Annotated in this window: 105 protein-coding genes and 2 pseudogenes (1 of these 107 running past the window's edge); 53 read left to right on the forward strand and 54 right to left on the reverse strand. The window is 65.2% G+C overall.

What is annotated here, in order from left to right; translation table 11 throughout:
• Positions 1 to 166: 166 nt before the first annotated feature.
• Positions 167 to 322, reverse strand: a complete 156-nt coding sequence (locus RX330_RS25750; protein ID WP_187435894.1) for a hypothetical protein — start codon at positions 320 to 322, stop codon at positions 167 to 169.
• A 226-nt stretch (positions 323 to 548) separates the two neighbouring features.
• Between RX330_RS25750 and RX330_RS25755 the strand changes: the two genes are divergently transcribed.
• The 6 genes from RX330_RS25755 to RX330_RS25780 all read left to right on the forward strand — a co-directional run bounded on the left by RX330_RS25755 (position 549) and on the right by RX330_RS25780 (position 6492).
• A complete protein-coding gene (locus RX330_RS25755; RefSeq protein ID WP_212081352.1) occupies positions 549 to 1544 on the forward strand; it encodes a Ku protein in 996 nt (331 codons plus the stop codon).
• Positions 1545 to 1602: 58 nt separating this feature from the next.
• On the forward strand, positions 1603 to 1839 hold the full coding sequence (locus RX330_RS25760) for a hypothetical protein (RefSeq protein ID WP_212081351.1): 237 nt from the start codon (positions 1603 to 1605) through the stop codon (positions 1837 to 1839).
• Positions 1840 to 2126: 287 nt separating this feature from the next.
• Entirely contained in the window at positions 2127 to 2291 is a 165-nt protein-coding gene (locus tag RX330_RS25765; RefSeq protein ID WP_212081350.1) for a Flp family type IVb pilin, read from the forward strand.
• 147 nt (positions 2292 to 2438) lie between these two features.
• Entirely contained in the window at positions 2439 to 3980 is a 1542-nt protein-coding gene (locus RX330_RS25770) for a thymidine phosphorylase family protein (RefSeq protein WP_317240334.1), read from the forward strand.
• Positions 3977 to 4900, forward strand: a complete 924-nt coding sequence (locus RX330_RS25775) for a ribose-phosphate pyrophosphokinase (protein ID WP_317240335.1) — start codon at positions 3977 to 3979, stop codon at positions 4898 to 4900. The genes RX330_RS25770 and RX330_RS25775 overlap by 4 nt, the downstream gene beginning before the upstream one ends.
• Positions 4897 to 6492, forward strand: coding sequence for an MBL fold metallo-hydrolase (locus RX330_RS25780; protein ID WP_317240336.1), 1596 nt, complete (start codon positions 4897 to 4899; stop codon positions 6490 to 6492). The genes RX330_RS25775 and RX330_RS25780 overlap by 4 nt, the downstream gene beginning before the upstream one ends.
• A gap of 896 nt (positions 6493 to 7388) precedes the next feature.
• Here the strand turns inward: RX330_RS25780 and RX330_RS25785 are convergent.
• The 4 genes from RX330_RS25785 to RX330_RS25800 form a co-directional block, all read right to left on the reverse strand.
• Complete coding sequence (locus RX330_RS25785; protein ID WP_317240337.1) at positions 7389 to 8021, reverse strand: hypothetical protein; 633 nt, start codon at positions 8019 to 8021, stop codon at positions 7389 to 7391.
• An 8-nt stretch (positions 8022 to 8029) separates the two neighbouring features.
• Positions 8030 to 10285 carry a xanthine dehydrogenase family protein molybdopterin-binding subunit gene (locus tag RX330_RS25790; protein WP_317240338.1) on the reverse strand — a complete coding sequence of 752 codons (2256 nt, stop codon included), beginning with the start codon at positions 10283 to 10285 and terminating at the stop codon, positions 8030 to 8032.
• A gap of 1 nt (position 10286) precedes the next feature.
• Positions 10287 to 10751 (reverse strand): (2Fe-2S)-binding protein, encoded by a 465-nt coding sequence (locus tag RX330_RS25795; protein WP_212081344.1) that lies wholly within the window; start codon positions 10749 to 10751, stop codon positions 10287 to 10289.
• Positions 10752 to 10826: 75 nt separating this feature from the next.
• Positions 10827 to 11180, reverse strand: a complete 354-nt coding sequence (locus RX330_RS25800; RefSeq protein WP_317240339.1) for a hypothetical protein — start codon at positions 11178 to 11180, stop codon at positions 10827 to 10829.
• 403 nt (positions 11181 to 11583) lie between these two features.
• On the opposite strand from RX330_RS25800, the gene RX330_RS25805 reads away from it, so the two are divergent.
• The 3 genes from RX330_RS25805 to RX330_RS25815 all read left to right on the forward strand — a co-directional run bounded on the left by RX330_RS25805 (position 11584) and on the right by RX330_RS25815 (position 17506).
• Positions 11584 to 13218: a thiamine pyrophosphate-requiring protein gene (locus RX330_RS25805; RefSeq protein ID WP_317240340.1), complete on the forward strand. Its 1635-nt coding sequence runs from the start codon at positions 11584 to 11586 to the stop codon at positions 13216 to 13218.
• 92 nt (positions 13219 to 13310) lie between these two features.
• Positions 13311 to 15773 (forward strand): GAF domain-containing protein, encoded by a 2463-nt coding sequence (locus tag RX330_RS25810; RefSeq protein ID WP_317240341.1) that lies wholly within the window; start codon positions 13311 to 13313, stop codon positions 15771 to 15773.
• 83 nt (positions 15774 to 15856) lie between these two features.
• Positions 15857 to 17506 (forward strand): alpha/beta hydrolase, encoded by a 1650-nt coding sequence (locus tag RX330_RS25815; RefSeq protein ID WP_317243970.1) that lies wholly within the window; start codon positions 15857 to 15859, stop codon positions 17504 to 17506.
• A gap of 1 nt (position 17507) precedes the next feature.
• Here RX330_RS25815 and RX330_RS25820 read toward each other — a convergent pair whose 3' ends face one another.
• Together RX330_RS25820 and RX330_RS25825 are read right to left on the reverse strand one after the other, a co-directional pair.
• Positions 17508 to 19091 carry an MDR family MFS transporter gene (locus RX330_RS25820; RefSeq protein WP_317240342.1) on the reverse strand — a complete coding sequence of 528 codons (1584 nt, stop codon included), beginning with the start codon at positions 19089 to 19091 and terminating at the stop codon, positions 17508 to 17510.
• Between the two features lie 155 nt (positions 19092 to 19246).
• Positions 19247 to 19762, reverse strand: a complete 516-nt coding sequence (locus RX330_RS25825) for a YcgN family cysteine cluster protein (RefSeq protein ID WP_212081339.1) — start codon at positions 19760 to 19762, stop codon at positions 19247 to 19249.
• Positions 19763 to 20054: 292 nt separating this feature from the next.
• On the opposite strand from RX330_RS25825, the gene RX330_RS25830 reads away from it, so the two are divergent.
• From RX330_RS25830 to RX330_RS25840, 3 genes are read left to right on the forward strand one after another with little or no spacing between them, the layout of a single operon-like run.
• A complete protein-coding gene (locus RX330_RS25830; protein ID WP_212081338.1) occupies positions 20055 to 22343 on the forward strand; it encodes a transglycosylase domain-containing protein in 2289 nt (762 codons plus the stop codon).
• Between the two features lie 9 nt (positions 22344 to 22352).
• Entirely contained in the window at positions 22353 to 22931 is a 579-nt protein-coding gene (locus RX330_RS25835; RefSeq protein WP_317240343.1) for a DUF1214 domain-containing protein, read from the forward strand.
• Positions 22928 to 23512, forward strand: a complete 585-nt coding sequence (locus RX330_RS25840; RefSeq protein WP_212081336.1) for a DUF1254 domain-containing protein — start codon at positions 22928 to 22930, stop codon at positions 23510 to 23512. Before RX330_RS25835 ends, RX330_RS25840 begins: the two co-directional genes overlap by 4 nt.
• A 188-nt stretch (positions 23513 to 23700) precedes the next feature.
• Here the strand turns inward: RX330_RS25840 and RX330_RS25845 are convergent, their stop codons facing one another.
• The 5 genes from RX330_RS25845 to RX330_RS25865 form a co-directional block, all read right to left on the reverse strand.
• A complete protein-coding gene (locus tag RX330_RS25845) occupies positions 23701 to 24471 on the reverse strand; it encodes an amino acid ABC transporter ATP-binding protein (RefSeq protein WP_249153051.1) in 771 nt (256 codons plus the stop codon).
• Positions 24472 to 24509: 38 nt separating this feature from the next.
• Positions 24510 to 25205, reverse strand: a complete 696-nt coding sequence (locus RX330_RS25850; RefSeq protein WP_317240344.1) for an amino acid ABC transporter permease — start codon at positions 25203 to 25205, stop codon at positions 24510 to 24512.
• On the reverse strand, positions 25202 to 25996 hold the full coding sequence (locus RX330_RS25855) for an amino acid ABC transporter permease (protein WP_317240345.1): 795 nt from the start codon (positions 25994 to 25996) through the stop codon (positions 25202 to 25204). The genes RX330_RS25850 and RX330_RS25855 overlap by 4 nt, the downstream gene beginning before the upstream one ends.
• A gap of 65 nt (positions 25997 to 26061) precedes the next feature.
• Positions 26062 to 26970: an amino acid ABC transporter substrate-binding protein gene (locus RX330_RS25860; RefSeq protein WP_317240346.1), complete on the reverse strand. Its 909-nt coding sequence runs from the start codon at positions 26968 to 26970 to the stop codon at positions 26062 to 26064.
• Between the two features lie 19 nt (positions 26971 to 26989).
• Complete coding sequence (locus RX330_RS25865) at positions 26990 to 28150, reverse strand: aminotransferase class V-fold PLP-dependent enzyme (protein WP_317240347.1); 1161 nt, start codon at positions 28148 to 28150, stop codon at positions 26990 to 26992.
• Positions 28151 to 28328: 178 nt separating this feature from the next.
• Between RX330_RS25865 and RX330_RS25870 the strand changes: the two genes are divergently transcribed.
• On the forward strand, positions 28329 to 29129 hold the full coding sequence (locus tag RX330_RS25870; protein WP_317240348.1) for an IclR family transcriptional regulator: 801 nt from the start codon (positions 28329 to 28331) through the stop codon (positions 29127 to 29129).
• Between the two features lie 634 nt (positions 29130 to 29763).
• Here RX330_RS25870 and RX330_RS25875 read toward each other — a convergent pair.
• Positions 29764 to 30036 (reverse strand): hypothetical protein, encoded by a 273-nt coding sequence (locus RX330_RS25875; protein ID WP_317240349.1) that lies wholly within the window; start codon positions 30034 to 30036, stop codon positions 29764 to 29766.
• 499 nt (positions 30037 to 30535) lie between these two features.
• Here RX330_RS25875 and RX330_RS25880 point away from each other — a divergent pair, with 499 nt between their 5' ends.
• On the forward strand, positions 30536 to 30721 hold the full coding sequence (locus RX330_RS25880) for a hypothetical protein (protein WP_212081329.1): 186 nt from the start codon (positions 30536 to 30538) through the stop codon (positions 30719 to 30721).
• Between the two features lie 377 nt (positions 30722 to 31098).
• Here the strand turns inward: RX330_RS25880 and RX330_RS25885 are convergent, their stop codons facing one another.
• The 5 genes from RX330_RS25885 to RX330_RS25905 all read right to left on the reverse strand — a co-directional run bounded on the left by RX330_RS25885 (position 31099) and on the right by RX330_RS25905 (position 34833).
• On the reverse strand, positions 31099 to 31338 hold the full coding sequence (locus tag RX330_RS25885) for a hypothetical protein (RefSeq protein ID WP_212081328.1): 240 nt from the start codon (positions 31336 to 31338) through the stop codon (positions 31099 to 31101).
• A 257-nt stretch (positions 31339 to 31595) separates the two neighbouring features.
• Positions 31596 to 31805 (reverse strand): cold-shock protein, encoded by a 210-nt coding sequence (locus tag RX330_RS25890; protein WP_212081327.1) that lies wholly within the window; start codon positions 31803 to 31805, stop codon positions 31596 to 31598.
• Positions 31806 to 32196: 391 nt separating this feature from the next.
• Positions 32197 to 33207 carry a transketolase family protein gene (locus RX330_RS25895; protein ID WP_317240350.1) on the reverse strand — a complete coding sequence of 337 codons (1011 nt, stop codon included), beginning with the start codon at positions 33205 to 33207 and terminating at the stop codon, positions 32197 to 32199.
• On the reverse strand, positions 33204 to 34049 hold the full coding sequence (locus tag RX330_RS25900; RefSeq protein ID WP_317240351.1) for a transketolase: 846 nt from the start codon (positions 34047 to 34049) through the stop codon (positions 33204 to 33206). The genes RX330_RS25895 and RX330_RS25900 overlap by 4 nt, the downstream gene beginning before the upstream one ends.
• Before the next feature lie 22 nt (positions 34050 to 34071).
• Positions 34072 to 34833, reverse strand: a complete 762-nt coding sequence (locus RX330_RS25905; protein ID WP_317240352.1) for an SDR family NAD(P)-dependent oxidoreductase — start codon at positions 34831 to 34833, stop codon at positions 34072 to 34074.
• A 132-nt stretch (positions 34834 to 34965) separates the two neighbouring features.
• Here RX330_RS25905 and RX330_RS25910 point away from each other — a divergent pair, with 132 nt between their 5' ends.
• Positions 34966 to 35853 carry a LysR substrate-binding domain-containing protein gene (locus RX330_RS25910; RefSeq protein ID WP_317243971.1) on the forward strand — a complete coding sequence of 296 codons (888 nt, stop codon included), beginning with the start codon at positions 34966 to 34968 and terminating at the stop codon, positions 35851 to 35853.
• Positions 35854 to 35983: 130 nt separating this feature from the next.
• A complete protein-coding gene (locus tag RX330_RS25915; protein WP_212081323.1) occupies positions 35984 to 36388 on the forward strand; it encodes a GFA family protein in 405 nt (134 codons plus the stop codon).
• Between the two features lie 17 nt (positions 36389 to 36405).
• On the opposite strand, the gene RX330_RS25920 is transcribed toward RX330_RS25915, so the two are convergent.
• The 3 genes from RX330_RS25920 to RX330_RS25930 are packed head-to-tail and all read right to left on the reverse strand — an operon-like array spanning position 36406 to position 39348.
• The gene (locus RX330_RS25920; protein WP_317240353.1) at positions 36406 to 37620 is read right to left on the reverse strand and encodes an MFS transporter; all 1215 of its coding nucleotides are present in this window, start codon (positions 37618 to 37620) and stop codon (positions 36406 to 36408) included.
• Entirely contained in the window at positions 37617 to 38981 is a 1365-nt protein-coding gene (locus RX330_RS25925) for an NAD(P)-binding domain-containing protein (RefSeq protein ID WP_317240354.1), read from the reverse strand. The genes RX330_RS25920 and RX330_RS25925 overlap by 4 nt, the downstream gene beginning before the upstream one ends.
• A gap of 49 nt (positions 38982 to 39030) precedes the next feature.
• The gene (locus RX330_RS25930; protein ID WP_212081320.1) at positions 39031 to 39348 is read right to left on the reverse strand and encodes an ArsR/SmtB family transcription factor; all 318 of its coding nucleotides are present in this window, start codon (positions 39346 to 39348) and stop codon (positions 39031 to 39033) included.
• A gap of 121 nt (positions 39349 to 39469) precedes the next feature.
• On the opposite strand from RX330_RS25930, the gene RX330_RS25935 reads away from it, so the two are divergent.
• Genes RX330_RS25935 through arsC form a run of 4 tightly spaced genes read left to right on the forward strand, consistent with a single transcriptional unit; the run spans position 39470 to position 41866 of the window.
• Positions 39470 to 39832 carry an ArsR/SmtB family transcription factor gene (locus RX330_RS25935; RefSeq protein WP_212081319.1) on the forward strand — a complete coding sequence of 121 codons (363 nt, stop codon included), beginning with the start codon at positions 39470 to 39472 and terminating at the stop codon, positions 39830 to 39832.
• Entirely contained in the window at positions 39825 to 40352 is a 528-nt protein-coding gene (locus RX330_RS25940) for an arsenate reductase ArsC (RefSeq protein WP_317240355.1), read from the forward strand. The genes RX330_RS25935 and RX330_RS25940 overlap by 8 nt, the downstream gene beginning before the upstream one ends.
• 2 nt (positions 40353 to 40354) lie before the next feature.
• Positions 40355 to 41410 carry an ACR3 family arsenite efflux transporter gene (gene arsB, locus RX330_RS25945; RefSeq protein WP_317243972.1) on the forward strand — a complete coding sequence of 352 codons (1056 nt, stop codon included), beginning with the start codon at positions 40355 to 40357 and terminating at the stop codon, positions 41408 to 41410.
• A 54-nt stretch (positions 41411 to 41464) separates the two neighbouring features.
• Positions 41465 to 41866: an arsenate reductase (glutaredoxin) gene (gene arsC / locus RX330_RS25950; RefSeq protein WP_317240356.1), complete on the forward strand. Its 402-nt coding sequence runs from the start codon at positions 41465 to 41467 to the stop codon at positions 41864 to 41866.
• A gap of 86 nt (positions 41867 to 41952) precedes the next feature.
• Here arsC and RX330_RS25955 read toward each other — a convergent pair whose 3' ends face one another.
• From RX330_RS25955 to RX330_RS25985, 7 genes are all read right to left on the reverse strand, one after another.
• Positions 41953 to 45138 carry an efflux RND transporter permease subunit gene (locus RX330_RS25955; RefSeq protein WP_317240357.1) on the reverse strand — a complete coding sequence of 1062 codons (3186 nt, stop codon included), beginning with the start codon at positions 45136 to 45138 and terminating at the stop codon, positions 41953 to 41955.
• Positions 45135 to 46553, reverse strand: coding sequence for an efflux RND transporter periplasmic adaptor subunit (locus RX330_RS25960; protein ID WP_317240358.1), 1419 nt, complete (start codon positions 46551 to 46553; stop codon positions 45135 to 45137). The genes RX330_RS25955 and RX330_RS25960 overlap by 4 nt, the downstream gene beginning before the upstream one ends.
• Before the next feature lie 79 nt (positions 46554 to 46632).
• Positions 46633 to 47025, reverse strand: a complete 393-nt coding sequence (locus RX330_RS25965; RefSeq protein WP_317240359.1) for a FixH family protein — start codon at positions 47023 to 47025, stop codon at positions 46633 to 46635.
• Positions 47026 to 47124: 99 nt separating this feature from the next.
• Complete coding sequence (locus RX330_RS25970; RefSeq protein WP_375847616.1) at positions 47125 to 47490, reverse strand: hypothetical protein; 366 nt, start codon at positions 47488 to 47490, stop codon at positions 47125 to 47127.
• A gap of 129 nt (positions 47491 to 47619) precedes the next feature.
• On the reverse strand, positions 47620 to 48606 hold the full coding sequence (locus RX330_RS25975) for a tripartite tricarboxylate transporter substrate binding protein (RefSeq protein WP_317240361.1): 987 nt from the start codon (positions 48604 to 48606) through the stop codon (positions 47620 to 47622).
• 69 nt (positions 48607 to 48675) lie between these two features.
• The gene (locus tag RX330_RS25980; RefSeq protein ID WP_317240362.1) at positions 48676 to 49581 is read right to left on the reverse strand and encodes a VOC family protein; all 906 of its coding nucleotides are present in this window, start codon (positions 49579 to 49581) and stop codon (positions 48676 to 48678) included.
• Positions 49582 to 49597: 16 nt separating this feature from the next.
• Positions 49598 to 50590: a zinc-dependent alcohol dehydrogenase family protein gene (locus tag RX330_RS25985; RefSeq protein ID WP_317240363.1), complete on the reverse strand. Its 993-nt coding sequence runs from the start codon at positions 50588 to 50590 to the stop codon at positions 49598 to 49600.
• Positions 50591 to 50700: 110 nt separating this feature from the next.
• On the opposite strand from RX330_RS25985, the gene RX330_RS25990 reads away from it, so the two are divergent.
• From RX330_RS25990 to RX330_RS26000, 3 genes are all read left to right on the forward strand, one after another.
• The gene (locus tag RX330_RS25990) at positions 50701 to 51402 is read left to right on the forward strand and encodes a GntR family transcriptional regulator (RefSeq protein WP_317240364.1); all 702 of its coding nucleotides are present in this window, start codon (positions 50701 to 50703) and stop codon (positions 51400 to 51402) included.
• A gap of 91 nt (positions 51403 to 51493) precedes the next feature.
• Complete coding sequence (locus RX330_RS25995) at positions 51494 to 52357, forward strand: fumarylacetoacetate hydrolase family protein (RefSeq protein WP_317240365.1); 864 nt, start codon at positions 51494 to 51496, stop codon at positions 52355 to 52357.
• A gap of 8 nt (positions 52358 to 52365) precedes the next feature.
• Positions 52366 to 52944: an amino acid synthesis family protein gene (locus tag RX330_RS26000; protein ID WP_317240366.1), complete on the forward strand. Its 579-nt coding sequence runs from the start codon at positions 52366 to 52368 to the stop codon at positions 52942 to 52944.
• Positions 52945 to 52951: 7 nt separating this feature from the next.
• On the opposite strand, the gene RX330_RS26005 is transcribed toward RX330_RS26000, so the two are convergent.
• From RX330_RS26005 to RX330_RS26030, 6 genes are all read right to left on the reverse strand, one after another.
• Positions 52952 to 53716, reverse strand: a complete 765-nt coding sequence (locus RX330_RS26005) for a hypothetical protein (RefSeq protein WP_317240367.1) — start codon at positions 53714 to 53716, stop codon at positions 52952 to 52954.
• 2 nt (positions 53717 to 53718) lie between these two features.
• A complete protein-coding gene (locus RX330_RS26010) occupies positions 53719 to 53916 on the reverse strand; it encodes a hypothetical protein (RefSeq protein ID WP_317240368.1) in 198 nt (65 codons plus the stop codon).
• A complete protein-coding gene (locus tag RX330_RS26015) occupies positions 53913 to 54356 on the reverse strand; it encodes a hypothetical protein (protein ID WP_212081312.1) in 444 nt (147 codons plus the stop codon). Before RX330_RS26015 ends, RX330_RS26010 begins: the two co-directional genes overlap by 4 nt.
• Positions 54357 to 54382: 26 nt before the next feature.
• Positions 54383 to 57799, reverse strand: coding sequence for a CHAT domain-containing tetratricopeptide repeat protein (locus RX330_RS26020; RefSeq protein WP_317240369.1), 3417 nt, complete (start codon positions 57797 to 57799; stop codon positions 54383 to 54385).
• A 209-nt stretch (positions 57800 to 58008) separates the two neighbouring features.
• Positions 58009 to 58770, reverse strand: coding sequence for a hypothetical protein (locus RX330_RS26025; protein ID WP_317240370.1), 762 nt, complete (start codon positions 58768 to 58770; stop codon positions 58009 to 58011).
• A 16-nt stretch (positions 58771 to 58786) separates the two neighbouring features.
• Entirely contained in the window at positions 58787 to 58975 is a 189-nt protein-coding gene (locus RX330_RS26030; protein ID WP_212067156.1) for a hypothetical protein, read from the reverse strand.
• 254 nt (positions 58976 to 59229) lie between these two features.
• Between RX330_RS26030 and RX330_RS26035 the strand changes: the two genes are divergently transcribed.
• On the forward strand, positions 59230 to 60207 hold the full coding sequence (locus RX330_RS26035) for a DUF2336 domain-containing protein (RefSeq protein ID WP_317240372.1): 978 nt from the start codon (positions 59230 to 59232) through the stop codon (positions 60205 to 60207).
• A gap of 143 nt (positions 60208 to 60350) precedes the next feature.
• Here the strand turns inward: RX330_RS26035 and RX330_RS26040 are convergent, their stop codons facing one another.
• From RX330_RS26040 to RX330_RS26055, 4 genes are all read right to left on the reverse strand, one after another.
• Complete coding sequence (locus RX330_RS26040) at positions 60351 to 60695, reverse strand: DUF1491 family protein (RefSeq protein ID WP_212081309.1); 345 nt, start codon at positions 60693 to 60695, stop codon at positions 60351 to 60353.
• 53 nt (positions 60696 to 60748) lie between these two features.
• Positions 60749 to 60958 carry a hypothetical protein gene (locus RX330_RS26045; protein ID WP_212081308.1) on the reverse strand — a complete coding sequence of 70 codons (210 nt, stop codon included), beginning with the start codon at positions 60956 to 60958 and terminating at the stop codon, positions 60749 to 60751.
• A gap of 153 nt (positions 60959 to 61111) precedes the next feature.
• Positions 61112 to 61816 (reverse strand): peptidoglycan-binding domain-containing protein, encoded by a 705-nt coding sequence (locus tag RX330_RS26050; protein ID WP_212081307.1) that lies wholly within the window; start codon positions 61814 to 61816, stop codon positions 61112 to 61114.
• A complete protein-coding gene (locus RX330_RS26055) occupies positions 61809 to 63659 on the reverse strand; it encodes a PAS domain-containing sensor histidine kinase (protein WP_317240373.1) in 1851 nt (616 codons plus the stop codon). The genes RX330_RS26050 and RX330_RS26055 overlap by 8 nt, the downstream gene beginning before the upstream one ends.
• Positions 63660 to 64066: 407 nt before the next feature.
• On the opposite strand from RX330_RS26055, the gene RX330_RS26060 reads away from it, so the two are divergent.
• Both RX330_RS26060 and RX330_RS26065 read left to right on the forward strand, forming a co-directional pair.
• Positions 64067 to 64510 carry a DUF5330 domain-containing protein gene (locus RX330_RS26060; protein ID WP_317240374.1) on the forward strand — a complete coding sequence of 148 codons (444 nt, stop codon included), beginning with the start codon at positions 64067 to 64069 and terminating at the stop codon, positions 64508 to 64510.
• Positions 64511 to 64733: 223 nt separating this feature from the next.
• Positions 64734 to 65162 (forward strand): SufE family protein, encoded by a 429-nt coding sequence (locus tag RX330_RS26065; protein ID WP_317240375.1) that lies wholly within the window; start codon positions 64734 to 64736, stop codon positions 65160 to 65162.
• 151 nt (positions 65163 to 65313) lie between these two features.
• On the opposite strand, the gene RX330_RS26070 is transcribed toward RX330_RS26065, so the two are convergent.
• The 3 genes from RX330_RS26070 to RX330_RS26080 form a co-directional block, all read right to left on the reverse strand.
• Positions 65314 to 66708, reverse strand: coding sequence for a M20/M25/M40 family metallo-hydrolase (locus tag RX330_RS26070; protein WP_317240376.1), 1395 nt, complete (start codon positions 66706 to 66708; stop codon positions 65314 to 65316).
• A 25-nt stretch (positions 66709 to 66733) separates the two neighbouring features.
• On the reverse strand, positions 66734 to 68074 hold the full coding sequence (locus RX330_RS26075) for a glycosyltransferase family 87 protein (RefSeq protein ID WP_317240377.1): 1341 nt from the start codon (positions 68072 to 68074) through the stop codon (positions 66734 to 66736).
• Positions 68075 to 68224: 150 nt separating this feature from the next.
• Complete coding sequence (locus RX330_RS26080) at positions 68225 to 69847, reverse strand: helicase HerA-like domain-containing protein (RefSeq protein ID WP_317240378.1); 1623 nt, start codon at positions 69845 to 69847, stop codon at positions 68225 to 68227.
• Between the two features lie 333 nt (positions 69848 to 70180).
• On the opposite strand from RX330_RS26080, the gene RX330_RS26085 reads away from it, so the two are divergent.
• From RX330_RS26085 to RX330_RS26125, 9 genes are all read left to right on the forward strand, one after another.
• On the forward strand, positions 70181 to 70546 hold the full coding sequence (locus RX330_RS26085) for a DUF2267 domain-containing protein (protein ID WP_212081300.1): 366 nt from the start codon (positions 70181 to 70183) through the stop codon (positions 70544 to 70546).
• A 26-nt stretch (positions 70547 to 70572) separates the two neighbouring features.
• Entirely contained in the window at positions 70573 to 70980 is a 408-nt protein-coding gene (locus RX330_RS26090) for a DUF4332 domain-containing protein (RefSeq protein ID WP_317240379.1), read from the forward strand.
• A gap of 224 nt (positions 70981 to 71204) precedes the next feature.
• Positions 71205 to 72065 (forward strand): dihydropteroate synthase, encoded by an 861-nt coding sequence (folP, locus tag RX330_RS26095; RefSeq protein WP_317240380.1) that lies wholly within the window; start codon positions 71205 to 71207, stop codon positions 72063 to 72065.
• Positions 72062 to 72430, forward strand: coding sequence for a dihydroneopterin aldolase (gene folB / locus RX330_RS26100; protein WP_212081297.1), 369 nt, complete (start codon positions 72062 to 72064; stop codon positions 72428 to 72430). Before folP ends, folB begins: the two co-directional genes overlap by 4 nt.
• 1 nt (position 72431) lies before the next feature.
• A complete protein-coding gene (folK, locus tag RX330_RS26105) occupies positions 72432 to 72923 on the forward strand; it encodes a 2-amino-4-hydroxy-6-hydroxymethyldihydropteridine diphosphokinase (RefSeq protein WP_212081296.1) in 492 nt (163 codons plus the stop codon).
• 81 nt (positions 72924 to 73004) lie between these two features.
• Positions 73005 to 74876 carry a methylmalonyl-CoA mutase family protein gene (locus tag RX330_RS26110; protein WP_317240381.1) on the forward strand — a complete coding sequence of 624 codons (1872 nt, stop codon included), beginning with the start codon at positions 73005 to 73007 and terminating at the stop codon, positions 74874 to 74876.
• Positions 74873 to 75337, forward strand: coding sequence for a GFA family protein (locus RX330_RS26115; protein ID WP_317240382.1), 465 nt, complete (start codon positions 74873 to 74875; stop codon positions 75335 to 75337). The genes RX330_RS26110 and RX330_RS26115 overlap by 4 nt, the downstream gene beginning before the upstream one ends.
• 16 nt (positions 75338 to 75353) lie before the next feature.
• Complete coding sequence (gene scpA, locus RX330_RS26120; protein ID WP_212081293.1) at positions 75354 to 77510, forward strand: methylmalonyl-CoA mutase; 2157 nt, start codon at positions 75354 to 75356, stop codon at positions 77508 to 77510.
• A gap of 53 nt (positions 77511 to 77563) precedes the next feature.
• A complete protein-coding gene (locus RX330_RS26125; protein WP_249153144.1) occupies positions 77564 to 78337 on the forward strand; it encodes an RsiV family protein in 774 nt (257 codons plus the stop codon).
• 7 nt (positions 78338 to 78344) lie between these two features.
• Here RX330_RS26125 and RX330_RS26130 read toward each other — a convergent pair whose 3' ends face one another.
• Positions 78345 to 79037 carry an SRPBCC family protein gene (locus tag RX330_RS26130; protein ID WP_317240383.1) on the reverse strand — a complete coding sequence of 231 codons (693 nt, stop codon included), beginning with the start codon at positions 79035 to 79037 and terminating at the stop codon, positions 78345 to 78347.
• On the opposite strand from RX330_RS26130, the gene RX330_RS26135 reads away from it, so the two are divergent.
• The 6 genes from RX330_RS26135 to RX330_RS26160 all read left to right on the forward strand — a co-directional run bounded on the left by RX330_RS26135 (position 79030) and on the right by RX330_RS26160 (position 85500).
• A complete protein-coding gene (locus RX330_RS26135) occupies positions 79030 to 80022 on the forward strand; it encodes a tripartite tricarboxylate transporter substrate binding protein (protein ID WP_212081291.1) in 993 nt (330 codons plus the stop codon). The two genes, RX330_RS26130 and RX330_RS26135, sit on opposite strands and share 8 nt — an antisense overlap.
• A 206-nt stretch (positions 80023 to 80228) precedes the next feature.
• Complete coding sequence (locus RX330_RS26140; RefSeq protein WP_317240384.1) at positions 80229 to 80720, forward strand: tripartite tricarboxylate transporter TctB family protein; 492 nt, start codon at positions 80229 to 80231, stop codon at positions 80718 to 80720.
• 4 nt (positions 80721 to 80724) lie between these two features.
• The gene (locus RX330_RS26145) at positions 80725 to 82236 is read left to right on the forward strand and encodes a tripartite tricarboxylate transporter permease (RefSeq protein WP_212081289.1); all 1512 of its coding nucleotides are present in this window, start codon (positions 80725 to 80727) and stop codon (positions 82234 to 82236) included.
• 51 nt (positions 82237 to 82287) lie between these two features.
• Positions 82288 to 83277: a methylmalonyl Co-A mutase-associated GTPase MeaB gene (gene meaB / locus RX330_RS26150; RefSeq protein ID WP_212081288.1), complete on the forward strand. Its 990-nt coding sequence runs from the start codon at positions 82288 to 82290 to the stop codon at positions 83275 to 83277.
• A complete protein-coding gene (locus RX330_RS26155; protein WP_212081287.1) occupies positions 83274 to 83930 on the forward strand; it encodes a pyroglutamyl-peptidase I in 657 nt (218 codons plus the stop codon). Before meaB ends, RX330_RS26155 begins: the two co-directional genes overlap by 4 nt.
• A gap of 199 nt (positions 83931 to 84129) precedes the next feature.
• Positions 84130 to 85500, forward strand: coding sequence for a TIGR03808 family TAT-translocated repetitive protein (locus RX330_RS26160; protein ID WP_317240385.1), 1371 nt, complete (start codon positions 84130 to 84132; stop codon positions 85498 to 85500).
• 132 nt (positions 85501 to 85632) lie between these two features.
• Here RX330_RS26160 and RX330_RS26165 read toward each other — a convergent pair whose 3' ends face one another.
• The 4 genes and pseudogenes from RX330_RS26165 to RX330_RS26180 form a co-directional block, all read right to left on the reverse strand.
• The gene (locus tag RX330_RS26165) at positions 85633 to 86388 is read right to left on the reverse strand and encodes a TIGR03809 family protein (protein WP_317240386.1); all 756 of its coding nucleotides are present in this window, start codon (positions 86386 to 86388) and stop codon (positions 85633 to 85635) included.
• Between the two features lie 486 nt (positions 86389 to 86874).
• A pseudogene (locus tag RX330_RS26170) lies at positions 86875 to 88588 on the reverse strand (S8 family serine peptidase); the annotation flags it as partial.
• 16 nt (positions 88589 to 88604) lie between these two features.
• On the reverse strand, positions 88605 to 89300 hold the full coding sequence (locus tag RX330_RS26175) for a hypothetical protein (RefSeq protein WP_317240387.1): 696 nt from the start codon (positions 89298 to 89300) through the stop codon (positions 88605 to 88607).
• Positions 89297 to 89866 (reverse strand): sigma-70 family RNA polymerase sigma factor, encoded by a 570-nt coding sequence (locus RX330_RS26180; RefSeq protein WP_212081283.1) that lies wholly within the window; start codon positions 89864 to 89866, stop codon positions 89297 to 89299. Before RX330_RS26180 ends, RX330_RS26175 begins: the two co-directional genes overlap by 4 nt.
• A gap of 428 nt (positions 89867 to 90294) precedes the next feature.
• On the opposite strand from RX330_RS26180, the gene RX330_RS26185 reads away from it, so the two are divergent.
• Complete coding sequence (locus tag RX330_RS26185) at positions 90295 to 91452, forward strand: GGDEF domain-containing protein (protein WP_317240388.1); 1158 nt, start codon at positions 90295 to 90297, stop codon at positions 91450 to 91452.
• Between the two features lie 63 nt (positions 91453 to 91515).
• Positions 91516 to 92619, forward strand: coding sequence for a DUF2336 domain-containing protein (locus RX330_RS26190; protein ID WP_212081281.1), 1104 nt, complete (start codon positions 91516 to 91518; stop codon positions 92617 to 92619).
• 10 nt (positions 92620 to 92629) lie between these two features.
• Here the strand turns inward: RX330_RS26190 and RX330_RS26195 are convergent, their stop codons facing one another.
• Complete coding sequence (locus RX330_RS26195; RefSeq protein ID WP_212081280.1) at positions 92630 to 93268, reverse strand: NrsF family protein; 639 nt, start codon at positions 93266 to 93268, stop codon at positions 92630 to 92632.
• A gap of 2 nt (positions 93269 to 93270) precedes the next feature.
• Positions 93271 to 93816: a sigma-70 family RNA polymerase sigma factor gene (locus RX330_RS26200; RefSeq protein WP_212081279.1), complete on the reverse strand. Its 546-nt coding sequence runs from the start codon at positions 93814 to 93816 to the stop codon at positions 93271 to 93273.
• Between the two features lie 287 nt (positions 93817 to 94103).
• Between RX330_RS26200 and RX330_RS26205 the strand changes: the two genes are divergently transcribed.
• The 6 genes from RX330_RS26205 (at position 94104) to RX330_RS26230 (ending at position 99731) form a co-directional block, all read left to right on the forward strand.
• On the forward strand, positions 94104 to 94775 hold the full coding sequence (locus RX330_RS26205; RefSeq protein ID WP_212081278.1) for a hypothetical protein: 672 nt from the start codon (positions 94104 to 94106) through the stop codon (positions 94773 to 94775).
• A 108-nt stretch (positions 94776 to 94883) separates the two neighbouring features.
• Positions 94884 to 95663 carry an enoyl-CoA hydratase gene (locus RX330_RS26210; RefSeq protein WP_317240389.1) on the forward strand — a complete coding sequence of 260 codons (780 nt, stop codon included), beginning with the start codon at positions 94884 to 94886 and terminating at the stop codon, positions 95661 to 95663.
• Positions 95664 to 95882: 219 nt separating this feature from the next.
• The gene (locus RX330_RS26215) at positions 95883 to 97280 is read left to right on the forward strand and encodes a TolC family outer membrane protein (protein WP_212081870.1); all 1398 of its coding nucleotides are present in this window, start codon (positions 95883 to 95885) and stop codon (positions 97278 to 97280) included.
• Between the two features lie 23 nt (positions 97281 to 97303).
• Positions 97304 to 97861 carry a hypothetical protein gene (locus RX330_RS26220; RefSeq protein WP_212081276.1) on the forward strand — a complete coding sequence of 186 codons (558 nt, stop codon included), beginning with the start codon at positions 97304 to 97306 and terminating at the stop codon, positions 97859 to 97861.
• Positions 97862 to 97913: 52 nt separating this feature from the next.
• Complete coding sequence (locus tag RX330_RS26225) at positions 97914 to 98876, forward strand: amidohydrolase family protein (RefSeq protein WP_212081275.1); 963 nt, start codon at positions 97914 to 97916, stop codon at positions 98874 to 98876.
• Positions 98877 to 99104: 228 nt separating this feature from the next.
• Positions 99105 to 99731: a LysE family translocator gene (locus tag RX330_RS26230; protein WP_317240390.1), complete on the forward strand. Its 627-nt coding sequence runs from the start codon at positions 99105 to 99107 to the stop codon at positions 99729 to 99731.
• Positions 99732 to 99741: 10 nt separating this feature from the next.
• Here RX330_RS26230 and RX330_RS26235 read toward each other — a convergent pair whose 3' ends face one another.
• The 3 genes and pseudogenes from RX330_RS26235 to RX330_RS26245 all read right to left on the reverse strand — a co-directional run.
• Complete coding sequence (locus RX330_RS26235; RefSeq protein WP_317240391.1) at positions 99742 to 102858, reverse strand: efflux RND transporter permease subunit; 3117 nt, start codon at positions 102856 to 102858, stop codon at positions 99742 to 99744.
• 29 nt (positions 102859 to 102887) lie between these two features.
• On the reverse strand, positions 102888 to 104132 hold the full coding sequence (locus RX330_RS26240) for an efflux RND transporter periplasmic adaptor subunit (protein WP_317240392.1): 1245 nt from the start codon (positions 104130 to 104132) through the stop codon (positions 102888 to 102890).
• Between the two features lie 144 nt (positions 104133 to 104276).
• Positions 104277 to 104528 (reverse strand): annotated as a pseudogene (locus RX330_RS26245) (CoA transferase); the annotation flags it as partial.
• A 72-nt stretch (positions 104529 to 104600) separates the two neighbouring features.
• On the opposite strand from RX330_RS26245, the gene RX330_RS26250 reads away from it, so the two are divergent.
• Positions 104601 to 104888 (forward strand): hypothetical protein, encoded by a 288-nt coding sequence (locus RX330_RS26250; protein WP_317240393.1) that lies wholly within the window; start codon positions 104601 to 104603, stop codon positions 104886 to 104888.
• A gap of 164 nt (positions 104889 to 105052) precedes the next feature.
• Entirely contained in the window at positions 105053 to 105823 is a 771-nt protein-coding gene (locus RX330_RS26255) for an SDR family NAD(P)-dependent oxidoreductase (RefSeq protein ID WP_317240394.1), read from the forward strand.
• Positions 105824 to 105999: 176 nt separating this feature from the next.
• On the opposite strand, the gene RX330_RS26260 is transcribed toward RX330_RS26255, so the two are convergent.
• From RX330_RS26260 to RX330_RS26270, 3 genes are read right to left on the reverse strand one after another with little or no spacing between them, the layout of a single operon-like run.
• Positions 106000 to 109485: an error-prone DNA polymerase gene (locus RX330_RS26260; RefSeq protein ID WP_317240395.1), complete on the reverse strand. Its 3486-nt coding sequence runs from the start codon at positions 109483 to 109485 to the stop codon at positions 106000 to 106002.
• Complete coding sequence (locus RX330_RS26265) at positions 109482 to 111065, reverse strand: Y-family DNA polymerase (RefSeq protein WP_317240396.1); 1584 nt, start codon at positions 111063 to 111065, stop codon at positions 109482 to 109484. Before RX330_RS26265 ends, RX330_RS26260 begins: the two co-directional genes overlap by 4 nt.
• Positions 110956 to 111750, reverse strand: coding sequence for an ImuA family protein (locus RX330_RS26270; RefSeq protein ID WP_317240397.1), 795 nt, complete (start codon positions 111748 to 111750; stop codon positions 110956 to 110958). The genes RX330_RS26265 and RX330_RS26270 overlap by 110 nt, the downstream gene beginning before the upstream one ends.
• Before the next feature lie 161 nt (positions 111751 to 111911).
• Here RX330_RS26270 and RX330_RS26275 point away from each other — a divergent pair, with 161 nt between their 5' ends.
• Both RX330_RS26275 and RX330_RS26280 read left to right on the forward strand, forming a co-directional pair.
• On the forward strand, positions 111912 to 113147 hold the full coding sequence (locus RX330_RS26275; protein ID WP_317240398.1) for a putative DNA modification/repair radical SAM protein: 1236 nt from the start codon (positions 111912 to 111914) through the stop codon (positions 113145 to 113147).
• A protein-coding gene (locus RX330_RS26280; protein ID WP_317240399.1) for a UdgX family uracil-DNA binding protein crosses the window boundary here: on the forward strand, positions 113147 to 113425 show its beginning. 1164 nt of this gene lie beyond the right edge of the window; the window shows 279 of its 1443 coding nt (coding positions 1-279); its start codon is at positions 113147 to 113149; its stop codon lies off the right edge, out of view. The genes RX330_RS26275 and RX330_RS26280 overlap by 1 nt, the downstream gene beginning before the upstream one ends.

Here is a 113425-nt window from a genome sequence, read left to right on the forward strand (position 1 = left end):
ATGAACGCCGGGAACCGGCCGCATTACTTTTCGGTCATATACGATGTGTTTGCAGCCAACGCGACTGCGCCCGCCCTGCGGCCGGACGAGCCGGCTGCAGGGCGGGCGCAATTGCCGCGTACCGCGGCGCGCGCCGGAAGGTCCGCCCTTCCCGTGAATTCGGCCGTCAGGTCCGGAAGAACACGAACCAGACGACGGCAAGGATCAGGATCGCAAGGCCGGTCGAGATGGCGAGCAGCGCCGCCACCGAAGGCCCAGGCTCGCCCTGACGCGCCTCGGTCGGAGTTTCCACGATCTGACGCTGCTCTCGCGTGGTTGCCATGATGCCCTCAATCTCTGGATGTCGCTATCGGGTAGCCGCGACCTCCTCGCAGCCATGTTCGAAGCCAACGCGTGATTGGATATGATGTTCCGGCTGTTGCGGTCGGATCGGGCTTGGCCCAGCGGCCGGTTAACGCAGTTGGAAGATTCAGCAACCGACCTTGCTTTGATTCGTTGTTCCGCGATGGTATCCTGATCGTCTGTCCCTGTTGCGTTTGGAGTAGCCCATGGCCCCCCGCGCCAATTGGAAGGGTTTTCTGCGTCTGTCGCTCGTGACCTGTCCGGTCGCGCTCTATCCGGCCACTTCGGATACCGAGAAGGTCTCCTTCAACCAGATCAACCGCAAGACCGGCCATCGGATCAAGTACCTCAAGGTCGACGCCGAGACCGGTGACGAGGTGACTTCCGAGGACATCGTCAAGGGCTACAAGGTCGACACCGACACCTATATCGAGGTCACCAAGGACGAGCTCGACGACATCGCGCTCGACTCGACCCACACGATCGACATCGACGAGTTCGTGCCGAAGGCCGACATCGACAACCGCTATCTGATCCGCCCCTATTATCTCGTGCCGGACGGCAAGGTCGGCCACGACGCCTATGCCGTGATCCGCGAGACCATCCGCAGCATGGACAAGGTCGCGATCGGCCGCGTGGTGCTGACCAACCGCGAGCACATCATCGCGCTCGAGCCGCTCGAGAGCGGGCTGATGGGCACGCTGCTGCGCTATCCCTACGAGGTCCGCAGCGAGCAGGAATATTTCGACGACATCCAGGACGTGAAGCTGACGAAGGACATGCTCGACCTCGCCAGGCACATCGTCGAAAAGAAGTCCGGCGCGTTCGAGCCCGAGCTGTTCGAGGATCATTACGAGACCGCCCTGATCGATCTCATCAACAAGAAGCGCAGCGGCATGCCGATCGCGGCCAAGGCCACGCCGAAGAGCGGCGGCAACGTCATCAACTTGATGGACGCGCTGAAGAAGAGCATCGCGAACGAGAAGGACGCTGCGCCTGCGGCGAAGGTCGCCAAGGAGACTGCCAAGGAGACCACCAAGGCCAGGAAGCCGAAGAAGCGCGTCGAGGGCCAGCGCGAGATGCTGCTCCCGATCGCAGGCAAGGGCGGCAAGGACGCTGCGGCGAAGACGGCGAAGGAAGCCCCGAAAAAGGCCGCCGACAAGCCGGTGCGCGCGCCGGCGCGGGCGAAGAAGGCGAGCTGACAGCATCGCAGCCGCAGTCACGCCGTGATGTCACTCCTCGCGGATCAGGCGGCCTGACATGCCCTGGTCGACGGCGTTCGACGATCCCGTTCGCGTGGACAACAAGCGCGAGCTGCTGACGCTTCAGCAGGCCGCGGACTACATCATGCACCTGCCCGAGGACGCCCAGCACGAGGCGCACTGGCAGACCGCGATCGAGACCTTGATCGAGGCGGCCGAGACGGGCGGCGGCTGGGTGATGTTCGCCCGCATCGCCATGCTGCGGGCGATGAACGCGGGTGGCCGGCGCGGCTGAGCGCGATGGCCTGGCAAACAGCCTCAATAATTCGTTAAGCGGCACTCCCCTGCCCGGCACGGAGAGCCCCTTCCGGCGCGCTTCACCACCCCTCACGGCGGTGGGTGGCCGATTTGAATCCATTTGGACGCACCGGTGGAACCTTAATTTAAGGGGTGCCGTCGTATGAGCGGGGGGCGCCCTCGCCCGGGCTTAATTCTTTTGGCGCGCATAAAGACTTATTCGATCTATTTACGAGTCCGATGACGATGCGACCATACGTTGGATCGGATGAACAGGAGTTGGCAATGCGTTTGCTCAAGTCGTTCCTTGCCGATGAGAATGGTGCAACGGCGATCGAGTACGGCCTGATTGCGGCGGGGATCGCGCTGGCGATCGTCACCATCGTGAACAGCACGGGCGGCGCGCTGCTCAACAACAAGTTCAACTCGATCGACTCCGCCATGAAGTAACCGGCCGCCCCGGCCGGATGCAGCCATCCGGTATCGGGGACATCGCCATGGCGCGCATGGCCTCCCCCAGGCCATGATCTGGGTCAACAGCATCAGGACCGCGACGTCTAAGCATGGAGGCCGGGTTTCCTCCTTGCCGGCCTGTCCATGCATCCAGACCTCCCGCACTCCCAGCTGAAGATCCGCCGCGTCCGGCTCGATACCGGCCGCGAAAACGTCGTCGTCGTCTCCCGGCAGTCGAAAGCGCTGCGCGCCGAGATCTTCCGCGGCTTCAGCCGCGTCGAGCTTCGCCAGGGCGACAAGGTCATGCTGGCGACGTTGCTGATCACGGACGACCACGCGCTGGCTGCCCCGGACGAGATCGGGCTCTCCGAGCCTGCGTTCCGACGCTTCGCGCAAGGCGTCGGCACGCTGGTCACGGTCAGGCCCGCCTCGCCTCCGGAGAGCCTGGAAGCGGTGCGCGCGAAGATCCGCGGGCGAACCTTGAGCCAGGCCGAGATCGGCGCGATCATCGACGATCTCGCACATTATCGCTACTCGGACATGGAGATCGCCGCCTTCCTGATCGGTTCGGCGAGCTTCATCACCAGCGACGAACTGCTCGCCCTGACCGGAGCGATGGCCCAGGCCGGCACGCAATTGGTGTGGCCGACCCCGATCATCGTCGACAAGCATTGCATCGGAGGCATCCCCGGCAATCGCACCTCGATGGTGGTGGTGCCGATCGTCGCCGCCCACGGCCTGCCGATCCCCAAGACGTCCTCGCGCGCCATCACCTCGCCTGCCGGCACCGCCGACACGATGGAGGTGCTGGCGCGGGTGAATATCGGCGTCGAGGAGATGAAGGCGATCGTCTCGGCCTGCAACGGCTGCCTGATCTGGGGCGGCCACGTCAACCTGTCGCCGGCCGACGACGTCCTGATCTCGGTCGAGCGTCCCCTGAGCCTCGATACCCGCGAGCAGATGGTCGCCTCGATCATGTCCAAGAAGATCGCGGCGGGTTCGACGCATCTGCTGATCGACATTCCGGTCGGGCCGACCGCGAAGGTCACCAGCGGCGTCGAGGCCATGCGGCTGCGAAAGCTGTTCGAATTCGTCGGCGACCGCTTCGGCCGCACCGTCGAGGTCATCATGACCGACGGAAGCCAGCCGATCGGCAACGGCATCGGGCCGGTGCTCGAAGCCAATGACGTCATGGCCGTGCTCGGCAACGATCCGGATGCGCCGCGCGATCTGCGCGAGAAATCGCTCCGGCTCGCCGCTCATCTGCTGGAATACGATCCGAAGCTGCGCGGCGGCGCCGGCTATGCGAGAGCGCGCGAATTGCTCGACAGCGGCGCGGCACTGAAGCAGATGCAGAAAATCATCGACGCCCAGGGTCCGTCGACATGCAGCAGCGAGCTGGGGCCGATCAGCTTCGATGTCAAGGCGACGCATGACGGCACCGTGTCCGCGATCGACTGCCTGCGTCTGAACCGCCTCGCCCGCACCGCCGGAGCACCGCTCGACAAGGGCGCCGGCATCCGCCTGTTCAAGAAGATCGGCGATCGCGTCGAGCAGGGCGAGCCGCTCTACCGGGTCCATACTTTCGATCGCACCGAGCAGGATCTGGTTGCCGATGCCGCCGCCGAGGAAACCGGGTATGTCGTCAACGGTCACGAGGCCCTGCAAGGCAAGACCGCGCCGTGAGCACGATCGCGCTCCAGACACTGCCCGGCGGCAGCGATGCGGCGAAGCGGCTTGCGGCGCGGCTCGGGCTTTCCTGCAGCGAGATCGCCGTGCATCGCTTTCCGGACGGCGAGCTGCGCGTGGCCGTCGCGCCGCCGACCGACACCATCCTCCTCTATGCCCCGCTCGATCAACCCAATGACAAGCTGATCGCCCTGCTGTTTGCCGCGGAGGCCCTGCGACGCGGTGGCGCCAAGCGGCTGGTGCTGATCGCGCCCTATCTCTGCTACATGCGGCAGGATGCAGCATTCCATGCGGGCGAGGCCATCAGCCAGCGTGCCATGGGCGGTCTGCTTGCAACGATCGTCGACCGAATCGTCACCGTGGATGCGCACCTGCATCGCACCCCCGACATCGCGTCCGTTTTTCCAGGCATCGAAGCCGAGAACCTGTCCGCCATGCCGGCGATCGCGAACGCACTGGCGAGGGGCGGCGGCATCCATCCCGCGACGATCGTGATCGGACCCGACATGGAGTCCGAGCCCTGGGTCAACGACGTCGCGAGCCGGCTCGGATTGCAGCACACGGTGGCGCGAAAGACGCGGCACGGCGATCGTTCCGTAGCGATCAGTTTCGCCGATCCCGGCCTGCTCGCGGGACGGCCGGCGCTCATGGTGGATGACATCGTCTCCTCCGGGACGACGCTGATGGCCGCGGCGAAGGCCCTGACGGCGATGGGCGCGACCGCCGTCGATGCGATCGTGACGCACGCGCTTTTTCCAGCCGGGATGATCGCCGCATTCGCCGAGGCCGGCATCCGGTCGGTTCGCTCGACCGACAGCGTGCCGCATCCGACCAATGCGATCGCGCTCGACGAGATTCTCGCGGCCACCCTGCGGTCCGAACTGCCGACGGCACATCTTCCGGAGACGACGACATGAGCATCACCGTTCGATTTTGCGGCGCCGCCCGCACCGTGACCGGTTCGAGCTATCTGTTTCAGACCGCAGGCGGTCGCTTCCTGGTCGATTGCGGCCTGTTCCAGGGCCAGAAGACGCTGAAGGAGCTCAACTACGGCGCCTTTCCGTTCCGCCCCGCCAATATCGATGCCGTGCTGCTCACGCACGCCCATATCGACCACAGCGGTCTGCTGCCGAAACTCGTGCGCGCGGGATTCGAGGGACCGATCCTAGCGACGCGCGGCACGATCGACCTCTGCTCCTACATGCTGCCCGACGCCGGCAGCATCCAGGAATCGGAAGTCACGCAGCTCAACCGGCGCAACGCCTCGCGCGGTCGCAAGCAGGTCGCGCCGATCTACACGCAGGCCGACGCGATCGCATCGCTGCAATCGTTTCGCGCAGTCGAATATGAAACCTGGACCGACGTGATCCCGGGCGTCCGCGCACGCTATTGGAACGCCGGCCATCTGCTCGGCTCGGCCTCGATCGAGCTCGAAATCGCCGAGCAGGGTTCGACGCGTCCGCTGCGCGTGCTGCTCTCCGGCGACGTCGGGCCGGAGGCCAAGCTGCTCCAGCCCGATCCCGAAGCGCCGACCGATTTCGACTATGTCATCTCGGAATCGACCTATGGCGACCGGGTGCGCGAGGCCACGACGCCTGCGCTCCGCCGCAAGCACCTCGCGGCCGAGGTGCGCGATGCCGCGGCGGCCGGCGGCGCGCTGTTGATGCCCGCTTTCGCGGTCGAGCGCACCCAGGAACTGATCGTCGATCTCGTCGACCTGATGGAGCATGGCGAGATTCCAACGGCACCGATCTTCCTCGACTCTCCGCTCGCGATCCGCGCCACCGAAGTGTTCCGCCGCCATGCGGAGAGCCTCGACCCCTCCGTCGATGCCAGCCGGCTGCTCAACTCGCCGCATCTCAAGTTCACCGAGACCGCGGACGAGAGCAAGGCGATCATGCGTCTGTCCGGATTCCATATCATCATCGCCGCGAGCGGCATGTGCGATGCCGGCCGTATCCGCCATCATCTGAAGCGCTGGCTGTGGAACGAGCGCGCGACCGTGCTGCTCGCCGGCTTCCAGGCCAACGGCACGCTCGGCCGCTTCCTCCAGAACGGGGCCAAGGCCGTGCGGATCCAGGGCGACGAGATCAAGGTCGCGGCCCGCATCCGCATGATCGACGAATATTCGGGCCATGCCGACGGCGCCGGCATCGCCGGCTGGATCGCGGCACGACGGCCGATCGCCCGCGGGCTGTTCCTGGTCCATGGCGAGGAAGCAGCGATCGCGGGCCTCGCCGAACGCGTCGCCGAGCGCATCATTCCGGCGGCGAGGGTCTACCAGCCGATGCTGGACGACATCTACGAACTCGCCGCACCCGAACCGCGCGTGCGCGACGTCGATCATCGCCGGCGGCTCGCGCCGGAGGCCGTGACCCGTCTCGACTGGCACAACGAAATGTCGGAACTCATGCTGGACATCAACGACCGGATTGGGGCCGCCGCCGACGACCGCGCCCGCGGCGTGATCATCCGACGGCTGCACCGCGCGCTGGAGGAGACGACGTAGCGGCGCGTTGGCGTCTCTCCAACCGACGTCATTGGCCATATCGCGCCGCTCTCGTGTCCCGAACGCGCTGTGAGACTGGGCCCCGGCTCTGCGCCGCATCACTTCGTGCTGCGGCGCGTCCTGGGCACGAGACCGCTGTTTGGCGATGGACATGGCTGATCATCCCCGCGGCATGTTTCGCCCGGGCTTTGCGTTCGTCTCGCGCCCTTTGAAAGCAAGGGCGCAGGGAAGGCCGGGCGCCGGCTGGCACCCGAAGTCCCGCGTGTGCTAAAAGAAGCGAACGGGGTGGACCACAGGTGTTGCCGGTCGCCCGGCCTTCCCTGCGCGATGGTTTTCACGGTGTCCTTCGTGCTCTCCTCGGGGAGCGTTGCACTATTGCCCCCGTCGCCTTGCGGATTTCAGATGCGCGCACCGGTTGGCCGCCACATCACCGCAAGCCTTAACGCCAGAACCCCGGGCGTCAGGACCACACGACTTCTCCGTCCGCGCACGTCCTCGCTGGGTTCTCGACGGCTGGCGTGCGCTCGCCGCAAAGACCATTCGAAGACGCTGTCAGCGCCGTGTCGTATCGCGCCTGCCGCTGCTCACGGGTTTCCCCGCCCTGCAGCCACCATTGCGCGCCGACGCCGTCGCGGCCACCGCATCCCGGCCCGCGTCTCGTGACGATCGCGAAACGCCCCTTGTGGCGGGCGGGATGGCGGAGCTTGTACGGCAAAACCGAACTTCTGTAAATTCGAATATTTTGACGTCCGGCCATCGACCCAGCCGTGGTATGTTTTGCCCGTCGGGCAGCACAACGGATGGTAGGTGGATCGGCCAAGCTGCCGTGAAATCCGGCCGCGTCGAATTGCCGTTTTACCCCTGCGACAGCACTTGGCATCCGACGCGCAGGACCGTCAATTCGGACAGGGTTGCCCCGCCGCTCCCCACTTCGCCATATCCTTGACGTGATCCTCGAATGAACCCGGCGGCGTCGACCGGCCCGCGCCGGGCGCCCAGCCGCGCGGAATGAATCCGTTCAGCGAGGCATCGTGCCGCAAATGCTCGACGAGGCCGGCGGCATCGCGTCTGCCATTGCGCTTGGGGTCCTTCATCTGCGCGCAAATCTCAGACCCGATCTTGCCGAACCAGATGAAGGCCACCGGGGCAAGCTGCCAGTCGATGCCGGCGCGTGGCGGCGCCGGCGCGGGCTCGTTCGCCTGGGTCGAAGTCATGTGACAGGTCGAGCACGGGATCGCCTCCGCGCCGATGCGGCTCTCGCCGCCGTGGATGTTCATGCCGTGCACGCGGGGCTTGGTTTCGCCTGCCGGCGTCCAGATCGGGATGGCCTTGGCATCGACATGGCAATTGGCACAACGTGGATGCGTCACCACTGCTTCGATCCGCTTCCAGGCCTCCAGCCCCTCGACGCGGCTGACGCTGCCCGGCGGCAGCAGGTCTTTGGCGACCTCGTCCTTGGCCGCGACGATGCCGGTGACGGCGGCGATAGTCGAGCCCGCGAGGACGAGCGCAATCAGAGATCCCTTCATGGCCTGCCTCACACGAAATCGATGAACTTGTTGAAGGGCATTTCGCGGATGCGCAGCCCGGTCGCAGCGAAGATCGCGTTGGCGAGCGCGGGCGCGGCCGGCGGAACGGGCGGCTCTCCGACTCCCCTCACCTTGGGCTCGTTCTCGAGCCCGCGAACCTCGATCACCGGGCATTGATAGATGCGCATGGCCTCGTGGTGGTTGTAATTGGTCTGCTGCACCGCGCCCTTCGCGTAAGTGAGCTCGCAGTTGATGGCGTGGCCGAGGCCCCAGACCACCCCGCCCTGTACCTGGTTCTCGAAATTGACGGGATCGATCACCTTGCCGACGTCGACCGCGACCCAGACCTTGTCGATCCTGATGCCCCGGTCGGTTTTGGTGACCTCGACGACTTCGGCGACCGGTGTGCCGAAGGACTCGACCAAGGCAACGCCCCGGCCCCTGCCGTTGCCGAGCGGTCCCTTCCAGTCCGACATCTCCGCGAGCGTCTCCAGCAGCTTGCGGTAGTGTGGCACGGCGCACATCTCGATCCGCGCCTTCATCGGATCGAGCCCCGCCGCATGGATCAATTCGTCGATGAAGCTCTCGGTGAAGAAGCCGGCCGTCGAAGCGCCGACCGACCGCCATGTGGTGCTCGGCGACAGTCCCTGCGCCTCGTAAGTCGTGGCCCGGAAATTCGGGATGTCGTAGGAGACGTTCCAGAGGCCGGCCGCCAATTGCGCGTCGGGATCCTTCGAGGGGGCGCCCGAACGTTCGAGCAGCCCCTTGAGCGGCGCCGTCGAGGCCAGCTGCAAATCGGCCGCGACGATCTTGCCCTTGTCGATGCTGCCTCTGTGCCGAGCGATGGCAATCTGCCGCGGAATGTCCTGGAGGAAATCCTCCTCGCGCGAGAACACCAGCTTGATCGGCGTGCCGCGCATCTGGTTTGCGATCTCGGCAAGCACACGGACGTTCTCGTATTCGAGACGGTGGCCAAAACTCCCACCGGTCCACTGATTGTGGAAGGTGACCTGTTCCGGCTTCAGGCCGATCGCGGTCGCCGCGACATGCTGCACGAATTGGGGGCTCTGGTGTCCGACCCAGATCTCCATCCCCTTATCGGTGACGAGGCCGATACCGTTGAGCGGCTCGAGCGGCTGATGGGCGACATAGGGCGCGCGATACTCGGCCTCGATGCGCGTTCCCGTCTTCAGGCCGGCTTCGACATCGCCGATCGTGCGCCATTCCTTGCCCAGGAACTCCGGCTTGAAAGACGATTCCAGAACCTTCCAGTGGTCCGCCTGCTCTGCGGGATAGGTCGAGGGCGCCCACTCGCAAACGATGGCGTCGGCCGCCTTCATTGCGTACCAGCTGTTCGTCGCGATCGCCGCGACGCCGTTCCTGAGCTCGAGGACCTTCTTGACCCCCGGCATCGCAAGCGCCTTGCGCGCATCGTAGGATTTCAGCGGCTGCCCCTTGTTGGGGTTCAGCTTGACGGAGGCATACAGCATGCCGTCCATTTTCATGTCGATGCCGAACTTCAGCTCGCCCATCACCTTCGAACGCACGTCGAGGCGCATCATCGGCTTGCCGATCATGCGCCAGGTGGAGGGATCGCGCGTCTGCGCATCGAGCACCGGGGGGATCTTCGCGGCGTCCGCCGCGAGCTCGACATAGGGAATCTTCTTGCCGTCGGGGAGGATCACGTGCCCGGATCGGGTGCGGATGTCGGCCACCGCGACGCCCGAACGTTTGGCGGCAGCGGCCTTCAACGTTTCGCGCGCTACGGCGCCGGCCTTGCGCAGCTTCTCGTAGGTGTCGGAGATGGTGCTCGAGCCGCCCGTCATCTGCAGGCCGGACTTTCGAAGACCCTCAAGCGCCGCGGCGCGCCCCGCTTCGGCTGCGGGGCTCTGATCCGAGGCGAGGAAAGGCGCCAGTTCCTCCTTGAACCCGGTGTTGAAATAGGCGGGACTCGGGCCGGCGAAGCGAACTTCAAACTGGCCGGGATCGAGGTCCATCTCCTCGGCTATCATGATCGGCTGCACCGAGCCGACGCCCTGCCCGATGTCGGCATGCTGGGCGATCAGCGTGATCTTGTCCGGGCTGATTTCGACCCAGGGATTGAACGTCACGGAATTCGGCCCGAGGCCGGCGGTCAAGGGATTGTCGCCGGCGGCCGGTGCGGCCGCTTCAGCACCGCTATAGGAGCCGAAGGCGATTCCGCCCGCCAGCGCGGCGGAGCCGAAGACAAACGCGCGGCGCGAAAGGTCCTGCATACGACCCATGTCACTTCTCCGCCATTTTCTTGGCCGCGGCCGCATGGATCGCCGCGCGGATGCGCGGATAGGTGCCGCAGCGGCAGAGATTTCCCGACATCACCTGATCGATCTGCTCGTCCGTCGGTTTGGGGATCTTGGTGAGCAGCGTGATCGCCTGCATGATCTGGCCGGTCTGGCAGTAGCCGCATTGCGGAACCTGATGCTCGATCCAGGCCTGCAACACAGGGTGGTGGTCCTTGTTGCCGAGACCTTCGAGTGTGACGACCGATTTGCCGGCGACCTCGCCGATATGCGACTGACAGGACCGCACCGCCTTGCCGTCGATGTGAACGGTGCAGGCGCCGCATTGCGCGACCCCGCAACCGTATTTTGCGCTGGTGATGCCGAGCTCGTCGCGCAACACCCACAACAAGGGCATCTCGGGAACGACGTCGACACGGTGCTTGGTTCCGTTGACGGTGAGCTCAATCATGTCGGTATGTCCGTTTGCGCATTTCCAACAGAACTGCACGACGGACGCTGAACCGTATTGCCGAATCCTGCGGGATCATGCGCAATCCCTGCGGAACGCCTTGTCGTCGCGATCGGCTTTCACGTCGGTCACGGTCACCGCATCCCGGCCCGCGTCTCGGGTCCGCGCGGGCGACCACTCGTATCCCATTTCCGTCAACTTTGACCGCCATGCGACTGCGCGATAGTCTTCATAGCGCCGCTCGACGCGCGATGCCGTCATTCGATGGACCGGAGCGGCTTGAGGGATGCGGATGAGAAGCGTGACGCTCCTGGCGGTCGGCCTGATGTCGATCGGCGCCTGGACGCAGGACAGCGCGAGGGGACAGGCTTCGGTCGAGCCGCCGGTGTCGCTGGTTCCGCAAACTGCCTCGCCGTCGCGCGCGAACACCGGGAATTCCAGGATTCCGCCGGCGGCCGATTACGACGGCTTCAGCGCCGCGGACGAGACTGACACCCCGAGTCAGGTGACACCTCCTGTGAGATCCCGCGCCCGAGGAGGCTCCGACTCCTATCCGGATGCAAGCAGCCTCGACCATGAGGACGAGGCGTTGAAACGCAAACTGACGATCTGCAAGAATTGCAAATAGCCGGCTCCATAGCCCGGATGGCGCAAGGAGAGAGCAACTCACGCCAATGCAGTTTTATCCCGGATGCGCTGCGCTCCATCCGACTATGGCAGTTTCGCTGCATAGCTGACTGTCGCCTGCCCACGCTTTACGCTCCCGGCATTTCCTGATCCTCTCTGCCCAAGCAGCCGGACCAACCGGCCAAGCCTCGAGGAGAGAGACGCCATGAAGCTCGGCACCGCCATTGCGGAAATCATGAAGCGCGAGGGGATCGAGATCCTCTGCGGCTATCCCGTCAACCATCTGATCGAGCATGCGGCCAAGGCCGAGATCCGCCCCGTGATGGTGCGGCAGGAGCGCGTCGGCATCCACATGGCGGATGCGATCTCGCGGGTGACGTCGGGCCGCAGCATCGGCGCGTTCTGCATGCAGCATGGGCCGGGCGCCGAGAACGCGATGGGCGGCGTCGCGCAGTGCTTTGGCGAATCCGTGCCGGTGCTGGTGCTGCCGATGGGCTATCAGCGCAGGCTGGCGCATATCGAGCCGAACTTCAATTCCAGCGAGGCGATGAAGCCGTTCGCGAAATCGTCGGAGCCGATCATCCTCGCCGCGGAAGTCGCCAACATCTTCCGCCGCGCCTTCACCAAGCTGAAGAACGGCCGCGGCGGGCCGGTGATCGTCGAGATCCCCTCCGACATGTGGAACGAGGAGGTGCCGGAGCCGCTCGACTACACGCCGGTGCTGCGCACCCGCTACGGCGCCGATCCGGTCCACGTGAAGGAAGCCGCGAGCCTGCTCGTGAATGCAAAACGGCCTGTGATCTATGCGGGCCAGGGCGTGCACTACGCGCAGGCCTGGCCGCAGTTGAAGCGGCTGGCCGAGCGGCTGGCGATCCCCGTCACCACCAGCCTAGGGGGCAAATCATCGTTCCCGGAAACGCACCCGCTCTCGCTCGGCTCGGGTGGGCTTGCGGTGCCGCGCGCGGTGCCGAAGTTTCTGAGCCAGGCCGATGTCGTCTTCGGCATCGGCTGCTCCTTCACCGAGACCAATTTCGGCATCGCGATGCCGAAGGGCAAGACCATCATCCATTCCACACTCGACCCCAATCATCTCAACAAGGACGTGGAAGCCAAGATCGGCCTCGTCGGTGACGCCGGCCTCGTGCTCGACGCGCTGCTCGAGGAGATCGGCAAGACCGTCACCGCGGATCGCGATGCTTCCGCCGTCGCGGCCGAGATCGCGGCCTCGCACAAGGAATGGCTTGCGAAATGGATGCCAAAGCTCACCAGCAACGACGCGCCGCTCAGCCCCTATCGCGTGCTGTGGGATTTGCAGCACACCGTCGACATCGAGAACACCATCATCACCCATGATGCCGGCAGTCCGCGCGACCAGCTCTCGCCGTTCTGGAAGTCGGTCAAACCCCTCACTTATCTCGGCTGGGGCAAGACGACGCAGCTCGGCTACGGCCTTGGGCTGGCCATGGGCGCCAAGCTCGCAAGGCCCGACAAGCTCTGCATCAACGTCTGGGGCGATGCGGCGATTGGCTTCACCGGCATGGATTTCGAGACCGCGGTGCGCGAGCGCATCCCGATCATGTCGATCCTGCTCAATAATTTCTCGATGGCGATCGAACTGAAGGTGATGCCGATCTCGACTGAAAAATATCGCTCGACCGACATCTCCGGCGACTATGCCGCAATGGCGCGCGCCTTTGGCGGCTATGGCGAGCGGGTGACGCGGCCGGAGGACATCATCCCCGCGATCAGGCGCGGCATCCAGAAGACGCAGGAAGGCGTGCCGGTGCTGCTGGAGTTCATCACCAGCAAGGAGACGGAGGTGTCGCGGCCGGGGACGTGAGTCCTCAAGGCTTCCGAGACTGGCTCCCGCCGTGGGGGATGTGATAATCCGGCCCGGTGCCGCGCAGCTCGCGGCATCGAGCTGGATTGCGAATGACTGACCGTCCCAACGATATCGCCGACGAGAACGCCCGGCTGCGCAGCAAGCTCGCGATCGCGCGGGATCGTCAAAACGCCAGCGCCGAGATCCTGCGCACTATCGCGGCCTCGCCCTCCGATGCCCGGCCGGTCTTCGCGGCGATCGCGTCCAGTTCCAAGCGTTTGCTCGACGGCTTCTCCGCCACCGTGCTTCAATTCATCGGCGACGAGCTGCATCTCGTGGCGTTCACGCCGACCAGCCCGGAGGCGGATGACGGGCTCAAAGCCTCGTTCCCGCGCAAGATTGCGGACTTCCCGACCTTTGCCCTGGTGCGTGACGGAAAGACCATCCAGTTTCCGGACAGCGAAGCCGATGACGTCCCGGAGCTGAACCGCGAACTGGCGCGGCTGCGCGGTTTCCGCAGCGTGCTGTTCATGCCGCTGATGAACCGGGGCACGCCGGTCGGCATGATCAGCGTCACTCGCGCCGAGCCGGGCGCGTTCGCGCCCGATCTCGTGCAGCTGCTGCAGACCTTCGCCGACCAGGCCGTGATCGCGATCGAGAATGCACGGTTGTTCAACGAGACGCGCGAAGCGCTCGAGCGCCAGACCGCCACGGCGGACATCTTGAAAGTGATGGCGGCCTCGCCCTCCGACGTGCAGCCGGTGTTCGACGCCATCGCCGCCAACGCCAACCGGCTGATCGGCGGCTTTTCCACCGCGGTGCTGCGCTATGTCGACGGCGCCGCGCACCTCGCCGCATTCACGCCGACCGATCCGGCCGGCGACCGCGTGCTCCAGGCGTCCTTTCCGGTGCCGTTCGCGCAATTCCCGCCCTGCCAGCTCGTTGCCAATGGTGCCGCCGCGCAGCTGCCCGACACCGAGATCGAGCCCGCGGCGCGCGACATCGCGCGTGCGCGGGGCTATCGCAGCATGCTGTTCACGCCGCTAATGAGCGAGGGCGAGGCCATCGGCATCATCATCGCCACGCGCCGTGCGACGGGCTCGTTCGGCGATCATCACGTGCGGCTGCTGCAGACCTTCGCAGATCAGGCGGTGATCGCGATCAAGAATGTCAGCCTGTTCAACGCAACCAGGGAAGCGCTGGAACGCCAGACCGCGACCGCCGACATCCTCAAGGTGATCGCGGCCTCGCCCGCAGACGTCACCCCGGTATTCCAGGCGATCTCCGACAGCGCCAAGGCGCTGATCGGCGGGCACTCCTCCACCGTCACCCGCCTCATCGACGGTATGCTGCATCTGGCCGCCTTCACCACCGACAATGAGGCCGGCAACGCCGATCTGCTCGGCTCCTTCCCGGCGCCGCTATCGGCGTCAGGCATTCACAGCCGGGTGGCGGCGAGCGGAGAATATGCCTTCCGCAGCGACATGCAGAACGAACCCGACCTCACCGAGGCCATGAAGGAGCTGGCGCGGACGCGAGGCTATCGCAGCATCCTCGTGGTGCCGATGCTGCGCGACGGCGTTGCGATCGGCACCATTGCCGTGACGCGGCCGGAGCCCGGTCACTTTCCGGACAAGGCGATCAACCTGCTCAAGACCTTCGCCGACCAGGCCGTGATCGCGGTCGAGAACACGCGCCTGTTCAACGAGGTGCAGGACCGCACGCGGGAGCTTGGCCGATCGCTGGACGATCTGCGCGCCGCGCAAGATCGCCTGATCCAGACCGAGAAGCTGGCATCGCTCGGCCAGCTCACCGCCGGCATCGCGCACGAGATCAAGAACCCGCTCAACTTCGTCAACAATTTCGCCTCGCTCTCCGCCGAATTGACCGAGGAACTGAACGAGCTGCTCGCACCCGTCGCCCTCGCGGACGATATCCGCGGCGAAGTCGACGAGCTCACGGGGCTCCTGAAGGACAATCTCGGAAAGATCGTGCAGCACGGACGGCGCGCCGATTCCATCGTCAAGAACATGCTGCTGCATTCGCGCGAGGGCGGCGGCGAGCACGGGCTGAGCGACATCAACGGGCTGGTGGAAGAGAGCCTCAATCTCGCCTATCACGGCGCCCGGGCCGAGAAGCCGGGATTCGACGTGACGTTGCAGCGAGAGCTCGATCCGGCGGCCGGGCAAGCCGAGGTGTTTCCGCAGGAAATCACCCGGGTGCTGCTGAACCTGATCTCGAACGGCTTTCATGCGGTCACCAAGCGCAAGGCCGACGGCGGCGCCGGTTACGAGCCGGTGGTGACCGTAGCAACCCGCGACCGCGGCGGTAGCGTGGAGATCCGCATCCGCGACAACGGCACGGGCATTGCCGACGAGGTCAGGGAAAAGATGTTCAATCCGTTCTTCACCACCAAGCCGGCCGGCGAAGGCACCGGCCTCGGACTGTCGATGAGCCACGACATCGTGGTGAAGCAGCACGGCGGCGCGATCGACGTCGCGACGGTGCCCGGCAAGTTTACCGAATTCACGATCGTGCTGCCGCGCAAGAGCGGTCTGTCAGACAACAGCTGAGGTTAAATCGCGCAGTGGGTGCCTTCGGCAAACTGGCGTGGCTCATTCGGCGGCAATTGCTGTCGTTGTCCGGCGTCGGCCTCATGCTCGGTGCCCTGTTCTTCGCAGCCTCGCTGACGCCGACGCTGATTCCGCGGAGCTATCTCACGCAGGGCGCCATCGCCGGCGCGTGCTTTGGGATCGGCTATCTCGCCGGCAATGTCTGGCGCTGGCTGTGGCACTATCTCGAATTGCCCGAGCCGTCGGCGCGCCTGAGATCGACCGCAAACGCACTGGTCGCGGCCGCCTGCCTGCTCGTCGTCACTGTTTTTCTGTGGCGGGCGGCAGGATGGCAAGACTCGATACGCAGCGTGATGAAGATGGCGCCGGTCGAGACGGTCCATCCGCTCAAGGTCTGCGCCATCGCCGTGATGACGTTCGTCGTGCTGCTGGTGCTGGGGCGGCTGTTCGCGCTTGCCGTGCGCTTCATCGCCGCGCGTGCGAGGCGCGTCATTCCGCGGAGGATCGCGAACGTCATCGGCGTGCTCGCCGCGGGCCTGTTGTTCTGGTCCATCGCCAGCAATGTCCTGATCCGCACGGCGTTCAACGTGCTCGATTCGTCCTTTCGCGAAGTCGACGCCTTGCTCGAGCCCGAGCGGCCGCAGCCGACCGCGCCGGAACGGACAGGAAGTGCCGCCTCGCTGGTGAAGTGGGCGCAGCTCGGACGCATGGGGCGCCGGTTCATCGCCTCGGGGCCGACCGCACCGGAGATCAGCGCCGTTACGGGACGGCCCGCGCAGGAGCCCGTGCGGGTCTATGTCGGCCTAGGTGGCGCCGACACGGCGCAAGCGCGCGCCAGGCTCGCGCTCGACGAGCTCAAGCGCCAGCACGGCTTCGACCGCAAGATCCTGATCGTCGTCACGCCAACCGGAACCGGCTGGATCGACCCCGCCGCGATGGACACCGTCGAATATCTCCACCATGGCGACATCGCCAGTGTCGCGATGCAGTATTCCTATCTCAACAGTCCGCTGTCGCTGCTGTTTCAGCCAGAATACGGTGCAGAAGCGGCGCGCGCCCTGTTTTCGGAAATCTACGGCTACTGGACGACGCTGCCGAAGGACCGGCGGCCGAAGCTGTACCTGCATGGACTGAGCCTCGGCGCGATGAACTCGGAGAAATCCGCAGAGCTGTTCGAGATGATCGGCGATCCAATTGCGGGCGCACTTTTGAGCGGCGCGCCGTTCGAAAGTCGCATCTGGCGCTCGATCACGGCGGGCCGCAATCCGGGCACGCCGGCCTGGCTGCCGGAATTCCGCGACGGCCGCTTCGTACGCTTCATGAACCAGAATGGACCGACCGTGCCGGCAGATGCGCCCTGGGGTCCGATGCGCGTCGTCTATCTGCAATATGCGAGCGACGCGATCACCTTCTTCGCCTATCGCGACGCCTATCGGGCCCCCGACTGGATGACGGCGCCGCGCGGGCCGGATGTGTCACCGGAGTTGCGATGGTATCCCGTCGTGACCATGCTGCAGCTCGCCCTCGACATGGCGGTCGCGACCAATACGCCGATGGGCTTTGGCCATGTCTACGCGCCCGAACATTACGTCGATGCCTGGGTCGCCGTCACAGATGTCCGGGATTGGTCCACTGATGCGCTGGCGCAGCTCAAGACCCATCTCGCAGCGGCGGCGCGAAAGGCCGCCGAGGGCAACGTCGCAAACGAGCCTTACGCCGATCGAGGCGGCTAGCCTACTCCGCCATCTCGACGGGTTGCTTCGCCGAGGGACCGGCCAGCGGCCGCTCTTCCATCATGATCAGACAGAGCGCGGCAATCGTCATCAGCGCGGTGGCCGCGCCGAACACGTAGCGGAAGGCGTGCCGCATGTCTTCGGCGGGAATGGCGACGCTGCCTGCGGCATGATGCTCGCCGGCGAGCGGAACGTCGATGCCGAGCGCGATCAGCAGGATAGCCGCGAAAGCGGCGACCGTGAAGGACGACATCAGCGAGCGGAAGAAGTTCAAGGCGCCGGTGATGGTGCCGACCTGCGCCCGCGCGACCGAATTCTGCACCGAGACCACGCAGACCGGAAAGGTGGTGCCGAGGCCGAGCGCAAACGCCGCCATCAGCGTCAGCAGGCCCCATAGCGGCAGCGTCGTCAGCGTGAGGCCAAGGCCACACAGCACGGCCCAGGAGGTGCCGATGATGGCGACGCGCTTGTAGTGCTTGGCCCGCGCCATGGTGCGGCCGGCAACGGCCGCGCCAACGGTCGAGACGGCGGCGAGCGGAATGAGCGCAAGGCCCGCCTCGCTGGCGGTTAGGTGATAGACGGATTCGTAATAGAGCGGGAGCTGGACCGTGAGGCCGGTAATGGCGCCGAGAGCGCAACCGCCGGCCATGAGCCCGAACGGCACGACGCTTCCGCCGAGCAGCGGCAGCGGCAGGAACGGCTCGTCGGCGCGCCGGGCGTGCCACACGAAGCTGACCGCGAGCGCGACGGCGCCACCGACCATCGCCAGCACAGTCGGCGACAGCCACGGAAAACGCGTGCCGCCCCAGGTCAGCACCAGCATGAAGACGACGGCGGAGGCCATCAGCAGAACGCCACCAAGCCAGTCGACCTTGCGCTTGCGGTGGAACACCGGAATCTTCTTCATCTTCGGCAGCAGCAGCGCGAGCGCCGCGGCCGTCAGCGGCAGATTGATCCAGAAGATCATCGACCAGTGCAGATGCTCGGCGAACACGCCGCCGATGACCGGGCCCAGGATGCCGCCGACCATCCACACGCTGGAGAAATAAGCCTGATACTGGCCGCGCTCGCGCGGGGAGACGACGTCGGAGATCACGGTCTGCACCACAGGCATGATGCCGCCGCCGCCGAGACCCTGAAGGCCGCGCGACAGGATCAGCATCGGCATATTCGGCGCGATCGCGCACAGCACCGAGCCTGCCACGAACAGGCTGAGCGAGATGATGATCATGGCGCGCCGGCCGTAGATGTCGCTCAAGGTGCCGAACACCGGCGCGACCGCGGTCGAGGCGAGCAGATAGGCGGTGATGACCCAGGAGAGATTGGAGACGTCCTGGAACTGGCGCCCGATGGTCGGCAGCGCGGTCGCCACGATGGTCTGGTCGAGGGCGGCCAGGAACATCGTCAGCATCAGGCTGATGACAATGGTGCGGACCTCGTCCTGCGACAGCGGCGCCGGCGGCGCGATCGACGGGGCATCATCGACGCTGATGACTTCGCTCGGAAGCCGGGACAGCTCTTCGGCGATATCATCGGGCAAAGTCTGGGTATCGGCAGAACTGGTCTGCCGTTCGAACTTGTTCATTTCGATCGGGCATCGTGGGGCGGCGCAACGCCGCGATGGATTCGTTCTATGCAGCCAATGTAGACAGCAAAGTTCGTCCCAGGCAGGCACCGCGGCGCATGGGAGCATCCCGCCCGGGGGTCATCCCGAACAATTGAACGGCGGCGTGCGGCGGATCAGTCCTTCGGACGTCGCTTCAGGCGGGCCCGTTTCGGCAGCAGCGCCGGCCATTGCACGATGTGGTCTTCGAGCTCCTCGTCCGGAATCTGCTCCTCGCTGCCTTCGACCCGGCCGCGCACGGAGACGCCGGCGTCATGCACGGTGTTGGGATCACCGGAGACCAGCGGATGCCACCAATAGAGATCGCGGCCTTCGGCAACGAGCTTGTAGCCGCAGCTCGGCGGCAGCCAGTTCAGAGTGCGGACATTGGCCGGGGTCAGGCGGACGCAATCCGGAACCTTGTCGGAGCGATTCGGATAGTCCTTGCAGCCGCAGCTCGCGCCATCGAGCAGCTTGCAGCCGATATGGGTGAAATAGATCTGCCCGGTGTCCTCGTCCTCGAGCTTGTTCAGGCAGCAGCGCCCGCAGCCGTCGCACAGGCTTTCCCATTCGGGCCCCGACATCTCTTCCAACGTCTTGGTTTTCCAGAAGAATCCTTCCTGGCCTGAAGGTCGTTTGGGAACTGCGGTCATGCGCCTCAACAAAAGTTCAAAAGAGCTACGGCGAAACCATCTAGGGCGTGCGGCCGGGGTGGTGCAAGCAACGCGCTTTTGGGGCCCGTAGTGACCCGGGGTCAATTCAGCCTGTTGTTCAAAATCGCGAGCGTGACCATTGGTTTATGGGCTCCGCTCGGCTAGAAGGAACAGCAAGTCCCTCGGATGCTGGCCGGGCGCCTTGGGTTTGCCGCAACATTCCCCCAAGACGTCTCGACGCCGCCCCGGCCGGGTGCTTGAACGCTTTCGAAGCGAGCCTCAAGGGTTCTAGGTGCGCCAGATCATACCACCGCATTGGAAGCAGAGGATCCGGAATTTCTTCCTGGATCTGGACGCGCGCATCGACTCCTCGCTGTTCTCCTCGGCCAAGGGCATCCGCGAGCTCTACGAGCGCTACTCGACCTTCATGGACCGCTTCTATGTCGGGCGGTGGAAGCGCTGGGTATTCATAGAGCCGCTGTCGGAGGCCGCGACCCTCGGCCTCGGCGGCCTGGTCGTGATGCTCACCCTCGCCATTCCCGCCTTCCGCGAGACCGCGGACGAGGACTGGCTGAAGAAGTCCGATCTGGCGGTGAGCTTCCTCGACCGCTACGGCAACCCGATCGGCAGCCGCGGCATCAAGCACAACGACTCGATCCCGCTGGAAGATTTTCCTGACGTGCTGATCAAGGCGACGCTGGCGACCGAAGACCGCCGATTCTACGAGCATTTCGGCATCGACATCGCCGGCACCGCGCGCGCGCTCGTCACCAACGCGCAAGCTGGCGGCGTCCGCCAGGGCGGCTCCTCCATCACCCAGCAGCTCGCCAAGAACCTGTTCCTGAGCAACGAGCGCACCATCGAACGCAAGGTCAACGAGGCCTTCCTCGCGATCTGGCTTGAATGGCGCCTGACCAAGAACGAGATCCTCAAGCTGTATCTGGACCGCGCCTATATGGGCGGCGGCACCTTCGGCGTCGACGGCGCGGCGCATTTCTACTTCAACAAATCCGCGCGCGACGTGACGCTGGCGGAAGCGGCGATGCTCGCCGGCCTGTTCAAGGCGCCGACCAAATACGCGCCCCACATCAACCTGCCTGCGGCGCGCGCCCGCGCCAACGTCGTGCTCGACAATCTCGTCGATGCCGGCTTCATGACCGAGGGCCAGGTGTTCGGCGCCCGCCGCAACCCCGCCTTCGCGGTCGACCGCCGCGACGAGGCGTCGCCGAACTATTATCTCGACTACGCCTTCGACGAGATGCGCAAGCTGGTCGACACCTTCCCGAAATCCTACACCGAGCGCGTCTTCGTGGTCCGCACCGCGATCGACGCCAACGTGCAGAAGGCGGCCGAAGACGCGGTCGAGAACCAGCTTCGCCAGTTCGGCCGCGACTATCACGCGACGCAGGCGGCGACCGTGGTGGCTGATCTCGACGGCGGCATCCGCGCCATGGTCGGCGGCCGCGACTACGGCGCCAGCCAGTTCAACCGCGCCACCGACGCCTATCGCCAGCCCGGCTCCTCGTTCAAGCCTTACGTCTACACCACCGCGCTGCTGAACGGTTACACGCCGAACTCGATCGTGGTCGACGGCCCGGTCTGCATCGGCAATTGGTGCCCGCAGAATTATGGCCATTCCTATTCCGGCTCGGTGACGCTGACGCAGGCGATCACGCGCTCGATCAACGTCGTGCCGGTGAAGCTGTCGATCGAGATCGGCCGGAAGAACGAGCCGAAGACGCAGAACCCCGCCAAGGTCGGCCGCGCCAAGATCGTCGAGGTCGCGCGCCGGTTCGGGCTCAAGGCGCCGCTGCCCGACACGCCGTCGCTGCCGATCGGCTCGGACGAAGTCACCGTGCTCGAGCACGCCGTGGCCTACGCGACGTTTCCGAACCGCGGCAAGGCCGTGACGCCGCACGCCGTGCTGGAGGTGCGCACCGGCGCCGGCGATCCGGTCTGGCGCTGGGACCGCGACGGGCCGAAGCCGCGGCAGGCGATCCCCGCCTCCGTTGCCGCCGACATGGCCGGCATGATGAGCCACGTCGTCAGCGAAGGCACCGCGCGCCGCGCAGCCCTCGACGGCATTCCGACCGCGGGCAAGACCGGCACCACCAACGCGTATCGCGACGCCTGGTTCGTCGGCTACACCGGCAATTTCACCTGCGCGGTGTGGTACGGCAACGACGACTATTCGCCGACCAACCGCATGACCGGCGGCTCGCTGCCGGCGCAGACCTGGCACGACATCATGCTCGCGGCGCATCAGGGCATCGAGGTCCGGGAGATCCCCGGCATCGGCATGGGCCAGAAGCTGCCGCCGCAGCATGTCAGCAACGCGCAGGCCAATGCGGCGCCGAAGATCCTGGAGACCAAGCCGGGTCCGCCGCCGGTACTGACCAAGCGCGGCGCCGACATCCTGGTGCGCGTCGAGAAGCTGCTGGATGACGCAGCCAAGTCTGCAAGGAAATCGGCGGATGCCGACACCAAGCCGGCCGGGCCGTCCTCGGCGGCGAGCGCGCTCGCCTTCCCGCAGAATTATGCGGAAGAGAATGCCAACGTGTCCGTCCCGCGCAAGAACTGATCGAAACAAGTGCGGCTGATCCTGATCACATTGACGGCCCTCCTGCTCGCGACCGTGGTCGGCGTCGGCGCGACCTGGATGACGACGACGCGAGGCACCGAGATCGGCGCGCTGACGATCGGCGCCTGGACCGCGCGGCCGCGCACCGGCACCGCAGACGTCGATCCCTATTCGCGCGCCACCATCGTGCGCAACGGCGAGCTGCCGATCGGCACCGGCGACGGCGTCGCCTTCACCGCCACCACTGACGACAAGAAGAAGGCGCTCGACGGCCGCTGCGACGTCGTCGTTTCCGGCGTGACGCCGCCGGCGCGGTTCTGGACGCTGACGCTCTACGACCGCAAGGGCCACCTCGTCGCCAATTCACTCCAGCGCTACGGCTTCACCAGCCAGGAGATCGTGCGGCAGTCCGACGGTTCGTTCGAAATCCGCATCGCTTCGCGCTCGCGCGCCGGCAATTGGCTGCCGACCGGCGGCATCGAGCGCTACGCACTCATGCTGCGCCTCTACGACACCCCCGTTGGCGTTGCGACGCGCACCCAGCGCGATGCGCCGATGCCCAGCATCACGACGGCGGGCTGCTCATGATCCGCCTGCTGTTCACCATCATCGCCGGCATCGTTCTGGGCCTCGTCGTCCATCTCGTCAGCGTGCTGGCGCTGCCGCGGATCGCGACGCAGGATGCCTATTCGCGGTTGACGCCGATGACGAAGCTCAACGGCGTCAGCCAGCTTCCCCTCGCCGATCCCAACACCTCGCCAATGCCGTTCATGGATCCGGCCTTCGCGCTGGCGATCTGCCGCTATGATCTGACGAACGGGCCGATCAAGCTGACGGTGCCGGTGAGCCAGGCCTATACCTCGGTGTCGTTCTACACCCGCAACGAGATCGCCTATTACGCCATCAACGACCGCTCGGCGGGCCGCAAGGTGATCGAACTCGACCTGATGACGGAAGCGCAGCACAGCGAGCTGCCCGAGGACGAAGAGGTCACCGCGGCCGACCGACTGATCATCGATTCCCCCTCGACCACCGGCCTGATCGTGATGAAGGCGCTCGCCCCCGAGCCCGGCCTGATGCCGCAGGCGCAGGCGACGCTTGCAGCCGCGAGCTGCGGACCACAGACCGATCAGCCCGCCAAGGCCGAGGCGCCGCGTGGCCGGCGCTGAGGCGCGGCCGTTTCGCCAGCCTCATAACAAAAAGTGCGAAAACAACCCCATGCACAGTAGCGGGGCCATTGAAATCATTGGGGTCTTCAGTCGTCGGTGACGACACGATGGCTCGCAATGACGCTGCTTTGACAGGGCGGGCAAAACACCCGCAGAACGGCATCATCGCGAGGAACGGTCCTCCCCGGTCAATGAATGATCTGGCCGAGAAAATCCCTCGCCCGTTCCGTGCGTGGCGCGCGGAAGAAGGTTTCGGGATCGGCTTCCTCGACAATCGCCCCGCGGTCCATGAAAACCACGCGGTCCGCGACTTCGCGGGCGAAGCCCATCTCGTGCGTGACGCAGACCATGGTCATGCCGTCCCGCGCGAGCTCCACCATGATGTCGAGCACCTCCTTGACCATCTCGGGGTCGAGCGCGGACGTCGGCTCGTCGAACAGCATGATCTTCGGCTGCATGCAGAGGGCGCGCGCGATGGCGACACGCTGCTGCTGGCCGCCGGACAGCTGTCCCGGATATTTGTTCGCCTGATCGTGGATGCGCACCTTGCGCAGGAAACCCTGCGCGCGCTCGTGCGCCTGCGCGCGTGACAGGCCGCGCACCTTCATCGGCGCCAGCATGCAATTCTCGACGATCGAGAGATGCGGAAACAGGTTGAAGCTCTGGAACACCATGCCGACCTCGCGGCGGACGGTGTTGATGTCCCCCATCCGGTCCGTCAGCTCGACGCCGTCGACGACGATCCGGCCGGAATCATGCGTCTCGATATGGTTGATGCAGCGGATCAGCGTCGACTTGCCCGAACCCGACGGACCGCAAAGCACGATCTTCTCACCTGCCCTCACACTGAGATTGATGTCATTCAGGGCCGTGAAGCGGCCGAACCGCTTCACCACCCCCTCCACGGCGACGATGGCCTGCGGTCGGCCCGTCTCGCCCACGGCGGTCTGCTGAACCATTTTCGTCTCCCAGGGGACAGGATGTCTCGCAACGTTGCTCATTGGCGCGTTCCGGCAATCGCATAGCGCTTGCGCAGCAGCGCAACACCTTGCGAAGCCGCCGAGCTGATCGCGAGGTAGACCACGACGATCACGAGGTACATCTCGACGAGGCGGCCATTGAGCTGCGCCAGCTTCGAGGCTGCGCCGAGCAGATCGGTGAGCGAGAGCACGTAGACCAGCGACGTGTCCTGGAACAGGATGATGGTCTGGCTCAGGATGATCGGGCTCGCCACGCGGAGCACTTGCGGCATGATCACGCTGCGATAGGTCTCGAAGGTGGACAATGCGAGCGCCTGGCATGCCTCGAACTGCCCGCGGTTCACGGCGCGCAGGCCGACGCGGATGATCTCCGAATAATAGGCCGCCTCGAACAGGCCGAAGGTGATGAAGGCCGTCCAGGTCGCGCCGATCGGGACCGGCCGCCCGCTTCCGCTGAGATGGCCAAGCACGATCGGCACCAGGAAGAAGAACCAGAACAGGACGAGGATCAGCGGGATCGAGCGGACCAGGGCGATGTAGCCGCGCACGATCTTTGCGATCACCGGCACCTCGAAGTGCTGCAGCAGTGCAAAGCAGGTGCCCAGGACCATGCCGACCACGAAGGCGACTGCGGTCAGCGCCAACGAAAACAGCAATCCGGACCAGAGATAGGGCCACGCCTGCAGAACGATCGAGAAATCGAGACTGTTCATTTCGCGATCTCCATTTCCGCAGGCAACGAGCCGGCCTGTTGAATATCCTCGGCGAGGTTCGGCGCGATATCATCGTGTGTCCGCGCCGTGCCGGGGATGCGCACGGCCCGGTCGATCAGCGCCATCCCCTGATACGCAATCAGCGCCAGCGCGAGGTAGATCAGCGTCGCAGCGCCGAACGCCGTGAAGGTCTGGAACGTCGCTTCGCTGATCTGGCGCGCCTGGGCCGTGAGCTCCATCAGCCCGATCGTGAGCGCGACCGAGGTGTTCTTGTAGATGCCCATCACCTCGCTCGTCAGGCTCGGCACGATCAAGCGCAGTGCCTGCGGCACGATGATGTGGCGATAGGTCAGATATGAGCTGAGCCCGAGCGCGCTCGCCGCCTCGGTCTGTCCTTTCGGCAGGGCCTCGATCCCCGCACGGACCTGCTCGGCGATCCGGGCCGCGGTGTAGAGCCCGAGACAAATGAGCGCCGGAAAGAACGATCCCCAGGGCGGCGGAATCTGCTTGATCGCGTTTCCAAGCGTCGTGGGAAGGATCTCCGGCAGGACGAAGTACCAGAGGAACATCTGCACCAGGACCGGGATGTTGCGGAAGATCTCGACATAGAGCCGCGCAAGCGCCGCAACCGCTCGGTTCTGCACGGTGCGGCCGATGCCGACGACGATTCCGACCGCAAAGGCAATCCACCAGCCGAAGAACGCCAGTGCCAGGGTCCAGCCGAGGCCCGACAACAGCCAGTCGATGTAGCGCTGGCCATCTGCCGTCGGTTCAAAAAGCACTGCGAACATGGCCAACCTCGAAGCTTTCGGATGCGAGAGAGGGTCAGCGTGCGACGGACATTCCTGTTCTCCGGCTAATCGACCGCGTCGCTGGGATGGGCGATCCGCTGCTGCAGTTCGTCCGTCAGCGGGAAAGCGAGGTTCTCGCCCTTGGGCGGAATCGCCCGCGTGAACCATTTGGCGTAAGTCTTTTCAAACTGGCCAGAGGCCATCTGCTTCGACAGAACGTCGTCAACGAGCGCCTTGAAGGGCGCATCGCCCTTCGTGAACATCAGGCCATAATAGATCTTGGCGTAGCCCTCGGGGAGAAAGATCAGCGCATCCGGTTTCGGAGCCGCGGCCTTGAGGCCGGCGAGAAGGATATCGTCTTCCATGAAGGCGGCCGCGCGGCCGGTATTCAGCATCAGGAAGGATTCGGCGTGGTCTTTCGCCTGGACGATATTGAAGCCGAGCTGCTCCTTTGCGTTTACGCCTTGCGCGAAGCCGACGGCATTGGAGCCCTGGGTCACGACGATGGTCTTGCCCTTGAGATCGCCCGCCGTCTTCAGGCCGCTATCCGCCTTGACCAGCCAGCGCGGCTGGCTGACGAAGGTGGCGACCGAGAACGAGACCTGCTCCTGCCGCTTCCTGTCGTTCGCCGTGCCGCCGCACTCGATGTCGATAGTGCCGCTTTGAATGAGGGGGATCCGGTTGGACGAGTTCACCGGCGTATATTTGACGGCGAGATTGGGCAGGTTCAGCTCCGTCTTGACCCTCTCGACGATCGCGGCGCAGAGGTCCATCGAGAAGCCGATCGGCTTTTGATCGGGACCGAGATAGGAGAACGGAATGGACGCCTCGCGATGACCGATGGTGATGGCCCCGCTCGACTTGATCCTGGCGAGCGTGGGACTGTCGGCCGCGATCGACGGCGCAGCGAAGGTGGCGGCGGCCGCAAGGCCGGACAGAACGCCCCAGACACGTGCAAAACCAGTCATGTGCATCTCCCCTCTGAAATACAGTCTAGGCGGCCCTGAATGACGGCTTCACGCCGCGCCGCCTGATGACGTCGATCAGACGATCGACGTCGGCGAAATCATTGAACATCCCGAACGACACGCGAATGCCGTCGCGCTCCGGCGACACGCGAATGCCGTTCTCTTCGAAATGGCCGAGCCATTCGGCGGCAGGGAGCGCGATGACGTAGATGTGCGGCGCGCGGTGCCGCCGCTCGCGGGGACCGACGAGGCGAATATCCAGCGTGTCGAGGCCGGCGATGAGATGATCGCCGAGATCGAGACAATGGTTCTGAATGTTCCGCACGCCCAGGGCTTCGATCATGTCGAGTGAGGCGCCGAGCGCGTGGATCGCCGGAAGATTGAAGTTGCCGAGCTCGAAGCGACGCGCGCTGGCGGCAAGCTCCAGTTTGTCGGGCCGGGCGATCAGATCGGCCGGGACCTCGGCAAGCCCGGCGGCGGCGAGATAAGCGGGCGCGAGCTCGGTACTCGACTTGTCCCAGACCAGCAGGCCAAGCCCCTGCGGCACGAGCAGGCCCTTGTGACTGCCCGACCCGATGAAGGTCGCGCGCATCGCCCTCGCGTCGATCGGCGCGACGCCGATCGCCTGCATCACGTCGACGACGAAATAGAGCCCCTTCTCCGCGCAGAGCGCGCCGACGCTTTCGACGTCGAAACGATGACCGGCGTGGAAGGTCACCTGCGACATCGAGATCGCCCGGGTCTTCTCGCCAATATGCGGACGAAGGCTGTCTGCGTTCACGACCTCCGTCATCGGCGCAAAATCGACCGTCACGCCCTTGCGCCTGAGATTGAGGAACGCATAGGCGTTGTTGGGATGATCGCCGTGGATCATCAGCACCTTGTCGCCAGCGCGCAGAGGCAGCGCGTTGGCGGCGATGTTCATGCTTTCCGAGGTGTTCTTGGTGAAGGCGACCTCATCGCCCGTCACGCCGAGAAACCGCGCCAGCTTCTCGCGGGTCTGCTCGACACGGTCGAGCCAGACGCTTTTCGGGCCGGCCGTCTCAAGACCCTCGCGGAGGAAAAGATCGATCGCCGCCTTGACCGGCCGCGCGAGCGGGGCCTGGAAGCCGGAGTCGAGATAGGTGATACGCTCGACGGCCGGAAATTCCTTCCGCACGGCATCGACGTCGTAATGGCGAGACATCCCGTTCTCCCTATGAGCGCGCCCGGAGCCGTGGACGCACTGCACAAATCCCGATCACCTGTCGGCAACGCCAACGATATGAGCAATCCGGACGAACGGTCGAGATCAATTTTCATATTTCAATAGTATTTATTCCGAAAAATGATAATTATATGACTCCGAGGGAGGACGGATACAGATGCCGGAGATCAATGCCGATGGACCGCTCGACCGGGCATTCGCCATCGTGGGTCACGTCGCCGGCCAGGTCAGAGCGGTCTCGGTCGCGGAGATCGCCAGCGCGCTGGCCCTCCCTCTGCCGACCGCGCATCGCCTGATCGGCAATCTCGAGCAGCGCGGGCTTCTGCAGAAGGCGTTGGGAACCAAGCGCTACGTGGTCGGCAATCAACTGGTCACGCTGTCGGCCAAGGTCATCGGCGCGGCCTTCCGCACCGCGCGCCGGCACGCCGTGCTGCGCGCTGTCGCGGCCGAGATCGGCGAGCAATGCGAGATCGGCGTGGTGCGGGACAATGTCGTGGCCTATGTCGACAGTGTCCGCGTGTCGCAACCGCAGGGGCTGCAATTCAATCCGGGCCAGGCGGCGCCGCTGCACTGCACCTCGACCGGCAAGATCTATATGAGCCGGCTGCCGGAGCGGGCGCGCGAAAAGCTGTGCCGCGCACTTGTACTCACTAAGTACACGGAGACCACCATCGTCGACGTCGAAGGTCTGATGAAGGTCCTCGACGAGACCCGCAAGCGCGGCTGGGCCAAGACCAACGAGGAATATGTGCGAGGGGTGGTCGGCTGCGCCGTGCCCATCCTGTCTCAGGACCGCGAACTGATCGCCTGTCTCGGCGTCTCCGTTCCCCTGGCCCGCGTGAGCTTCGCCGAGCTGGACCGCTTCATCGCGCCTCTTCAGAAGGCCGCCGCGCTGCTGTCGGAAACCATCCTTCAGGCTGACGAGGACGGTGCGGGCGATGGATCTGAGAAGCTCTAGTCCTGCATCGCCCGCAGCCCAGATCGCACCCGACAAGTCGCAGCTTTCCGATTGGCCGTACTTCCCCTCGCACAAGGAGGCATCGCGTGGCGGCAACCAGAATCAATTCGACGTTGCGCAAGATCGTTCCTGCGAACCGCATAAGCCTTCGATGAATGTCATCAGGAACGTTTGCGCGCGGCTTTGATTGGCGTGTCATCGTCAACCGGAGTTTGAACAATGCGAAAGACAATCTTCTCAGTGGCCATGTGTGCGTTGCTTGCCGGCGCGTCGATCGGTTTCGCCCATGCGCAGGCAGGAGGCGGCGCGGGTGGAGCCGGCGGTGCAGGCGCTGGCGCTGGAACTGGAGGAGCCGCCGCCGGCTCGGATGGCGGAACGAGCGGCGCTGCGGCGGGAACAGGGTCGAGCGGGACGGGTGCGACGGGCGGCACGACCGGATCCGGCGCGAGCACCGGCGGGGGTGCCGCGGGTGCCGCTGGCCAGGGCGGTCCTCAGACTATCCGTCCCGGCGGCTCCAACGATCCGACCCGACGGTAACAACCTCCTCGCCTCGTGATGTGAGGAAGGGAGCTGCTGGTTTATACCAGCAGCTTCCCTCGGGGCCGTCGGCCATGCGGCGCGTCACGGGCCAACGCTACGGGCTGAACAGGCTACGGAGAAACCGCTCCTTTTCGCCAGGCGCGTAACCCTGAGAAGCGCCAAAATACGGCTCACTGAAGCCAGGGTAGACCGCGGCCCCGTGTTGCGTCGTCGGAGGTGAGTAGGCAAAGGCGGACGTGGGACCCGATCGGATCACGCCCTGACCGGAATGAACAATATCGTGGCGCCGCTGTGGATGATGCACCTTCGCCGCGTTGGCCACGCCGCCCAAGGTGATCAGAAGACTCAAGGCCAGAATGAACCGCATCGCTGTTTCTCCAAACCCCCGCCTGCTTAGTTGGCGTTCGGCCGGAGCGTTCCAACACATCGTGGCCTCACGATTGCTCACATCCCTGGCACCGGGAACGCCCTGCAGGCGTAATGTTTGTGCCTCCTCAGTCGCAACAGTTGGAGGGTTCCCTTTTCGCCCGCTTTCCTCCATAGTTCGGCATGGCAAAAGCAAAAGTGAGCTTCAAACCGGTTCGTAAATCTGAGGGCGACTGGGCTATCATCGCCGAGTACCCAGGCGCAGAACCCCGAGAGATAACGGGCTTCGCGAGCAAGGCCGATATTGACGATTGGATGAATGGAGAGCGTCGGATCGCATGGCTCCGATCACAGGGCTACGCGAAGTGACTCGATAACTCTTCCGCTTGTCGTCTGCGGCTTCTGGCTTGCGGTGAAGGTCTGCCGAGTTTGCGGCCAGCTGTTATGGCCATCAGCGCCAGATGGCGACGCGGCCCTGATCAATGGGTAAGGATCCAGCAATGACCAAGACCAAACGCTCCGCCGAGCAGCAGATCGCCGATGAGGCGGACCGACGGGCGCAGAACCCGAACGGAGCGCGGCAGACGATCGCGGACAGTCAAGCCGATCCAGAGTTTCACGAAAACCACAAACGTCTCAGGGCGGAGCGGTTGGCGCGAGATGCGGCGCACAAGTCGTCCAAATGAGTCACGTGGCCGGGTGCGCAACGAGTCGCCATTTGGGCTCGGATTGAGCTGGCTGCCTCCCGACGGTATGGGAGGCCAATGGACGCTTGCGCTTGCGGAATGGATCCGGGACGTCACTGAAAATACGAAAGCTGATCTTCCGTAACGACGCGCTCGATCTTCTCGGACTTGCACTTGATACGATACCTCACTCGCCCATCCGACTCGATGGGCATGTGTTGTACGATCGTGTAAATCATCGGCGGTTCAGTTGCGGCGCGCCCTTGTGGGCCTTGAGCTTGGTGGCGAACGTCTTCATTCAGCTTATAGGCATATGGCATGTTTTTACCTCACCGCTTACGGATTGTGTCCAGCCCCATGTGTTCCAGGCGAATCCTCTAATCCTCAAGAATGGATTTCGTAGCCTCGAATATCTGTTCCGCTGTGCCCTTGATCGTGCCCTTCGCCCAGGCCTGAAACACGGTCACGTAGGCATGCTTGTAAGCCACGTCGTCTGCAGAAAAATAGACCTCGTCCGTGGCAGTGTCCAAGACAAGCGCTCCTGTATCAATGCAAATCTCCTCGACCAGGACCAGGCGCTCTTCATGCTCGGCCAGATGACGTCTTACAATGCTCATTGAATCTCCTGCTTGGTACCGACCATATCACGTCCCGGACGCACTCACGCTTGGTGAATAGGCCGCCGTGCTCGGCAGACGGTCGAAAGCCTCTTACCGGGCAGCCTGTAGACGTCGCCCGGCTCTAGGTTTGCGCTTCGAGAAGCTCTCGTGCACTGAAATCAAAAACCCCGCTCCCGATGGCTCGGGGGCGGGGCAGGACCACAAGCTCCGCCAGTACATCCGTGGCTGGAGCGACAGGTCTGTCGTGCTCTTAACTAAGCAGCACGAAGGTTTTCGGCAGCGGACTTGCCCGTGCGACGGTCTGCGACGACGTCGTAAGACAGCGTCTGACCTTCGTTCAGTGTTCCCATACCGGCGCGTTCGACCGCGCTGATGTGAACAAAAACGTCGTTGCTGCCGTTTGATGGCTGGATAAAGCCGAAGCCCTTTTGGGTGTTAAACCACTTCACTGTACCTGTATTCATCAGGATTTCCTTTCGCATGCGCGCAGGACCTGGCGCGCAGAGGTGCGGCCAGCGGTCCGGTTAGTCGATGATGGAGAATGTCTGAAACGTGCGCGCCGTCAGGATATGAGGCGAAAGCGGAACAGTTGTTCGGCCAGTATCGATGCAACGGACAATATACCAGCAGTTGAGAGACTTCAAGGAGAAAAGCCGACGGTGCGTCACACGGACATTCGTTGCTGCTCGAATTCGCTGCAACGATGCCGACGAGGTGGCGTGCGGGTCGCGCCACCAGCTTTTTTTGCTGCTGGCCGGCTCTCGGTACGCCGACATTGCACAACAGCTCTCGCTCTCCGCAGTGTTGCCGCGACGCGTGCCGGCTTGATCGGACGTGGTTTGGCTGCGCGCGCTGCTAGCGCAGCCACTCCTTGATCTGCCGCGTCACTTCCGCGGTCGAGATACCGTAGCGATCGTGCAATGTCGGCAGCGCGCCAGCAGCCAGAAACTCGTCGGGGAGCCCGATCTGCCGGAATGCCGGATGCACGCCCGCGCGCATCAGCAGCGCGGAAACGGCTTCGCCGAGGCCGCCGATCACGGTGTGGTTCTCGGCCACGACGACGAGGCGGCCGGGCTTGCCGGCTTCGCGCAGGATTGCCTCGGCATCGAGCGGCTTGATCGTCGGCACGTGCAGGACAGCCGCATTGACGCGATCGTCCAACAGCGCCTTGGCCGCCTCCAGCGCGCGCATGGTCATGATGCCCGAGGAGACGATCAGAACATCGGCGCCGTCGCGCAGCAGCGCGGCCTTGCCGAGCTCGAACCGGTAATTGTACTCGTCGAGCACCAGCGGCACCTGGCCGCGCAGCAGCCGCATGTAAACGGGCCCGCGATGCGCGGCGATGGCAGGCACGATCTGCTCGATCTCGTGCGCGTCGCAGGGATCGATCACGGTCATGTTGGGCATCGCGCGGAACAGCGCGAGGTCTTCGGCGGCCTGGTGGCTCGGCCCGTAGCCCGAAGTCAGGCCGGGCAACGCGCAGGCGATCTTCACGCTGCGGTCTTCTTCCGCGATGGTCTGATGGATGAAGTCATAGGCCCGGCGCGAGGCGAACACCGCATAGGTGGTCGCGAACGGCATGAAGCCTTCGGCGGCAAGACCGGAAGCGGCGCCGAACAGAAGCTGCTCGGCCATGCCCATCTGATAGTAGCGATCGGGGAAGGCCTGCGCGAAGATGTGCAGATCAGTGTATTTGCCGAGATCGGCGGTCATGCCGAGGACGTCTTCGCGGCTGCGGGCGAGCTCGACCAGCGCGTGCCCAAACGGGGCCGGCCTGGTGCGCTGCCCTTCCGCCGCGATCGAGGCGATCATGGCCGACGTCGTCAGCCGCGGCTTTGCCGACGTGGTTGGCGCGGTGGACTTCATGGCTGCGCTCCCGCGTCCAGTGCCGACAGCGCGAGCTGCCATTCATGCGGCTCGACCCGAATGAAATGGTTCTTCTCGCGTTGCTCCAGGAAGGGAACGCCCTTGCCCATCAACGTATCAGCGACGATCATGCGTGGCTTCGGCTCGGAATGCGCCATCGCGGAATCGAAGGCGCCAACGACGGCGTCGAGATCATTGCCGTCGACGCGTTGCACGAACCAGCCGAACGCCGCGAGCTTGTCGACCAGCGGCTCGAAGCCGAGCACCTGCCTGGAGGGACCATCGGCCTGCTGATTGTTGACGTCGACGATCGCGATGAGATTGTCGAGCTTGTGGTGAGCCGCCGACATGATGGCCTCCCATTTAGACCCCTCGTCCAGCTCGCCATCGGAGAACAGCGTGAAGATCCGCGCGGCCGACCGCTTGCGCTTCAGCCCGAGCGCCATGCCGACTGCGATGCCGAGGCCAAGGCCGAGCGAGCCGCCCGACATCTCCATGCCCGGCGTATAGGACGCCATGCCGGACATCGGCAGCCGGCTGTCGTCGAAGCCGTAGGTTTCGAGCTCGGCTTCCGGAATGATGCCGGCCTCGATCAGGGCTGCATAGAGCGCGATCGCATAATGTCCGTTCGACAGCAGGAAGCGGTCGCGGCCTTCCCAGGCGGGCTCTTCCGCGCGAAAAAGCATGGCGTGGAAATAGGCCACCGCCAGAACGTCGGCGATGTCGAGTGCCTGGGCGATATAGCCCTGGCCCTGGACCTCGCCCATCAGCAGCGCGTTGCGGCGGATGTTGCGGGCGCGCTGCGCGAGCGTCGGCGCGTTTGCGAGCGTTAGTGCTGCCATGATCGTCTCTCCCCTGCTCCGCTCAGTGGATCAGCATGCCGCCGTTGACATCGATCACGGCGCCAGTGACATAGGCCGAGAGGTCGGAGGCGAGAAAGGTATAGATGCCGGCGACATCGGCGGCCTCGCCGAGCCGGCCGAGCGGGATGCCCTCCAGGATTTTCGCCCGCATCTTGTCGGTGAGCTTGCCCGCAGTGATGTCGGTTCCGATCAGGCCCGGCGTCACGCAGTTGACGCGGATGCCGTCAGGTCCGAACTCGCGCGCCATCGCCTTGGCAAGCCCGAGCACGCCGGCTTTCGCGGCCGAATAATGAGGTCCGCCGAAGATGCCGCCGCCGCGCTGCGCCGAGACCGAGGACATGCACGCGATCGAGCCGCGCCGACGCTTCTGCATGTGCGGGATCACCGCTTGCGACAGGAACAGGATGCCCTTGAGATTGACGTCGTGAATGCGGTCCCAATCTTCCGGCTTGATGTCGAGAAGCTTGACCGGCTGGGTCACGCCGGCGTTGTTGATGAGGATGTCGATCTGGCCGAATTTGGCGATGACCGCATCGACCGCGCTGATGCAGGCCTGCTTGTCGGAGACATCCAAGGCAAGGCCGTGATGCGGCTCGCCCATGGCCGGTTCGAGGCCGCGCGCGGCAGCTTCCGCCGCCGGGCCGTCGATGTCGAGAATGGCGACGCGGGCTCCCTCGGCCGCAAAGCGGCGAGCGGTCGCAAGGCCGATGCCGCGCGGAGACGCAGCTCCGGTGATGATGGCTGTCTTGCCGCGCAGCAGCATGATGGTCCTCCCTCGATGGCTTTGCCGGGCACCCGCCGGTGCCGCTGTCTTGCCCGTGATTATGCGGGCGTCCGGTCATCCGACAAACGCGCTGTTGTCTTGCATGGGTGAATTTGGTTCACTTATCGGATGTTGCTATCCAGCATCCCGATATCCGCGATCCGCGCCTTCGAGGCGGCCGCACGCACCGGCTCGTTCCGGGACGCCGCGAACGAGCTTCATCTCACGCCGAGCGCTGTCAGCCACGCCATCCGAAAGCTCGAAAGCGCGATGGGCACCGTCCTGTTCGAACGCAGCGCCCGGGCGGTCCGGCTGACGCCGGCGGGCGAGAACCTGATGCGCCATGCCGGCGCCGCGTTCGACAATCTGCGTCGCGGTATCGAGGAGGTCGCAGGCCGCGGGCCGCAATTGCTGCGGGTGCACTGCGCTCCGAGCTTCGCCGCGCAGTGGCTCGCCCCGCGCCTCGCCCGCTTCATGGCCGCCGAGCCCAGGCTCGAGGTGCGGCTCGCCGCCAACACCGAATATGCAAGGTTCAGCAACGACGATTTCGACATCGACATCGTCTACGGCCAGCCGCGGGCGGAGGGTGTCGAGGTGATTTCTCTGGGCGAAGAAACCGTGACGCCGCTGTGCACGCCCGGGCTCGCGAAGAAAATCCGCAAGCCGAAGGATCTGCTCGACCAAGTGCTGATCCGCTCGGATGTCAAGCAGGTGCAGTGGCATCAATGGTTCACCGCCAACGGCCTCGAAGCGCCGGCCATCCACGGCATGCGCTTCGACCGCAGCTTCCTGGCGATCGCGATGGCCTCGGGCGGCCTCGGCGTAACGCTGGAATCGACGCGGCTCGCCGAACGCGAGATCGCGACCAGGCGGCTGGTGGCGCCCCTTGCCGGACGTTCCACCGACATTCGCTATGTCGGCCATCATCTGGTCTTTCCCCGCGCAGGCCAGCAGCGCCGGGCCATCCGCGCCTTTACCGAGTGGATCACGCGCGAGCTTGCGGCCGGCCGCCCGGCTTGAGCGACGGCGCCCGCAATGGCAGCAGTTGTCAGGCGACAGTAGGACGCAATCGCAAATCGATTGCAGCGTTGAAGCAGCAGGCCTCGGGAGCTATCGATCTGCAAAACTTGCTCTCAAGCGGGAGGAACGCATGAGCACCATCACCGGCGGCTGTCATTGCGGCGCAATCCGATATCAGATCGACGGCGAACTGATCGTGCACGCACTGTGTCACTGCCGCGATTGCAGGCTGCAAGCCGGCGCCCCTGTCGTCGGCTGGACGATGTACGCAGAAGATGCCGTCAAGGTCACCAAGGGCGAGCCCAAGGTGTACCGGTCTTCGGAACACGTGCAGCGGCAGTTCTGCGCCGACTGCGGAACCGGCCTGTTCTACGTCAACGCCAGCATGCCCGGGATCATCGACGTGCAGAGCGCCACCAATGACGATCCGAATGCGATCCCGGCGACGATGCAGATCCAGGTCGCCGAGCGTCTGCGCTGGATGGAGCATGCACACGAGCTGCCGATGTTCGACCGTTTTCCTCCACAGCCTTGACGCAAGGCCCGCTCAGCTCACGCATTGCCTCGGCTCGGGAGCGGCTCCGATGTCGTCCGATCCGCACGCAACAGCAGAAGCGCGACAAGCGCGGAGATCGATGCCAGCGCGCTCACCCATAGCGCGCTGCTGCCGAAATGCTCCACCATCAGACCGAGCGCGAGCGGCGCAAGAGCCCCTGTTATCCTGGACGGAAGCGAGATCATGCCGACGCGCCTGCCGAATCCCGTTGGCCCGAACAGCGCCAGTGGGAGCGTGCCACGGGCAATGGTGATGATGCCGTTGCCCGCGCCGTACAGCACCGCGAAGGCCGGCGCGAGGACAGGTCCCCCCGCGACCAGCGCAACGACACCGATCGGATTCATGAGCATGGCGAGCCTCGCCGACAGCAGCGGATGAAACCGGCCGAGCCACCCGGCTTCGAGGAGACGGGCTCCGACCTGGGCAGGTCCGACCAACGCTCCCGCGAGCAAGGCCTCTCCCGGGCTCGCGCCGAACGCGACCAGCATGGTCGGCAGGATTGCCGAGACTCCCGAGCTGACGAAGCTTGCGGCGGCGAACATGTAGGCCAGCAGCACCATCGCGAACGGCTCGCTCTGGCGTCCTGAGCCATGCCCCGGTGCCGACCCCGGTCGCGCCTGATCCTGCGGCACGGCACGCGGCAGCAGGAGGTTGAGCGGCAGCGCCAGGAGGATGTGGATCAGCGCCCAGATCTGACAGGCCACTCGCCAACCGTACTCGGAATCCAGCCAGGACGTGAGCGGCCAACCGAGCGTGCTGGCGAAGCCGGCGATCAGGGTGATGCCCGTGATGGATTTTCGCGCGCCCGCGCCATAGATGCGGGCCAGTGTCGCAAAGGCCGCCTCGTAGAGGCCCATGCCCATGCCGATGCCGAGAAGCATCCACGCGGCGATCAGCACCGTCGCCCCCTGCGCAAAGGACAGCAGAAGCAAGCCGACAGCGAAGACGAGGTTCGAGACCGCAAGCAGACCGCGTCCCCCGAACGTATCGATGGCATGACCGACACGGGGACCGAGAAGGCCGGAGATGACGAGCGCGCCCGACAGCGCTCCGAACACGTAGGTCGGCGCAAGCCCCAGGTCTCGCGCGATCGGCGCAGCAAGAATGGCGGGAAGATAATAGCTCGACGCCCACGCAATGGTCTGCGTGGTGCCGAGTGCGATGATCAGGGCAAGCGGACCTGTCGCCCGACCGCCGACAATTTGCCTCATGAGCAGCCGCAGCCGGAAGCGCCCGCCTTCTTCGCCGTCTCGTCGGCGGCACAGCACGCCGAGACATCTTCCTTGGCCGGACCGCCGCAACATCCCGCCGCAGCCCCCGACTCCACCCCGCCGCGCGTGCAGACGCCGGTCTCCGGCAAGACCAGCTCGACGCGCGCTGCGGCCGCCTTGTCGCCGGCGATGTCGGCGGCGATGGAGCGGACCTGCTCGTAGCCGGTCGTCATCAGAAAGGTCGGGGCTCGGCCGTAGGATTTCATGCCGGCGATGTAGAAGCCCGGCTCGTCATGCGCGAGCTCGCGCGCGCCGTGAGGACGGACTGTGCCGCAGCTGTGCTCGTTGGGATCGATCAGCGGCGCGAGCGCGACCGGCGCTTCGATGGCCGGGTCGAGCCGAAGCCGAAGCTCGGACAGAAATGAAAGGTCCGGGCGAAAGCCGGTCGCGACGATCAGCTCATCTGCAATCACGCTGCGCGCGCCGCAGCAGGCGCCGGCCGAAATCCTGAGTCGGCCATCGGAGTCCGACACGTGCGTCACGCCGAATCCGGTCTCGACCGCGATCTTGCCCGCAGCGACGAGCGCGGCGAGGGTCGAGCCAAGCTCGCCGCGCGCGGCAAGCTGGTCGTTGCTGCCGCCGCCGAAGGCCTTCGCGGGTTCAGTGCCGCGCAGGAGCCAGACCGGCCTGGTACCGGGCACTTCGTCAGCGAGTTGCACGAGATCGATCAGCGTGCCCACGGCGGAATGGCCGGCACCGAGCACGGCGACGGTCTTCCCGGCATATCTGGCGCGCTTTGTGCCCCGCACGTCCGGCATGCCATGGGCGATGCGGTCCGTGCGCTCGTGTTCGCCGATCGCGGGCAGACCGTTGCTGCCGGCGGGATTGGGCGAGAACCACGTGCCTGACACGTCGATGACGGCGTCGGCGCGCAGCACCTCGGGACCTTTGCCGTTCTGATAACGGATTTCGAATGGCGCCTGCTCCCTGCCCTTCGTCTTCGCCTTGTCGTAGCCGGCCCGGCTGATCGCCGTGACGCGGCTCGAGGTCCGGATCGCCTCGCGCAGCGGCGTTCGCGTCGCGAGCGGCTCGAGGTAGCGCTCGATCAGCTCGCCGCCGGTCGGATAGGATTGCGGGTCCGGCGAATTCCATCCCGTCGGCGCCAGCAGGCGCGCAGCCGCCTTGTCGACATTGTATTCCCACGGCGAAAAGAGCTGCACGTGCTGCCACTGGCGGACCGCGTGGGCGGCCTCACCTCCGGCCTCGAGCACGATGGGCGACATGCCGCGTTCGAGCACATGCGCGGCCGCCGCAAGGCCAACCGGCCCTGCCCCGATGATCGCAACCGTCTTCTCGCTCATTCTACTTCTCCCATTTTTCTAGAATCATGGAATAAACGGACAAAAAACATCAAGCCGCGGTTTGCGTACCCTTGCATTCGGCCTCGTCGGCACAACATTCCGCCGCCATGAAATCGAGCAGGCCTCGCATCGTGTCATAGTTCGCGTGACAGACCAGGCTGGTGGATTCGCGCACCTGACTGACGAGCCCGACCGAAACCAGGCTCTTGATGTGGTGGGACAGCGTCGAGGCCGGGATCTTCAGCTTGTCTTGCAAGCGGCCGACGGGCATGCCGGCGTGCCCGGCCCGGACGAGGGCCCGATAGATCTGGAGCCGGGTCCGGTTACCCAGGGCTTCCAGCCGCGCTGCTGCGTCATCGATCTTCATGATCGACAACCTGCACCCATTTTCGGATTCATGTCAACTATACTTCTAGAATATTCGAAATATAAATTCCCCCGCCCTTCTCCAGTTGACGTGCATCCAATAATTCCATAAATCTGGATATATGGAAACCGAAGAAGCTGTTCTGGCGCTCGCTGCGCTGTCCCAATCGACCCGTCTTGAGGCCTTCCGGACGCTGGTCCGGCACGAGCCTGACGGACTTGCGGCAGGCGATCTCGCCCGCCTGCTGGAGGTCCCCCAGAACACGCTTTCGGCGCACCTGGCGATCCTGAGCCGCGCACGCCTCGTGTCGTCCGAGCGGCACAGCCGCTCGATCGTCTATCGCGCCAACCTCGACGAATTTCGCGACATCGCGGTCTTCCTGCTGCGCGATTGCTGCGGCGGGCGCCCCGAAGTTTGCGAGCCCGTCGTTCAAACCCTGCAATCCTGCTGCTCGCCGAAGCGAAAGGAGAGAAGCCGTGGCTGACCAGATCTACAACGTGCTGTTTCTGTGTACCGGCAATTCGGCGCGTTCGATCCTCGCCGAGTCGATCCTTCGCGAGGATGGCGCGGGCCGCTTTCGGGCGTTCTCAGCCGGGAGCACACCGAAGGGTATGGTGCATCCGCTGGCGCTGCGCACGCTTCAGACCATGGATTACCCGATCGACGGAATGCGCTCGAAGAGCTGGCTCGAGTTCGCCGCGGCAGATGCGCCGGTGATGGATTTCGTCTTCACCGTTTGCGACAACGCCGCCGGTGAATCCTGTCCGATCTGGCCGGGTCAGCCGATGACGGCGCACTGGGGCATCGAGGACCCTGCCGCCGCCGAAGGCTCCGACCTCGACAAGCAGATCGCGTTCATCACCGCATTCCGCCATTTGAAGAACCGGATCGACGCTTTTGCAAGCCTCCCGTTGAGGAGCATCGACAAGCTCTCGCTCGGCACCAGGCTGCGCGAGATTGGCCACAGCGAAGGGACGACTTCCAACAGGAACGATGTGGCGTGACCATGGGTACTTTCGAACGATATCTCACTCTGTGGGTTGCGCTTTGTATCGTCGTCGGCGTCGCGCTGGGACACGCCATGCCCGGTTTCTTCGGCGCGGTCGCAGGCGCCGAGATCGCCAAGGTCAACATTCCGGTGGCGTTGCTGATCTGGCTGATGATCGTGCCCATGTTGCTGAAGATCGACTTCGGCTCGCTGGGCCAGGTCCGGGAGCATTGGCGCGGTGTCGGCATCACCCTCTTCATCAACTGGGCGGTGAAGCCGTTCTCGATGGCGCTGCTGGGCTCCTTCTTCATCGGTCACCTCTTCGCACCGTGGCTGCCGGCCGGCCAGATTTCCTCCTATATCGCTGGGTTGATTCTGCTGGCAGCCGCGCCTTGCACCGCGATGGTATTCGTGTGGTCGAACCTCTGCGAGGGAGAGCCGCACTATACCCTCAGTCAGGTCGCACTGAACGACGTCATCATGGTGTTCCTGTTCGCTCCGCTCGTGGGGCTGCTGCTCGGAGTGGCGTCGATCACCGTCCCCTGGGGCACGTTGTTGCTGTCCGTTCTTCTCTACATCGTGGTCCCGGTGATCGTCGCACAGCTCTGGCGCAAGGCACTGCTGCGAAATGGCGGCGACAGCTTCGGCCAGGCCATGCGAATACTGCAGCCTCTTTCTCTGGTCGCGCTGCTCGCGACGCTGGTGCTGCTTTTCGGCTTCCAGGGCGAGCAGATCGTCAGGCAGCCGGGAGTCATTGCCATTCTCGCAGTGCCGATTCTGGTCCAAGTCTATCTCAACGCCGGGTTGGCGTACTGGCTGAGCCGACGGTTCGGCGTAGCCTGGTGCGTAGCCGCTCCGGCCGCCCTGATCGGCGCGAGCAACTTCTTCGAGCTGGCGGTTGCCGCCGCAATCAGCCTGTTCGGCCTGGATTCCGGCGCTGCGCTGGCGACTGTGGTCGGAGTGCTCGTCGAGGTTCCGGTGATGCTGTCCGTCGTCCGCATCGTCAAGGCGACCCGGGGCTGGTACGAAGCGGGCGCTGGCAAAGCCACGGCAGCCTTGGAGGCGCGCCAATGACGTACCATATGCCGCTGATGGCGTAGGCCAGCCTACTGTCGTAGAGATCAGATCATGACCGTCACCATCTATCACAACCCCGCCTGCGGCACCTCGCGCAACACGCTCGCGATGATCCGGCAGAGCGGCGTCGAGCCTGACGTGATCGAGTATCTGAAGACGCCGCCATCGCGCGACAGACTGGTCGAGCTCGTCAAGGCCATGGGGATCTCCCCTCGGGCGCTGCTGCGGGAGAAAGGCACGCCCTTTCACGAGCTCGGTCTCGACGACCCGAAATGGACCGATGACGAGTTGATCGACCAGATGCTGGCCCATCCCATTCTGATCAACCGTCCGGTCGTCGTGACGCCAAAGGGCACGCGGTTGTGCCGCCCCTCGGAGGCCGTCATCGACCTGCTGGACAATCCCGTCGGCCGCTTCGTGAAGGAGGACGGCGAAGTGGTGGAAGGGCGATAGGTTTGCGGCTCCACGGCATCGCCGGCGCAACCCTGCTGACACCGGTACGCAATCGCAACCACTTCGCGGGCATGCGCCTTGCGATCCTATTCGGCCGCTTGCGAAGCTTGCATGCCGCGCGCCTCGTCCGCGGCATGTCCGGCGAGCGCCGGCTGCTCGTCATCAGGCAATCCCCGCCCCTTCACCAGGCCGAAGATCGCCGGAATCACGATCAGCGTCAGCAGCGTCGATGAGATCATCCCGCCGATCATCGGCAGGGCGATGCGCTGCATGATCTCCGACCCGGCACCGGTGCTCCACATGATCGGCAGCAGGCCCGCCATGATGGCGACCACCGTCATCATCTTGGGCCGGACGCGCTCGACGGCGCCCACCATGATGGCGTCGTGGAGATCCCTTCGGGTGAACAGGCTGCCCTCGGTGTTGCGCTTCGCCTTCATCTCCGCCAGCGCGTGATCGAGATAGATCAGCATCACGACGCCGGTCTCGGCGGCGACGCCCGCGAGCGCGATGAAGCCCACGGCGACCGCGACGGACAAATTGAAGCCGAACCACCACATCATCCAGATGCCGCCGACCAGCGCGAACGGCAACGACAGCATGACGATGAGGGTCTCGGTCATCGCCCTGAAGTTCAGGTACAGCAGCAGGAAGATGATCGTGAGCGTCACGGGGATCACGATCTTGAGGCGCGCTGCCGCGCGCTGCAGATACTCGTACTGGCCGCTCCAGACCACATAGGTGCCGGCTGGAAACTGGATGCTCTCCGTCACGGCGCGCTGCGCGTCAGCGACGTAACTTCCGATGTCGCGATCGCGGATGTCGACATAGATGTAGGTCGCGAGCTGACCGTTCTCCGTCCGGATCGACGTCGGCCCGCGCGCCGGCTCGACCTTCGCGACCTCGCCGAGCGGCACGGCGCCGCCCGACGGCATCGGCACCAGGATATCGCCAGCGATCGCCTTGGGATTGTCGCGGAGGTCACGGGGGTAGCGCATGTTCACCGTGAAGCGCTGACGTCCCTCCACCGTCGTCGTCACGGTCTGGCCGCCGAGCGCTGCCGCGATGGTGTCCTGAACGTCCTGGATCAAAATGCCGTAGCGGGCGAGCGCCTCGCGGTCCGGCACGATCTCGAGATAGTAGCCGCCGATGCCGCGTTCGGCGTAAGCGGACGACGTGCCCGGGACGGTCTTGATCACCCGTTCGACCTGCCGCGCCAGCCGGTCGATCTCGACGAGGTCGGTGCCCATGACCTTGACGCCGACAGGCGTACGGATGCCTGTCGACAGCATGTCGATGCGTGCCTTGATCGGCATCGTCCAGGCGTTCGAGACGCCGGGAAACTGCAGCGCCTTGTCCATCTCCGCAATGAGACCGTCGATGGTGACGCCGGGGCGCCAGGACTCCTTCGGCTTCAGGTTCACCACCGTCTCGAACATTTCGGTCGGTGCCGGATCGGTCGCGGTCGCCGCGCGCCCCGCCTTGCCGTAGACGGAGGCGACTTCGGGGAACGACTTGATGATGCGGTCCTGGGTCTGCATCAGCTCGGCCGCCTTGGTCACCGAGATGCCGGGCAGCGTCGTCGGCATGTAGAGCAGCGTGCCCTCGTTCAGGGTCGGCATGAACTCGGTCCCGAGCTGGCGGGCCGGCCATATCGTGACGGCAAGCACGACGAGCGAGGCCAGGATCACCAGCGTCTTGGCGCGAAGCACGCCCTTGATCACCGGCCGGTAGATCCAGATCAGGAAACGATTGATGACATTCCTGCCCTCCGGCACGATCCGGCCGCGGACGAAAATCACCATCAGCGCCGGCACCAGGGTGACGGACAAGAGGGCCGCAGCCGCCATCGAGAACGTCTTGGTAAACGCCAGCGGGCTGAACAGCCGCCCCTCCTGCGACTCCAGCGTGAAGATCGGCATGAACGACACGGTGATGATCAGCAGGCTGAAGAACAGCGCCGGGCCGACTTCGGATGCCGCGTCGATCAGGACCTGAACGCGGGACTGATCGGGCTTGGCGCGTTCGAGATGCTTGTGAGCGTTCTCGATCATGACGATCGCGGCATCCACCATGGCGCCGATCGCGATCGCGATGCCCCCGAGGCTCATGATGTTCGAGCCGAGGCCAAGCAACTTCATGGCACCGAACGCCATCAGCACGCCGACCGGCAGCATCAGGATGGCGACCAGCGCGCTGCGGACGTGCAGCAGGAACACGATGCAGACCAGCGCAACCACGACGCTCTCCTCGAACAGCGTGTGCTTGAGCGTGTCGATGGCCGCGTAGATCAGGTTGGAGCGGTCGTAGACCGGGACGATCTCCACCGATTTTGGCAGGCTGCTCGCGATCTCCTTGAAGCGCCTCTTGACGTTCTCGATGACGTCGAGGGCGTTGACGCCGAAGCGCTGCAGCACGATGCCGCTTGCGACCTCGCCCTCGCCGTTCAGCTCGGTGATGCCCCTGCGCTCGTCCGGTCCGAGCTCGACATTGGCGACGTCGCGGAGCAGCACCGGCGTGCCATTGCTCGTCTTCAGGACGATGTTGCCGAGATCGTTGATGCCCTTGATGTAACCCTTGCCGCGAATGACGTATTCGAACTCGGCGAGCTCGACCGTGCGTCCGCCGACGTCGGCATTGCTGGCGCGGATCGCGTCCCGAATCTTCTGCATGCTGATGCCGCGATCGCGCATCCGCTGGGGATCGAGCACCACGTTGTACTGCTTGACGAAGCCGCCGATGCTGGCGATCTCGGCGACGCCTTCGGCCTTGGCCAGCGCAAACTTCAAATTCCAGTCCTGGAGCGTGCGGGTATCCGCGAGGTTCAATTCTTTCGACAGAACAGCGTACTGATAGACCCAGCCGACGCCGGTCGCATCGGGCCCGATGGTCGGGCTGACGCCGGCGGGAAGCCGCGACGCAGCGCCATTCAGGAACTCCAGGACGCGCGAGCGCGCCCAATAGATGTCGGTGCCGTCCTCGAAGATCACGTAGACGAACGACACGCCGAAGAACGAGAAGCCGCGCACGACCTTCGATTTCGGCACGGTCAGCATCGCCGTCGTCAGGGGATAGGTGACTTGGTCCTCGATCACCTGCGGCGCCTGGCCGGGATACTCGGTATAGACGATGACCTGGGTGTCCGAGAGGTCGGGGATCGCATCCAGCGGAAGATGGATCAGCGCATAGAGACCGGCCGCGGCCGCAAAGCCGGTGCCGAACAGCACCAGCAGCAGGTTGCGCGCCGACCAGGCGATGATGCGGGCGATCATTTGTGATCTCCCGTCGCATGGCGAGGTTCGGACGCCGGAGGAGCCGCCTCGCCAAAACTCTTGAGCGCGGCCTTCAGATTGCTCTCCGCATCGATCAGGAAGTTTGCGGATGTGACCACCGCCTCGCCGACCGCAAGTCCGTCGCGCACCTCGATGTAACCGCCGCCGCGCCGGCCGAGCTTCACCTCGCGCGGCTCGAAGCGCCCCTCTCCCTTGTCGACGAGGACGGCCTGGCGCGTGCCGGTGTCGAGCACCGCGCTATCCTGTATCGCAAGAACCGGCGTGCCATCCGCGGTGTCGATGTCGGCATCGACGTACATGTCCGGCAGCAGCACCGCGTCGGGATTGGCGAGCTCGATCCGGACGCGGACCGTTCTTGTATCGCGGTTCACCTGCGGATAGACGACCGCGATCTTGCCGCTGAAGACCCGGCCGGGAAAACTCCGCGCGCGCACCGCCACGGACTGCCCCAGCGCGATACTGCCGAGATCGCGCTCGGCGACGTCGGCCAGCGCCCAGACCAGCGAGGTGTCCGCAATCCGGAACAGCACATCGCCGGGATTGGCGCGCATGCCTTCGATCGCGCCGCGCTCGAGCACGATGCCGTCGCGCGGGGCCGACCAATGCACGGTGACGGGCGCGACGCGCGTCCGCTCCATCTCGGCGATGACCTGCTCGGGGACGTCGAGATTGACCAGCCGTTGCCGCGAGCCGCGGCCGTACATCTCGACGCCGCCCACCGTCTTCGAGGTGATCGTCGCGAGATATTCGGCTGCGGCGGAGGCGACGGCCGAACTGTAGATCTCCATCAAGGGCTGCCCCGCCTTCACCCGCGTGCCGGTGGTGACGTCGGCGACCTTCTGCACGAAGCTCTCGGCGCGCATTGCGATCACGGAAATGCGGCGTTCGTCGAGCTGGATCGTGCCGGGCGCCTTGACCAAGACACGGATCGCGCGCCGCTCGACGGGTTCGGATTTCACGCCGGTGCGCTGGATCTTGCCCGGCGAGAGCTTCACCGTGCCGTCGTCGATCTCGTCGCCTTCGTAGACGGGGATGTAGTTCATCCCCATCGGATCCTTCTTCGGCACCGGCGAGGTGTCGGGCAAGCCCATGGGATTGCGGTAGTAGAGGATCTTTCGCGATGACGCCGCCTGCGGCGGCTTCGGTGGCGCTTCTGTCTGATTGTCCTCGTAGACCGGCAGATAGTCGCGCCCGCGGTCGTCCTTCTTCGGACCGGCGGACCAGAGCGGCGCGCCGCTGGGGTCGCGATAGTAGAGCGGAGCTCGATTCGCCTCGGCCGCAGCCGGGGTCACCTCCGCATGAACGGACCAATGCCCGTAGTTCGAGGACCAGTACGTCGCCAAGGCGAGGCCACCGCCGAGAGCGAGAGTCGTCAGGAGACGCAGCGTCTTCATGGTGTGTGTTCGCGCGCCCGGCACGCGTCCATGTGAATAAAAAAGGGAAGTTCGGACGCCGCGAGCGGCGTCCGCACGCTCACTTGGTCGCCGTGACGATCACCTTGCCGGTGACGGTCTCCGTCTCGCCCTGCACCTTTGCCGACAACGTGACCTGGTAGCGGCCGGCCATCGGCAGGTCCGTCTTGAAGGCGTAGACGCCCGGTTCCTTCGACGGCAGCGGCGCCACCGCCGATTCCATCTCGGCCATCCCGTCCGGGGCCATGTCGATGCGGGTCTTGAAGATGACGGCGTCCGCCACCGGCTTGCCGGTCTGCTTGTTGGTCAGGCGAACGGAAAGAGTGACGTCGTCACCCTTCTTCATTTGCGCATTGACAGGCTCGAAGGCGTAGTCGGCGGCGCCCGCCATCGCGGCGGAAGCGGCAAGCGAAAGGGTGGCGGCGAGCGCCGCGGTGCTGAATTTGAAAGGCATTGTCCTGTCCTCATGAATGATCTCTCGCCGTGGCGCATGGCGCGCACGTCAGTCGTCATCGCGAGCAGGCGTGCCGCTCGCGTCTCGGGCTCAGCGAGATCAGATTCGAGGAGGTCGGAAGGGAGGACTGCCGCCGCGGACGGACACGACCTGATCGGCAGGAAGGGCGATCCTGCTCGCCGCTACGACGACATGGCCGAAGGCGACGGGCCTGATGTCGTCGAGCGCAATGGTGCCGCCGACGCAGCAAAAACCCATCCCGCATTTGTAGGCGCCGGTCTCGGAGGACGTCCCCTTCATGTCGGGACAGCAATCGTCCATCGCCATCTCGGCGTCGCCGCCCATTTGCATGGTCGCCTGCATGTCATCCGACGACATTGCAAGGCTGGATGCGGACGCGCCAACGGGCAGCATCGCCAGGGATAGGGCGATTGCACATGCCAGGATGGTACGGACGAACCGCATCTCTATCGACTTGCCTTTCGGGGGCCGGAGCGCCTCCTTAGTAACATATCCCGGTCCCCGTGGCGCTTTTTGATCCGGATCAAGCATTCGTGACCGAGGTGCCGACCGGCACCGCCGCGCCCGCCCGGTTCAGATCTTCGGGATCTTCGCCCGCTCGACCACGCCGGTCCATTTGGCGATCTCGGTCTCGATCAGCCGCTTCATCTCCTCGGGCGAGCTGCCGCGGACCTCGCCGCCGACGGCCGTCTCCAGACGCTGCTTGATTTCCGAGTTTCCGAGTGCGTCCAGCGTCGCTGCATTGAGCGCGGCGACGATGGCGGGCGGCGTGCCCTTGGGCGCCAGCAGGCCTGCCCAGGTGCGCACGTCGTATCCCTTGATGCCGGCTTCCTGAACCGTGGGAACATCGGGGAGCAACGCGGTGCGCGTCGGCGAGGTCACCGCCAGGCCACGGATCGCGCCGCTCTGGATTTGCGGGGCCAACAGCACGGGCGTGCCGACGATGACGGGAACGTCTCCACCGAGCAGCGCGGTGGTGGATTGAGAATCGCCGCGATACGGCACGTGCACGATCTCGACACCGGCGGTGGCGTTGAGCAATTCGCCCGCGAGGTGGTGGGTGCTGCCGAAACCGACCGATCCGAAGCTGAGCGAGCCGGGCTTTGCCTTGGCGATGGTGATGAGCTCGCCCAGTGATTTTGCCGGATGGTCGTTACGCACCGCAATCACGAGTGCGTAGTACACCAGCGTCGAGATCATCTCGAAGCTGTCGGCGGGCTGGTAGGCGAGGCTCTTGTAGGTCGCCGCTGAAATCGCATGGGCGCCGGTGACGAGCCCGAGCGTGTAACCGTCGGGCGCCGCCTTTGCGATCGCATCCGCGGCGATGTTGCCTCCGGCGCCAGGCTTGGCCTCGACGATGACCGGCTGCCCCAGCTTCTTCGACAGCCCGTCGGCGATGATGCGCGACAGCGTGTCGGCCGCGCCGCCGGCGGCAAAGCCATGCAGCAGGCGGATCGGGCGCGACGGATAATTGTCCGCCGAAGCAGGGCCGGTCAGACAACAGGCAAGAAAAACGCCGAGCAGAAAAATGGCCGCAGCAAGCCGCTTCATCCCTCGCATGGATGCTTCTCCCTTTGATTGTTCTATCGTTGGCCGCAGCGCGTGCGGCGTCTTCCAGTCGTCATCGCGCTAGCGCGCGAACTCCGTGCATTCAGGCGATGGCGGCATGCCCCAGACGTCGCGCGGCAGCCCGACCCAGACCTTCGGGCGCTGCGGACGATCGCGATGCCAGGGACGCGGCTCGAAATAACCGAGCTCCTCGTCCACCATCCGATCGAGATCGCAGAACAGCTCGACCAGGTGCCCGTCGGGATTGCGGTGATAGATCGCGGTGTTGTGGCCGGGGCCGTGACGCACCGGGCCCCAGAGCACCGGAAGCTTGTGCCGCGCGAGATGATCGCAGGCCCGATGGATGTGGTCGGGGCCGCGCAGCTCGAAGGCAAGATGATGGAGACCGCGCGCCGGCGCGCGAGCGAAGTTCAGCGTGTGATGCTCGAAGCCGCTGCGCATGAACACGAAACGATCCTCGATCCAGTCGGAGACCCGCAGCCCCGTCACGTTGGAGTAGAACTCCGAAGCAGCCTTGGGATCGGGCGTGCGGAGGGCGACATGGCCAAGCTTGCCGACGGCGAGCCCGCCGATCCGCTCCTGTGCTGGCGTTGGCGTCCAGCCCTGTATCAGCTCGAAGCGTGTCCCTTCGGGGTCAGAGAACGACAGCAGCCTGGAGACACCCGGCAGGGAATCGCTCAGAAACTTCGGCCGCAGATCGGCCTGCTTCAGTGCGGCGCCCAGCGTTTCGATCTCGACATCGGGCGATATCTCGAAGGCGATGCTCTTCAGCGCGGCGTCTCCGGGCTCGATCACGAGAGAAAGCTGCTCGGACTCGCTGGCGAGGAAAATGCGGCTTCCATCGCGGCCGACCAGGCCAAGTCCGATCACGCCGCGATAATAGTCGAGCAGCCGCTCCGGATCGGGCGAGGCGAAGGTGGCGTGTCGCAGCCGGGTGAAGCGTGCAATGGGTGCTTGTGTGCTCATCGTGCGATCCATCCCCTCATGGAATCATGATGATCTTGCCGAGCGCCGAGCCCTGCTCCAGCAGCGTATGCGCTTTCCTGACCTCGTCGAGCCTCAGCGCGGCCGAGATTGCCGGCCTGATCGCGTTGCGGCCGAGCGCCTCGATCACGCTGCGCATCAGGGCGCGGCGTCCGTCGCGATCGTGGTCGTAGATGTGGAAGGAGAAACAGCGCACGGCCGGACAAATGTCGAGATGGTTGCGCATCGCCGCCATCAGATTCTCTTCCGGCAATCCGGCGAAGGCGTTGTACGACAGCAGCGTGCCCCATTTGCCGAGTGCGCCGAGATAGGAGGTGAACTCCGGACCGCAGACGTGATCGAGCACGAGGCCGACGCCCTCGCCCTTGGTCAACTCACGAGTGCGCGCCACCACATCCTCGTTCCGGTAGAAGATGACATGATCGGCGCCGTTCGCCTTCGCGAACGCGGCTTTCTCCTCGGTCGAGACCGTGCCGATGACGGTCATTCCGGCGAGCTTTGCCAGTTGCACCAGCGCGGTACCGACGCCGCCGGCCGCGCCGATCACCAGCGCACTCGCGGGCGCGCGCGGATGGCGGCACTCGTGCAACAGGGCGTAGGCGACCTGATAGTTCGACAGGCACACGGCGGCTTGCAGGTCGACATTGTCGGGCAGCGCGTGAACCGCGTCCGCGGGCGCGACCACGTAATCGGCATAGCAGCCGCCGCGCTGGGACAGGTCGCGGGCGCTGAGCAGCACCTTCTGGCCGATGGCGAAGCCTTCGACGCCGGGCCCGAGGGCGGAAATGCGCCCCGCAACGTCATTGCCGGGATTGGCCGGCAGCGGCGGCATCCATTTGTAGACGCCGCGCCGGATCAGTGCGTCGGGCTGACCGACCCCGAACGCCTCGGCCCGGATTTGCACCTGGCCAGGTCCGGGCGCAGGCACCGGTAGCTCGACCACCTCAAGTGCATCCGGCCCACCCGGCTGACGCACCAGCACTGCCCTCATGTTTCCGTACTCCCCCAGACCGCATTTTCGAAAATCATACCGTTTACGAAAATTATTGCAAGATGGTCGTTGGCGCGGCATGGTGGGGCATCGATTCAACGACAGACATCATGCCCGAGAGCGCCATCCGCCCCCGCAAGGAATTCGGCAAGACCATCGCCGCCGACATTACGCATCGGTTGCGGGAGGAGATCATCGCCTGTGCGCTTCCGCCGGGCGAGCCGCTGCGCTTCGACGTGCTGCGCGAGCGGTTCGGCGCCAGCTTCACGACATTGCGCGAGGCGCTGACTGCGCTTGCCGCGGAAGGGCTGGTCGATGCGCAGGAGCAGCGCGGCTTTCGCGTCGCGCCGGTCAGCCGCCAGGATCTAATCGAAGTCACCGACGCGCGGGTGCTGATCGAGATGGAGTTGATTCGCCGCTCGATTCAAAGGGGCGACGACGATTGGGAAATCGCGGTGATTTCAACGCTGCATCGCCTGAAGCGAATCGAGCAGCGCGATCCCGAACATCCCTTGCGCGACCCCGAATGGAAGATCGCGCATCGCCAGTTCCATCAGGCGCTGGTGTCCGCGTGCGGCTCGGCGACGCTGCTCGCCATTCGCGCCGAGCTGTTCGATCGCGCCGAGCGCTACCGGCACCTCTCCGCCAATTTCCGCCCGCGCCCGCGCGACAAGGCCGGCGAGCACCAGGCGATCATGCAGGCCGCCATTTCGCGCAATGCGGATCTCGCCGTGCAGCTGATCGAGACCCATATCCGCTCGACCGCCGACAACGTCGCCAAATACGCCGCCCACCTGCTCGACACCGAATAGGCGCCGGAATTTTCACGCGGCAGGCTTGCGCCGCGGCTAATTTTCGAAAATAATGTAACATATCGAAAATTGGAACCCTTGGGGCGAAACCATGAAGCTGCTGTCGTTCTTGGAAGGAAATCGGGAAAGCTGGGGCGCCGTCGTCGAAAACGGCGTGGTGGATCTCGGCCGTGCCCTGCCCCAATACCCGACGCTTGCGGACTTCCTCGGGAGCGATGATTACGCCAAGCGCGAAGCCATCGTCGCTGGCCACAGGCCCACGCTGGCGCTGAGCGACGTCAAATATCTGCCGGTGATCCCGCGCCCCGAGAAGATCGTCTGCGCCGTGCGCAACTATCTCGACCACCACAATGAGGCGGTGGCGTTCGGCATGAAGCGTGAGATCACCGAGTTTCCGCCGATCTTCCTGCGGGTCTGGCGCTCGCAGGTTGCGCACAACGCGCCGGTGATCCGACCAAAAGTCTCCGACAATTTCGACTGGGAGGGGGAGCTGGCGGTCGTCATCGGCAAGGGCGGCCGTCACATCAGCCAGGCCGACGCCTGGAGTCACGTCGCGGGCTACTCGATCTACAACGACGTCAGCGTGCGCGACTGGCAGCGTCATGCCCAGCAGATCGCCTCCGGCAAGAACTTCGTCGGCACCGGCCCGTTCGGGCCTTGGCTGGTCACGCCGGACGAGATCGGCGATCCCACCAAGCTGAAGCTTCAGACGCGCGTCAACGGCAAGGTGGAGCAGTCGTCCGACACCTCGATGCTGATCTTCTCGATCCCGCGGCTGATCGAATATTGCTCGACCATTTTCGATCTCGTCCCCGGCGACGTCATCGCCACCGGTACGCCGGCCGGCGTCGGCTTCACCCGCAAGCCGCCGGTCTTTCTCAAGCCAGGCGACGTGGTCGAAGTCGAGATCGAGAATATCGGCGTGCTCAGCAATCCCGTCGTGGACGAGGCGTAAGGCCGCTGATGTCCCACGATATTCGCAAGTCCGCGCTCGGCGTCGAGACCATCTGGCACGAGCGCGGCCCGCGGCTGGAGCAGCCGCTTCTGGTCGGCACCGCCATTGCCGTGATCCGCAACCCCTTCGCCGGCCGCTATGAGCCCGACCTGATGCCGTTCCAGGCCTCCTTGCGTGAGCTCGGGCGCGAGCTCGCGGGCGCCCAAATCGCGCAACTCGGCGGTGCGCCGCGCATCGAGGCCTATGGCAAGGGCATCATCGTCGGCGAGGACGGCGAGCTCGAGCATGGCGCCGTCTGGCACGAGGCCGGCGGCCAGGGCATGCGCGAGGTGCTGGGACAGCCAAAGGCGATCGTCCCGGCCGCGAAGACCATCGGCGGTCCCGGCACGCGCCTGATGGTGCCGCTCGGCCACATCCACGCCGCCTATGTCCGCAGCCATTTCGGCACCGCGGAGATGACGCTGTGGGATGCGCCAAGGCGCGACGAGATGGCCTTCGGCCTCGTGATGGCAACCGGCGGCCGCCCTCACGCGCGCATCGGGGGCCTCAAGGCATCCGATATTTCCGTGCATGACGGCCAGCGGTGACGGCTGGCTATCCAAGCAAGCCCTTCAATCCCGCGTAGATCGAGCCGACCGCGGTCGCGGCGACGCCGACCAGCGGCCCAACGGTCTGCATCAGGTCCTGGATCAAGCGGGCGCGTCGCCGCAGCTGTTCCTCGCCGACGTGCTGTCCGAGCAGGCGCGCCGAGCGGAAGGCGAACGCATTCGGTTTGCCGCCCTGTGTCAGCACGCGCGGCAGGACCTGGAAGACCACGACGCTCAAGATGTTTCCCGAGACGAAGGCGAGCAGGATGCTGGCACCGTATTCGAACACTTCCCGCCATTCGATCCAGGCTTGCGGCAGGATCGGGACATGATCGTGAATCCCGGTGACCGTCAGCATCGACAGCACGCTGACGGCCGCCGCCAAGAACGCCAGCAGAAAGGCCGTCAAGGCCGAAACCCGGTGCAGCGGGTAGGCCAGGAATCCGAACAGCAGCGGTATGGCGATGGAGGCAATCCGAAGCGGGATCGGAGACGCGTTGAAAGTGATGGTCACGAGCACGTGCGCGATCACCAGAAGAAGGGACGGTATCGCGACGTAGAGCACCGCATGCGTCGTGAAATAGCGCAGCGGATTCTTGGACCTCTCGAGCCGGACATTGACCCGGTCGAGATCGCGCCTGAGCTTGTCCAGATCGGCGACGATCTCCTCGATCTCGAGCAAGGTCGGCCGCACCACGCGCAGGTCGCGCGAGCAGTGCTTGCACGCGATGGCTTCGTCCTTGATCGTCTCGGCGCAGAACGGGCACTCCATCGCTAGCGCGAATGCCTCCGCCTGATGAAGGCTTCGGCCTCGTCTCTGGCCCGTTTCAACTCGTCGCGCAGCTCCTGCCGCTTGCGCAGGAGATCGTCACGCTCCGCGATCAGCGTCGCGGGAACGGCGATGTCGCGTCCGCAGGACGGGCAGACAAGCGCGCCTTCCCCGGTCCCTGCCTTGCAGTAGGGGCACGTCACTTCGGCGCGACCTTCAGCATGAAGATGGTCGTGCCCGAACGGCCGTCACTGTCCTTGATATCGACACGCACCGCGTATTCGCCGGGCGGCAGCTCCGCATCCTGCATGTCGATGCCGTCGGCCTTCACGAACGGCTTGACGCGCGAGGTCAAGTCGACATTCGGGGTCCGCAGGAAAATCATCTTGACGGACTCCAGATCGATCTTCGCCCCGCCATAGGACTGGAATTTCAATACCAGCGGCAGGGGCGAGCTCGCCGATGCGCCCGGCGAGACGAACTCGACCTTCGGGCCGCGCATGATGCCGCGCTGATCGACGGCAACCGCGCCTTTCGGCGGCGGCAGCTTGGCTTCCTCCTCCGTGATCAATGGCACCGCAAGCGATGGTCCGGACGACAACAAACCCGCGACCACGAGGCCCAGCAAAACAGTCCGCTTCATTTTCCGTGCACCCCTTTCCCAGTTCGTCAACGCAAGCCGCCATCGCCGATGATGGTGTAAGGCGCCCAGAACAGCGGATGGGCATAGGCAAACTCGGTCTTGCCTTCGCTGTTGAGATAGCCGGGACCATCGACGAGGGCCATCGTCGCCTGGCGCAGCGCTTCACCGCGCGACAGCTTGGGATCGTCGGCCTGCCGCTTGAACAGGTCCGTCACCAATTGCCGCGCGGACTGCGAATGCACCGACCAGTTCGTCACCAGCAGCGCGCGCGTGCCGGCGTAGAAGAACGCACGGCCGAGCCCGGATGCCGCCTCGGCGCCGGCGCCCGCGCCCGCACCGGTGTTGCAGGCGGACAGGACGACCCAGTCCGCGTCCAGCTTGAGGCCGAGGATCTCCTCCATGGTCAGGAGCCCGTCGCCGCCCTCGCCCGTCACCACCGGCGACGACAAAGCGAGCGCCGGTTGCGTCAATCCGTTCAGCTCGCCCGGGACCAGACCGTGGGTGGCAAAGGCCAGGATCTTGAAGCCCGAGAGGTTCATGGTCTTCACCGCGCTCTCGGTCGCCCTCTTGCCGAGGAACAGCACCTTCGAGGGGTCCGCCTGCAAGGCCAGCGCGATCGACTTCAACTCGTCGGCGGTATCGGGAAGCCTGGGCAGGAGGCCCAGCTCGGCGCTGTCGACGCCGTCGAGCTTGGGACTGTTGCGCCGCTTCAGCGGCCCGCCGCGCGTGATGTTGCCGCCGGCATCGGCGACCTGGATCTTCTCCCCGCTGCTTTCCGCCTCGGCGTGCTGATCGGCGTTGAAATAGGGATCGCCGAACGCGACGAGGTCGCCGCGGCCCGGCTTGCCGGGCGGCAATTGCCGCAACGTGCGCAACGCTGCCGCCGACGGCACCGTCGACACGGCATGGGTCCGCGCCAGCCACGGCACGTTGCGATAGCCGACGAAAAGGGGATCCTCGTCCGCAGCCACCTCTGCCGGTGCCGTCGGCAACAGGGACAGCGGCAGGAGTCCAAGCGCGCCGTTGGTCACGACGATCAGGTTCTTGGCCGGCTTCCAGCCGCTCTCGACCGGCTTGAGCAGCAGCTCGTAGAGCTCATGACCGAGCTTGAGGTCGAACGGCGGAATGTCCGAGATCATCGCAGCCTGCGGCTCGAGCGCTTCACGCAGCTTGCGGATCTTGCTCTCGATGTCGCCGATCTTGGCTTGCACGGCGGCGAACGCCACCGGCCCCGATTTCGGCACGGCCCAAACGAAGCTGCCGTTCTGGCCGAAATAGAACGACAGCATGGCCTCGTCGTCGGCCAGCGTCGCGCGGATCTCGGCGACGCTCGGCGGCTTGGGCGAGACGAGATCGGCGTAGATCGGGAACTTCTGCTTGATCTCCTGGCGCGCCTTGTCGCGCTGGCCGCGCAACGCCGCGATCGAGGCCTGAATTTGTGCAACGCCTTTCTCGTCGCGCTCCGCCGCCGGAAGCGTAAGCACGTTGTTGAGCGTGCCGAGCTGAGCGTTGACCTGCTTGGTCAGATCCTGCTCCTTGCGCACGAGCTCGGCGAGCGCGGGATCCTTGGCCGCCGCGCGCGCGCTCGAAGCTGCCAATGCCTGCTGCACCGAGCGGCCGCGGACGGCATCGGCGAGGCTGAACGTCTCATCACCGACGTTCTTGCCGGCTCCTTCCGCCCTGCCGAGCAGCAGCAGATAGCTCTCGACGATGGTCTGCAGCCGCTGGCTGCGCGCGGCCACTACGGTCGTGTTCTCGTCGTCGGCGTTCTCGTTGGCGCTCGCCATCATGACCGGAATGGCGGCCTTGAACTCCCTGATCGCGTCGGCATCGCGCCGCGCGCGCATCAATCCGACCGCCAGCGTGCCGCGCGCCGAGGCGGCGTCGAAGTGGTTTTCCCCGACCCGGGCGACCTGCTTCTTCACGAGCTGTTCGGCGGCGGCGATGCCGGCGTCCAGCTGCCCGGCACCATAGAGCGACAGGATCCGGGACGGATTGAGCTCGAACACCTGGCGACGCTGCGCATCCCAGCCGGCGACGGCCTTGTCGATCCGCGCGAACATCGCGTTCGCTTCGGCATTCTGGCGCCGCAGCGTCAGGATGCCGGCGAGCTGCGAAAGCAGTTGCACGGTGGTCTGCGCCTCCTCGGGCACACCGACGGTCTTGTTGATATCGAGGGCGACGCGGCCGAGCTTCTCGGCTTCTTCGTAACGGCCCTGGTCGACCAGAATGCCCGCCAAACCCATGACGTAGCGCGGCGTAACCGAGTTGTACTTGCCGGTGTCCTGCAGGCGCGAGAGCAGCGCACGGCGCGCGTCCACCTCGGCCTCGGCGAGCCGGCCCTGCTTCGCCTTCATGCGCGCCTGGCTCAAGACGGTGCCGTCGATCGCCTGCAGCAGAATCGTCTCGGCCGGCGCATTGTCGGACGCCATGATCGCCTTCGTGCTCGCGCGCTTGCGCACCTCCGCCATGCGGTACGCTGCCTCGGCGTCGGCATACTGCCCGCGCGCCTCGAAGACGAGTGCCCGAGAGATTTCAAGCTCGCCTTCCCAGCTCTGCCCGAACTTCGCATAGGCGGCTCGCCAATTGGGATGGCCGCTGGTGCGCGCCTCCTGGATAGCGCTCTGGCTGCGGCGGAGATAGGCCTCGGCTTGCGCGAGATCGCCCATCTGGACCAGAACGGCCGCGATCGCGCGGTTCGTGGTGAATATGAAGCCCTTGGCGCCCGGCATGCTGGCCGATTCGCGGAGAAGCCTTTGCATGATCTCGAGCGCGCGCTTCGGATCACCGGCGATAGAGTGCTGAAGCGACTGAAGCTGCAACATCCGCCCGAGCAGTTGCGGGCCGACAGCCCCGCGCCCGACCTCCACGGCCTTGTCGGCATCGGACATCGCTTCGGCGAGGCGTCCGAGCTGCGCGCGCGCATTGGCGCGATCGAAATAGAGCTGCGCGAGATCCTGGCGGGACTCCTTCCCGGTCGGTGCCGTGTCGGCGTCCGCCTTCAGTTCGGCGATCATCTTCTCGTCGGGCTTGTCGCCATCGAGGATCGCCGTGATGTCGGCGATGCTGCGCGGCGGCGCGACGAAATCCTTCGGCAGCGCCGTACCTGACTCGAGCTTGGGCGCCGCGTCCTTGGGAAGCTCCACCGCAACATTGGCACGCCCATTGGCGGCATTCAGCGCGGCCATCACACAGGCCCTGACCTGAGGCGCTGCCTTGGCGCGGCAGGCTTCGAGATTGGCGCCTCCGGCCGGCCCTCCGCCGGCGCGCATGCAAGCTTGCACGATCGGCCGGCCGGCCGTCATCCGGCAATTCTCGAGCGCTCCTTCCTTGCTCAGCGCGGCTGCGGAGCCGGTGGACCCGAGCAGAACGGCAAGTGCCAGCAGATGGCGGGGGAAAGCGTCCGGACGGCTCTTGAACGGACGCGGGGCGTCTAAGCTCATCTCTAAGGACCTTTGGAAAAATGACTTTGAAGAAACGTGACAATCCTATCTGGCCGGCCCGGAAGGACAAGGGCCTTCAATGCCGGTTCCCGTCTGCCTCAACAGGGTTGGGCGGCTAGGGCCGGCACGGTTCCATGGATACGGACAGGCGGCTCAGGCTGATCAGCCGCCGGGCCAAGATGGCCGCATTCGACAGACGGAGACCGCCCTCAGCCCTTCGAGACGACGGCGCGGCCGTAAGGCGGCTGCGCCGCGACCGGCGGGTTGGCGGTCTGGGCGGCGAGCTCGCCGATCAGGCGATCGGCATCGGCCGCCATGCCGTCGGGCGCCTGGATCACCAAGCGCTCGAGCGCCCAGCGGTAGGACGAAACGCGCTGCTCCAGGCACTGCTGCACCCACTGCACGATCAGCGAATTCTCCTGCATGCGTGCGACCGCGTCGGCCTTCTCCCGCGGCGAAAGGGCAGAGACGCGCGCCATGCTGGCGTCGCGCTTCCTGTCGAGATCGATGACGCGGATCGCAGAGGCGAAGAACGGCTCGAAACGGGTGATGTCGTTGCGCACGTCCTCGATCAGCTGCGCATAACGTGAGGAATGCGAGCGGTGCGGCTCGTCGATCAGCGTGCGTCCGTACATGGTTCGGTCGAACACGATCTTCTGACGCCAGGGCGAGGGTAGCGGCTTGTAGTCGCCGAACACGCTCTTCCAAGCGGGGCGCGACAGCGGCGGCTCGATCATGGGATAGGCGAGGTCGCGCAGCTGGCGCTCTTCGTCGGTGAGCTGGAATTGCGAAGGATTCAGGCCGACGCTGGAGGTGACCTCCGCGCCCAGCCAGCGATGCATGTCGTCACTGCGCATGTCGGCGCGGGTGCGGCCGAAATCACCACCGCTGCACGCGCCGAGCGTGGCAGCAAGCAGCGCGAGCAGGACGGCCGATAGGACGGGCCGGATCTGGCGGATGGTATCCGGCATTGCAGGTAACCGGATGTCAGCGACGGCGGCGTCGGCGCCCCGGCGCTGTGCCCTGCTCAGGCCCGCGATCGCCGCTGGTTTCATCTGCCTCGCGCTCGATACGGATGACGGGAAGGATCAGGATCGTTCCCATGTCCGCGCGCGGAGCGACATCCCCCGACGAGCCCACCCGGCGACCGGCCGGAAATTCTATGATGGTCCCCATGTCAGCTCTCTTCAATTGCCGCGCGACCGAACGCGCCCCTGCAACATGCAATTCATTAAGATCAGTTCATGGTTAACGGGGTGTAAACGCGGCGTTCGGACCGTATCCGCACGGGCCGGCCGCGGTGTCCCGCTGCGGCACGAAACCGCGGCAAGACGAGCGTTCCGCTTCACGCCTCGTTTTCCTTAACGAGCCTTTAAAGGAGCCCGCGATAGGCTGGCGACGAGTATCTCTTCCAGGTCGCGTATTTCTCCATGACCAAGTCGCTGTTTCCCGGATTCGACGGGCTGATGTCCCTCTCCCGTCGCGAAGGCGTCGATGTTCGGCCGACGCTGCTGCGCGTGCTGACCGACCTTTACGTCCAGACGCGCGTCCACAGCGAGGACGAGCAGCGTCAGTTTACCGAACTGGCAACACGGCTGATCGACCAGGTCGACGATGCGACGCGTGCGGCCATCAAGGCCAAGCTCGCGATTTATCCGCAGACGCCCGTCCCGGTGCTGCAGAAACTCGGGCTGGTCGCCGCGCAGGAAGGCCGCAGGGTTCCGCTCGCCCGCGAGATCCCAACTCCCGCACCCGCTCCAGCGCCGGTCCGCACGCCCTCGGACGCCGAGCTGCGCATGGCCTCGAACATGGCGATGCAGCCGAAAGACGCCGCCGAGATCCACGACATGTTCTTCCGCGCCGGCGCATCCGAGCGCGCGCTGATCCTGCACAATCTGGCTCAGACCCCGCTGAAGGCCGCGCCGCGGATTCCGACCGTGCGCGCCAAGCGCGCGATCCAGATCCTGGAGATGGCGGCGGTCGCGGGCGACGTCGAGAGCTTCACCCTGGAGCTCGGCGACAGCCTGATCCTGCCCTCGCGCGTCGCAGCGCAGATCGTCGACGATGCCGGCGGGGAGGCGCTCGCGGTCGCGGCGCGGGCGCTCGACATGCCGAGCCCGAACTTCCAGCGCATTCTGCTGTTCTTCAAGCCGGAGATCGGCACGTCGGTGACCGAGGTGTACCGGCTGTCGCGGCTCTACGACCGCCTCAGCGACCGCTCGGCGCTGGTGATGCTGGCGGCCTGGCGCGGCTCGACGCTCGCCGTCACCCGCGCGAAGTACCAGCCGTCACTTCACGACGGCGAACGCCAGCGCGTCCGCGCCGGCGCGAGCCAGACGCGGCCGGGCGTGCAGCCCGGCGCGATGCCGCCGCGCCGCACTGGCACCGACGGATCGTCGGAGCGGTGAGGCTGAACGCGACTTGATACGGTCGGTCGCTCCACAAACGCGTCATGCCCGCGCTTGTCCCGCGCATCCACGTCTTGGCTTCATACGAGAAGAACGTGGATGGCCGGGACAAGCCCGGCCATGACGCCGCGATAGCGTCCTAGTTACGCCTTCGCCAATTCCAGAAAATGCCGCCCGGCGCGATCCTCGGTCTCGACGATCCAGGCGTCCGGATCGAAGCGGACTTCCTTAGTGAGACGTTCCTCGATGGTGTGCTCCGGCAGCGGCTGCGGCGCGACCGGCACGAAGAAGCGATCGACGGGGCGGCCGTCGTCGTAAGAGGTCTGCGGCGCCGGCGCGTAGAGCATCGCATGGCCGTTGAGCAGCGACACCTTCACGAACACCGCGCCCGCCTCCTCGGCGCCGCGACGGCGGACCGCGCCGAACACGCCCTCGGTCTGGCACCGGCGCAGGTAAGCCGCGACCCATATGTTGGATTTCAAACGCATGAGTCGAACGATAGGCCAGCGCGGCGCACGCCGCCAGTGTCAGCGTCCGATTGTCACGCCTTGCCTACACCCTGCCCGCCGTTGATCTGGCGCGCAACGAGGTATGACAGCGGCATCGCAAGCGCAAATCCCACGGCGACCGCGTAGGGAATGTTCCTGATCGCGTCGGCGGCGAAGCTCGGCACCATCAGCACCACGATCAGGCTGACGCCCGCCAGCACCGTGCCGAGCATGATCCAGACCAGGACGGAGACCTTGAACATGACAACCTCTCTTCTTCGTTGAAGACGAGCGATCATGTTCCCGCATCTGTCGGCCGTCATTGATCCCAAGCAAATCGCGCCTGCAGGACGCGCCATGGTCTGCCGGCGCGTGACGGGCGGAATTGATCGGCGTCAATGACAGTGGAGTGCGCGTTATTCGACGGGATGGCCGATCGCGGCTCCGAGTTCGCGCAGCAGCCGATCGGACACCTGGCCGGTGACCTGCATCTTGTGCTCGCGCTCGAACTTCTGGATCGCGGACTGGGTCTCGCCGCTCATCGTGCCCGTGATCTTCAAGTTCCCGTAGCCATATTCGGACAGCGCACGCTGCACGCCGGCGATACGCCGTGCGGCCGGGCTCTGCGGCACGGGAATCGGCGCCGGCGGCCGCATCGCGGACGGCGGCGTCGACGTCGTTTGCTTGACCAGATTGGTCATCGGATCGTTCGAGCGCGTCGAGGCGGTCGCTTCGACCGGTTTTTCGGGCGCCTTCTCGGCGGCGCGCTCGGCAGGTCTGGGCTCGGCGCGGAATTCCGTTGCGCGCGGCTCGAGCGGCGATGTGTCGGCGCCGACCGGACGCGGACGCGGCAAGGGATTCGACAGCGACGCCGAGGACGGCGCGGGGAGATTGATCACCGTGCCGAACATCGGCGCGGGATGCCGGCCGGTCTGGAGGAACAGCGCATTGGCAACGATCGCACCGATCGCAGCGACGGCGACGAGGCCAGCCAGCGTGTCCTTGGGGCTGTGCAGCAGCACGCGCAAGACGAGATTGCGCTCGGTCTCGACATCGACAACCGCGGCCTTGGCGCCGCGGCGGCGACGAGCGGATTCGTCCTTGGCAGACTTCTTAGGCACTTTTCTTCACCAGAGCGGGTTGGTCAGTTTGGTCATGAGACTCCTGGCGCAGCACCGGAGTCAGCGTGGCGATCTTGCTTTCGGCCGGCTTGACTTGCAGCGGGGTGTAGACGAGCGGCAGCCTGACGGTGACGGCGGTGCCCTCCCCCAGCTTGCTTTGTACCGTCAATTCGCCGAGATGCAACGCTATGAGACTCTTCACGATCGAAAGTCCGAGGCCGGTGCCTTCGTGACGGCGCTGATAGGTCTTGCCCGCCTGGAAGAACGGCGCGCCGATGCGCTTGAGATCATCGGGCGCAATGCCGACGCCGGTGTCACTGATGCGCAGCGTCAGCTGCGATCCGGTCACCGCAGCGGAAACGGAAACCTGGCCGCCGCGCTCGGTGAACTTGATGGCGTTGGCGACGAGATTGAGCACGATCTGCTTGAAGGCCCTGGGATCGCCGGTCATGACGGGCAGGTCCTGCGGCGCGTCGGTGACGAGATCGATGCCGTTCTCCCGCGCCTTCAGCGCCAGCAGATTGCAGCAATGCAGGAGCGAGGGACGCGGCGCGAACGGCTCGGACGCGATCTCGAAATTGCCCGACTCCATCTTCGACATGTCCAGGATGCCGTTGACGACCGACAGCAGATGCTGGCCGGAAGCGTTGATGAGTTGGGCATATTCCTTGCGCTGGGCCGCACCCAGCATCAAGGTCTGCTCCTGCGCGATCATCTCGGAGAAGCCGATGATGGCGTTGAGCGGCGTCCGCAGCTCGTGGCTCATGGTGGCGAGGAAACGCGACTTGGCGGCATCAGCCGCTTCGGCGGCGCTACGCGCCTGATCCAGCGCCTGCTCGGACAGCTTGTGGCCGGTGACGTCGCGCATCACGGCGACGACTTCGACCTCGCGCGTGGCGTCGCTATGGGGATTTTGGCCCATATCGTGGTCGAGGGGGCGGCAGCGCATCTCGACCCAGAGGAAATCGATCTGACCACGGTCCGAACCGTCCGGCTCACGCCGCAACCGGAACTCGACGCTTCGCACGTCGCCGCGCGCAGCATCGGACAACGCAGTGAGATAGGCCGGGCGATCGGCGACATGGACGCGGTCGAACAGGCCATGACCGAGCAGTTGCGCCGCCGATGTGCCGAGCATGGCCTCCGCCGCCGGTGAGATGAACTGCACCGCGCCGTTGCGCCGATGCCGCGAGACGACGTCGCTCATGTTGCTTGCGAGCAGGCGATAACGCTCCTCCTCGCGCGACAGCAGCGCCACGCCGGTGCGCGCGAGCGATTCCGCGCCGAAGGCGAGGCCCGCGGCGTAGAGCGTCGCCGAGGCGACGCCGAACGCCATCAGCACGCCGCGTTCTGCGCCGCTGGTGTCCGCTGGCGGCAGCCAGCCGAGCTGACTGAGGAGGATCAGGATCCCCGCACAGGACAGCGCGAGCAATGACGCGAAAGCGGTGACGCGGCGCGATGCCGACAGCGCAGCCTCGAGGGGAACCACGACCAGCCAGACCGCGGCGAATGATTCGATGCCGCCCGTCGTGCCAGCGACCGCCATGATCAGGCCCGCGAGCGCCAGCGACGACAGTACATGCGCACCTTCATAGCGGCCGGTGCGCGACAAGAACCAGGAGAGCAGGATAGGCGCGATCAACCATGCAAAAGCGGCGACCTCGATCGCGCTCGGCGCCCCCCGCATGGCGAGATAAACCGGAAATGCGGCAAAGGCCGCCAGGCTGCCGAGCAGCCGCGGCGCCATGAAGGCACGATGGCGCGCCCGCATCAGCGCATCGTAACGCGCGGAGGGATGCAGCAGCGCATCGAGACAATCGCGGATGATACTCAAAACTGTCACGGGTCTCGCGCTTCGGCTCAATCGTCCTGGAAGACGCGCCGGAACGCCTCCTTGTCGTTGAGCCACCGTGTCAGAGCGACCTTAAACGAGTGCTAAGGCGGCGCGGAGTGCGGCCGGAGGCCGGGACATCGCGGGGCTTTTTAGACGATTTGGCGACGTCTTCAGTGAGGATGGTGAACACAGGGTTTCACCGTGCGACGCATGGTTTCGAATTGGTGGATGCGCCCGCCGGCGGAATCACGGGCGCCGGCGTCAATCGAAAATTTACGACATCTTCGATCTCGAAGAATTTTGCGTAAATTTTCCGCGAATTAAGCTCAAGGCAATCACTTGCGATTTATCGAGAGTTGCTAGGTCCGACTTCCGCGGAGATCGCCGCGGGCGAGATCGAACGTACAGGTCGCAAGATGCGCTTTCTGCTTCGCATCACATTCTGGCTCGGGCTGGTGCTGGTGCTCCTGCCCAGGGACAAGACACCCGAATCGGAGAAGCTGCCGCAGATCGGCGCCGCCGACGCGGTGCAGGCTGCGACCGCGGCCGTCTCCGACATGACCCAATTCTGCAAGCGCCAGCCGGCGGCCTGCGAGGTCGGCGGACAGGCCGCGACCATCATCGGCCAGCGCGCACAGGACGGCGCGCGCAAGATCTACCAGATCATCAACGACAAGAAAGAGCAGATCTCCAACGACAAGAACGACAAGAACGAGAGGAACGACAAGAAGGCGCCCGACCATACCGGCTCGATCGCGATGGTCGGCGAAGGCGATGTCGTCGCGAGCGAAGCGCCGCGCGACACGCTGAGCCAGGACGACCTCGCGCTGGAATGGCGCGGCCCGCAGGCGGCGAATTAGAGAGCGTCCTCGCAAGCTCCGGCCATGTCCGCATGGCTCGCCGCTTTCCGCAGCGGCAGCTTCAGCCTTGTCTTTCCCGCGACAAGACCAGATCGACCTCCCCACGCATGGAGAGCTACCAGAGGGCCGGCCGTAAGCGTTCCGATCGACAATTCGTGCCCAAACCCTATCGATTTCGGCTTCTCGGACCCCTATATTGGCGGGAAGCGGGAACACGGGCAGCATGACCACCATCGACGAAATCAGGGACAATTTCGAGCTTCTGGACGAGTGGGACGACCGCTACCGGTATGTCATCGAGCTTGGGCGCACCCTGGAACCGATGCCCGAGGCGGAACATTCCGCCGAGAACAAGGTCAATGGCTGCGTCAGCCAGGTCTGGCTCCAGAAGCTGGTCGATCGTGACGGCGGCGCGCCGATCCTGAGATATCGCGGCGACAGCGACGCACATATCGTGCGCGGTCTGGTCGCGATCGTGCTGTCGCTCTATTCCGGACGCACGCCGCGGGAGATCCTCGATACCGACGCGATCTCCGTATTCAACGAGTTCGGCTTTCGCGATCATCTGACGCCGCAGCGCTCCAACGGCCTGCGCTCGATGGTCGAGCGCATCAAGACCGATGCGAAAGAGGCGCTGGCGGAAGCGTCGTAAAGAAGCTTCGTCGGGTAGGCAAAGCGACTTGTCCGCATCGCTCGAACAGCGACGGCGGGAGCGTGCCCACGTCTTCTTCCTTCGTATTTATTCACCGAGAGATGGTGGGCACGGCGTTCTGCGCCTTTGCCCACCCCCAGGCGCCTCGCCCTTATTTTACCTCTGCCAGAGCCGCGAGGATGCGGGCCCAGGAGCGTATGCCCTTCTGGAAGCTGCGGAGGTCGTATTTCTCGTTCGGCGAGTGGATGTTGTCGTCGTCGAGCCCGAAGCCGACCAGCAGCGAGTCGAGGCCGAGCGTGCGCTTGAAGTCGGCGACGATCGGGATCGAGGCGCCGGAGCCCATCAGCACGGTCTCCTTGCCCCATTCCTCCGTCAGCGCCTTGCTGGCGGCGGCGAGCGGCTTCATGTTCCAGTCGAGTGCGACCGCGGGCGCGGCGGAATGGTCGCCGAACTCGACCTTGCAGTCGCCCGGCAGCCGTGCCGTGACGTAATCGCGGAAGGCTTTGCGGATCTTCTGCGGGTCCTGCCCCTCGACCAGGCGGAACGAGACCTTTGCCGAGGCGTGCGATGGGATCACCGTCTTGGAGCCCTCCCCGATATAGCCGCCCCAGATGCCGTTGACGTCGCAGGTCGGGCGCGACGAGGCCTGCTCGATCAGGAGGCGCCCCTTCTCGCCGGCGGGGATCGACAGGCCGATCGGCTTCAGGAACATCTCCGGCGTCAGGTTGAGCTTCTTCCATTGCTCGAGGATGTCGGGCGGCAGATCCTTCACGCCGTCATAGAAGCCGGGAATGGTGATGCGATTGTCGTCGTCGAACAGGCCGCCGAGAATTTTCGTCAGCACCCGGATCGGATTCATCGCGCTGCCGCCGAACACGCCGGAATGCAGGTCGCGATTGGCGGCGGTGATCTTCAGTTCCTCATAGAGCAGGCCCCGCAGCGAGGTGGTGATCGCCGGCGTGTTGCGGTCCCACATGCCAGTGTCGCAGACCAGCACGTAATCGGCCTTGAACTCGTCCTTGTTGGCCTCGATGAAGGGCACGAAATTCTTCGATCCGACCTCCTCCTCGCCTTCGATCAGGAAGGTGACGTCGATCGGCAGCGAGCCCGTCACCTTCTTCCAGGCGCGACAGGCTTCGACGAAGGTCATCACCTGCCCCTTGTCGTCCTCGGCGCCGCGCGCGACGATGATCCTGCGGCCGTCGGCGTGATCGGTGACGACGGGCTCGAACGGCGGGCGGTGCCAGAGATCGAGCGGATCGACCGGCTGAACATCGTAGTGGCCGTAGAAGATCACATGGGGCCGTCCGCCGGCCCCGGTCTTGCCGACGATGGCGGGATGGCCGGCCGTCGGTCTCACCTCGGTGGCGACGCCCAGGCTCGCGATGTCCTTCGCAAGATGCTCCGCCGCCGCCTTGCAATCCCCGGCAAAGGCAGGATCCGCGGAGATCGACTTGATCCGGAGCACCGCGAACAGGCGCTCCAGGCTGTTGTCGAAATCCTTGTCGATGTGGTCGAGCACGGATTGAAGCTGCGCATTGGCCATGGTCGGAGTTCCTGACGTTTGAGTCTCAAGACGGCATTTTAAGATGCCTGGGTTTTAGACCCGTCGCAGGCTGCGAGCCAGCCGCAACCGGCGGATGGCGGATGTGCCATGCGAGCGTACCCGCAAGAACGGCGGCCGCGAGAAGGTTGTTGCCCCAGGCCTGGAGGGCATTGGGAAACCACGGCAGCGCCAGCAGCAGGAGAACGCCGGCAGCGCTGAGGGCGAGCCAGGTTCCCAGGCGTACCTTTGGCCGCATGTCGAAGGCGGCGCGATGCATCAACACCGCCATCGGGAAGAACAGCCACATGAAATAGTATTGGCGCGCAAGCGGCGAGGCCACCGTGATCAGGCAGAGCAGGATGCCGAGCTCCTCGGCATCCGAGCGCGCCGTTCGCCGCGCTTGCCGCGGCATGATCGCGACGAAGCCGAGCCCGAGCAATGCCGACAATGCCAGCACGATCCAGTTTGCCGTCCGGTAGTCGACGTCGATGATATTCATCGTGCGCGGCGGCTTGTTGGGACTGTCCTGATTGTAGTTGATCGGGCGGACGAGGCGGTGCGTGACGGCGATCAGCGACTGGTTGACCCACGACCAGTTCTGCTCGTCGCGCTGGCCAAAGCCCTTTTCCGAGCTCGTTCCGACCATGCCGTGATACCAGAGCGCAAGCTCGGCCGCGTTGCGTTCGAAGCCGCGGATCGGCGCCGGCACGACATAGAGAAGGATGCCGGTGAAGGCGACCGTAGCGGCGGCAGCGGCCCATTTCCGCCGCCAAAGCAGATAGGGCAGCACCGCGATGGGAAACACCTTGATGGCGGTGGCGAGCGCGAACATGAAGCCGGCGAGCCATGGCCGCTGATGCCGCAAGCTCCAGAAACCGTAGAGCATCATCGCGAGCAGGACGAGGTTGGGCTGGCCGAGGTCGAACATGTCGAACACGAAGGGCACGGTGACGAGAACAGGCAGCGCTTCCAGCCAGGGACCCGGCTTGCGGTCCGAGCCGGCCATGACGTGGGAGAACGTTCCGGTGTACCACCAAGCCAAGGCATTCAGGATCGACAGGACGACATAGAGCGGAATCTTGCCGAACCAGCTCGGGATCGCCAGCAGGATCGCCGGCAGCGGCGGATAGATGAAGTCGAAATACTCGATGGCCGTGGCGGGATAGAGCGACCCACCCTGCAAGACCTGCTGGCCGGCCCAGTACCAGAGCAGGTAATCCTTGGTCTTGCCGCGGCCGAAAATCTCGGGGACGAGCACGTCGGCGGTCAGCAGGAGGCAGCAGAACAGGAAAAGCAGGTCGAGCGGCGCGCGCAGCGACAGGCGTCTCGGCGTATCAGGCTTGGCTAACAGGGCGAGCGAGGTCACGGGTGCGGTCCAATCGGCGGCAGAGCAGCACGTAGCAGACGGCCGAACTCTTGAAGAGGCCTTCACCGGAATTTGTGCCGGTGGTGATCGGACCTCTACCCGCGCGGAGCGAGCTTCGCCAGCCGGTCGACGGCCTCGGTCCGGCCCTGCCTATCTTCGCAGCAATCCGCCGAGCGCGCCGCGGACCAGGGTGCGGCCGATCGAGCCACCGAGCTGACCGGCAACCGACTTGCCGATATTGGCCGCCATCCCGCCGATCACCTGGTTGGTGACCGATCGCGTCACGTCCCGCGCAATGACCTGACCGGTCGACAAGCGGCCCCGCTTGACGTTGGTGCCGAAGATGGAGCCGACGATCGAGCCGATCTGGCCGAGGACACCGCCACCGCTTGCGCCGGCCGGGCCGTCCACCGTTACCGCCGTGCCGGCGATGCGTTTCTGAAGGATCTCGTAGGCGGACTCGGCATCGACGGCGGTGTCGTATTTGCCCTTCACCGGGCTTGCAACCATGATCGCCTTGCGCTCATCCGCCGTGATCGGTCCGATGCGGGCCGATGGCGGCCGGATCATCACCCGCTCCACCATCGCCGGCGTGCCGTTGCCCTCGAGAAAGGAGACCAGCGCCTCGCCCTTGCCGAGCTCCATGATCACCTTGGTGGTGTCGAGCTTCGGGTTGGGACGGAAGGTCTGGGCCGCAGCGGCGACCGCCTTCTGGTCGCGCGGGGTAAAGGCGCGCAGCGCGTGCTGCACCCGGTTACCCAGCTGTCCGAGCACGCGATCGGGCACGTCGACCGGGTTCTGTGTCACGAAGTAGACGCCGACGCCCTTGGATCGGATCAGACGCACCACCTGCTCGATCTGGTCCAACAGCGCCTTGGGCGCGTCGTTGAACAGAAGATGCGCCTCGTCGAAGAAGAACACGAGCTTCGGCTTTGCCAGATCGCCGGCTTCGGGCAGCTCCTCGAACAGCTCCGACAGCATCCACAACAGGAATGTCGCATAAAGCCGCGGGCTCTGCAGCAGCTTGTCGGCGACGAGGATGTTGACCATGCCGCGGCCGTCGCGGTCGGTCTTCATGAAATCCTTCAGCGTCAATGCCGGCTCACCGAAGAATTTGGTACCGCCCTGGTTCTCCAGCACCAGGAGCTGCCGCTGGATCGTGCCGACGGTGGCCTTGGTGACGTTGCCGAACCCCTGCGCGGCCTTCTTGACGTCGGCCAGCGGGCTCTCTTCGGCATCTGCGCCCTTCTTGCCGGCATCCGGCACGATGGCATCGAGCAGCGCGCGCAGATCCTTCATATCGATGAGGGTCAGCCCGTTGTCGTCGGCGACACGGAAGGCGACGTTGAGCACGCCTTCCTGCACCTCGTTCAGATCGAGCATGCGTGCGAGCAGAAGCGGCCCCATTTCCGTGACGGTCGCCCGCACCGGATGGCCCTGCTCGCCGAACACGTCCCAGAACACCGTCGAGAACTGGTCGGGCTGGAAATTCAGTCCCATCGCGGTGGCGCGCTTGAGGATGAAGTCCGCGGGCACACCGATCTCGGAGATGCCGGAGAGGTCGCCCTTGATGTCGGCCGCGAAGACCGGAACACCGGCGCGTGCAAATCCTTCCGCCATCACTTGCAAAGTCACGGTCTTGCCGGTTCCGGTTGCGCCCGTGACGAGGCCGTGGCGATTGGCGAGCGCCAGCGTCAGCCAGGCCTGCTCGTCTCCCTTGCCGACGAAGAACTTGTCGTCGGTATCGCCGAGCTTGCTGTCCTGTGCGGTCATTGTTCTCTCTGATCTCTCTGCCGGGTTTCGCGTCTTGAAACTCAAAGGCGGTAGTTCCGTAGTTTAATGCATGTCGCACGTCGATTGAAACCGTTCAACGCGCCCGGCCTGCGACATTGTCGGATAGGTGGACGACATCAGCCGAAAGTAGGCACGAGCCGTTCGCAACGCGGCAATTTTTCGCCTATTCCATCTCCGCTCGTGCAGCGCTGCAACACCTTTCGCGCGTTCGAAGATGAATCGCGACGACGACCGCGTTCATCGCTTGTATTTCACATCACACCGGCTCAAGATCATTTTTGAGAGCATACAACCGGCTGAGGGGCGGGCCTTATGGACGAGCTGATCGGGCGGCTGGCGACAAACGCCAGCATAGATGGTGCTGTCGCTGAAAAGACCGTCGGCATCATCCTGGGCTTCCTCCGCAGCGAGGGTCCTTCCGACAGCGTGCAGGCCCTGATCGATCAGATCCCCGGAGCGGAAGCCGCAATCGAGGCCTCCAGGAGCGGCGGCGGACTGTCACGGCTGATGGGCGGCGGCCTGATGGCGGTCGGCACGCGCCTGATGGGCCTGGGACTTGGCATGTCGGAGATTCAAAACATCGCTCGTGAACTTTTCCGCTTCGGTCGAGACAAAATCGGAGCAGATCAGATGGGCAAGATCGTTGCGGGGACGCCGGGCCTCAGCCAGTTCGCCTGAAGCCTTGGCATTTCATATCGAGTATCATGACATATCCGATCTCCGAGATTGAGGGCCTGTCGGTCTTTGCCGCCAACAAGCTGAAGGCGCTGGGCATCCGCACCACCGATGCGCTGCTCGAGGCGGCCGGCACGGTAAAGGGCCGCAAGGCGCTTTCCGCCCAGACCGGCATCAGCGAGCAGTTGCTGCTGGAATGGGCCAACGTCTCCGACTACATGCGCATCCCCGGCATGGGCCGCGCCAAGGTCGGCCTGGTCCGCGCCGCCGGCGTCACCACCGTGCGCGAGCTCGCCTATCGAAATCCGGCCAGGCTCGCCCAGAGCATGCGCGACGCCAACGAGAAGAAGAAGCTGCTCCGCATCCTGCCGTCCGAGAAGTCGGTCGGCGACATCATCGCCAAGGCGAAGAAGCTGCAGCCGAAGATCACGTATTGATACCAGCTCCGTCATCCTGAGGTGCGAGACGTGCGACGCATAGCGTCGCACGCGGAGCCTCGAAGGATGGCCGGCCACCTTCACATCGGTACGGAGAAAGCCGGGCCGTCGCCCTTCGAGGGCCGCTGAAGAAGCGGCCACCTCAGGGTGACGGTTAGAGAGTGGCGTTCATTCAATCCCCTCCCCGCTTGACTCCCCCTCCCCGACCGCGCAAAGCCACGCGCATGAATGCCTCGCCCTCCCCATCCGTCCCGCCGGCCGGCTCGGCCGGGCTTGATCCGCTGCGGACGCTGCTGGAACGGCCCATTCCGGCGGTGATGGGCGTGCTCAATATCACCCCGGACTCCTTCTCCGATGGCGGCGAGTTCATCGCGCCCGAGCAGGCGCTCGCCCGGGCGCGGGCGATGATCGCCGATGGCGTCGACATCATCGATATCGGCGCCGAGTCCACCCGGCCCTACAAGGGCGCGAAGGCCGTCACGGCGGACGACGAGCTCGCCCGGCTGAAGCCGGTGCTGGCGGGCGTGGTCGCCCTCGGCGTGCCGGTCTCGATCGACAGCATGAAGGCGGAGGTGGTGGCCTTCGCGCTCGATCAGGGCGCGGCGATCGCCAACGACGTCTGGGGCCTGCAGCGCGACGCCGCGATGGCGCCCCTGGTGGCCGCGAAAGGCGTTCCGGTCATCGTCATGCACAACCGCGACGACGCCGATCCCGCCATCGACATCATCACGGACATGAAGACGTTCTTCCTGCGTTCGCTGGATATCGCCGCTAAGGCTGGCATCGCGCGCGACAAGATAGTGCTCGACCCCGGCATCGGCTTCGGCAAGACCGCCGAGCAGAGCATGACCGCGCTGGCGCGCTTGCGCGAATTCGAGATGTTCGGCCTGCCGATCCTCGTCGGTGCCTCGCGAAAACGCTTCATCGCCTCGGTGTCGCCGTCCGAGCCGAAGGAGCGGCTCGCCGGTTCGATCACCGCGCACCTGATCGCCGCGCAGCGCGGCGCAAAGATCATCCGGACCCATGACGTCGCCGAGACCCTGCAGGCCCTGCGGGTGGCGAACGCAATCGAGGGCAAGCAATGACCGATACGATCTTCGTCACCGGCCTGTCGATCCACGCCCGCCACGGCGTGATGGACCACGAGACCGAGGTCGGCCAGCGCTTCGTCATCGACCTCGAGCTCTACACCGATTTGTCGGAGCCCTCGCGCAGCGACAGGCTCGCCGACACCGTGTCCTACGCCGACGTCGTGGCGACGACGACGGCGGCGTTCAAGAACACCAATTACAGGCTGCTGGAGCGCGCAGCCGGCGCGGTGGCCGACGCCATCCTCTCGCACTTCCCGCGCATCCGCGCCGTGAAGATCACCGTGCACAAGCCGCATGCGCCGATTGCCGCGATCTTCGACGATGTCGGCATCATGCTGACGCGCTCGCGGCATCCATAAGATGGCAAGCGTGCTGATCGCGCTCGGCGGCAATGTCGGCGATGTCCGCGCGACATTCACCAAGGCGATCGCCCATATTTGCGGCGTGGCGCAGGGTGCGCTGATCGCGCGCTCCTCGGATTACGCGACGCCGCCCTGGGGCGACGAGGATCAGGCCCCCTTCATCAATGCCTGTATCGAGATCGAGACCAGTCTCGATCCGCACGCGCTGCTGTTCGTGCTGCAGAAGGTCGAGCAGAAGTTCGGCCGCACCCGGGACAAGGCGCGGCGTTGGGGACCGCGCACGCTCGATCTCGACATGATCGCCTACGACGATGTCTCCTTGCAGAAGCCCGATCTGACCCTGCCGCATCCGCGCCTGTTCGAGCGCGCCTTCGTGCTGGTGCCGCTGGCCGAAATCGCGCCCGACCGCGTGATCTCCGGCGTCCGTGTGCGCGACGGGCTCGCCAGCGTCTCGACGCAAGGCATTGAGCGGCTTCCGGATACCGGTTAACCAAAAACAACCGTTTGCAGGGACGGTCCGCCGTGGCAATTTCGCCTGCGAATAATGAGACGTTTGGGAGCCCCTCGCCGCATGACCTCCGTGACTGACGACCTGCCGCTGGCGGCGGATTTTCCCCAGGCAACCGTCGAAGACTGGCGCAAGCTGGTCGACGGCGTGCTGAAGGGCGCGCCGTTCGAGAAGCTGGTCGGCAAGACCTATGACGGGCTGAAGATCGAGCCGCTCTATCCGCGCGTGAAAGGCGTTGCCCCGGTGGTGGGGCGGCCGCTAGCGGCGCCCTGGCAGATCATCCAGCGGATCGACCATTCCGATGCGGCGCTCGCGAATGCGCAGGCGTTGCAGGATCTGGAGAACGGCGCGACCGGGCTCGCTCTGGTGTTCGCCGGCGGCAGCAGCGCTCATGGTTTCGGTCTGGAACCGTCGGCCGATGCGGTCGCAAAGGTTTTGAAGGACATCCATCTCGATGCCGGCATCGGCCTCGAGCTCCAGATCGGGCCACAGTCGCGGATGGCGGCGATCCATGTCGCGGAATATGTGAAGAGCCGGGGCCTCGACCCCGCCGCCTGCGACATCCGCTTCGGCCTCGATCCGCTCGCGGCCCTCGCGGTGTGGGGCCACAGCCCCTATACCTGGGAGGAAATCATTCCCGCCGTCGCCGGGGCCATCAAGGGCCTGGCCGGGCTCGGCTTCAAGGGCCCGTTCGTTTCTGCCGACGGCCGCGTGATCCACGATGCCGGTGGCTCCGAGGTGCAGGAGCTTGCCTTCGTGCTCTCCTGCGGCGTTGCTTATCTGCGCGCGATCGAAGGCGCCGGCATTCCTCTGGAACAGGCCCAAGGCATGGTCTATGCGCGGCTCGCCGCGGATGCCGATCAGTTCCTGACCATGGCGAAATTCCGCGCGCTGCGGCTGTTGTGGGCGCGTATCGAGACGGCCTGCGGACTGACGCCAAAGCCGCTGTTCATCGCCGCCGATACCGCCTGGCGCATGCTGACGCAGCGCGATCCATACGTGAACATGCTGCGGGCGACCATCGCGACGTTCGGGGCCGGGCTTGCCGGCGCCAACGCCATCACCGTCCTGCCGCACACACTGGCGCTCGGGCTGCCCGATCCGTTCGCCCGCCGCGTGGCGCGCAATACGCAGCTCCTGCTGCTGGAGGAAAGTAACCTTGGCAAGGTCAGCGATCCTGCGGCAGGCAGCGGCGGCATCGAGACGCTGACCGCGCAGCTTTGCGAGGCCGCGTGGGCGCTGTTCCAGGAAAGCGAGACAGCCGGCGGCGCGTTTGGCGCCCTTCAGCAAGGCCTGTTTCAGAGCAAGGTCGCGGCTGCGCGGAAGGCGCGTGACGCCAATATCGCAAAGCGCCGCGACGTGCTGACCGGCGCCAGCGAGTTTCCGAACCTGCACGAGAGCGAAACGAACGTGCTCAAGGCGACGGCGGTCGCGCTGGCACCTTATGGCGAGCAGAAATACAAGTTCGACGCGCTGCCGCCGATCCGGCTTGCGCAACCGTTCGAGGCGCTGCGCGACAAATCCGATGCGGCGTTGAAGGCCCGCGGCGCGCGGCCAAAAGTATTTCTGGCCAATCTCGGCACGCCCGCCGATTTCACGGCGCGTGCGACCTTTGCGAAAAGCTTCTTCGAGGCCGGCGGCATTCAAGCCGTCGACAGCGAGGGCTTTGCCGATCCGGCCAAGCTGGCCGCCGCCTTCAAGGCCTCCGGCGCCGAATTCGCCTGCCTTTGTTCCAGCGACAGGGTCTATGCGGAACACGCCGAAGCCGCGGCGAAGGCCCTGCAAACGGCCGGCGGGCGACATATCTATCTGGCAGGCCGCCCGACAGATGCCGAGGCCGCCCTGCGCGCGGCCGGCGTCACCGGTTTCGTCTTCGCCGGCGGCGATGCGCTTGCGACCCTGCAAGACGCCTATCGACGGATGGAGCAGGCATGACCGATATCAGCAAACCCGTTCTCACCGGCGGTTGCCAATGCGGGGCGGTGCGCTTCGGAGTCACGACGGCGCCGAACAGGGTCTCGATCTGTCACTGCCGGATGTGCCAGAAGGCGGCAGGTGCGCCGTTCGCCTCATTCGCCGACATCAACAAGACCGACTTTTCCTGGACCAGGGGACAGCCGTCGTTCTTCCGCTCCTCCACCATCGCCGAACGAGGCTTCTGCGCCTCCTGCGGCACGCCGCTGAGCTTCGGCCGCATTGACGGCGACCGGATCGAGATCATGACCGGCGCTTTCGACCGTCCCGACCGGGTGATCCCGACGCGGCAGTTCGGCACCGAATCCCGCCTCGGCTGGGTGGTCGGCATCGCCAATCTGCCGAGCCAGACCACGCAACAGAATTACGGACCGGAGAAGATGGCGACCATCGTCAGCCATCAGCATCCGGATCATGATTGAGGATATGGTTGAAGCCATGAGCCGCATTCCCAATTTCGCTGATGTTGCCTTCGAGCGAGCCGCCACCGCCGCACCATCAGGCAGTGCCGAACCGTGGCTGACGCCGGAGGGCATTCTGGTGCAGCCTGCTTATGGCGAGGCTGATCTTGCCGGGCTCGATTTCCTCGAGACCTATCCGGGCATCGCGCCTTACCTGCGCGGCCCCTACCCGACCATGTATGTCAACCAGCCCTGGACGGTCCGGCAATATGCCGGCTTCTCCACGGCGGAGGATTCCAACGCGTTCTACCGCCGCAACCTGGCGGCCGGACAGAAGGGCCTCTCGGTCGCCTTCGATCTCGCCACCCACCGCGGCTATGACTCAGACCATCCGCGTGTCGGCGGCGACGTCGGCATGGCCGGTGTTGCCATCGATTCCATCTACGACATGCGCACGCTTTTCGCGGGCATTCCGCTCGACCAGATGAGCGTGTCGATGACCATGAACGGCGCGGTGCTGCCGATCCTCGCGCTCTACGTCGCTGCCGCCGAGGAACAGGGCGTGCCGCCGGAGAAGCTGTCGGGCACCATTCAGAACGACATTCTGAAAGAGTTCATGGTGCGCAACACCTACATCTATCCGCCCGCGCCCTCGATGCGGATCATCTCGGACATTTTTGCTTACACCTCTCAGAAGATGCCGAAGTATAATTCGATCTCGATCTCCGGCTACCACATGCAGGAGGCCGGTGCGACGCAGGACCTCGAGCTCGCCTATACGCTCGCCGACGGCGTCGAATATCTGCGCGCCGGCCTTGCCGCAGGCCTCGACGTCGACCGCTTCGCGCCGCGCCTGTCGTTCTTCTGGGCGATCGGCATGAACTTCTTTATGGAAGTCGCCAAGCTGCGCGCCGCGCGCCTGCTGTGGGCGAAGCTGTTGAGGCCGTTCAACCCCAGGGATCCGCGTTCGCTCTCGCTGCGCACGCATTCCCAAACCTCTGGCTGGTCGCTCACGGCGCAGGACGTCTTCAACAACGTGATGCGCACCACCGTCGAGGCGATGGCGGCGACGCAAGGCCATACCCAATCGCTGCACACCAACGCGCTCGACGAAGCGCTGGCGCTGCCGACCGATTTCTCGGCGCGCATCGCCCGCAATACCCAGCTGTTCCTTCAGCAGGAGAGCGGCACCACCCGCATCATCGACCCCTGGGGCGGCTCATATTATGTCGAGCGGCTGACGCGCGACCTCGCGGCCAAGGCGTGGGGCCACATTCAGGAGGTCGAGGAGCTCGGCGGCATGGCCAAGGCGATCGAGGCCGGCCTGCCGAAGCTGCGTATCGAAGAGGCCTCGGCCAAGACGCAGGCCCGCATCGATGCCGGCAAGCAGGCGGTGATCGGCGTCAACAAGTACAAGCCGACCGACGAGGACAAGATCGAAATCCTCAAGGTCGACAACACCAACGTCCGCCGCTTGCAGATCGACAAGCTGACGCGGCTGAAGAGCGAGCGCAACCAGAAGGACGTCGATGCCGCGCTCGCCGCGATCACGCGGTCGGCCGGTGAAGGCAACGGCAATCTGCTGGCGCTCGCCATCGACGCGGCCCGCGCCAAGGCGACCGTCGGCGAAATTTCGGACGCGATGGAGAAGGTGTTCGGCCGTCACCGCGCCGAGATCAAATCCATCACCGGCGTCTACAAGCGGGAGGCGTCCAGCATGGGCAACCAGGTCGAGAAGGTTCAGGCGCTGATCGACGCGTTCGAGGAGGCGGAGGGCCGCCGCCCACGCATCCTGGTCGCCAAGATCGGCCAGGACGGCCACGACCGCGGCCAGAAGGTGATCGCGTCCGCGTTTGCCGATATCGGCTTCGACGTCGACATCGGGCCGCTGTTCGCGACCGCGGATGAGGCCGCGCGGCAGGCGGTCGAGAACGACGTGCACATCCTCGGCGTCTCCTCGCTCGCCGCCGCCCATCTCACCGCCGTGCCGGAGCTGAAGGCCGCGCTGAAGAAGCAGGGCCGCGACGACATCATGATCATCGTCGGCGGCGTGGTGCCGCCGCAGGATTACGACGCGCTCTACGCCGCCGGCGCCGAGGCGATCTTCCCGCCGGGCACGGTGATCGCAGAAGCCGCCGAGGAGCTGATCCGCAAGCTCAACGCGCGGCTGGGGCATAGCGAGGCGGCGGAGTAGCTTCGCCGTCGATCTTCCGATAAGAAGGATCCTGCGTGATGTTTTTCGCGCCAATGTTCATGCGCGCGCTCGCTGTCGTCACGGTTTGTAGCGCGCTGTTCGGTCCCGCCCTCGCCGCCGACCCCAAGCCCGACGCCGTCATCAACAACAAAAGTATCGAGGCGCGCGTGTTCCTCGACGATAGGATCAAGGCTGATGCGGCACTCGCGGCCGATTGCCTGGCCGAGGGCAAGAAATGGCTCGACAAGAACGCGGCCGAAGCTGCCGCCTCACGCAAAGCCGATCCGCAGTTCTTTAAAGAAGGCGGTTGGGATTTTGAGCGCAAATATGAAACGCGCTCCGTCGTCGCCGATCGCTATGTCAGCGTCCTCCGCAACGACTACATGAACACTCGCGGCGCGCATCCCAATTCGGACGTGAACACGATCCTGTGGGACAAGACCGACAACAAGCGCATCTCGATTCGGCCGTTCTTCACCGAGACCGCCGACAACGGCGCGACCATGAAGGCGATGGTGAAGGCCATCATCACCTCGCTGAAAGCCGAGAAGAAGAAGCGCGACGCCAGCGAGACCGCAACCGACGAATGGTTCAAGGAGTCGAAACCGACCCTGCTGAAGATCGGCGCGGTGACGCTCGCGCCGTCAACTGAAGCCGGAAAGAGCTCCGGCCTCACCTTCCACTACCCACCCTACGCCGTCGGTCCCTATGCCGAGGGCGAGTACGTCGCCTTCGTGTCCTGGGAGACGCTGAAGCCTTACCTTACAGCGGAAGGCAACCGCATCTTCGGCGGCGCGCGGCCCAAGGGCGATGCGGACGAGCCGTGAGCGATCGCTAACCGGCCCGAGCCAGCGTCCGCGCAAGCGAATCCGTCCAACTGGGAATCCAGGACGCAAACAACGCTTGCCAGCGATCGGCGTCCGCGGGCTCTGTTTCGAGGTCGACCGACCATTCGATGAGCGTGCGGTCGCCCTCGGTGATCGGGCGCAGATGCATGGTGCCTTGATAACGCGTCGGCGCCGGCATCCGGCTTCCGTCGTCTTCCGGGTACGGCAGCGCTTCAAGACCGGCATAGGTCAGGCTGTGCTGATGGTCCGAGTGATCGACCAGGCTCTGGCGAATCCAATTGCCGAGATAGCAGAAGCGCCTGATGGCGCCGACTTCGTCGCCGCGCTTGTCGTCTTCGATCACGCTCTCGCTGACGCCGTCGATATAAGCGGGATAATTGTTGAAATCGCGGATCAGCGACCAGATTTCGTCCAGCGGGCGGTCCAGCACGGCGCTGTAATAGGCTTGGGTCATGGATGGCTTGCCTTTGGCTTTCGTTGCGCGCGCAGATTGACGGCGCGTGCGGGCAAAACCCACCCGATTTCCGACTGCCCATCCGATGGGCATGCCATTTTCACACAGCATGGCGATCTCGTTGGTAGCGCTACCTTGCGGCGACGCTGCAAAGCCGACTAGAATGTCGCCATTGACAAGAGCGCCCGGCGTCACGGGCGCCGCTGGGAGGCATTCAATGTCCAAGATTTCGCGCCGCACCTTTGCGGCTTCGACGGCCGCAGTCGCCGCATCCGCCGCTTTCGGATTCAAGCCTGCACTCGCACAAGCCTATCCGGCCCGGCCGGTCACAGTGATCGTGCCCTGGGGCGCCGGCGGTGGAACCGATGCGACCGCGCGCATCGTCGCGGCGCTGCTGGAAAAGGACCTCGGCCAGCCCTTCAACGTGGTCAATCGCACCGGCGGCTCCGGCGTCGTCGGCCACAGTGCGATCGCGACCGCGCAGCCCGACGGCTACACCATCGGCATGCTCACCGTCGAAATCTCGATGATGCACTGGCAGGGCCTCACCGAGCTGACGCCGAAGAGCTACACGCCGCTGGCGCTGATGAACGAGGACCCGCCCGGCATCCAGGTCTCCTCGTCCTCGCCGTACAAGACGGTCAAGGAACTCGCCGACGCGATCAAGGCGGCGCCTCCCGGCAAGTTCAAGGCCTCGGGCACCGGCCAGGGCGGCATCTGGCATCTGGCGCTGGTCGGCTGGATGCAGGCGATGGGCCTGCCCGCCAACCAGGTCGCCTGGGTGCCCTCGAACGGCGCGGCGCCGGCGATGCAGGATCTCGCCGCCGGCGGTCTCGACCTCACCACCTGCTCGGTGCCGGAGGCGCGCGCGATCATCGAGGCGGGCAAGGCCAGGAGCCTCGCCATCATGGCGCCGGCGCGCAACCCGATCTTCAAGGACGTGCCGACGCTGAAGGAGGCGATGGGCATCGACTACGCCACCGGCGCCTGGCGCGGCATCGGCGCGCCGAAGAACCTGCCGCCGGAAATCGCAACGAAGCTCACCGCGGCCCTGAAGAAGGTCTACGACTCCGCCGAGTTCAAGGACTTCATGAGCAACCGCGGCTTCGGCACCGTGTGGGGCGATGCGGCCCATTTCGCCGGCTTCATGGACAAGGGGGACGCCCAGATGGGCGAGGCGATGAAGGCGGCGGGCCTGAGCAAGGCGTGATGTTTCACCTCGCCCCGCGCTTGTCCGCCGAAGCCTTGGCGAAGGAGGATGCGGACAGAGGTCGGAATTCAAGCTCAGCTTGAATTCCGGATGAGAGGAGCTCTCCACGAGTCCGACTCTCACTGTGCCCGCGGAGATTCCCCCTCACCCTGACCCTCTCCCCGCAAGCGGGGCGAGGGAGAAGAACACTGACAGGACTTGCTCTCATGCGTCTTCCCGACTCCGTCACGGGATCGTTTCTCGTCGCGCTCGGTGCGGCGGCCGCCTATGGGGGCTGGATCTTGCCGCCAGTGCCGGGGCAACCGGTCGGCCCCAACGTATTTCCGCTGGTGATCGGCTGCGGCCTTGCATTGTGCGGGCTCGCGATCGTGTTCGGCATCGGCCGCTCCTTCGAGGAGGAGGAAGCGCTCGTCCCGTTCGAGAACGGCCAGGCCGCAGCGCCGCCCCCGCAAGGCAAGCTCTACGGCCTGCGTGCGCTGCTGCCGCCGGCGCTGCTGCTGTTCTACGTCTTCGCGGCGGACCGGCTCGGCTTCATCATCACCGCGGCGATCATGGTCTACGTCACCTCGACCGCATTAGGGGCCAGGTGGAAGCTGGCGCTGCCGCTCGCGGCGCTTTCGCCGTTCGCCATCCACCTCATCTTCGGCAAGCTGCTCCGCGTACCGCTGCCCGCCGGCCTGTTACCGGCGCCCTGGTGATCCCATGCTGAAAACCCTGATTGATGCTTTCGCGCTGATCTCCACCTGGGAGGTCATCATCTCGATGTTCGCTGCGTCCGTGTATGGCCTCGTGATCGGCTCGCTGCCGGGCCTGTCGGCGACGATGGCGACCGCCCTGCTCGTCCCCGTCACTTTCTACCTGTCCCCGATCGCGGCGATCGCAACCATCGTCGCGGCCTCCTCGATGGCGATCTTCTCCGGCGACATTCCCGGCGCGCTGCTGCGCATTCCCGGCACGCCGGCGTCTGCCGCCTATGCCGACGAGGCCTACGCCATGACGCGCAAGGGTCAGGCCGAGCTCGCGCTCGGTGCCGGCGTGTGGTTCTCCGCAATCGGCGGCATCGCCGGGGTGCTGTCGCTGATGATCCTGGCGCCGCCGCTGGCCGAAATCGCGCTGTCGTTCTCGACCTTCGAATATTTCTGGCTGGCGCTGCTCGGCCTGATGTGCGCCACTTTGGTCGCGCGTTCCTCGCCGGTGAAGGCGATCGCGGGCATGTTCATCGGCCTCCTGGTGGCCTGCATCGGTATCGAGAATCCCGGCGGGGTGCCGCGCTTCACCTTCGGCCTCACCGATCTGTTCGGCGGCATCGAGCCGATTCCGGCGCTGGTCGGCGTGTTCGCGGTGGCGCAGGTGATGCGCGCGATGCTCACGCCCGAGCCGCCGCCGCTGCCGCGGCGAAAATTCGGAAGCATCCTGGCCGGCCAGTGGAAGCTGACCAAGCTGTATCGCTGGCAGATGACGCGCGGGAACATCGTCGGCATCATCATCGGCGTGCTGCCCGGCGCCGGCGCCGACATGGCCGCCTGGGTCTCCTATGCGATGTCGAAACGCTTCTCGAAGGAGCCGGAGAAGTTCGGCACCGGCCATGTCGAGGGCCTGGTCGAGGCCGGCGCCAGCAACAATGCCAGCATCGCCTCCGGCTGGGTGCCGTCGCTGCTGTTCGGCATCCCCGGCGACACCATCGCCGCGATCGCGATCGGCGTGCTCTACATGAAGGGCCTCAATCCCGGCCCGACGCTCTTCACCGAAAAGGCGTCGAGCATGTACGCGATCTATCTGATGTTCATCATCGCGAACATCATGATGATTCCGCTCGGCATCGCCATGATCCGCGTCGCGGCCTACATCCTGCTGGCGCCGCGCTCCGCCATCATGCCGATCATCATGCTGTGCTGTGCGGTCGGCTCGTTCGCGATCGGCAACAACATGTTCGGCGTCGTCACCGTCGCCGCCTTCGGCGTGATCGGCTACGTCATGGAAGCGAACGGCTATCCCGTCGCCGCCATGGTGCTCGGCATCGTCATGGGCACCATGGTCGAGCAGGCCTTCGTCACCTCGCTGATCAAGTCCGACGGCAGCATCTTGCCGTTCTTCGAACGCCCGGTCGCCGCGATCCTCGCCGCCATGGCCATCGGCGCCCTGCTGTGGCCGGTGATGGTGTGGGTGTGGCGTAAGGTGAAACAGCCGCAGACGGCGGCGGCAGCATCCCGGTGATATCGGGCGGGCGGGCCTCGCCTGCCTCGCCTCGGCGTTGTAAAGCAGGGCATGATCGAGAAGAAAGCCCCGCCGGACATCAAGACCATCGCCAGGGAGCTGCGCGCCGGCAGCCGCGCCGCCCTTGCGCGCGCCATCACGCTGGTGGAGAGCCGGCGCCCTGACCACCAGGCGCTGGCGCGGGAGCTGGTGCAGATGCTGCTGCCCGACACCGGCAAGGCGTTCCGCGTCGGCATCACGGGATCGCCGGGCGTCGGAAAATCCACCACCATCGACGCGCTCGGCACCTATCTCATCGAGCAGGGCCACAAGGTCGCGGTGCTCGCGGTCGATCCGTCCTCGGCGCGCAGCGGCGGCTCGATCCTCGGCGACAAGACGCGGATGGCGCGGCTGTCCGCCTCGGACGATGCGTTCATCCGGCCTTCGCCGTCCTCGGGCACGCTCGGCGGCGTTGCGGCCAAGACGCGCGAGGCCATGCTCTTGTGCGAGGCGGCGGGCTTCGGTGTCGTGCTGGTCGAGACCGTCGGCATCGGCCAGTCCGAGACCGCCGTTTGCGACATGACCGACTTCTTTCTCGCGCTGATGCTGCCGGGCGGCGGCGACGAGTTGCAGGGCATCAAGAAGGGCCTGGTCGAGCTCGCCGACATGATCGCCATCAACAAGGCCGACGGCGACAATCTCAAGCGTGCCAGGATCACGGCGGCCGACTACCGCGGCGCGCTTCATATTCTCAGCCCGCGGTCCGAGCATTGGCATCCGCCGGTCGAGACCTATTCGGCGCTCACCGGTGATGGCATCGCAGAAATCTGGCAGAAAATCTTGGATCATCGCAAGGCGATGAACGCATCCGGCGATTTCGCCGCGCGGCGGCGCGACCAGCAGGTGAAATGGATGTGGTCGATGCTGGAGCAGCGGATGCTGGCGCGGCTGCGCAGCGAGGCCTCGGTGCGGACCAAGGTGAAGAAGATCGAAGCTGAGGTCGCCGAGGGCCATCTCACGCCGGCACTCGCCGCCGAGCGTATCCTGGAGTTGCTGAAATGAGCGAAAGGCTTCGCATTCTCCTCACCGGCTTCGGGCCGTTTCCCGGAGCGCCCTATAATCCAACGAAGCCGCTAGTGACGAGGCTGACGCAATTGCGCCGGCCGGCGCTCGACGATGTCGAGCTCTCGAGCCACATTTTTCCGGTGACTTATGCGGCAGTCGACCGCCAATTGCCCGAGGTGCTTGCAAAGCAGAAGCCGGACGCGCTGTTGATGTTCGGCCTCGCTGCACGCACACCTTACCTGCGCATCGAGACCCGCGCGCGCAATGCCGTCACCATGCTCTGGCCCGATGCCGCCAACACCCGGTCGAGCAAACGTGGCATCGCAGGCCACGCGGACGCGATGAATTTCGGCCCGCACACGGCAAGACTGCTGCGCGCCGCACGCCTCACCGGCATCGATGCACGGCCCTCGCGCGATGCCGGCGCCTATCTCTGCAATTACTTGAGCTGGCGCGCGATCGAGCGCGTCAGGGCCGGCGGGCCGAGGCTCGCCGCGTTCATCCACATTCCGCTGCTCGCGCGCAGCGGCGCGGTACGCCGCAAGGGCGCGCCGCGCATCACGCTGGAGGAGCTTGTGGATGCGGGAGAAGCCATGCTGATGGAGATGGTGGGGCTGGCAAGGAAGACGCGGAACACGCAGGTTTCGTAGGGCGGGCAAAGGCGCGCTTGCGCCGTGCCCACCATCTCGCCCTGATCTGCCGCGAAATCGTGGGCACGCTTGGCTTTGTCCACCCTACGGCATCGTCGCCGCGGTAAACATTTAACCCTACCGCGAACAATCCTCACGGCCCCTGCCGGGCTGCGCTACCTACGTCGCGCGGACGCCCGCGTCCGCCGGAGGACGCGTCATGGACCTCAATCGCCGTCATCTCATCGGGGCTTCGACGGCCGGCATCGCCGGTGCCCTCGCCATGCCCGCCGACGCGGCGCGGGCGGCGCCGCTGACGTCCCTGCTCGGCCGCGACGCCACGCAATACGGCGTGCGGCCAGGGAGCAGCGAAGATCAGACCCGAGCCCTTCAACGCGCCATCGACGAGTCCGCGCGGGCGCAAATGCCGCTCGCCCTGCCGCCCGGCATCTACCGGACCGGCCTGCTGCGACTGCCGAACGGCGCACAACTCATTGGCGTCCGCGGCGCGACCAAGCTCCTCTTCACGGGCGGAGCGTCGGCAATTCAGAGCGACGGTTCCGATGCGATCGGGCTGACCGGCATCAGCTTTGACGGCGGCAAGTTTCCGCTGCCAACCCGGCGCGGCCTGATCCACATCCTGGGCGGACGCGACGTCCGCATCACCGATTGCGAGGTCACCGGTTCCGGCGGCAGCGGCATCTGGCTCGAACAGGTGTCGGGCGACATCTCCGGCAATATCCTCACAAGTATCGCGCTGACGGCGGTGGTCTCGTTCGACGCCAAGGGTCTCAGCGTGTGCCGCAACACCATCACCGGCACCAACGACAACGGCATCGAGATCCTGCGCACCGCCATCGGCGACGACGGCACGCTGGTCGCGGATAACCGCATCGAGGACATCAAGGCCGGCCCGGGCGGCTCCGGGCAGTACGGCAATGCCATCAACGCCTTCCGTGCCGGCAACGTGATCGTGCGCGGCAACCGGATCAAAAATTGCGACTATTCGGCCGTGCGCGGCAACTCCGCCTCGAACATCCACATATCAGGCAATAGCGTCAGCGACGTGCGCGAGGTTGCGCTTTACTCCGAGTTCGCGTTCGAGGCCGCGGTGATTGCCAACAACACCGTGGATGGCGCCGCCGTCGGCGTCTCCGTCTGCAATTTCAACGAGGGCGGCCGCATCGCCGTGGTCCAGGGCAACATCATCCGCAATCTGATCCCGAAGCGCCCGATCGGCACCGCGCCGGACGACGACGCCGGCGTCGGCATCTACATCGAGGCTGATTCATCGGTGACCGGCAACGTGATCGAGAATGCGCCGTCCTATGGCATCGTCGCCGGCTGGGGCAAATATCTGCGCGACGTCGCGATCACCGGCAACGTGATCCGCAAGGCCCTCGCGGGTGTCGGCGTCTCCGTGGTGCCGGGAGCCGGCACCGCGCTCGTCAACAACAACATGATCTCGGAGACCCCGCGCGGCGCCGTGGTCGGCCTCGATCACGCGCGCGCGGTGACCTCGGATCTGTCAGCGGACGGCGCGCAGCGGTTTGCGCAGGTGGTGCTCGGCGGGAATGCAGTGCGAAAGTAGGCCTCTCAAGTCGGCGGACGGGCCGTGCATGCTTCGAAGCTCCCGATGGGGCGCGACGCGCCCCGTCACTCGCGCCTCAGGATGACGGGGGCAAGAGGTGCAGTTGCATCCCCTTTGCCCATATTCAGAACCTTAGAACGCGTTCCGCAGTAGCGGGTACTTGGCTTCCAGGCCGTCGAGGCTGAGGGTGAATTCGACGACGCGCTCGGGGGCTGCGACGATCTCGGCCGCGGGCGGAGTGAACTGCGGCAGGAGCGCTGCCATTGCAGCAGGCGCGGCGACCGGCGGCCTCACGACTGGCGCGGTGAGTGGCGCCATCGTGGCGGGCGAGGCGAGCGGCGACCTCACGGCAGGTGCGGTGAACGGTGCCTTCGCTGCTGGGGCTCTCAGCGGTGGCATCTCGGCAGGCGCGGTGAACGAGGCCATCGCGGCAGGCGCCGCAAGCGGTGCGGGCGTTGCGAGCGGTGCAATCGGGGTTTCGGCGATCTCGGCCAGAGCGTCCGGCTTCGGATCGAGCCTGACCGGCACCGCGGTCTCGGGGACGATGAGGACGGCCTTCGGCTGCACGGTCTGCGCCGGCTGCTCGCGCGGAAACACGCGGGGCATCGTCGCCGGCGACCAACCGAATGCAGGCGTCACGCTCGCAGCCGCCTCGGCGACGTCTCCGCCGGTCGCCAGCGCGCGCCAAGTCTCGACGGCACGCTTGGCCTCCTGGATGTTTTCGAGGAATGCGATTTCGGAATGATAACGGCGCCAGCGCCCGGTCTCGAACATTTCGGAGAGATGCTGCAATCGCTGCTCGGCAAGAGCGCACCAGCGTGCCGCGACGTCGCGGCCAACGGCTACGGCGCGAACAGACGCGCCGTTGGATTCTTGGCGATGTGTCATAGTCCAGCCCGTCAGGAGAAAAACACGGACGCGAAGACGCAACGCACACGAATCAATTTAGACGCGACATGAATATTTTGTGGAAAAGTTTTGTCTTGTCCAGCAACGACACCGCGCTCGTCGCCAATCACCGTAGTCGTGCGGAGATTTGCCGTGTTTTCGAGTCAAGCTTCACACAAGCATAAGGGGCTTGCGGCGCCCCGAACGACCGATTGCGACGAACACAGGGCGCCCTTCAACCGCAAGCTGAGCGCGCACGAGGCTTCAAAAAATCGGATGTCCAAAAAGAAAAGACCCGTCCGGGGGGACAACCGGACGGGTCGAGCCATATGGGCGCTTGGGGTGGATGGGCGCTCGCGCCTAATATGACTGATGGGGAGGGATGACCGCTCCCACATAATTTGGTCGTGGCAGCTTGGCTGAACGTTCAACGCGACGTTTGCTTTTTTGACCTCCGGTCCGCGCGCATCTTTGTCGCAGCTGGCATCGCGCCGCCGGCCTATCCGCCTGAGAAATCGTGGATTTATCGGTCAGCGCTCGACAGCGAGGGCTGTTCGATCGCGCGGCTGCCGGGCGCGTCACGGCGCGTCCCGGCATCTTCACGTTTTGTTGTACCGGACGCCGCCGCAACCGGCGTCGCGCTCTCGACGGGAACAGCCATGACCGCAGCGAACGCATCGGTCTGGCCGTCACCGAAAAGCTCGTCACGTCCGGGGGAGCCGAGATCGCGCGCGGTCTTCACCAGCGTCATGCGCAGCGCCTCCGGTTTCAAGGCGTAATTGCGCTCCAGCAGCAACGCCGCGACGCCGGAAACATAGGCGGCCGAGAACGAAGTTCCCGACGTTATCTGGTACTTGCCGTCCGGCGCCGGCAGGAAGATGTCGACCCCGGGCGCGGCGACGGCAATGTAGTTGCCGCGGTTGGACGCGGTGAACAGCCGGTCCTGCTGGTCGGTCGCGCTGACCGCGATCACGTTGGGATTGGCGGCCGGGTAGAGCGGCGGCGATTTCGCGCCGGCATTGCCGGCGGCCGCAATCAGCACGAGGCCGCGCGCAGCGGTCGCCGCGATGGCGCGCTCGATCACCGCGTCCTTCGGACCGGCAAAGCTCATATTGACGATCTGCGCGCCGTGCTCGGCGGCGTAATTCAGCGAGCGCAGAATGATGTAGGACGAGCTCTCGGCGCCGCCGTTGGTGCCGCCGAAGGCACGGATCGCGATGATGCGCGCCTCGGGCGCGCTGCCCATCAGCCGGGCATGCGCCACGATCGCACCGGCGATGCCGGTGCCGTGGATGTGCGGTCCCTCGGTGCTGCCGAGCGCGTCGAAATTGTCGGAGACGGAATTGGCAAGCTCGGGATGCTTGGCGTCGATGCCGGAGTCGATCACCGCAACCGTGACGTTGGCACCATGCGCGAGCGTATGCGCCTGCGGCAGGCGGAGCTTGGCCAATGCATATTGCGCGGGATCGCCCTCGCGCGGGGGCGCCGATTTCTGGTCCTGGAGCACGTAACGGAAGTTCGGCTGGACCGAGCGCACGCTGCTGTCGGCCGCGAATTCGCGCCGCACCGTCTCGTAGGGCCGGCCATCGGCGATGCGGAACAGACCGAACGTGGCCCCGATCAGCGGGAAGCTCTCCGAAGCGATGCGCGTCAAGCCGTGGCGGCGGGCAAGCTCGTCGGCATCGCCGGGCGACAGCGCCCCATCGATCTCCGCCACGAATTCGTTGGCGAAGCTGCGCGAGGCGACCGCAACCGGCGTGTTGTTGCCAGGCGCCTTGCCGGCGTTTTTCTTGCCTGATTTTCCGGTGCCCTGGCCACCTGCGTTCGGCTGCCCCGTACACTCGCCGTCAGCATCACGATAGGGTGCGGAGCAGGCCGGATAGAGATTTGGCGAATAGCGCGCATGGGGCAGCACCGGCGTCGTCGGCCGGATGCGCGACGTCGTGGTGTGGGGAATGGTCGCCATCGTCCGCGGCGCACGGTCGACGCTGACCGCTCGGGCGGCAATGCCGGGGGTGACGCGGGGGGCGATGTTCGGAGAGATGGTCGGCGTTCGCGAGGGCACGCTGATCGTGGGCGTGCGCATGATCGCCTGCGCCTCTGCGACCTCGACGCCGAAACAGGCGGCGATCAGAAGCACGGCGCCGACCGATGAAGCGTAGACCCCGGCGCGCAATCTGCTTTCGGACTTGCCCGTCATCGGTTCAGCGGCGCGCCTAGGGCGCCGCGACGGCGAGGTTGACGAACTTCTCGCGCTGCATCTTGCCGAGCAGCGAAGCGAGCTCGTCCTGGCTCATGGCCCTGTCGAACTGGAGGCGGAACATGCCGCCCTTGGCCCCGTCGACGATCGAGGCGTGGTAGCTGTCGAGCAGCCCGGTGATGTCGGCGATGCGCGCCTCGGGCGTGAAGCGCACCAGCGCGCGCGCCGGCGCAGCTGCACTGCCAAGCTCGCGTGTGATCGGAGCGCTGGTCGAGAGCGAAGCGGTCTGGAAGGTCGCCGGCTGGTTCTTCATCAGCACGGCGCCGATCACACCGGCCTGCAGCACGAGCGCGACGGCGCCAAGGCTCGCCGACCAGGCCAGCGTGCGCGGCGACAGGCTCGCGAAGAAGGTCGAGAGCCGCGCCGACAGCGGCAGCGAACCGCTCGCCCGCGCCGGCTCGGTGTCGATCGCGGCGAACAGCTTCTGCATCGCGCGCGTCGACGGAGCCCCTAAGCTCTCGTTCAGATGAATGGTCTCTTCGTACTCGCCGCGGATCACGGCATATTGCCTGGCAAGCTCGGGATCGCGCGCCAGCGCCTCTTCGACACGGCGCGCATCGCGCGCGTTCAGCGTGCCGGCGGCGTGCCACGGCAGCAGCAGTTCAATTTCACTGGGCTCTTGCTCCAGCATCTTCTTGCTCAAAGCCATCATGGCCAGCCTCGCTCAATGCCGGCTGCCTTCAGCAGTTCGGCCAGTTTCTTGCGCGCGTAGAACAAGCGCGTCTTCACGGTGTTCTCCGGTATCCCGACGATTTCGGCCACCTCTTCCACGGACTTCTCGTGGTAGTAGACGAGATCGACGATTTCCCGATGGTCGGGCGAGAGGCCCGTCAGACACTCCCGCAACGCCTCACTGGTATCCTTTTTCTGCACCACCGTTTCCGGATCGTCGGATGTATCCTCGATCGCGTTGGCGGCCTCTTCGTCGAGCTCGAAATCCTTCCTGCGCCGGAGCGCAGACAGGGCCTTGAAACGGGTGATCGCCAGCAGCCAGGTGGAAACGGCGGATCGACCCTCGAACTTGCCGGCTTGACGCCAGACGTCCAGAAACACCTCGCTGATGAGGTCTTCCGCCGCCTGCTCGTTCCGCACGAGCCTGAGACCGAACCTGTAAACCCTGACATGATGCCGCCCGTACAGCACCTGCATGGCGAGCCGGTCACCCTGAGCGATCCTGGCGATCAGGACCTCGTCCGAAGCCGCCTGTGTCACGCTCAAAGGCCGTCTCGCAAAGTTGGTCGGGTCGATGCAACGGAGGGTTCGACGCGGGGGGCAAAATTGTTCAATTTACCGCAGTCGTACGGATGCCTGTGTGATCCGCCCCACATACGCGCCTTTTTCTTATCCCACCCGCGGCCGTCGGCCGCCACGATCCAGATCGGTAACATAATACTGAGATACTTCCCTGCGGAATGCCTGTCCGGCACAGGCGGCCCGGCCTCGTCCGGTTCCATAGCAGCCCTGCACGACGTATGTCTCTCCAGGCCGGCCTTTGGCTCGATTGCACCGCAAACGGATGCCTGGTCACCGGTAAATTTCTTCCGCCGGCCTATCACCTTGCACCGTTCGGATTCGGTTTCCGAGGATACCAAACCTAAAGGCTTGCCACGTAGATTTTTACGCTGACATCCACCATTGGCGGGACCATGAGCACGGCCGCGACGTCCTTTCCCGAGAGGAGTGCCGCTGAGGTCGCGGAGCTCGCCCTCACGCCGGAGGCGGCGGCCCCCGACGTCCTGGCGCGCCGGGTCCGCCAACGCCGCCAGATGTATGTCGGCCAGGTGGCGAGCTATTCGCTGGGCGCCTCGGTCCTGCTGCTCTACGCCTATGGCGGGACGGTCTCCATGGCCGTCCCATCGTTGTTCTGGCTCGGCGGCCTCCTGATCATCGGCACCTTCACCGTGCTGTCGGAAGCCGGCTTCGGCGACCGGTTCGAGGATCATTATCTCACCGTCTTCCAGATCTCGGCGCATATGGCGCTCCAACTGGTGTTCCTGCTCGCAGTGCCGACGGTCGGGGTCGCGTTTCTCGCCGTGCTGTTTCTGATCTTCGCGTTTGGCTCGCTGCGGATGACTACGAACCAGGCGATGGTCACCTGGGGCCTTGCCACCTGCGGGCTTGGCTTGGTCTTCCTGGGCTCGGACCTGCCCATCGGACTGCCGGTTGCGACCCGTCTGGAGCGAGCCGCCTCGATGCTCTGCTTCGTGCTGGTGATCGGCCAGTGCGCCTTCCTCGGCCTGTTCGGCGCCACCCTGCGCAAGATTCTGTACCGGCGCAGCATCGAACTGAAGGCCGCCTATCAGCGCATCGAGGAACTGGCCGAGCTCGACGAACTCACCGGCTCTTACAACCGCCGCTGCATCATGCGCCTTCTCGACGTCGAGATCGAAAAGTCGCGGCAGACGTCGGCGCCTTGCGCGATCGCGCTGATCGATCTCGACTGGTTCAAGCGGATCAACGACGCCCACGGCCATCCCGTCGGTGACGAGGTGCTGCGCACCTTCGCGATCACCATTTTCGCCAATATCCGCCCGGCCGACTGCTTCGGCCGCTACGGCGGAGAGGAATTCCTGCTCCTGCTGCCGGAGACCACGGGCGACGCCGCGCAGCGCATGCTCGAGCGCTTGCGCAGCATCGTCGCCGATCTCGACTGGAGCGCGTTCTCCCCGGGCATGCACGTGACCATTTCAGCGGGCGTCGTGACGCTGCGCGACCTTGATACTGCCGACACATTTCTCGCGCGCGCCGACCGAGCGCTCTATTCTGCCAAGGCGCAAGGGCGCAATCGCATTGCAACGAGCTGACCAATCCATTTCCTCCCGGCGCGGCAGAAGCCGACGCCGGACCAAACGCTTCAGGACCGCCCAATGAGATCCAAATCCGCGAGATCATCCGAGAATTTGCTCAATGAGTTGCAGGCTGCGCTCTCGCACGGCACCGTCGCGCGCCGGGTCGAGACACTGCGCCGCGTGACCGATCTCTTCGTAGGCAACGCGGTGAATTATTCCGACGACCACATCCGCGTGTTCGACGACGTGTTCCAGTGCCTGATCGAGCAAATCGAGAGTTCGGCCAGGGCGTTGCTCGCCGACCGCCTCGCACCGATCGCGGTCGCGCCGCCGAACATCATCCGCACGCTCGCGCTCGACGAGGTCATCGAGGTCTCCGGCCCCGTGCTGTCGAAATCGGAACGGCTGGACGAGACGACCTTGATCGAGATCGCGCGCACGAGAGGCCAGGCGCATCTCAAGGCGATCTCGCTTCGGCGCGTGCTGTCGGAGGCTCTGACCGACGTGCTGGTGACGCGCGGCAACGGGGATGTGGTGCAGTCAACCGTCAGCAATCCGGGAGCGCGGCTCTCCGAGGGATGCCTCACCGACCTCATCACCCGCGCCGAACGCGACGACGACCTCGCCACCTGCATCGGCCTGCGGCCGGACTTGCCGCGTCATCACTATTTGAACCTGGTCGCCAAGGCGTCCTCGAGCGTGCGGAAAAAACTCGAGGCCGCGCATCCGGAGCTTGTGGAAGAGGTGTCGAGCGTGGTCCAGGAAGTGGCCCAGCGGATTCGCGCCGCCGCCATGACGAGGCAAACCGAGATGGCCCGAGCGCTGGTGAAATCGCTGCACGAAGACGGCCGTCTCAACGAATTGCAGGTCACCACCTTCGCCGAGCAGGGCAAGTTCGACGAAACCAATGCGGGGCTCGCCGCGCTGGCGGGCGTTGCGGTCGAGACTGCCGAGACCATGATGATCGAAAGCCGAACCGAGGGCGTGATGATCCTCGCCAAGGTCGCGGGCATGTCCTGGCCGAGCGTGCGAGCCATCATCGCCATGCGCGAGAAGCTTTCAGGCGGATCGCCGACCGACATGCTGATGCTGCGCGACGCTTACGAGGCGCTCCGCAGCTCGACCGCGCAGCAGGTGCTGCGCTTCCACCGCATGCAGCAGAGCACGATTCCGGCTGCGTGATGGCGGCTCGCTAGTAGCGCAGGACTTTGGATCCCACCACTGCGCCGATCACGGTCACCACCGCGGTCGCGATCGTGTACCAGGTCGCGACGAACAGCGGGGAATCGTCGGTGCAGTGCGAGGCGTAGAGCGTCGCGGCAAGGCCGGCCGATACCAGGCCAGCGAGCGCGCCGGCCAGCGCGGGATGCGAGGGCGCACCGTGGCGCAGGCCAAATAGCGCGCCCGCGAGCAGCGGTAGCGACATCGCGGGGATCGCGACCAGGCACACCCTGGAGTTCTTGCCCATCAAGCGCATCGTCATCGGCATGGCCGGCGCCATCATCGCCTCGCTGCCGATCCCAACCGCAAGCAGCCCGACCGGAAGCAGCAACAGCCAGCCCCAGCCGCGCATCAAGGCTTCGGGACGCGACAGATGCAGGCTGATGATGATCGCAGGGATCGCAAGCGACAGCGTGACCGCGAACTTCATGTCGAAGAACGGGTTGCGCATCGCGCTCATCACGTCGTGACGCACACCGAAGAACGTCGCGAAGATCAGGATCGACAAGGGCGCGGCCACCAGCAGGGCCATGGTCAGCATGGCGCCGACGCGCGGCGCGCGATGGGCGTTGTCGGCCGCGAGCGAGCGAATGAGTTGATCGGTGTCCATGACTAGTGGTCCCGCAGTTTGGCAGTCAGTGCTGCAAGTCCGCGATGCAGTGCGACCCGCACGGCGCCTTCGCTCATCGAAAACTTCGCCGCCGTATCCTTGATCGAGGCGCTCTCGACCGCGATCGACTGCAGCACGTCGCGCTGGCGCTGCGGCAGCGCATTGAGCTGGGCTGCGACCTCGCCCGCGGAGGCCGTCTCCTGCAGTGCCTCGCCCGGCAGCGTCTCGGCAAAATCGTCGATGTTGACGAAGACGCGCCTGCCGCGCCGCCGCAAGGCATCGATCAGCTTGTTGCGGGCGATCGCGAACAGCCAGGGCGCGAAGGGGGCCTCGCTGTCCCAAGTGTGCCGCTTCAGATGCACCGCCAACAGAATCTCCTGCACGATATCCTCGGCCTGGTCCGGAGGTTGCCCGGCCCGCGCCAAGCCGCGCCTCGCCGCGGCGCGCAGCACTGGCGTGACCACCCTCAACAGGCGATGATACGCCGCATCATCTCCTGCCATGGCCGACCGCATCAGGCCGGTCCATTCGTCCTCACGTCCGCGCACGCGCGCCCCTCACCATGCAATTCGGCCGTTCGTTCAATTTGTTACGCGCGATGCCCGCGATCACGAATTCGTGATCGCAACCAGGACCCCACGCTCGATACGGCCGGAAACGTCTGCGACGGCTCATAACACCGATCGGCTCGCCCCGCACCCGGCGCCGGCGACATCGCCCGGCTGCCCCGTTTTCGCCCGCTGTGGCCCGAAGATTCCCATTTTCTGCCCCGCTGTCGTCACGCCCCAGGGTCTCTGTTCGTTCCGGGACGGGCGGAATTGGGGAGATCGTCAACATGATCAAAGCCAGCGGGCGCGCGGCCCTGATCCTTGTGGCCGGCATTTTCTTGCTGTGGGGCGGCATGGCACAGGCCGCGCCGGACCAGGCCACAGGCGGCAAATCGGACAGCGCGGGCAAACAGGCTGACGCGGCAAAGCCGACCAAGCACCGGCGCCAGGAGTCGCGCCGCACCAACAGCGGCAAGACGGCACAAAAAACCGACGAAAAAGCCGACAAGAACGACACCTCGGCAAAGGCCGAGGAGCCGAAGGCCGATAACAAGGCCGACAATGACATGCCGGCTTCGAGCCAGATGCCGCCGGCGGTCGCCAATGCCAATGCGCAGCTCGCCGCCGATGCACCGACCGCGGCTGCGGCCTCCGCGATGACGGATCGCGCCAACGACAATGTCCAGGCGGCGGCCGATAATGCCAACGCCGCGGCTGCGGAGGGCCAGGTTGTCGCGCCCGATCAGCTCAACGACATCGATCGCGCCGTGCAACAGGACAGCCCGCCGCCGCAGAAAACGGTGATCGCCGCAACCGAGGCGCAGCCGCGGCCGGCACCGGTGATGGCGAGCAGCCAGCAGAGCTCGGCCTGGGACCAGAGCTCCCTGATCGGCAAGATCTTCATCGGCGTCGGCACGCTGCTGACGCTGGCCTCGGCCGCGCGCATGTTCATGGCCTGATGCCGGTTCCGCCGGGACGCGCGGACCGCGCGTCCTGCGTCCCGGCCCCCTTGAAGCCCACCGCGCCAGCGGGCACATTGCCCGCCCAATCAAAAGCGTGGGTGGAGCATGAGCACGTTCGAACACATCATCGTCGAAAGCAGAGGCGCGGTCGGCATCATCAAGCTGAACCGGCCGAAGATGCTCAACGCGCTCTCCTTCGGCGTCTTCCGCGAAATCGCAGCCGCCGTCGACGATCTCGAGGCCGATGAGGCCATCGGCTGCATCGTCGTGACCGGCAGCGAGAAGGCCTTTGCCGCCGGCGCCGACATCAAGGAGATGCAGCCGAAAGGCTTCATCGACATGTTCTCCGAGGATTTTGCCGCGATCGGCGGCGATCGCGTCGCGCGCTGCCGCAAGCCGACCATCGCGGCGGTCGCGGGTTATGCGCTCGGCGGCGGCTGCGAACTCGCCATGATGTGCGATGTCATCATCGCCGCCGACACCGCAAAGTTCGGCCAGCCCGAGATCACCCTCGGCACCATTCCCGGCATCGGCGGCACCCAGCGCCTGACGCGCGCGATCGGCAAGTCCAAGGCGATGGACCTGTGCCTCACCGGTCGCATGATGGATGCGGCGGAAGCCGAGCGTTCAGGCCTCGTCAGCCGCATCGTACCCGCTGACAAGCTAATGGACGAAGTGATGACGGCGGCCGAGAAGATCGCCGCGATGTCGCGCCCCGCGGTCGCGATGGCCAAGGAAGCGGTGAACCGCGCCTTCGAGACCACGCTCGCCGAGGGCATGAGCGTCGAGCGCAACCTGTTCCACTCGACCTTCGCGCTGGAGGACCGCTCCGAGGGCATGGCGGCGTTCATCGAAAAGCGCAAGCCGGTGAACAAGAACCGGTAAGGCCGGAGAGCGGTCAGGCTGGTGTCAGGCTCTGCCGCGTTCCTGCGGCCCCCTGTGACGAAGCTGCAACAAGCACGGATTACATGGGGGTTTTCCCCGCGGCAGTTTGCCTGCGGGACCTCGGCTGGTTAAACAGTTAAGAGGCCACCGTCGGCGGGGGCGGACAGCCGGGTTAAGCGGGATTACATGATTGGACTTACCGCCAGAGCTGGTCGCGTGATGACGCGGCATCAATCGGGCGTGGGTCCTGCGCTTGCGACATGGACCACGCTGGCGCTCTGTTGCGCCCTGCCCTCCGCTGCCTGGGCCGAAGCCTTGCCGGAAGCGCTGGCCAAGGCCTACCAGACCAATCCGCAGCTCAATGCCGAACGCGCGCGACAACGCGCCACGGACGAGAACGTGCCGCAGGCTCTCGCCGGTTACCGGCCGCAGATCGTGGCAAGCCTCAGCGCCGGCCTGCAATCGGTACGCAATCTGCTGCCCGACAACACGGTCCAGACCGGCAACTTGAAGCCATGGATCATCGGCGTCACCGTGACGCAGACCCTATTCAACGGCTTCCGCACCGCCAACAACGTCCGTGCCGCCGAACTGCAGGTCCAGTCGGGCCGCGAGGCGCTGCGCAATGTCGGCCAGGGCGTCCTGCTCGACGCGGTCACCGCCTACACCAACGTGCTCGCCAACCAGTCGCTGGTCGAAGCGCAGCGTTCCAACGTCGCCTTCCTGCGCGAGACGCTTTCGGTCACCCAGCGCCGCCTCAACGCCGGCGACGTCACGCCGACCGACAGTGCGCAGGCCGAAGCGCGCCTCAATCGCGGCCTTGCCGATCTCAACGCCGCCGAGGTCGCGCTCGCCATCAGCCAGGCGACCTATGCGCAGGTGATCGGCAATTCACCGTCCCAGCTTCGGCCCGCCGAGGTCGTCGACCGTTATCTGCCGAAGAACCGCGAAGACGCCATGACGATGGCGATCCGCCAGCATCCGGCGGTGATGGCCGCCAGCTTCGACGTCGATGTCGCCTCCACCAACATCCGCATCGCCGAAGGCGTGCTGCTGCCGAGCGCCACCATCCAGGGCAGCGCCAGCAAGAGCCGCAACAACGACCCGACGCTCGGCACCTTCGCCGAGGACCAGGCCTCGATCGTCGCCAACGTCACCGCGCCGATCTATGACGGCGGCCAGGCCGCCGCGCAGACCCGGCAGGCCAAGGAGATCACGGCGCAGAGCCGGCTCGTGCTCGACCAGGTGCGCAACCAGGCGCGCACGGCGGCAATCAGCGCCTGGGTTGCCAATGAGGGCGCCAAGATCGCCGTCTCGGCCTCCGAGTCCGAGGTGAAGGCCGCGACCGTCGCGCTCCAGGGTGTGCAGCGCGAGGCCGCCGGCGGTCAGCGCACGACGGTGGACGTCTTAAACTCGCAGGCCGATCTGATCCAGGCCAAGGCCCGCCTGATCGGCGCCAACCGCGACCGCGTCATAGCCTCCTACACGCTGCTCAGCGCCGTCGGCCATCTCGACGTCAAGACCTTGAGCCTGAACACGCCGGACTATCTGCCCGAGGTGCATTACCATCAGGTCCGCGACGCCTGGCACGGCCTGCGCACGCCGTCGGGGCAGTAGCTTCAATCATCTGGGCGGAGCCGATGAAAAGCCGCCGCATCCACCTGACCGGCGCTTCGGGCGCCGGCGTCACGACGCTCGGTCGGGCGCTCGCGGGCCGGCTTGCACTGCCGCATCACGACAGCGACGATTATTTCTGGCTGCCGACCGTGCCGCCCTACCAGACGACGCGCCCGCCATCCGAGCGCCTGCGCCTGATGCGCGAGATGTTCCTGCCGCGTCGCGACTGGGTGCTCAGCGGGTCCGTCACCGGCTGGGGCGAGGAGCTCGTCTCCTATTTCGATCTCGTCATCTTCGTGACCACACCGCGCGAGATCCGGATGAAGCGATTGCGTGCCCGCGAGACCACCCATTTTGGCGCCGACGCCGTCGCGCCGGGAGGCTGGCGCCACGATGAGACCGAGTCTTTTCTCGATTGGGCCTCCCACTACGAAGCCGGGGATCGCGAAGGGCGCAATCTCGCCAAGCATGAGGCGTGGCTCGCGAGCCTGTCCTGCCCGGTCGCGCGCGTCGACGGCTCACGCCTGCTTGCGGACCTTGTCGAGCAGCTATGCAACGAGGCACAGCGGCTGCCGGGCTGATGTGATACTCTCGCGGCTCCACTGCAAAACAACAAGAACAGGGAGTGAAACCGTGCTCAACCGACGCAGCGTCCTGCTTGCCTCCCTCGCCGCCGGAGTAGCCATGACGAACAGAGCCCGCGCCCGGGCCGCACAGCCTGCGACGCCGGTCAATTTCGACGTTCCACCGCACGCCTGCGACTGCCACACCCATATCCACGGCGATGTCGAAAAGTTTCCGTTCTTCGCCGGACGCGTCTACACGCCCGAGCCGGCCTCTCCGGAGGAGATGGCCGCTTTGCACAAGGCGCTGCATGTCGAACGCGTGGTGATCGTCACCCCCAGCGTCTACGGCACCGACAATTCGTCGACCCTGTTCGGCATGAAAGCCCGGGGCGCGACTGCACGCGGTGTCGCCGTGATCGACGACAAGACGCCGGAGAGCGCGCTCGATGCGATGCATCAGGACGGCTTCCGCGGCATCCGCCTCAATCTCGCGACCGGCGGCGTCAACGATCCCAATGTCGGACGACCGCGTTTCACCGCCGCAACCGAGCGCATGAAGGCGCGCGGCTGGCACGTGCAGCTCTACACCACGCTTGCCATGATCTCGGCGATCAAGGACCTCGTCGAGACCGCGCCGGTGCCCGTCGTGTTCGACCATTTCGGCGGCCTCGAAGCTTCAAAGGGCGTGGAGCAGCCGGGCTTCTCCGATCTCGTCGCCCTGGTGAAGTCCGGCAAGGCCTATGTCAAGATTTCGGGCGCCTACCGGTCGTCGAAGCTCGCGCCGGACTATCAGGACATGGTGCCGTTCGCGCAGGCCCTGATCGCGGCCAACCCGGATCGCATCGTCTGGGGCACCGACTGGCCGCATCCGGATTCGAGCCGCGTCGAGGGACGCAAGGCAACCGACATCGCGCCGCTCTACCAGATCGACGACGGGCGACTGCTCAATCAGCTTCCGGTATGGGCTCCGGATGCGGGTGTGCGCAAGAAGATCCTGGTCGACAATCCGGCGCGGCTCTACGGATTTTGATTCGCGACGCAGCAATCGCGTCATCGCAGCTCATTGCAGGTGGAACTCGACTCCACATCGCGCGGCGGAACCGCCGTAGCGAGAGCACGACATTGCAATGAGCGCAAAGCCGCCGTCGCATCACACGAACGTGTCTGCATTCAAGTTCCGTTTTCACCCTTTCGGTTGAGGCGACGATTTCGGTTCGCCGGTACGTACACGCACAGATTCATTTGTTTGTGCGGACGCATGTCTTTATCGCATTATCTTGCCGCGCTCGTCTCCGGCATTGCAATCGGGTTCACCGTCGCCGCTCCCATCGGGCCGATGGGCATGTTGTGCATTCAGCGCACCCTGACATCGGGGATGGCAACAGGGCTCGCAACCGGCTTCGGTGCGGCGACCGTCCATCTCACCTACAGCGCCTTTGCGGTATTGGGACTTGGTTCGCTTGCGCGGCCTTGGGTCGAGGCCAACGCGGCGGGATTCGGAATCGTCTCGGCGCTCACGCTGCTATGGTTCGCGATCCGGACACATCGATGTTCCATCGTGCCCCAGGATGTCGGTGAGATCGACAGAGTACATCTGACGCGTGCCTATCTCAGCGCGGTCGCGCTCGGACTGACCAATCCCCTGACGGTCATCCTGTTCCTGGCGGCGCTGCATGCGTTCTCCACGCAAGCCGCGGCGGCGCCGCTGATCGCAGGCGTCTTCGTGGGCTCGGCGGTCTGGTGGATGATGCTCAGCACGATCGTTGCAACCGCGCGGTCGCGGCTCACGCCTCGGATGCTGTCGCTGAGCAGCCGGTTCGCCAGCCTGATGTTGCTCGCGCTCGGCACCGCGATGCTGCTGCGGACCGCGCAAAGGATGCTGTAACGGGCGGCACTCAGCGCACGCGGCGCGAGAAGAATGAAATGAGGACCGGCAAGGTCACGAGGATCACGACGGGCGCCAGCATCATGCCGGTGACGACCACGACCGCGAGCGGCTTCTGGACCTGGGAGCCGATGCCCTCCGACAGCGCCGCCGGCAGAAGGCCGACCCCGGCGACGACGCACGTCATCAGCACCGGACGGAGCTGCAACTCACCGGTACGTACAACCGCACTCATGCGCTCCATACCCGCTTCGATGAGCTGGTTGAACTGCGACAGGATGATGATGCCGTCCATCACGGCGATGCCGAACAGTGCGATGAAGCCGATCGCTGCGGAGACGCTGAACGGGGTGCCCGTGATCAAGAGGCCCAGCACGCCGCCGAAGATCGCCATCGGGATCACGCTCATGGCCAGCAGCGTGTCGGTCATCGTGCCGAAATTGAACCAGAGCAGCACGCCGATCAGCGCCAGCGAGATCGGCACCACGATCGACAGCCGACGAATCGCGTCCTGGAGGTTGCCGAACTCGCCGACCCAGTCCATGTGCGAGCCGGGCGGCAGCTGCACCTGCTCGGCGATCTTCTGCTGCGCCTCGCGGATCGCACTGCCGAGGTCGCGCTCGCGCACCGAAAACTTGATCGGCAGATAGCGCTCCTGCTGCTCGCGATAGATGTAGGCGGCGCCGGAGACGAGACTGATGTCCGCGACCTCGCTCAGGGGAATCTGCGTGACGGTGCCGTTCGGCCCGGGCGCGCCGATCCGCAAATTGTGGATCGCCTCCGCGCTCCTGCGGTATTCCGGCGCGAGGCGAACGATGATCGGGAAGTGGCGGTCGCTGCCCGGCTCATAGAGATCGCCCGCGGTGTCGCCGCCAACCGCGACCTTGATCGTGGCGTTGATGTCGCCCGGCGCAAGGCCATAGCGCGCGGCCCTGGCGCGGTCGATGTCGATCTGGACGGTCGGCTGCCCGAGCGAGGTGAACACGGCAAGGTCGGTGACGCCCTGCACGGTCGACAGCACCTGCTTGATCTTGTTGGCGGTATCGGTCAGGGCCTGAAGATCGCTGCCGAACAGCTTGATCGAATTCTCGCCCTTCACGCCGGAGACGGCCTCGGAGACGTTGTCCTGGAGATATTGCGAGAAGTTGAACTCGACGCCGGGGAAGCGGTCGTCGAGCTGCTTCAGCAGCTCCGCGGTCAGCACTTCCTTGTCGCGCGTACCGGGCCACTGGCCCACGGGCTTCAGCGGCGCGAAGAACTCGGCATTGAAGAAGCCGGCGGCATCCGTACCATCGTCGGGACGGCCGTGCTGCGACACCACGGATTCCACCTCGGGCCGGGCGCCGATCAGCTTGCGCATCTCGTTGACGTAGGAATTGCCCTCCTGGAGCGAGATGGTTGGCGGCAGCGTGGCGCGGATCCAGAGATTGCCCTCTTCCAGCTTCGGCAGGAATTCGAGGCCTAGCAGCCGGGCGAGCGCGACCGTCATCATCACCAGGCCGACCGCGGCGCCGAGAACGATCCCGCGGTTGGCCACCGCCCAATTCAGCACAGGCATGTAGAGCCGGTGCAGGATCAGCATCACCCTGGTCTCCGTCTCATGGACATGCGCCGGCAGGATGATCGCGGACAGCGCCGGGGTCACGGTGAACGTCGCCAGCAGGCCGCCGGCCAACGCATAGGCATACGTGCGGGCCATCGGCCCGAAAATGTTGCCCTCGACACCCGACAGCGTGAACAGCGGCAGGAAGGCCGCGATGATGATCGCCGCGGCAAAGAAGATCGAGCGCGAGACGTCGGCAGCCGCGCTGAGGATGGCGTGGCTCTTCATGCCGAACATCGTCTCGGGCGACATATGCCCGGTTTCCGACGGCGGCGTCGTCTGCGTCAGGCGGCGGAAGATCGCTTCCACCATGATGACGGTGGCGTCGACGATCAAGCCGAAATCGATCGCACCGACCGACAGCAGATTGGCCGATTCCCCGCGCAGCACCAGGATGATGACGGCAAAGAACAGCGCGAACGGAATGGTCGCGCCGACGATCAGCGCACTGCGCAGGTCACCGAGGAAGATCCACTGCAACAGCACGATCAGCAGAATGCCGACCACCATGTTGTGAAGCACGGTATGGGTGGTGAGGTCGATCAAATCCTTGCGGTCGTAGATTCGCTCGATGCGTACGCCCGGCGGCAGGATGGTCGAATTGTTGATCTGCTGGACGAGTTGCTCGACGCGCTTGATGGTCGGCGTGCTCTGCTCGCCACGTCGCATCAGGACGATGCCCTGCACGATGTCGTCGGCCTCGTCGAGGCCGGCAATGCCGAGACGGGGCCTCTGCCCGACGGTGACGGTGGCGACGTCCTTGACCAGCACCGGATTGCCGCCTGTCTGCGCCACCATGGTATTGGCGAGATCGTCGATCGAGCGGATCAGGCCGACGCCGCGCACGACGGCCGATTGCTGGCCGATGTCGACGGTGTTGCCGCCGACATTGACGTTGGAATTGCCGACCGCCTGGAGCAATTGCGGCAGCGTCAGACCGTTGGCGACGAGCTTGTTGAAGTCGACCTGAATCTCATAGGTCTTGCTCTTGCCGCCCCACCCGGTGACGTCGATGACCCCGGGCACGGCGCGAAAGCGGCGCTGCAGAATCCAGTCCTGAATGGTCTTGAGATCGAGCACGCTGTAATTCGGCGGCCCCACGAGACGGTAGCGGAAGATCTCGCCGATCGGACTGAGCGGCGAGATCTGCGGCTGCACGTTGCCGGGCAGCGGTGCGAGCTGCGCCAGGCGGTTCAACACCTGCTGCAGCGCCTCGTCATAGGTATAGGCGAAGGAGAACTGAATCTTGACGTCGGAGAGACCGTAGAGCGAAATGGTGCGGATGGTCGTGATGTTCTTCAGGCCCGCAACCTGCGTCTCGATCGGGATCGTGATATAGCGCTCGATCTCCTCCGCCGACAGCCCCGGGCTCTGCGTCACGATGTCGACCATCGGCGGGGTCGGATCGGGATAAGCCTCGATGTTGAGCCGGTCGAACGCGATCAGGCCGCCGATCAGGACGGCGACGAACATGCCGACCATCAGGAAACGCCGGTTGACGGCAAGAGCGACGAGACGATCCATTCAGGTCTTCAATTTTCTTGGGTCGTCGATCAGCTGCCGGACGCCGCGCGGTCGATGAACAGGCTGCCTTTGGTGACGATCTGCTCGCCGGGCTTCAGATTGCTGGTGACCTCGACGAGATTGCCGTTGATGAGTCCGGTCTTGATCTGTCGCAGCTCGACCGACTTGTCCTCGCGCGCGACCCAGATGCGAACCTTGTCGGCTTCGTAGATCAACGCCTGTTTCGGCACCGCCGGCGCGGCGCGGTCGCCGGCCGAGTAGATCGTGACGTTGGCGAACATCTCCGGCTTGAGCAGGCCGTCCTTGTTGTCGATGGTGGCACGAACCAGCAGGCGGCGGGTGCCGGGATCGATCGCGGCGGCGACGTAGTTGATCCTGGCGGTCAGCGGCCGCCCCGGCAGCGCCATCACGTTCACGGTGATGTCCTGGCCGGTGCACACCGCAGCCGCGTCGGTCTCGCGCACGAAGGCGGTGAGCCAGACGGTGGAGAGGTCGCCGATCACGAAGACCGGATCGCTGGCGCCGGAATTGACGTATTGGCCGGGGCCGATCTTGCGCTGCACGACGGTGCCCGCGATCGGCGAATAGATCGTGATTTCCCGGTTGATGACGCCTTTCTCCTGGAACGCAGAGATGGTCTCGTCGGTGAACCCGAGGATGCGCAGCTTGTTGCGCGCGGCTTCCAGCGCCGTTCCCGAAGAGCGCATGTCGTTTCGCGCCTGGACCTGGGTCGCTTCCGCCTGCTGATAGTCCTTCAGCGGAATGGCATGGCCCTCATAGAGATCCTTGGCGCGCTTGAACTGGATGTCGGCGAGCTCGAGCGCCGACCTCGCCTTGTTCTGCGAGGTCATCGCCACGATGAAATCGTTTTGGGCCTGCACGGTGTCGGCGGCTTCGATCGTGAACAGCGGTTGTCCCTGTTTCAGCATCTCGCCCGGCTTGGCAAGCAGCTTGGTGACTCGTCCTGCATAGGGGGAGAACACCGGCGTCGAACGGTCCTCGTCGACCGCGACCTTGCCTTCGGTGACATATTCGGCCCGGAAGCTCTTGGCCTTGACCGGCTCGATCATCAGCGTCGCCCATTCGGACGGTGTCGGCGTGAAGGTCTGCGCATTCTTGCGCGACTGGCTCGAGATCTCGGAGTGTTTCTTTTGCTTAGGCGCCGCATAGGAGAAGCCGTAGCCCCCAGCACAGGCGAGAGCTAGTAAAACCACGAATGTGACCACCCGTCGTTTGGTAAGAACCTGCGATCGCTTGGTATCTTCAACCACCATGGAGCCCGGTCGTGTCTGCGACGATCTCGGCAAATGACTGCCTCATCGTCGCGCTAATAGTGCCGAATTCTGATTTCAGACAACCTAAAAAGCGCAGAACATCTCGCGGTCGACGTTAAAATCTCGCGACATGTCAGCTTCGTGTCAGCTTCGCACCGGCCACCGTGCCGGATGGCCGCCGAGCGGCATCGCCGGACGGCGCCATTGCGCCGGCGTTTTCGACAGCAATGCCGAATGACGCACGGCTTTCAACACACCGAAGCCGGATGGCATGCTCTCGATGAACCCAGCATGTACAGCCTCGCCCGTAAGATCCCGGGGGCTCAGTCCGCCCTCTAGCCGGCCGAGATCCCACAGCCATCGCCCGCTCTGCGCCAGCCCCACGCGCACGTGCCCGGCGGGGCTTTGCATGGCCGCTTCTCTCCCCTTAGTTTTCAGGACGATCCCACGTTCACAGAAAGGATTGCAATGACCGCCATCGATCCCCTCACCGCGGGCGCCGTGTTCGTCGCAACGGCGGCCACCGACGCGGTCTATGTGATGTTCACTTCGGCCGTGATCGCGCGCAAGCGAATGTCAGCGGCGAACTGGAGCGCGGTCTGGTACATGCTCTCTTCCTACGCCGTGATCAGCTACACCGAGAACGCCTTCTACGTCGCCTTCGCCGCGATCGGCTCCTGGGCCGGCGCCTACGCCTCGCTGACCTTCCTGCACCGACCGCCCGGCGGCCCGCCGGTGGGCGCGGCGCCGGAGTGAGGAGGCGGCGGCTCTCTCCACGTCATTGCGGGCACATCGAAGCAATCCAGGCTGTCTCCGCGGATGCGTTTCTGGCTTGGCTGCGCTCGCAACGACGAATTGGACAGTTCAGCATGTCTGCCGAAGCAGCTACATTCTCGGCACCAACAAGAAGGAGTTAAACAATGGATCTCGGTCTCAATGGAAAGAACGCCATCGTCCTCGGCGGCACACGCGGCATCGGGCGGGCGATCGCGGCAACGTTGGCCGGTGAAGGTACCAATGTCGCGGTGTGTGCGCGCAATGCGGAGCAGGTTGCGGCAACGGTCGCGGAGTTGAAGACGGGCGGAGTTAACGCCACCGGCAGCCCGGTCGACGTCACCGACGGCGCGGCGCTGAAATCCTGGATCGAGGGCGCAGCGAAGGAGCTCGGCGGCATCGACATGCTGTTCTCCAATGCCGGCGCGATGGCGCAGGGCCACGATCCCGCATCTTGGGAGCAGAACTTCCGGCTCGACCTGCTCGGCGCCGTGCATGCGTTTGATGCCGCGCGGCCGTTCCTTGAAGCCAGCGGCGACAGAAGCGGCGATGCCGCCTTCGTCATCATCTCGTCGATCTCGGCAGCGCAGGCGGACACGGCCAGCTCCTACGGCCCGATCAAGGCGGCGCTGATCCACATGGCCAAGGGGCTGGCGCGGCAATATGCGAAGAAGAAGATCCGCGTCAACGTGGTGTCGCCCGGCACCGTCTATTTCAAGGGCGGCGTCTGGGAGATGATCGAGAAGAACATGCCCGAACGTTACAAGGACGCGATGAAGCGTAACCCAACCGGCCGCATGGCGACGCCGCAGGAAATCGCTAGCGCGGCGGTGTTCTTGGCGAGCCCTGTGTCGGGGTTCACCACGGGATCGAATCTCGTCGTGGATGGGGCAATCTCGAACCGGGTGAATTTCTAGACACGGCCGGCTCCCGCCAGCTCCCTCATCCTGAGGTGCGAGTGGCGCGATGCAACAGCATCGCGCCGGGAGCCTCGAAGGATGAACGGCCAGGCTGGCAGCCGGGCCGTCGCCCTTCGAGGGCCGCTGAAGAAGCGGCCGGGGTGACGGTCAAAGATAGACTGCCGCCACGTCCCTCAATGAAAATCCCGTGACGGCGGCAGGATGCGGACGTTGCGGGGATGGCGGATCTTTTGAGCCGGCATATCCGTGAGCGCGCGCGGGTCTTCGTTGAGCGGCTCGACCACGGTCGCGCCTGCCGGCACCGGGTGATTGCGGCTCAGCGCATCGTTGGCGAGGCCGACCAGATCGTGCGAACGGTCGACCATGCGCTGGGCGATGAGATGGGTCACCTTCTCGGGGCTGCTCTGGATATAGCCTTCGACCAGGATGAGGCGCGCGCCCATCACTTCTTTCCGGTACTGCTCCATGATCTTGGGCCACACCACGACATTGGCGATGCCGGTTTCGTCCTCCAGCGTCATGAACACGACGCCGCTGGCGCTGCCGGGCCGTTGCCGCACCAGAACCACACCGGCGCAGCGGACGCGGCGCCGCTCGTTCTCATGGCTGATGGCCTTGCAGGCCACCACCCGCTCGCGCGAAAACATCTCGCGCAAGAATTCCATCGGATGGCCCTTGAGCGATAGCCGGATGGTCTGGTAATCGGCGACCACCTGTTCGGAACGCGGCATCAGCGGCAGCGGCTTTGCATGCTCGTCCGGCTGCTCGCGGGCGGTCGCCGCCTCGAACAGCGGCAGCGGCACGTCGTCGGGCAGCCGCCGCACCTGCCACAGCGCCTCGCGGCGATCGAGCCCCAGTGAGCGGAACGCGTCGGCATCCGCCAGCAGGATCAGCGCGCGCTTGGGCAGGCCGGTATCGCGGGCAAAATCCTCGAGCGAGGTGAAGGGCCGGCGCTTGCGCGCGGCAACGATGCGGTCGGCCCAGTCCAGCACTTCCTCCACATTGTCATTCCGGGGCGACGCGTCAGCGTCGAACTCTGATGCGCAATTGCGCATCTGAGAATCCATTCCTCCAGACGTATGCGGCCCGATGGATTCCGGGCTCGTGCCAAGTGGCGCGCCCCGGAATGACAGCTGAGAGCGCTTCAGTCTCTCCTCATCCTCGTCCAGCCAGTGGAATCCGTCGATCTGACGGAAGCCGAGACGCACCGCGCAATATTTGCCGCTTCCCTCCTCCAGCGTGTTTTGCGCGAAACTATAGGACACGTCGATGTCGCGGACCTCGACGTCGTTCTTGCGGGCATCGCCGACGATCTGCGCCGGCGCGTAGAAGCCCATGGGCTGCGAGTTAAGGAGCCCGCAGCAGAATGCGTCGGGGTGATGATATTTCAGCCACGACGAGATGTAGACGAGCTGCGCGAAGCTCGCGGCATGGCTCTCGGGGAAACCATAGGAGCCGAAACCCTTGATCTGGTCGAAGCAGCTTTTGGCAAAGTTGGCATCGTAGCCGCGCGCCACCATGTTGCCGATCAGCTTTTCCTCGTATTGGCCGATGGTGCCGACATTGCGGAAGGTCGCCATCGAACGGCGCAGGCCGTTGGCTTCCTCCGAAGTGAATTTGGCTGCCTCGATCGCGATGCGCATCGCCTGCTCCTGGAAGAGAGGCACGCCCTTGGTCTTGTGCAACACCTTGTAGAGCTCGTCCGTAGGACCATGCTCGGGCGCTGGCGAGGGATAGGTCACCTTCTCCTCACCGTTCCGCCGCCGCAAGTAGGGGTGCACCATATCGCCCTGGATGGGACCTGGCCGCACGATCGCGACCTCGATGACGAGATCGTAGAAGGTCCGCGGCTTCAGACGCGGCAGCATGTTCATCTGCGCGCGGCTCTCGACCTGGAACACGCCGAGCGACTCTCCATCGCACAGCATGTCATAGACCTCAGGATCGTCCTGCGGAACGCTCGCCAGCACCCAACGCTTACCCTTGTGCTGATCGATCAAGTCAAAACATTTCCTGATGCAGGTCAGCATGCCCAGCGCGAGCACATCGACCTTCATCATGCTGAGCGCATCGACGTCGTCCTTGTCCCATTCGATGAAGGTGCGGTCATCCATCGCGGCGTTGCCGATCGGCACATAGGTGTCGAGCCGGTCCTGCGTCAGCACGTAGCCGCCGACATGCTGGGAGAGATGGCGCGGGAAATCGATCAGCTCGGTCGCAAGCTCGACCGCGAGGTTGATCATGGGATTTTGCGGATCGAGCCCGGCCTGCCTGACCTGCATGTCGTTGAGGCCCTTGCCCCAGCTCCCCCAGACGGTGTCGGCAAGCGCGGCGGTGACGTCCTCGGTCAGGCCCAGCGCCTTGCCGACGTCGCGAATGGCGCTGCGCGGGCGATAATGGATGACGGTGGCGATGATCGCGGCGCGGTGGCGGCCGTAGCGACGATAGACATATTGCATCACCTCCTCGCGGCGAGAATGTTCGAAATCGACGTCGATGTCGGGCGGCTCCAGCCGCTCCTTGGAGATGAAGCGCTCGAACAACAGATCGACCTTGGTCGGATCGACCGAGGTGATGCCGAGCACGTAGCACACGGCCGAATTCGCCGCCGATCCCCGCCCCTGGCACAGAATGTTCTGGCTGCGCGCATAGTGCACGATGTCATGCACGGTGAGAAAATAATGCGCGTATTTCAGCTCGGCGATCAGCGCGAGCTCCTTCTTCAGGGTCGCGCGCAACTTGTCGTCGATCTTACCGCCGAAATATTTGTCGACGCCCGCCCATGTCAGATCCTCCAGATGCCCTTGCGCGGTCTTTCCCGGCGGCACCGGCTCATCAGGATATTGGTATTTGAGCTGGTCGAGCGAGAAATCGATCCTGTCCGCAAAGCGCATGGTCTCCGCGATCGCCTCGGGGAAATCGCGGAACAGCCGCGCCATCTCCCGCGGCGTCTTCAAGAACCGCTCGGCATTGGCTTCCAGCTTCCGCCCGACCGCCTCGATCGTGGTCTTTTCCCGGATGCAGGTCAGCACGTCCTGGAGAGGACGGCGTGCGGGATCGTGATAAAGCACCTCGTTGGTCGCGAGCAGCGTAACCTTTGCCTTCGTGGCGAGATCATCGAGCCGCGACAGCCGGCGCCGGTCATCGCCGCGATAGACCAGGCTCGCCGCCAGCCACACGCCCTCGGCGCGGCTGTCCCTGAGCTTTGCGAGAACATCCAGCGCCGGAGCCGGCTCGAAGCGATGTGGCAGCGTCAGGACCAGGAGCTGGCCTTCCGAAAACTCCAGCAGATCAGCAAAGGTAAGACGGCATTCCCCCTTCTCGATCCGCGTGACGTCGTCGCCGCGCTTGCCCCGAGTGAGGAGCCGGCACAGCCGACCATAGGCGGCGCGGTCGCGCGGATAGGCAAGAATGTCTGGCGTGCCGTCGACGAAGACGATACGCGCGCCGATCAGGAGCTTCGGCTTGTGCAGCACCTTGTCGTTGTCGAGCTCCTTGTAGGCCCGCACCACGCCGGCAAGCGTGTTGTGGTCGGCGATGCCGATCACAGGAATTCCCAAAGCGCTGGCCTGATGCACATAGGATCGCGGGTCCGAACCGCCGCGCAGGAAAGAAAAATTCGTGGTGATGCCGATCTCGGCATAAGCAGGCGTATTCATGCGAAGAGACCGTGCACATACCATTTCGCAGGAATGGACTTGCCTTCCTTGTTAATCAGCTCGTCGTAGAGACCGTCGCGAAAGATCCAGAAGCGCAAGCCTTCGGCGTTCTCGATACGGAAATAATCCCGCGTCAGCTGCTTGCCGCCCCGCCACCATTCCATGGCGATGCGCTCGGGCCCTTCCACCCGCACCACGGCATGCTGGGCGCGCCGCCAGGTGAATCGATGCGGCGGACCGTCAGGCACGGTTGCGAACGGCACCGTGACCAGTTCCGGCTTGTCGAACAGCCGCAAGGGGCGCAGCGGCGGTTCGCTCTCGACCCGTACAGGCCATTCGGCTTGCATGGCAGCGGCGAGATGATGCTGCGCCGGCGCGGCCAGCGCCGCACATTCGGGGATATGCGTATCCTGCGGCAGGTGCACGACGACGCGCTTTCCCCCGATGCGGGCGGCGATGCGATCGATCAGCGCGGCGAGCTCGTCATTGTCGTGGACATGGGCGTCGAGATCGCGCTGCTCCTGCACCACGATCTCGGTGCGGCTCGCCGACAGCCGCACCATGTCGAAGCCGAAGCCGGGATCGAGGGGATCGGCGAGCGCATCAAGGCGCTCGCGAAACAGACGGTCGATGACGGCGCTTTTCGTCACCGGACGGCCGGTTTCGACCGTGATCGCGCATACCACGCCGTCGGTGCGGAAGAACGCCGCCTCCAGGCGCCGCGCGCCCTTGCCCTGCTTCTCCATGGAGGCGATCAACGTGTCCGCAAGCCGCGACAGCGTCATCGCGATCATGGTGTCGGTCGCGATCGGCTCGGCAAAGCGCTTCTCCACGATGTAATCGGGCAGCGGTTTGCGCGGACTGATCGGCGCATCGCCCTGCCCCAGCGCATGCGCGAGCAGCGTGGAGAACCGCGCGCCGAACCGTGCCGTGATTTCGCCCGGCGCGCGCGCGGCGACGTCGCCGATGGTCTTCAGGCCGGCGCGGCGCAGGCCGGTGGTGACGGCCTCGCCCGCCCCGAGCGCGGACACCGGAAACCGATCGATCGCCGCCGCCTCTCCGCCATCGGGAACGACGCTGCCCGATGCCTGCCGCGTCAGCGTACGCGCACAGACCGACGTGCCGGCGATCGCCGCACCGACGGCAAAGCCCTGCCGGGCAAGCGCACGGACCAGCGTCGTTAGCAGCGCAGCCTCGCCGCCGAACAGATGGGCGCAGCCCGTAATATCCAGGAACAGCCCGTGCGGCGGATCGAGCGCGACCAACGGCGTGAAGCGGTCGCACCAGTCGGCGATGTCGCTGAGCGTCTTCGCATCGGCGGCAATATCGGCGTCGAACACACGCAAATCCGGGCACATCGCCCGCGCATTGGCCAGCGGCTGGCCGATATACAAGCCGAGGCGCTCGGCGGCCTCGTCCAGCGCATGGATCACCAGCGCGTTGTTGTCCTTGATGACGACGATGCTGGGTTCATCCGGCGCGCCGCTGCTCAACTGCAAAAACCGCTGGATCCGGTCGATGGGCAGGCGCGGCAGCCACAGGCTGAGAATACGTCGACGGCTCACTGAACTGGCACTCATCACATTTCCATTCCATGATCCACCGGCCGCACGGGCCATGACGATTGCGTAACAACTCGGCATCGAAGCGCGGCGCGCCCCAGGCACTCCACACCGAGCCCGGCGGCGAATGCGCCGCGCGCAGCATCCATCGCGTCTCCGCGGTCGACGGCAAAGGCTGCGCGGCCATGCGCAGCATCAGGCCGGTGACGCCGGAAGATTGCGCCGCCAGCGTCAGCTTGCGGCTCGCCACCAGATCGAACTGCCTGATATCGCCCCAGAGCTCGAGCACGACGGCGCCCAGCGCATCGCAGGCGAGCGCGTCGGCCGAGGTGCGCAGCGCGCTCTCGACATCGGCGGCGCGCACCATCACCATGCGGCGCGGATCAAGGCCGAGCTCGGCGAGGCCGCTCATCGACAGCGCGCCTGTCTCGATGTCCGAAAAATCCTGCCGCACCCACAGCAGCGGCTTACGCGCCGTCACGCGGCCCGCGAGCCCGGTGACAAAACCCGTCGCGGCGGCGCCCTGACGCCCCTCGCAAAACACCTCATGGATCGCCGCGCGCGCCAGCCCGCCCTTCAGCGCGCCGTCGGCCTCGTGATGGCCGAGCGCGACGCGGTCATGCTGATGCACGACCTCCGCCGTCTCGATGCGCTCGATCTGGCCACGCAAGATCGCAAGCGCGCTGCTACGTGCGCCGCTCATGCTCGCCGCTCCTCGGAAATTTGGTGCCGTGGTCTTCAAAAGAAGAACCAGCGGCTGGCTCATTTGTTCATGATATGTTCTAATATAAAGCTAACGGCGCCCGAAGAGTCAATCGAATTGGCGCGCCTAGGGATTCATGAGCGGAATCAAAGGGATTCTTGATGGACGTACAACGCAAGCTGGAAATCCTGGCGGATGCCGCCAAGTACGACGCGTCCTGTGCCTCCAGCGGCACCGAGAAGCGGGATTCCCGCGACGGCAAGGGCATGGGCTCGACCGCGCCCGGCATGGGCATCTGTCATTCCTACGCGCCGGACGGACGCTGCATCTCCCTGCTCAAGGTGCTGCTGACCAATGCCTGCAATTTCGATTGCCTCTATTGCGTCAACCGCGCCTCCTCCAACGTGGCGCGCGCCCGCTTCACCATCGACGAACTGGTCAAACTCACACTCGACTTCTACCGGCGCAATTACATCGAAGGGCTGTTCCTCTCCTCCGGCATCATCCGCAGTCCCGACTACACCATGGAGCAGGTGGTCAGCGTCGCGCGCAAATTGCGCGAGGAGCATCACTTCCGCGGCTACATTCATCTGAAGACCATCCCCGAAGCCGACGACGCGCTGATTGCGGAAGCCGGCAAATATGCCGACCGCCTCTCCATCAATATCGAGATGCCCCAGGAAACCAGCCTGCAGCAATTCGCGCCGGAGAAGGACGTGCGCGCGATCCGCCGCACCATGGGCCGGCTACGGCTGAAGCTCGACGAAGCCGAGGAAGCTCGCAGCGCGAAGACGAAAGCCAAGCCGCAGCGTTTCGCGCCCGCCGGGCAAAGCACGCAGATGATCGTCGGCGCCGACGCGGCCTCCGATCACACCATTCTCCACACCAGCGCCAATCTCTACGGCGCCTACCGGCTGCGGCGCGTCTACTATTCCGCGTTCAGCCCGATCCCCGACGCCAGCCGCGCGCTGCCCTTGCGCGCGCCGCCCTTGCTGCGCGAGCACCGGCTCTACCAGGCCGACTGGCTGATGCGGTTCTACGGCTTCGACGTTGCGGAGATCGTCGACGAGAGCGCGATGCTGCCGCTCGACATCGATCCAAAGCTCGCCTGGGCGTTGCGCCATCGCGACCATTTTCCACTCGACGTCAACCGCGCCAGCCGCGAGGAGCTTTTGCGCGTGCCGGGCTTCGGCACCAGGACGGTTGAACGCATCATCGCGACACGCCGCACCACCACGATCCGCCTCACCGATCTCGCGCGGCTTCACGTGCCCAAGCACAAGGCGCTACCGTTCATCGTCCTCAGCGATCACCGCCCCTCACCGCATCGTCTCGACGAGGCGCGACTGATCGAGCGGTTCAAGCCGAAGGCAACGCAACTGGGGTTTGGCTTCTGATGCAGTACATCACCCTCGACACCGAAACCGATTTCGACGGCTGGCGCAAAGCCGCGCGGACGCTCGTGCTTCATCTTGTGAAGCCCACCGATGTCACCTGGGCCGTGCAGGGCGGCGAAGCCGAACTGTTCGCGCCGCCCTCGCCGTTTCCGATCCTCGAGGTGAATGACGGCACCTTCAGCGTATCAGCAAAATTCGTCGAGCTCGCCAAGGCCGCGATCCTGCACCGTGATGTCGAGCGCTTTGCGATTCTCTATCGCCTGCTGTGGCGGCTGAGG

Source organism: Bradyrhizobium sp. NDS-1 (assembly GCF_032918005.1).
Classification (GTDB): Bacteria; Pseudomonadota; Alphaproteobacteria; order Rhizobiales; family Xanthobacteraceae; genus Bradyrhizobium; species Bradyrhizobium tunisiense.

Excerpts from the sequence above, each read along its gene's own strand:
- RX330_RS25750 (WP_187435894.1), bottom strand. The coding sequence starts at position 322 with ATGGCAACCACGCGAGAGCAGCGTCAGATCGTGGAAACTCCGACCGAG.
- RX330_RS25755 (WP_212081352.1), top strand. The coding sequence starts at position 549 with ATGGCCCCCCGCGCCAATTGGAAGGGTTTTCTGCGTCTGTCGCTCGTG.
- RX330_RS25760 (WP_212081351.1), top strand. The coding sequence starts at position 1,603 with ATGCCCTGGTCGACGGCGTTCGACGATCCCGTTCGCGTGGACAACAAG.
- RX330_RS25765 (WP_212081350.1), top strand. The coding sequence starts at position 2,127 with ATGCGTTTGCTCAAGTCGTTCCTTGCCGATGAGAATGGTGCAACGGCG.
- RX330_RS25770 (WP_317240334.1), top strand. The coding sequence starts at position 2,439 with ATGCATCCAGACCTCCCGCACTCCCAGCTGAAGATCCGCCGCGTCCGG.
- RX330_RS25780 (WP_317240336.1), top strand. The coding sequence starts at position 4,897 with ATGAGCATCACCGTTCGATTTTGCGGCGCCGCCCGCACCGTGACCGGT.
- RX330_RS25785 (WP_317240337.1), bottom strand. The coding sequence starts at position 8,021 with ATGAAGGGATCTCTGATTGCGCTCGTCCTCGCGGGCTCGACTATCGCC.
- RX330_RS25790 (WP_317240338.1), bottom strand. The coding sequence starts at position 10,285 with ATGGGTCGTATGCAGGACCTTTCGCGCCGCGCGTTTGTCTTCGGCTCC.
- RX330_RS25795 (WP_212081344.1), bottom strand. The coding sequence starts at position 10,751 with ATGATTGAGCTCACCGTCAACGGAACCAAGCACCGTGTCGACGTCGTT.
- RX330_RS25805 (WP_317240340.1), top strand. The coding sequence starts at position 11,584 with ATGAAGCTCGGCACCGCCATTGCGGAAATCATGAAGCGCGAGGGGATC.
- RX330_RS25810 (WP_317240341.1), top strand. The coding sequence starts at position 13,311 with ATGACTGACCGTCCCAACGATATCGCCGACGAGAACGCCCGGCTGCGC.
- RX330_RS25815 (WP_317243970.1), top strand. The coding sequence starts at position 15,857 with ATGCTCGGTGCCCTGTTCTTCGCAGCCTCGCTGACGCCGACGCTGATT.
- RX330_RS25820 (WP_317240342.1), bottom strand. The coding sequence starts at position 19,091 with ATGAACAAGTTCGAACGGCAGACCAGTTCTGCCGATACCCAGACTTTG.
- RX330_RS25825 (WP_212081339.1), bottom strand. The coding sequence starts at position 19,762 with ATGACCGCAGTTCCCAAACGACCTTCAGGCCAGGAAGGATTCTTCTGG.
- RX330_RS25840 (WP_212081336.1), top strand. The coding sequence starts at position 22,928 with ATGATCCGCCTGCTGTTCACCATCATCGCCGGCATCGTTCTGGGCCTC.
- RX330_RS25845 (WP_249153051.1), bottom strand. The coding sequence starts at position 24,471 with ATGGTTCAGCAGACCGCCGTGGGCGAGACGGGCCGACCGCAGGCCATC.
- RX330_RS25850 (WP_317240344.1), bottom strand. The coding sequence starts at position 25,205 with ATGAACAGTCTCGATTTCTCGATCGTTCTGCAGGCGTGGCCCTATCTC.
- RX330_RS25855 (WP_317240345.1), bottom strand. The coding sequence starts at position 25,996 with ATGTTCGCAGTGCTTTTTGAACCGACGGCAGATGGCCAGCGCTACATC.
- RX330_RS25860 (WP_317240346.1), bottom strand. The coding sequence starts at position 26,970 with ATGCACATGACTGGTTTTGCACGTGTCTGGGGCGTTCTGTCCGGCCTT.
- RX330_RS25865 (WP_317240347.1), bottom strand. The coding sequence starts at position 28,150 with ATGTCTCGCCATTACGACGTCGATGCCGTGCGGAAGGAATTTCCGGCC.
- RX330_RS25870 (WP_317240348.1), top strand. The coding sequence starts at position 28,329 with ATGCCGGAGATCAATGCCGATGGACCGCTCGACCGGGCATTCGCCATC.
- RX330_RS25875 (WP_317240349.1), bottom strand. The coding sequence starts at position 30,036 with ATGCGGTTCATTCTGGCCTTGAGTCTTCTGATCACCTTGGGCGGCGTG.
- RX330_RS25880 (WP_212081329.1), top strand. The coding sequence starts at position 30,536 with ATGACCAAGACCAAACGCTCCGCCGAGCAGCAGATCGCCGATGAGGCG.
- RX330_RS25885 (WP_212081328.1), bottom strand. The coding sequence starts at position 31,338 with ATGAGCATTGTAAGACGTCATCTGGCCGAGCATGAAGAGCGCCTGGTC.
- RX330_RS25890 (WP_212081327.1), bottom strand. The coding sequence starts at position 31,805 with ATGAATACAGGTACAGTGAAGTGGTTTAACACCCAAAAGGGCTTCGGC.
- RX330_RS25895 (WP_317240350.1), bottom strand. The coding sequence starts at position 33,207 with ATGAAGTCCACCGCGCCAACCACGTCGGCAAAGCCGCGGCTGACGACG.
- RX330_RS25900 (WP_317240351.1), bottom strand. The coding sequence starts at position 34,049 with ATGGCAGCACTAACGCTCGCAAACGCGCCGACGCTCGCGCAGCGCGCC.
- RX330_RS25905 (WP_317240352.1), bottom strand. The coding sequence starts at position 34,833 with ATGCTGCTGCGCGGCAAGACAGCCATCATCACCGGAGCTGCGTCTCCG.
- RX330_RS25915 (WP_212081323.1), top strand. The coding sequence starts at position 35,984 with ATGAGCACCATCACCGGCGGCTGTCATTGCGGCGCAATCCGATATCAG.
- RX330_RS25920 (WP_317240353.1), bottom strand. The coding sequence starts at position 37,620 with ATGAGGCAAATTGTCGGCGGTCGGGCGACAGGTCCGCTTGCCCTGATC.
- RX330_RS25925 (WP_317240354.1), bottom strand. The coding sequence starts at position 38,981 with ATGAGCGAGAAGACGGTTGCGATCATCGGGGCAGGGCCGGTTGGCCTT.
- RX330_RS25930 (WP_212081320.1), bottom strand. The coding sequence starts at position 39,348 with ATGAAGATCGATGACGCAGCAGCGCGGCTGGAAGCCCTGGGTAACCGG.
- RX330_RS25935 (WP_212081319.1), top strand. The coding sequence starts at position 39,470 with ATGGAAACCGAAGAAGCTGTTCTGGCGCTCGCTGCGCTGTCCCAATCG.
- arsB (WP_317243972.1), top strand. The coding sequence starts at position 40,355 with ATGGGTACTTTCGAACGATATCTCACTCTGTGGGTTGCGCTTTGTATC.
- arsC (WP_317240356.1), top strand. The coding sequence starts at position 41,465 with ATGACCGTCACCATCTATCACAACCCCGCCTGCGGCACCTCGCGCAAC.
- RX330_RS25955 (WP_317240357.1), bottom strand. The coding sequence starts at position 45,138 with ATGATCGCCCGCATCATCGCCTGGTCGGCGCGCAACCTGCTGCTGGTG.
- RX330_RS25960 (WP_317240358.1), bottom strand. The coding sequence starts at position 46,553 with ATGAAGACGCTGCGTCTCCTGACGACTCTCGCTCTCGGCGGTGGCCTC.
- RX330_RS25965 (WP_317240359.1), bottom strand. The coding sequence starts at position 47,025 with ATGCCTTTCAAATTCAGCACCGCGGCGCTCGCCGCCACCCTTTCGCTT.
- RX330_RS25970 (WP_375847616.1), bottom strand. The coding sequence starts at position 47,490 with ATGCGGTTCGTCCGTACCATCCTGGCATGTGCAATCGCCCTATCCCTG.
- RX330_RS25975 (WP_317240361.1), bottom strand. The coding sequence starts at position 48,606 with ATGCGAGGGATGAAGCGGCTTGCTGCGGCCATTTTTCTGCTCGGCGTT.
- RX330_RS25980 (WP_317240362.1), bottom strand. The coding sequence starts at position 49,581 with ATGAGCACACAAGCACCCATTGCACGCTTCACCCGGCTGCGACACGCC.
- RX330_RS25985 (WP_317240363.1), bottom strand. The coding sequence starts at position 50,590 with ATGAGGGCAGTGCTGGTGCGTCAGCCGGGTGGGCCGGATGCACTTGAG.
- RX330_RS25990 (WP_317240364.1), top strand. The coding sequence starts at position 50,701 with ATGCCCGAGAGCGCCATCCGCCCCCGCAAGGAATTCGGCAAGACCATC.
- RX330_RS25995 (WP_317240365.1), top strand. The coding sequence starts at position 51,494 with ATGAAGCTGCTGTCGTTCTTGGAAGGAAATCGGGAAAGCTGGGGCGCC.
- RX330_RS26000 (WP_317240366.1), top strand. The coding sequence starts at position 52,366 with ATGTCCCACGATATTCGCAAGTCCGCGCTCGGCGTCGAGACCATCTGG.
- RX330_RS26005 (WP_317240367.1), bottom strand. The coding sequence starts at position 53,716 with ATGGAGTGCCCGTTCTGCGCCGAGACGATCAAGGACGAAGCCATCGCG.
- RX330_RS26015 (WP_212081312.1), bottom strand. The coding sequence starts at position 54,356 with ATGAAGCGGACTGTTTTGCTGGGCCTCGTGGTCGCGGGTTTGTTGTCG.
- RX330_RS26020 (WP_317240369.1), bottom strand. The coding sequence starts at position 57,799 with ATGAGCTTAGACGCCCCGCGTCCGTTCAAGAGCCGTCCGGACGCTTTC.
- RX330_RS26025 (WP_317240370.1), bottom strand. The coding sequence starts at position 58,770 with ATGCCGGATACCATCCGCCAGATCCGGCCCGTCCTATCGGCCGTCCTG.
- RX330_RS26030 (WP_212067156.1), bottom strand. The coding sequence starts at position 58,975 with ATGGGGACCATCATAGAATTTCCGGCCGGTCGCCGGGTGGGCTCGTCG.
- RX330_RS26035 (WP_317240372.1), top strand. The coding sequence starts at position 59,230 with ATGACCAAGTCGCTGTTTCCCGGATTCGACGGGCTGATGTCCCTCTCC.
- RX330_RS26040 (WP_212081309.1), bottom strand. The coding sequence starts at position 60,695 with ATGCGTTTGAAATCCAACATATGGGTCGCGGCTTACCTGCGCCGGTGC.
- RX330_RS26045 (WP_212081308.1), bottom strand. The coding sequence starts at position 60,958 with ATGTTCAAGGTCTCCGTCCTGGTCTGGATCATGCTCGGCACGGTGCTG.
- RX330_RS26060 (WP_317240374.1), top strand. The coding sequence starts at position 64,067 with ATGCGCTTTCTGCTTCGCATCACATTCTGGCTCGGGCTGGTGCTGGTG.
- RX330_RS26065 (WP_317240375.1), top strand. The coding sequence starts at position 64,734 with ATGACCACCATCGACGAAATCAGGGACAATTTCGAGCTTCTGGACGAG.
- RX330_RS26070 (WP_317240376.1), bottom strand. The coding sequence starts at position 66,708 with ATGGCCAATGCGCAGCTTCAATCCGTGCTCGACCACATCGACAAGGAT.
- RX330_RS26080 (WP_317240378.1), bottom strand. The coding sequence starts at position 69,847 with ATGACCGCACAGGACAGCAAGCTCGGCGATACCGACGACAAGTTCTTC.
- RX330_RS26085 (WP_212081300.1), top strand. The coding sequence starts at position 70,181 with ATGGACGAGCTGATCGGGCGGCTGGCGACAAACGCCAGCATAGATGGT.
- RX330_RS26090 (WP_317240379.1), top strand. The coding sequence starts at position 70,573 with ATGACATATCCGATCTCCGAGATTGAGGGCCTGTCGGTCTTTGCCGCC.
- folP (WP_317240380.1), top strand. The coding sequence starts at position 71,205 with ATGAATGCCTCGCCCTCCCCATCCGTCCCGCCGGCCGGCTCGGCCGGG.
- folB (WP_212081297.1), top strand. The coding sequence starts at position 72,062 with ATGACCGATACGATCTTCGTCACCGGCCTGTCGATCCACGCCCGCCAC.
- folK (WP_212081296.1), top strand. The coding sequence starts at position 72,432 with ATGGCAAGCGTGCTGATCGCGCTCGGCGGCAATGTCGGCGATGTCCGC.
- RX330_RS26110 (WP_317240381.1), top strand. The coding sequence starts at position 73,005 with ATGACCTCCGTGACTGACGACCTGCCGCTGGCGGCGGATTTTCCCCAG.
- RX330_RS26115 (WP_317240382.1), top strand. The coding sequence starts at position 74,873 with ATGACCGATATCAGCAAACCCGTTCTCACCGGCGGTTGCCAATGCGGG.
- scpA (WP_212081293.1), top strand. The coding sequence starts at position 75,354 with ATGAGCCGCATTCCCAATTTCGCTGATGTTGCCTTCGAGCGAGCCGCC.
- RX330_RS26125 (WP_249153144.1), top strand. The coding sequence starts at position 77,564 with ATGTTCATGCGCGCGCTCGCTGTCGTCACGGTTTGTAGCGCGCTGTTC.
- RX330_RS26135 (WP_212081291.1), top strand. The coding sequence starts at position 79,030 with ATGTCCAAGATTTCGCGCCGCACCTTTGCGGCTTCGACGGCCGCAGTC.
- RX330_RS26140 (WP_317240384.1), top strand. The coding sequence starts at position 80,229 with ATGCGTCTTCCCGACTCCGTCACGGGATCGTTTCTCGTCGCGCTCGGT.
- RX330_RS26145 (WP_212081289.1), top strand. The coding sequence starts at position 80,725 with ATGCTGAAAACCCTGATTGATGCTTTCGCGCTGATCTCCACCTGGGAG.
- meaB (WP_212081288.1), top strand. The coding sequence starts at position 82,288 with ATGATCGAGAAGAAAGCCCCGCCGGACATCAAGACCATCGCCAGGGAG.
- RX330_RS26155 (WP_212081287.1), top strand. The coding sequence starts at position 83,274 with ATGAGCGAAAGGCTTCGCATTCTCCTCACCGGCTTCGGGCCGTTTCCC.
- RX330_RS26160 (WP_317240385.1), top strand. The coding sequence starts at position 84,130 with ATGGACCTCAATCGCCGTCATCTCATCGGGGCTTCGACGGCCGGCATC.
- RX330_RS26165 (WP_317240386.1), bottom strand. The coding sequence starts at position 86,388 with ATGACACATCGCCAAGAATCCAACGGCGCGTCTGTTCGCGCCGTAGCC.
- RX330_RS26175 (WP_317240387.1), bottom strand. The coding sequence starts at position 89,300 with ATGATGGCTTTGAGCAAGAAGATGCTGGAGCAAGAGCCCAGTGAAATT.
- RX330_RS26185 (WP_317240388.1), top strand. The coding sequence starts at position 90,295 with ATGAGCACGGCCGCGACGTCCTTTCCCGAGAGGAGTGCCGCTGAGGTC.
- RX330_RS26190 (WP_212081281.1), top strand. The coding sequence starts at position 91,516 with ATGAGATCCAAATCCGCGAGATCATCCGAGAATTTGCTCAATGAGTTG.
- RX330_RS26195 (WP_212081280.1), bottom strand. The coding sequence starts at position 93,268 with ATGGACACCGATCAACTCATTCGCTCGCTCGCGGCCGACAACGCCCAT.
- RX330_RS26205 (WP_212081278.1), top strand. The coding sequence starts at position 94,104 with ATGATCAAAGCCAGCGGGCGCGCGGCCCTGATCCTTGTGGCCGGCATT.
- RX330_RS26210 (WP_317240389.1), top strand. The coding sequence starts at position 94,884 with ATGAGCACGTTCGAACACATCATCGTCGAAAGCAGAGGCGCGGTCGGC.
- RX330_RS26215 (WP_212081870.1), top strand. The coding sequence starts at position 95,883 with ATGACGCGGCATCAATCGGGCGTGGGTCCTGCGCTTGCGACATGGACC.
- RX330_RS26220 (WP_212081276.1), top strand. The coding sequence starts at position 97,304 with ATGAAAAGCCGCCGCATCCACCTGACCGGCGCTTCGGGCGCCGGCGTC.
- RX330_RS26230 (WP_317240390.1), top strand. The coding sequence starts at position 99,105 with ATGTCTTTATCGCATTATCTTGCCGCGCTCGTCTCCGGCATTGCAATC.
- RX330_RS26235 (WP_317240391.1), bottom strand. The coding sequence starts at position 102,858 with ATGGATCGTCTCGTCGCTCTTGCCGTCAACCGGCGTTTCCTGATGGTC.
- RX330_RS26240 (WP_317240392.1), bottom strand. The coding sequence starts at position 104,132 with ATGGTGGTTGAAGATACCAAGCGATCGCAGGTTCTTACCAAACGACGG.
- RX330_RS26250 (WP_317240393.1), top strand. The coding sequence starts at position 104,601 with ATGACCGCCATCGATCCCCTCACCGCGGGCGCCGTGTTCGTCGCAACG.
- RX330_RS26255 (WP_317240394.1), top strand. The coding sequence starts at position 105,053 with ATGGATCTCGGTCTCAATGGAAAGAACGCCATCGTCCTCGGCGGCACA.
- RX330_RS26260 (WP_317240395.1), bottom strand. The coding sequence starts at position 109,485 with ATGAATACGCCTGCTTATGCCGAGATCGGCATCACCACGAATTTTTCT.
- RX330_RS26265 (WP_317240396.1), bottom strand. The coding sequence starts at position 111,065 with ATGAGTGCCAGTTCAGTGAGCCGTCGACGTATTCTCAGCCTGTGGCTG.
- RX330_RS26270 (WP_317240397.1), bottom strand. The coding sequence starts at position 111,750 with ATGAGCGGCGCACGTAGCAGCGCGCTTGCGATCTTGCGTGGCCAGATC.
- RX330_RS26275 (WP_317240398.1), top strand. The coding sequence starts at position 111,912 with ATGGACGTACAACGCAAGCTGGAAATCCTGGCGGATGCCGCCAAGTAC.